Below are 115,343 nucleotides of genomic sequence, written 5' to 3'. Positions count from 1 at the left end.
CGGCCCCGACGCGGTCACCGGCATCGACGCGGACTCCCTCGGCCGCGCCGGGATGACCGGCCTGTCCGACGCGGAGGCGCTGAAGCTGTTCGACGTCGCCGTCGCCCGCGGTGAGGCGTTGCTCATCCCGATGGCGGTCGCCCAGGCCGCACCGGACGGCGGGGCCGTGCCGCACGCCTTCCGCGCCCTGGTCGCGCCCGCCCGCCGCACCGCGTCCCGTACGACCGCCTCGGACGTGTCCGCGCTGCGCCGCAGGCTCGCCGGGCAGAGCCGGGAGCAGCTCGGCAAGACCCTGCTGGAACTGGTCCTGGAGCACGCCGGAACCCTGCTCGGCTACGGCGACAGCGAGACCATCGAGCCCGAACGGCACTTCCTGGAGTCCGGGTTCGACTCGCTGACCGCGGTGGAGCTGCGCAACCGGCTGGGCGCGGCGACCGGACTGCGGCTGGCCCCCACCGTGGTGTTCGACCACCGCACCCCGGCCGGACTCGCCGCCCACCTCACGGACGAACTCGGCACCGTCGACAGCGCCCCGCAGACCGCCTCGGAGGGCGGCGACGGGGAGTCGGTGCCCGAGCTGTTCCGCGAGATGGTCCGGGCCGGCCGCGTCCAGGAGGGGCTCGGCATGCTCCAGTGGGTCGCCAAGATCCGCCCCTCCTTCACCTCGCGCGCCGACATCGACCGGCTGCCCGACGTGGTCCGGCTCTCGGACGGCGAGCAGGCCCCGCACCTGGTGTGCCTGTGCACCCCGGCCGCGATGGGCGGCGTCTACCAGTACGCGAAGATCGCCGCCCAGTTCCAGGGCAGCCACAAGGTCTCCGTGATCGCCATGCCGGGCTTCGGCGCCGGCGAGCAACTGCCCGAGACCGCCGACGCCGTGCTCGACGTCCTCGCCGCCACGGTCACCAAGACCGTCGGCGACGCGCCGTACGCACTGCTCGGCCACTCCGGCGGCGGACTGTTCGCGCACGCCGTCGCCGCACGGATCGCCCGCGAGCACCGGGCCCCGGTCGGCGCGGTCATGCTCGACACCTACCCGGTGTCCGGCGACGCGATGTTCCAGAGCTTCGCCGCCGAGGTCGCCATCGGCGCCCTCGCCCGGGAGGTGTGGGCGGGTCAGCTCGGCAACAAGACCTCGCTGAGCGCCATGGCCCGGTACGTGACCCTCATGCCCGAGATCGAGGTCACCGGCATCGCCACACCGACGCTGCTGCTGCACGCCACCGACCGGTTCCACACGGCCGAGAGCACCGAAGGCGCCGACGGCGCCGCGGAGCCGGACGTCAGCTGGCGTTCTTCCTGGGCGCACGCCGACAAGGAACTCGTCATCCCCGGCGACCACTTCAGCATCGTCGAGGAGCACGCGGACACCACCGCCGAGGCTCTTCGCACCTGGCTCGACTCCCTGAGCTGAGCACCACTGCCACGGCTCGACGCGCGCCGGGGCCCCTCGGCCCCGGCGCGCACTCCCCACCAGCAGAAGGAAAGGGTTTCGCATGGACGTGTTGGCCGAGGCGGTGCTCGCCGAAGCGAGTGCCGAGGAACTGGCGAAGCTGCCGGTGCCCGCCGAGTACATCGCCGCCCACACCCGCATCGAGGACATCGGCATCTTCGGGGACGCCGAGGACAAGGACGTACGCAAGGCACTGCACGTCGGCCCGGTCCCGATGCCCGAACTCGCCCCGGACGAGGTGCTGGTGGCCGTCATGGCCAGCTCCGTCAACTACAACACCGTCTGGTCGGCCACCTTCGAGCCGCTGCCCACCTTCGCCTTCCTCAAGTCGTACGGGAAGATGGGCCGTTGGGAGAAGCGGCACGACCAGCCCTACCACGTGCTCGGCTCCGACGCGGCCGGCGTCATCGTGCGCGCCGGAGAGGGCGTACGGCGCTGGAAGGTCGGCGACCACGTGCTGGCCAGCCCCATCCAGGTCGACGACCAGGAGGCCGTCACCCACGCCGACGGCATGCTCGGCGAGGGCCAGAAAGCCTGGGGCTACGAGACCAACTTCGGCGGACTCGCCCACTACGCGATCGTCCGCGCCAGCCAGCTCATCCCCAAGCCCGCCCACCTCACCTGGGAGGAGGCCGCCTCCACGCCCGCCTGCGCCGGCACCGCCTACCGCATGCTGGTCAGCGACCGGGGCGCACGCATGAAGCAGGGCGACATCGTCCTCATCTGGGGCGCCGCCGGCGGCCTCGGCGTGCACGCCGTGCAGCTGGTCCAGCAGGGCGGCGGCATCGCCGTCGGCGTGGTCGGCTCCGAGGACAAGGCCCAGGCCCTGCGCGACCTGGGCTGCGACCTGGTCATCAACCGCAGCGAGCTGGGCATCGGCGACGGCGACGGCACCGACCCCGCGCAGGTCATCGCCTCCGGCAAGAAGCTCGGCCGGATCATCCGCGACGCCTACGGCGAGGACCCGCACATCGTCTTCGAGTACGTCGGCCAGGCCACCTTCGGCATCTCCATGTTCGTCGTCCGCCGCGGCGGCGCCGTCGTCACCTGCGGCTCCACCACCGGCTACCAGCACCAGTACGACAACCGCTACCTGTGGATGAAGCTCAAGCGCCTCATCGGCAGCCACGCGGCCAACCTGGCCGAGCAGTGGGAGAGCAACCGGCTGATCGACATGGGCCGCATCCATCCCGTGCTCGGCGCCGTCTACCCGCTGGACGCGATCGGCGAGGCCGCCCGCGAGGTGCAGAACAACACCCACATCGGCAAGACCGGCGTGCTCTGCCTCGCCCCGAAGACCGGCCTCGGCGTCACCGACCGGGCCAAGCGTGAGGAGATCGGCGAGGACCGCATCAACCGGCTGGGGGTGCGCAGCTTTGTCTGAGCATCCCGTGGGCGTACTCGCCACCGGCTCCTGCGTGCCCGAGCAGGTGGTGACCAACGAGGACCTCGCCCCGGGCCTCGGTGTGACCCCCGAGTGGATCGTCCGCAAGACGGCCATCCGCGAACGCCGTTACGCCGCACCCGAGCAGGCCACCTCCGACCTGGCGATCGCCGCCGCCCGAAGCGCCCTGGAACGCAGCGGCGTCCCCGCCGACCGGCTCGACTACGTCGTCGTCGCGACCACCACCCCCGACTCCCCGCTGCCGCCGGTGTCCTGCCTGGTGCAGGCGGCGATCGGCGCGGACCGGGCGGGCTGCTTCGACCTCAACATCGGGTGCAGCGGATTCGTCGCCGCGCTCGACGTCGGCCACAAGCTGGTCGCCGCCCGGCCCGGCGCGCACGCGCTGGTCGTGGCCGCCGACCTGTGGTCCCGCTTCACCGACCCCGCCGACCGCGGCACCCGGGTGCTGCTCGCCGACGGGGCAGGCGCCGCCGTCCTCGGTCCCGTCCCGGAGCCGTACGGCATCCTCGGCACCGATCTGCTCGGCCACGGCGACCAGGCGCCCTACCTGGTCATCGAGGGAGGCGGCACCCGCAACCCCGCGTCGTACGACACCGTCGACGCGGGCGGCCACTACCTGCGGATGCGGGGCCGGGACGTCAGCGACTACGTCCGCGAGAAGGTGCCCCAGGCCGTCAAGGAACTCCTGGCCCGCATCGGCCTCGGCCACGACGAGATAGCCCACCTCGTCCCGCACCAGGCCAACGGCGTCCTGCTGCGCGAGGTCGCCGGGCAGGCCGGGCTCGACCGGGCCCGACTGCACCTGACCGTCGAGGAGTTCGGCAACTCCGGCGCCGCGTCCCTGCCCGTCACCCTCGACCACGCCGACCGGGCGGGTCTGCTCGGCGACGGCGACCTCGTGCTGCTCGCCGCGTTCGGCGGCGGGATGGCGGTCGGCACCAGCGTGCTGCGCTGGAAGGCGACGGGTACGGGCTCGTGAACGACGGCGGATTCACCCGGATCGGCGTCGTCGGCTGCGGCCTGATGGGCTCCGGCATCGCCGAGACCTGCGCCCGCTCCGGGGTGGAGGTGCTGGTCGCCGTCTCCTCGGCGCGCTCCGCCGAGGCCGGACGGCTCCGGATCGAGGGCTCGCTGGACCGGGCGGTGGTCAAGGGCAGGATGGCGCAGGCCGAACGGGCCTCGGTGCTGGGCCGGATCACCTTCACCACCGAGCTGGAGGCCTTGGCCGACCGGCAGTTCGTGCTGGAGGCGATCGTCGAGGACGAGCGGGCCAAGACGGACCTGTTCGCCCGGCTCGACGCGATCGTCGACGACCCGGACGCCGTCTTCGCCACCAACACCTCCTCCCTGCCCGTCATGCGGGTCGCCGGAGCCACCGGCCGGCCCCAACAGGTCGTCGGCACCCACTTCTTCAACCCCGTCACGGCGATGCCGCTGGTGGAGCTCACCGGGTGCGTGCACACCGCGCCGGAGACCTTCGAGCGCACCGAGGCGTTCGTGACGAAGATGATGGGCAAGGAGGTCGTCCGCTCCCCGGACCGGGCCGGCTTCGTCGTCAACGCCCTGCTGGTGCCGTACCTGATGTCCGCCATGCGCATGGCCGAGGCCGGCTTCGCCACACCCGAGGACATCGACCGCGGCATGACCCTGGGCTGCGCCCACCCCATGGGCCCGCTCCGGCTCGCCGACATGATCGGCCTCGACACCCTCGCCCGGGTCGCCGACGGCCTCTACAACGAGTTCCGCGAACCCCTCTACGCCGCCCCACCCCTGCTCCTGCGCATGGTCGAGGGCGGCCTGCTGGGCAAGAAGTCGGGGCGGGGCTTCTACCGCTACGAGTAGCTGCTCCTACGGCGCCGAAGCGGGCCAACAGGTCCTGCCCAGGCACCAGTCGGAGCTCGGCCGGCGAACCACAGCCGGCCCACGGCTGCCGGGAGGCCGGGGTCAACCCCTATCCCCACCCGGCACTGCCCGCCCCACACCCCGCCTTCCGCGGACCCCGCGACGCCCCTACCCGGCCCACCGGGCCCACCGGGGCCACCGGCCTGGCGGCACCTCGACCCGGCCTGAGCCCGGGCCGCGGAGGGGCCGCGCGCCTGAGGGCCGCAGGGGGCCCTTGGGACGCGTAAGGACGCGGCCCCTACCCCCGCCCGCTTAGGGGTCCGCCTCGCGTGAGGGCGGGGCTATCGTCCGTGACGTCCCGTCGCCCGTCCGGTGCCGGCGGGCTGGTTCTCTGGAGGGAACACATGCGCGTTCTGCTGGTGACGCCGTCGGCCGAGGACCGGTTGCATCAACTGGTGCCGCTCGCCTGGGCGTTGCGCACGGCGGGGCACGCGGTGCAGATCGCCGCGCGGCCGGCGTTCACGGAGGCCGTCACCGCGACGGGCCTGGTGGCCGTCGCCGTCGGCAAGGACGTGCCGGAGACGGAAGCCCTCCTGGACGAATCGGCCGACGTGGACGGCCTCGTGGCGCACGGCAGGCTGTGGCGGCCCCGGCTGGTCCTGTGGGACTCCGCCGCACCGGCCGGTGCCGCCGCGGCGGCGCAGGTCGGCACCCCTCATGTCCGGGTCGACGGCCCCTTCGGGTCGTCGGCGCAGGACGGCGGCCCCGCCCCGCACCGCGTCCTCGACTGTCTGCCGCCGTCCCTGCGGACGTCCGGCGACGACACCCTGTCCGTGCGGCCCGTGCCGTACACCGGCCCCAAGGTGATCCCCGTCTGGCTGCGGCGCACCCCGCGTGTGCGCCGGGTCCTGGTGACCGCCGACGTGCCCGACGCGGCGATCCCCGCCCTGTTCGAGGCCGTGGCCGGCACGGACGCCGAGCTGGTGTGCGCCCGTCCCGCGGACCGCGTCCCCGCCGGCGTCCGGCTGCCCTCCCAGGTGCGGCTGTTCGACGACATCCCCGCCGACGCCGTCCTGCCGTCCTGCGCGGGCGTGGTGCACGGCGGCGACCCGGCCCTCGCCGCGGCGGCCTTCTCCCACGGGCTGCCCCAGCTCGTCCTGTCGGCCCGCCTCGCGCAGGAGGGCCTGGTGGAGCGGCTCGTCCGGTACGGCGCCGCCGCCGTCCTCGACCCCGCCCACCTGGACGCGGCCGCGCTGCGGGACGTCACCGGCGACTCCGCGCTGCGCACCCGGGCGGGTCAACTGGGCGCGGAGTGCGCGGCCCTGCCGAGCCCGCGCGACCTCGTGCCGGAACTCACCGGGCTCGCGGCCGACCGGTAAAAACGGTCCGGCCGGAATTTTAGGGGTGGGTGCGCGAAGCCCCCCTCGGTAGCGTTCGCCGAGAACACGGAGAAATCCGAGAAAGCGGCGGACACCGCAAAAGCCTGTGTCTTGCGATGGAATTGGGCATCTCGTGAACGGGACGGCGATGGAACACGAAGAAAAGCTGCGCGCCTATCTGAAACGTGCGACCGCCGATCTCCAGGAGACCCGGCAGCGACTGCGGGAGGCCGAGTCCCGCAGCCATGAACCCCTCGCGGTCGTCGGAATGAGCTGCCGATTTCCCGGTGGTATTTCCTCCCCGGAGGATCTGTGGCGCCTGCTCACCGAGGGCCGCGACGCCATCGGTGACTTTCCCGCGGACCGTGGCTGGGACATCGACCGCATCTTCGACCCGGAACCCGACCGGCCCGGAAAAACGTATGTGCGCCGCGGTGGATTCCTCTACGACGCCCCTGAATTCGACGCCGCGTTCTTCGGCATCTCGCCGGCCGACGCCGGCGCGACGGACCCCCAGCAGCGGCTGCTCCTGGAGGCGTCCTACGAGGCGGTCGAGCGGGCCGGGATCGCCCCCGACAGCCTGCGCGGTACCCCGACGGGCGTGTTCGCCGGGCTGATGTACCACGACTACACCGGCGGCGCCCCCGGCGGCAGTCTGATCTCCGGCCAGGTCTCCTACAGCCTCGGCCTGGAGGGCCCGTCGGTGTCCGTCGACACGGCCTGCTCCTCCTCGCTGGTCGCCCTGCACCTCGCCGCGCGCTCGCTGCGTGCCGGGGAGTGCACCATGGCCCTCGTCGGCGGCGTCGCCGTGATGAGCACCCCGACGATCTTCGTGGACTTCGCCCGCCGCCGCGGCCTGTCGCCCGACGGCCGCTGCAAGGCGTACTCCGACGACGCCGACGGCACCGGCTGGTCCGAGGGCGTCGGTGTGCTGCTGCTGGAACGTCTCTCCGACGCCCGACGCAACGGCCACCGCGTCCTCGGCGTCATCCGCGGCTCCGCCGTCAACCAGGACGGCGCCTCCAACGGCTTCACCGCCCCCAACGGCCCCTCCCAGATCAAGGTCATCCACCAGGCGCTCGCCGACGCCGGGCTCACCACCGCCGATGTGGACGCCGTCGAGGGCCACGGCACCGGCACCACCCTCGGCGACCCCATCGAGGCCCAGGCGCTGCTCGCCACCTACGGCCAGGGCCGCCCCGCCGGCCAGCCCCTCAGGCTCGGCTCGGTCAAGTCCAACCTGGGGCACACCCAGGCCGCCGCGGGGGTCGCCGGCATCATCAAGATGCTGCTCGCGATGCGGAACCGGGAGCTGCCGAAGACCCTGCACGCCGACACGCCCTCCCGGCACGTCGACTGGACCTCGGGCGCGGTCCGCCTGCTCACCGACACCGAGCCCTGGACCGACCCCGGCCGGCCGCGCCGCGCCGCCGTGTCCTCCTTCGGCATGAGCGGCACCAACGCCCACATCATCCTGGAAGAGGCCCCCGAAGCCGAGGCCGCCGAGCGGGAGCCGGCCCCCGCCGTGACCCCGCTCGTGCTGTCCGGCCGTACCGAGACGGCGCTGCGCGAGTCCGCCCGCCGTCTGGCCGCCCGCCTGGACGACACCGCCGTACGACCCGACGACCTCGGCCTGTCCCTGGTAACCGGCCGCAGCCAGTTCGAGCACCGGGCCGTCGTCGTCGGCGGCGACCGCGACGAACTCGCCGCCGGACTGAAGGCGTTGGCGGCGGGCAGCTCGGCGCCCTCGGTCGTCACCGGCCGGGCCGGCGCCCCGGGCCGTACCGTGTTCGTCTTCTCCGGGCAGGGGTCGCAGTGGCCCGGCATGACCACCGAACTCCTCGGCCAGTCAGAGGTGTTCACGCGCCGGCTCGCCGAGTGCGAGGAGGCCCTCGCCCGGTACACCGACTGGTCCGTCACCGCCGTGCTGCGCGGTGAGCCCGGCACTCCGCCCGCCGACCGCGTCGACGTCGTACAGCCCCTGCTGTGGGCGGTGATGGTGTCCCTGGCGGCTGTGTGGCGGGCGCACGGCGTCGAGCCGGATGTGGTGATCGGCCACTCGCAGGGCGAGATCGCCGCGGCGACCGTGTCCGGTGCGCTGTCCCTGGACGACGGCGCGCGTGTGGTCGCCCTGCGTTCCAAGGCCATCGCCGAACTCCTCGACCGCGAGGGCGGGATGCTCGCCGTCGGCCTGTCCGCCGAGGACGCCGAGAAGCGCATCGCGCCGTACGGCCCGGCCGTCTCCGTGGCCGCCGAGAACGGTGCCCGGTCCGTGGTGATCTCCGGCGAGGGCACCACGCTCGACCGGCTGCGCGAGGAGCTGGAGGCCGACGGCGTCCGCGCCAAGCGGGTCCCCGTCGACTACGCCTCCCACTCGGCGTACGTCGACGCCCTTCAGGAGCGCCTGCTGCACGACCTCGCGCCCGTGAGGCCCCGCACGGCCGAGGTGGCGATGCTGTCCACCGTCACCGGCGAGCGGCTCGACGGCACCGAGGTCGGCGCCCGCTACTGGTACGACAACCTGCGCGGCCGGGTCCGGTTCGCCCCCGCCGTGCGGGAGCTGGCGGCCGCCGGGCCGGTCTCCTTCCTGGAGATCAGCGCCCACCCGGTCCTCGGCATGTCCATCCAGGAGACCCTGGAGGAGCTGGAGACGGACGCCGTCGTCACCGCCACCCTGCGCCGCGACGAGGGCGGCCTCGCCCGGTTCGCCGCCTCGGCGGCCGAGCGGCATGTGCGCGGGCTGCCGGTGGACTGGACGGCGTTCTTCCCGCACGCCGAGCCCACCGACGTCCCCACCTACCCCTTCCAGCGCGTCCGCTACTGGAGCCCCGACCTGCCCGAGGCGCCCGCCGGTGGGGCCGCCGTGGACGGCGCCGACCCGTTCTGGGCGGGCGTCGACAGCGACGACCCCGAGGCGCTCGCCCGGCTCCTCGGCCTCGGCGACGCCGAGCCGCTGCGCGCGCTGGTGCCCGCCCTGTCCGCCTGGCGCCGCGACCGCACCCGCGCCGCCGCGCTGGACGCCTGGCGCTACCGGGTCACCTGGGCACCGCTGACCGGCGGCCGGTACACCGGGCTGACCGGCACGTGGCTGCTGGTGGGTCCCGACGGGGCCGTCGGCCAGGGCCTCACCGACGCCGGAGCCACTGTCGTCACCGTCCCCGCCGCCGGGGCCGACCGTGCCGAGCTGGCCGCCCGGCTGCGGGCCGCGCTGGACGGCCGTACGCCCGCAGGAGTGCTCTTCGCAGCGCCCTCCGGCGCCGGGAGCGACGGTCTGCCGTACGCCGTGGGCGGCACCCTCACCCTGCTCCAGGCGCTGGGCGACGCCGGGATCGACGCGCCCCTGTGGTGCCTCACCTCCCGGGCGGTGGCCGTCGACACGGCCGAGGACGTCGACCCGGACTCCGCCGCGCTGTGGGGCCTGGGGACCGTGCTGGCGCTGGACGCGCCGGACACCTGGGGCGGCCTGGTCGACCTGCCGCAGGACGCCGGCGCGGACGCACTGGACCGGCTGTGCCGGGCGCTGTCCGCAGGCGACGGCGAGGACCAGATCGCGGTCCGCTCCACCGGCACCTTCGCCCGGCGCCTGGTGCGTGCCCCGCTCCCGGACGGCGACCGCCCCTCCTGGCGCCCGCACGGCACCGTACTGATCACCGGCGGCACCGGGGGAGTGGGCGCCCATGTGGCCCGCGGACTGGCCCGGGCCGGCGCCGGACGACTTGTGCTCACCAGCCGGCGCGGGGCGGACGCCCCCGGCGCCCGCGAACTCGCCGCGGAACTCACCGAACTGGGCGTCGACGTGCGCCTGGAGTCCTGCGACGTCACCGACCGGGACGCGGTGAGCGCGTTGGTCGCGGCCCTCCCCGACGACCAGCCGCTCACCGCGGTCCTGCACGCGGCCGGGGTCCTCACCGCCGAGACACCTGTGTCCGCGGTGAGCCCCGAGGAGTTCGCCGCGGCGCTACGCGCCAAGGCCCGCGGGGCCGCCGTACTCGACGAGGTGCTGGGCGAGCGGGACCTGGACGCGTTCGTGCTGTTCGCGTCCGGCGCCGCCGTCTGGGGCACCTCCGGGCAGCCCGCCTACGCCGCGGGCAACGCCTACCTCGACGGGCTCGCCCAGCACCGGCGCGCCCACGGACAGGCCGCGACCTCCGTGGCCTGGGGATCGTGGGGCGGCGGCGGCATGGTCGGCGAGGCGGACGGCGCGCATCTGCGCCGGATGGGCCTGGCCGAGATGGACCCGGAGACGGCCGTCGAGGCGCTCGGCCTGGCCGTCGGCCGCGGCGAGAGCCACCTGGTGGTCGCGGACATCGACTGGGAGCTGTTCGTCCCCGTCTACACGCTGCGCCGCCCGCGCCCGCTGCTGCGCGACCTGCCGGACGCCCAGCGGGTCCTCGCCACGCAGACCGGCGGCGCCGAACCCGCCGCGGACGCCGGGGCCGCGGCCCTGACGGAGCGGCTCGCCGGACTCACCGAGAACGAGCAGCGCCGCCACCTGCTGGAGCTGGTGCGCTCCCAGGCGGCGGCCGTCCTCGGCCACGCCGACGCCACCGACGTCGAACCCGGCCAGGTCTTCAAGGAGATCGGCTTCGACTCGGTGTCCGCGGTCGACCTGCGCAACCGGCTCGCCACCGCGATCGGCCGCAGACTGCCCGCCACGGTCGTCTTCGACCACGTCCACGCCCAGGCGCTCGCCGACCACCTGTGGACGCTGCTGTGCGGCGGGGAGTCGGCGGCGGACGTACCCCTGAGCGTCGAACTCGACCGGCTGGAGGCGCGGTTGGCCGCGGTCGGCCGGGACGAGATCGAACGCTCCCGGGTCACCGCACGCCTCCAGCACCTGGTCGGCCGGCTCACCGGAACGCTCGGCACGGACGACGGCTCCACGGTCTCGGACCGGCTGCGCACCGCGACGGCCGACGACCTCTTCGACCTCATCGACAACGAACTCGGCGCGAGCTGACGGGCCACGGGGACAGGACACGAGACGCGATGGCTGCTGACGAAGAAAAACTGGTCGACTATCTCAAGCGAGTGACCGCGAGCCTGCACAAGACCCGCGAACGGCTGCGCGAACTGGAGGCCGCCGAGCAGGAACCCGTCGCGGTCGTCGCCATGGGCTGCCGCTTCCCCGGAGGCGTGCGCTCACCGGAGGACCTCTGGGAGCTGCTCGCGGCCGGCGGCGACGCCGTCGGAGAGTTCCCCACCGACCGCGGCTGGGACGTCGAGGAGCTCTACGACCCCGGCACCGAGGCCGTCACCCAGGGCGGATTCCTCGACGGCGCGGGCGACTTCGACGCCGCGTTCTTCGGCATCTCCCCGCGCGAGGCCCTCGCCCTCGACCCGCAGCAGCGGCTGGCGCTGGAACTCGCCTGGGAGACCCTGGAACGCGCGGGCATCCCGCCGCTTTCGCTGCGCGAGGCGCCCGTCGGCGTGTTCGTCGGCAGCGGCAGCCAGGACTACTACGACGGCGTCCCCGCCGACCGGATGGCCGCCGTCGCCGACGACTACCTCAGCACCGGCACCGCCGCCTCGGTGATCTCCGGCCGGATCGCCTACTCCCTCGGCCTGGAGGGTCCCGCCCTCACCGTCGACACGGCCTGCTCCTCCTCGCTGGTCGCCCTGCACCTGGCCACCCAGGCGCTGCGCCAGCGCGACTGCACCCTCGCCCTCGCGGGCGGCGTCATGGTGATGGCCACCCCCTCGCCGTTCCGGGCCTTCGGCCGCCAGCGCGGCCTCGCCCCCGACGGCCGCTGCAAGGCCTTCTCCGACGACGCCGACGGCACCGGCTGGTCCGAGGGCGCGGGCCTGCTCCTGCTGGAGCGGCTCTCCGACGCCCGCCGCAACGGCCACCCGGTGCTCGCCGTGATCCGCGGCTCCGCCGTCAACTCCGACGGCGCCTCCAACGGCCTCACCGCGCCCAACGGCCCCTCCCAGCAGCGCGTCATCCGTCAGGCCCTCACCAACGCCGGGCTCACCCCGGCCGACGTGGACGCCGTCGAGGGCCACGGCACCGGCACCACCCTCGGCGACCCCATCGAGGCGCAGGCGCTGCTCGCCACGTACGGCCAGGGACGCCCCGCCGACCGGCCGCTGTGGCTCGGCTCGGTCAAGTCCAACATCGGGCACGCGCAGGCCGCCGCCGGAGTCAGCGGCGTCATCAAGATGGTCCTCGCACTGCAGGGCGGCCTGCTCCCCAAGACCCTGCACGTGACCCGGCCCAGCACGGAGGTCGACTGGTCGGAGGGCGACGTACGCCTGCTGGAGCAGGAGCGGCCCTGGCCCGCCGACGCGGACCGCCCGCGCCGGGCCGGTGTCTCCTCCTTCGGCGTCAGCGGCACCAACGCGCATCTGATCCTGGAGGAGGCCCCGCCCGCGGAGGCCGCCCCCGACACGCAGGCTTCCGCCCCCGACACGGAGGCCTCCGCCCCCTGGCCCGCCGGCACGCCCGTGCCGCTGCCCGTCAGCGCCCACAACGCCGCCGCGCTGCAGGCGCAGGCCGAGCAGCTCGCGCCGGTCGCGGCCGGGCTCGGCGACGACGACCCGGCCGCGCTCCTCGACCTCGGGTTCTCCCTCGCCACCACCCGCTCCCCGCTGCAACGCCGGGCCGTGGTGCTCGCCGACAGCGTGGGCACCGCCCGCGACGGGCTCGCGGCCCTGGCCGCCGGGACCGCCGCGCCGCAGGTGCCGACCGGCCCGCAGACGCCCGGCCAGACCGCGTTCCTCTTCTCCGGCCAGGGCGCCCAGCGCGTCGGCATGGGCCGTGAACTGCACGCCGCCTTCCCCGTGTTCGCCGCCGCGCTGGAGGAGGCGTGCGAGGCGTTTGCGCCGCACCTGGACCGCCCGCTGCGCGAGGTGATCTTCGAGGACGCGGACCGACTGGACCGCACCGAGTACACCCAGCCCGCCCTGTTCGCCGTCGAGGTCGCCCTCTTCCGGCTCCTTGAGTCCTGGTCCGTCACCCCGGACGTGCTCATCGGCCACTCCATCGGCGCCCTCGCCGCCGCCCATGTCTCCGGGGTCCTCGGCCTCGCCGACGCGTGCTCCCTGGTCGCCGCGCGCGGCCGGCTGATGCAGGCCCTGCCCGAGGGCGGCGCGATGATCGCCGTGGAGGCCACCGAGAACGAGATACGGCCGCTGCTGACCGACCAGGTGAGCATCGCCGCCGTCAACGGCCCCACCTCCGTGGTCGTCTCCGGCGACGAGGACGCCGCCCGCGAGATCGCCGCCCACTTCGCCGGACTCGGCCGCAAGACCCGGCAGCTGCGGGTCAGCCACGCCTTCCACTCGCCGCGCATGGACGCCATGCTCGACGACTTCGCCGCCGTCGTGCGCGGCATCACCTTCGCCGAGCCCGCGATCCCGATGGTGTCCGACCTCACCGGACAGCAGGCCACCGTCGACGAACTGCGCAGCCCCGAGTACTGGGTGCGGCACGTCCGCGAGGCCGTCCGCTTCCACGACGGCGTACGCACCCTGGAGAAGCTCGGCGTCACCCGCTTCGTCGAGGTCGGCCCCGACGGCGTGCTCACCGCGCTCGCCCGGCAGAGCCTGACCACCGCCGAGGACCGCGCCGTACTGCTGCCGCTGCTGCGAAAGGACCGGCCCGAGCCCGCGACCGCGCTCACCGCGCTCGCCGGGCTGTACGTCAGCGGCCTCGACCCCGACTGGGCGGCCGTCCTCGCCGGACACGGCGCCCGTCGTATCCCGCTGCCCGTGTACGCCTTCCAGCGCCGCCGCTACTGGCTGGAGGAGCGCGGCGCCCAGGACGCCCTGGCCTCCGCCGGACTGCACGCCGCCGGGCACCCGCTGCTCGGCGCCGCCGTCACCCTGGCCGGCAGCGACGGTGTCGTCCTCACCGGCCGGCTCTCGCCCGCCCGGCAGCCCTGGCTCGCCCAGCACCGCGTCGGCGAGACCGTGCTGCTGCCCGGCACGGCCTTCGTGGAACTCGCCGTCCAGGCGGGCGACCGGGTCGGCTGCGGCCGCGTCGAGGAACTCGCCCTCAGCGCACCGCTCGCCCTGCCGCAGCACGGCGGCGTCCAGGTGCAGCTCGCCGTCGGCGCCGCCGACCCGGCCGGCCGTCGCGGCGTCACCGTCCACTCCCGGCCCGAGGACGCCCCCGACGACGAACCGTGGACCCTCCACGCGTCCGGCACCCTCACCGCCGGCCCGGGCCGCCCCGGCACCCCGCTCACCGTCTGGCCGCCCGAGAACGCCGTGGAGCTCCCGCTCGACGGGCTCTACGACGACTTCGCCGCCACCGGACTGACCTACGGGCCGCTCTTCCGCTCGCTGCACGCCGCCTGGCGCTCCGGCGAGGACATCTACGCCGAGGTACGGCTGCCCGACGAACCGCCGCACGGCGCCGAGGAGTTCGCCCTGCACCCGGCCGCCCTGGACGCGGCCACGCACGCCCTGCGCGCGGCGGGCGGCGGCAACGCCACCGAGGGCGGCGCAGGACTCGTGCCGTTCTCCTGGACCGGCGTCGAACTCCACGCGAGCGGCGCCTGCGCCCTGCGGGTGCGCTTCAGCCCCGTCGCCCCGGACACCTTCGCGGTGACCGTCGCCGACGCGGCCGGCGACCCGGTCGCCACCGTCGAGGCCAACGCCTTCCGCGCCCTGGACACCACCGCCGCGGCGACCGTACGACCGCCGCTGTACCACGTCGACCTGGTGCCACTGCCCGACCTGACGGTCAGCCAGGAGCCCGTCGACGCGGCCGAGTTCGGCGGCCTCGACCTGACCGCGCCCGTTCCCGCCACCGTCGTGCTGCGCAGCCCGGCCGGCACCGACGCCGCGGCCGTGCGTGCCGCGACCCGGCGCGCGCTGCTGGCCCTCCAGGACTGGCTGGCGTCCGCGCACACCGCCGACGCCACCCTCGTCGTGCTCACCACGGGCGCCGTCGCCCCCACGGGCGAGCCGGTGTCCGACCTCGCGGGCGCGGCCGTACGCGGCCTGGTGCGCGCCGCGCAGGCCGAACACCCCGGCCGTCTCGTCCTGCTGGACGCGGACGACGCCGAGGCGGCCCTCACCGCGCCCGTGCTGCACGCCGTACGCACCGGCGGCGAGCCCGAACTCGCCCTGCGCGACGGCGTGCTGCACGCCACCCGGCTGACCCGCGCGGCCCGCTCCGAGGCGGACGACGCCCTGTTCGACCCCGACGGCACCGTGCTGCTCACCGGCGCCTCCGGCGCGCTCGGCGGGGTCCTCGCCCGGCATCTGGTCACCGAGCACGGCGTACGGCGTCTGCTGCTGGTCAGCCGCCGTGGCACGGAGGAGCTCGCGGAGGAACTGACCGCGCTCGGCGCCCGGGTGAGCGTCGCCGCCTGCGACGTCGCCGACGTGGACGCCCTGCGGGAGGCCCTCGACGCCGCGCACCCCCTGACGGCCGTCTTCCACGCGGCGGGCGTCCTCGACGACGCCCTGGTCACCGACCTCACGCCCGAGCGGGTGGACGCGGTGCTGCGGCCCAAGGTCGACGGCACCCTCGCGCTGCACGAGCTGACCCGGGACCTGGACCTGGCCGCGTTCGTGCTGTTCTCCTCCGTCTCCGGCGTCCTCGGCGCGCCCGGGCAGGCCGACTACGCCGCCGCCAACGCCTTCCTGGACGGCTTCGCCGCCCACCGCAGGGCGCAGGGCCTGCCCGCGCTGTCGGTGGCCTGGGGACTGTGGGGCGACATCGGCGGCATGGGCGGCACGCTCACCGAGGCCGACCTGCTCCGGCACGCCCGCACGGGACTGCCGCCGCTGACCACCGCCGAGGGCCTCGCGCTCCTCGACGAGGTGCTCCGCACGGCCACCGACCCCGCCGACGCCACCGGCACGACCGTCGCGCTCCGGCTGGACCACACCGCCCTGCGGGCCGCGGGCGACCAGGCCCCGAGGGCGCTGCACGCCCTGACCGGCGGGGTCACCCGGCGCACGGCGTCCGCCGCGGTGCGGGTGCCGGACCGGGTCGAGGGGGTGCTGTCCGCCGAGGACCGCCCGGCCGCCGTGCTGGAGCTGGTCCGCGAGCACACCGCGGCCGTTCTCGCGCACGCCTCCGCGGCCGACGTGGACCCGCAACTGGAGTTCCAGCAGCTCGGGTTCGACTCGCTGACCGCGATCGAGCTGCGCAACGCGCTCACCGCCGCCACCGGGCTGCGGCTGCCCGCCACCCTCGTCTTCGACCACCCCACCCCGACCGCGCTCGCCGACCATCTGCTCGCCGAGCTGCTCGGCACCGCCGCCGGCGGCGAGGCCGTCGTCCGCACCCGGGACGCGGACGAGCCGATCGCGATCGTGGGCCTGGCCTGCCGGTTCCCCGGCGGCGTCAGCAGCCCCGAGGACCTGTGGCGGTTCCTCGTCGAGGAGGGCGACGGCATCGGCGACTTCCCCGCCGACCGCGGCTGGGACATCGACGGCCTCTACGACCCCGACCGGCGCCGCCCCGACACCACGTACGTCCGCGAAGGCGGATTCCTGTACGACGCGGGCGACTTCGACCCGGCGTTCTTCGGCGTCGCCCCCAAGGACGCGGCCCTGATCGATCCCCAGCAGCGCATCCTGCTCGAGGCGTCCTGGGAGGCGCTGGAGCGGGCCGGCATCGACCCGCGCTCCCTCAAGGGCAGCCGGACCGGTGTGTTCGCCGGGGTGCAGTACCACGACTACCTCGGCGCGGGCAGCAGCGGCTCCATCGTCACCGGCCGTATCGCCTACACCCTCGGTCTGGAGGGCCCCGCGGTCTCCGTCGACACCGCCTGCTCCTCCTCGCTGGTCGCCCTGCACCTCGCCGCGCAGGCCCTGCGGCAGGGCGAGTGCACCCTGGCCCTGGCCGGCGGCGTCACCGTGATGGCGACCCCGGAGACGTTCGTGGAGTTCAGCCGGCAGGGCGGCCTCGCCCCCGACGGACGCTGCAAGGCGTTCTCCGACGACGCCGACGGCACCTCCTGGTCCGAGGGCGCGGGCCTGCTGGTCCTGGAGCGCCTCTCCGACGCCCGCCGCCACGGCCACCCCGTGCTCGCCCTGGTGCGCGGCTCCGCCGTCAACCAGGACGGCACCTCCAACGGCCTCACCGCCCCCAACGGCCCCGCCCAGCAGCGCGTCATCCGCCAGGCCCTCGCCTCGGCGGGACTCGCCCCCGGCGACGTGGAGGCCGTCGAGGCGCACGGCACCGGCACCCGGCTCGGCGACCCCATCGAGGCACAGGCGCTGATGGCGACGTACGGCCGGGAGGCCACGCCCGAACGGCCCCTGCTGATCGGCTCGGTGAAATCCAACCTCGGCCACACCCAGGCCGCCGCCGGAGCCGCGGGCGTGCTGAAGATGGTGCTGGCCCTGAAGCACGGCCTGCTGCCGAGGACACTGCACGTCGCCAAGCCGTCCGAGGAGATCGACTGGTCCGCGGGCGAGGTCCGGCTGCTCACCGAGGCCCGGCCCTGGGAGCGCACGGAGCGGCCGCGCCGCGCGGGCATCTCCTCCTTCGGCGTGAGCGGCACCAACGCCCACGTCATCATCGAGGAGCCGCCCGCCGAGGAGCCGGCCGCCCCCGACGACTCCGAGCCGTACGTGCCGTGGGTGCTGTCCGGCCGCAACCGCGAGGCCCTCGGGCTGCAGGCCGAGCGGCTGCTGTCGTACCTCAACGACGACCCCGACCGGCCCCTCGCCGACGTCGGGCACTCCCTGGCCACCGGCCGGGCCGCGCTGGAGCACCGCGCGGTCGTCGTCGGCCGCCGCTACCCGGAGTTCCTGCGCGGCCTGATGGCCCTCGCCGACGGCGAGGACGCCCCCGGCGTGGTCACCGGAACGCCCCGCGCGGGCGGCCGCACCGGCTTCCTGTTCTCCGGACAGGGCTCCCAGCGCCTGGGCATGGGACGCGAACTCCACGCGGAGTTCCCGGTGTTCGCCGACGCGCTGGACGCCGTCTGCGCGGAACTCGACTCCCGGCTGCCGCGCCCGCTGAAGGACGTCATGTGGGCCGAGGAGGGCACCCCCGAGGCGGCCCTGCTCGACGCCACCGAGTACACCCAGCCCGCGCTGTTCGCCGTCGAGGTCGCGCTGTTCCGGCTCCTGGAGTCCTGGGGGATCAGGCCCGACGTGGTCGCCGGTCACTCCATCGGCGAACTCGCGGCCGCCCATGTCGCCGGAGTGCTCGAACTGGACGACGCCTGCGCCCTGGTCGTGGCGCGCGGCGCCCTGATGCAGGCGCTGCCCGCGGGCGGCGCGATGGCCGCCGTCGCCGCCGACGAGTCCGACGTCCGGGCCGCCCTGACCGACGGGGTCGACATCGCCGCCGTCAACAGCCCCCGCTCCGTGGTGATTTCAGGCCCGGCGGAGGCGGTCGACGCGGTGGCCGGCACCTTCGAGCGGACCCGGCGGCTGCGCGTCTCGCACGCCTTCCACTCGGGGCTCATGGAGCCGATACTCGACGAGTTCACCGCCGTCGCGGGCAAGGCCGCGTTCGCGCAGCCCCGCATCCCGCTCGTCTCCACCGTCACCGGCGAGCAGGCCGACGACGACCTCACCACGCCCGGCTACTGGGCCGGACAGGTCCGCAACCCCGTCCGGTTCCTCGACGCCGTGCGCGCCATGGAGCAGCTCGGGGTCACCCGGTTCGTCGAGGTCGGCCCCGGCGGCGCGCTCACCGCGCTGGCCCAGGAGACCCTCGCCGACCGCACCGACGACACCCTCGTCACCCCGACCCTCGCCAAGGACCTGCCCGAACCCCAGTCGGTCCTGACCGGCCTCGGCCGGCTGCACATCAGCGGCCGGTCCGTCGACTGGCGGGCCCTGTTCGGCGAGCGGCGCCAGGTGGAGCTGCCCACCTACCCCTTCCAGCGCAAGCGCTACTGGGTGGAGAACGCCGGCGTCGGCGCCGGACCCGAGGAGCACCCGCTGCTCGGCGCCGCCACCGAACTCGCCGGAACGGACGGCCTGTTGTTCACCGGCCGCCTCTCGCTGGGCACCCACCCCTGGCTCGCAGGGCACCGTGTGAACGGCGTGGTCCTGCTGCCCGGCGCCGCCTTCGTGGAGGCCGCCATCCGCGCCGGTGACGCCGTCGGCTGCCCGCAGCTCGCCGACCTCACTGTCGAGGCCCCGCTGATCGTGCCCGACCGCACCGGCGTCCGCCTCCAGCTGTCCGTGGACGCCCCCGACCACACCGGCAAGCGCCCCTTCCAGGTGCACGCCCGCACCGAGGGCGCCGACGCGCACCGGCCGTGGATCCGGCACGCCAGGGGCACCCTCGCGCCCGGCGCCGCGCACCGCACCGAAGACCTCGCCCAGTGGCCCCCGGCCGGCGCCGAGCCCTTCGCGATCGACGGCATGTACGAGGGCCTCGCCGAGCAAGGACTCGCCTACGGGCCCGAGTTCCGCGCGCTGCACGCCGTATGGCGGCGCGGCGACGAGGTGTTCGGCGAGGTCGAGCTGGACGCCCGCGCCGCCTCCGACGTCGACCGGTTCGGCATCCACCCCGCGCTCCTGGACGCCGCCCTGCACACCATCGGCTGCGGCGCCGCCGCGTCCGCCGACCCCGTCCTGCCGTTCTCCTGGGAGCAGGTCGAGCTGCACGCCGTCGGCACGACCCGGCTGCGCGTCCACGTACGGCCCACCGGGCAGGGCGTGGTCGGCCTGGAGCTGGCCGACGCCACCGGCCGCCCGGTCGCCTCCGTCGGCTCGCTGCTGCTGCGCCCGCTGTCCGCGGCGGACACCCGCCCGGCCGCCGCGCCCACCGCCACCACCGACAGCCTGTTCGGCGTGGAGTGGCAGCCCCTCGCGGTGGAGGCCGTCGCCGCACCGGCCGGCTGGCAGCTCCTCGGACCCGACCGCTGGGACCTCGCCGCCCGCACGGGGGCCGACCCGGCGGCGACGGACGCGCCGGTGGTGCTGCTGCCCAGCGGCGGTGACGACGTCCACGCCGAGGTACAGCGAGTCCTGGGCCTGCTGCAGACCTGGCTGGCCGACCCGGGCACCACCGACCGCACCCTCGTCGTGCTCACCCGGGGAGCCGTCTCCACCTCGGGCGAGAGCCCCACGGACCTCGCCGGGGCGGCCGTCGCCGGTCTGGTGCGCTCGGCGCAGGCCGAACACACCGGCACCATCCTCCTGGTCGACCTCCCGGCCGACGAGGAGACCGTCCCCGTACGGCTGCTCGCCTCGGCCGTCGCCGCGGGCGAACCGCAGACCGCGCTGCGCGACGGCACCCTGCGCGCACCCCGTATGGTCCGGGCCGCCGCCACCGCGGCCGCCCCGGCCTGGGACGCGGACGGCACCGTCCTGGTCACCGGCGCGACCGGCGCGCTCGGCGCCGCCGTCGCCCGGCACCTGGTGCACACCCACGGCGTACGGCATCTGCTGCTGGCCAGCCGCCGCGGCCCGGACGCCCCCGGGGCGGCCGCGCTGCGCGACGAACTGACCGCCGCCGGCGCCACCGTCACCGCGGCCGCCTGCGACATCGCCGACCGCACCGCGCTCGCGGCCCTGCTCGACCAGGTCCCCGCCGACCGGCCGCTGCGCGGTGTCGTGCACGCGGCGGGCGTGCTCGACGACGGCGTCATCACCTCGCTGACGCCCGAGCGGGTCGACGCGGTGCTGCGGCCCAAGGTCGACGCCGCGCTGAACCTGCACGAGCTGACCGCCGAGCGCGACCTCACCGCGTTCGTGCTGTTCTCCTCGGCGGCCGGTGTCCTCGGCTCACCCGGCCAGGGCGCCTACGCCGCCGCGAACGCCTTCCTCGACGCGCTCGCCGCCCGCCGCCGGGCCGCCGGACTGCCCGGCACCTCCCTCGCGTGGGGCATGTGGGACACCGGCGAGGAGGGCATGGCCGGGACGCTCACCGACGCCGAGAGCGACCGGATCGCGGAGACCGGCATCGGCATGCTGACCGTCCCCGACGGCCTGGCCCTGCTGGACACGGCCACCGGCCGAACGGACGCCCTGCTGCTGCCGATCCGGCTCGACACCCAGGTACTGGCCGGCCGCGACCCGGGCGAACTGCCGCCGCTGCTGCGCGGTGTGACACCCGCCCCGGCCCGCCGCAGCGCCGAGGACGCCCCGGCCGACTCCGGCAGTCTGCGCGACCGGCTCGCGGCGATGCCCCCGCACCAGCGGATGCCCGCCCTGCTCACCCTGGTCAGGACCCACGCGGCCGGCATCCTCGGCCACGCGGACGCCGACGAGGTGGCGCTCGACAAGCCGTTCAACGAGATCGGCTTCGACTCGCTCACCGCGATGGGCTTCCGCAACAAGCTGGTCCTCGTCACCGGCCTGAAGCTGTCCGCCGGCATGATCTACGACCACCCCAACGCGCGCGCCCTCGCCGAGCACCTGCTCGCCGAACTCGCGCCGGAACCCGTGGCGGAGGAACCCGCCGCCGCCGGGGCACCCGTGACCGAGGAGGGCGTCCGCGAGGCGCTCGCCCGGATCCCGGTGGCCCGGCTGCAGGAGACCGGACTCCTCGACCGGCTGCTCGAACTGGCGGGCACCGCCGACGACAGCACCGGCGACGACCCGGCCGCCGTCGGCGCGGCGGAGATCGACTCCATGGACAGCGAGGCCCTCATCAGCATGGCCCTGGGGGAGACCGACTGAGCACCGCTTCCCCCGACCACCCCTTCCACTCCGGGAGTTGTACCCAGATGACCAGCAGCCCCATGATCGAGGCACGAGGACTGCGCAAGTCCTACGGCGGGACGACCGTCCTCACCGGCGTCGATCTGAGCGTCGCACCCGGCACGATGCTCGCGCTGCTGGGACCCAACGGCGCCGGCAAGACCACCACGGTCCGCATCATGAGCACCCTGCTGCGGGCCGACGGCGGCACCGTCACCATCGGCGGCCACGACGTCGCCGCACAGCCCCGCACGGTGCGCCGCATGATCGGGCTCACCGGCCAGGACTCGGCCGTGGACGAACTGCTCACCGGCCACGAGAACCTGGTCATGATGGGCCGCCTGTTCCACCTGGGCCGGGCGGGGGCCCGGCGGCGGGCCGGCGAACTGCTGGAGCAGTTCCGCCTCACCGCCGCCGCCCACCGCCCGGTGCGCACCTACTCCGGCGGCATGCGCCGCCGCCTCGACCTCGCCGTCAGCCTCCTCAACTCGCCGCCCGTGCTGTTCCTGGACGAGCCGACCACCGGACTCGACCCCACCAGTCGGCTCGACGTGTGGGACACCATCAAGGAGCTGATGGCCGCCGGCACCACCGTGCTGCTCACCACCCAGTACCTGGAGGAGGCCGACCAGCTCGCCGATCGGATCGCCCTCATCGACACCGGACGCGTCGTCGCCGAGGGCACCGCGGCCGAACTCAAACGCCAGGTCGGCACCGAACGCGCCGAACTCACCTTCCCGGCCGCGGACCTCGGCGCCGCCCGCGAGCTGTTCGTCGGGGACCTGCTCCCGGACGGCCGCACCCTCACCGTGCCCGTCCACGGCCCCGCCGACATCCGGCACCTGCTGGACCAGGCAGCCGACAAGGGCCTCACCGTGGAGCGGTTCGCCCTGCACGAGCCCACCCTCGACGACGTGTTCCGCCTGCTGACCGACCACTCGGGAGACACCGCATGACCCACGCCGCAGCAGGACCCGAACGGCCGTCGCTCGCGCTGGCCCTGGAGGACTGCGCCGTCCTCGTCGGCCGCAGCCTGCGCCATCTCACCCGCAGCACGGACCAGATGATCCAGGCGGTCGCCCTGCCGGTCATGCTGCTCCTGCTGTTCCGCTACATGTTCGGCGCCGCCATCGACACCGGCGGACCCGCCTACGTCAACTACCTGATCTCCGGCGTCCTCGTCCTCAGCGTGTCCTTCAGCGCCTCCGCCACCGCCGTCGGTGTCGCCGGAGACCTCCAGAACGGCATCGTCACCCGCTTCCGCTCCATGCCGATGTTCGGCCCGGCCGTCCTCGTCGGCCACGTCGTCTCCGCCACGCTGCGCAACATCCTGTCCGTCGGCATCGTGATCGGCGTCGGCCGGCTCGTCGGGTTCAAGCCCGACGCGACCGCCGGCGAATGGCTCGCCGCCCTCGGCATCCTGCTCGTCTTCATCCTCGCCGTCGCCTGGATCGGCACCCTCTTCGGCGTCGTCGCCGGCGGCGTGGAGGCCGCCAGCGGCTACGCCCTGATCCTGGTGTTCCTCCCCTACGCGAGCAGCGCGCTGGTGCCCGCCGACGGCATGCCGACCGTGCTGCGCGTCATCGTGCAGAACCAGCCCTTCACCCCGGTCGTCGACGCCGTGCGCGCCTTGCTGATCGGCACCCCGCTCGACGACAGCGCCTGGCTCGCCCTCGCCTGGTGGGTGCCGCTCCTGCTGCTGTCGGCCGGCCTCACCATGCGCCTGTTCCGCCGCCGTCTGACCCGCTGACGGCCGTACGACGACGACGCGCCGCCCCGTTCAGGAGGGCGGCGCGTCGTTCTCGTACGGGGCAGGGGTCAGGCGACGCGGCCCCCGACGGAAGCGGCCGACCAGTGGGCGATCTGCCGCCGGACGGCGTCGATGACCGCCGCGGCCTGGTCGTTGAGGTAGAAGTGACCGCCCGGGAACACCTTCAGCTCGAACTCCTCCGAGTCCGTGTGGTCCGCCCACGCCCGCGCGTCCTCCACCGGTACCTGCGGATCGGCGTCACCGACCATCGCCAGCACCGGGTAGGGGACCCGGGCGTCCGGTTCGCTGTGGTACGCCATCACGGCCGCGTAGTCGGCGCGCAGCGCCGGCAGGATCATGCGGACCAGGTCGTCGTCGCTGAGCACCCGGGCGTCGGTGCCGCTCAGCCGGCGGATCTCGTCGAGGATGTTCTCGTCCGTGGACAGCCGCCGCCGCGACACACACCGGCAGGGCGGCGCGCACCGGCCGGACACGATCAGCCCGAGCACCTCGACGCCGGTGCCCGGCAGCCGCCGCGCCACCTCGAACGCCACCGAGGCGCCCATGCTGTGCCCGAACAGCGTCACCGGACGGTCCACCGTCTCCACGAGCGCCCGGGTCACCCGCTCGGCGAGTTCCGGAATGCTCTCGACGGCCTTCTCCTCGCGCCGGTCCTGCCGCCCCGGATACTGGACGGCCAGCACATCGGTGCCCGGCGCCAGCGCTCGCGCCACCGGAAGAAAGAAGGGTGCGGAACCTCCCGCGTGGGGCAGGCACACCAGTTGAGTGCTCGCCTCGTCGGCCGGCGCAAAGCGCCGTATCCACGACTTCGTTTCACTCGATGCGGCAGTCATGACGAATCCGTAGCCTCATTCCGGGCGGGCCCGTGGACGGGGAATTCGCCCCGTGGGTGGGGAATTGGCATCGTCAACCTGCCAGCGCACCCCCGGGTACCGCAACCCCTAATCCACGGACCCCGCAGGCCACAGCGGGTGCACCGGCGCCCTTAGGGGTGGTTCGGGCATACCGGCGCCGCTACCGTTGCGTGCGTATTGGCGGATTCCCCTTTTCTCGTACGCGAATCCGCATCAGTCCTCGGTAAAGGCCCGACGCAGATTTCCTGTTCAAGGTGGAGCGCCGTGCCGAGTTTCGACCGGAGCGATGGGTGACGTCGGTGGCAAACAACGAAGAAAAGCTGCTCAACTACCTCAAGCGCGCGACGGCCGATCTCCGCGACACCAGGCGGAAACTCGGCGAACTCCAGGAGGCGCAGCACGCCCCGATCGCCGTCGTCGGCATGGCGTGCCGCTTCCCCGGCGGCGTGACCTCCCCCGAGGACCTGTGGCGGCTGGTCGCCGCCGGCGAGGACGCCGTCACCGCCTTCCCCGCCGACCGCGGCTGGGACACCGACGCCCTCTACGACCCCGAGCCCGGCATCCCCGGCCGCACCTACGTCCGCGAGGGCGGCTTCCTGCACGACGCCCCCGAGTTCGACCCCGTCTTCTTCGGCATCTCCGAGCGCGAGGCCCTCGCCATGGACCCCCAGCAGCGGCTGGTCCTGGAGACGTCCTGGGAGGCCTTCGAACGCGCGGGCATCGACCCGCAGTCGGTGCGCGGCACCCGTACGGGCGTCTTCGCCGGTGTGATGTACCACGACTACGGCTCCTGGGTCCGGCCGGTCCCCGACGAGCTCGCCGCCTACCTCGGCAACGGCACCTCGGGCAGCATCCTGTCCGGCCGCATCGCCTACACCCTCGGCCTGGAGGGCCCCGCCCTCACCGTCGACACCGCCTGCTCCTCCTCCCTGGTCGCCCTGCACTCCGCGATGCAGGCCCTGCGCCGGGGCGAGTGCTCCCTCGCGCTGGCCGGCGGCGTCACGGTCATGTCCACCCCCGACTCGTTCGTCGAGTTCAGCCTCCAGCAGGGCCTCGCCGCCGACGGCCGCTGCAAGCCCTTCGCGGCCGCCGCCGACGGCACCGCCTGGGGCGAGGGCGCCGGCATGCTCCTGCTGGAGACCCTCGCCGACGCCCGCCGCAACGGCCACCGCGTCCTCGCGGTCGTCCGCGGCTCGGCCGTCAACCAGGACGGCGCCTCCAGCGGCATGACCGCCCCCAACGGACCCTCCCAGCAGCGTGTCATCCGCGCCGCGCTCGCCGACGCGAGCCTCGACTTCGCAGACGTGGACGCCGTCGAGGCGCACGGCACCGGCACCACCCTCGGCGACCCCATCGAGGCCGAGGCCCTCCTCGCCACCTACGGCAAGGACCGCGAACGCCCGCTCTGGCTCGGCTCGGTGAAGTCGAACCTCGGGCACACCCAGGCCGCCGCGGGTGTCGCCAGTGTCATCAAGTCGGTCATGGCCATGCGCCACGGCGTCCTGCCCCGCACCCTGCACGTGGACGCTCCCTCCCCGCACGTCGAGTGGTCCCGCGGGTCCGTGGAACTCCTCACGGAGGCCCAGGACTGGTCCCGTGCGGAGGACCGCCCCCGCCGGGTCGGCGTCTCCTCCTTCGGTCTCTCCGGCACCAACGCGCACGTGATCCTGGAGGAAGGGGACGCGGAGCCCGCCGGGTCACCGGAGACCACCGACGGTGCTCCCGTGCCGCTCGTGCTGTCCGCGAAGAGCGATGCCGCGCTGAGCGCGCTGGCGGGCCGGGTACGCGAACGCCTGCAGTCCGCGGACTCCTTGGCCGATGTGGGTCATTCGCTGGTGACAGGGCGTGCGGTGTTCGGCCGGCGCGCGGTCGTGGTCGGACACGAACGAGCCGAACTGATCAGCGCGCTGGAGGAGTTCACCGAGCCGTCCGTCGAGACCGTGCCCGGCGGCAAGAAGGTCTTCCTCTTTCCCGGCCAGGGCACCCAGTGGGTCGGCATGGGCGCCCGCCTCGCGGAGGAGAGCAGCGTCTTCGCCGCACGGCTGGCAGAGTGCGCGGACGCCCTGGACCCGCTCACCGACTGGTCGCTGACGGACGTGCTGCGGGACCCGGACGGCTCGGCCCTGGACCGGGTGGACGTGGTCCAGCCCGCGTCCTTCGCGGTGATGGTGTCACTGGCCGCGCTGTGGGAGTCGTACGGCGTCAAGCCCGACGCGGTCGTGGGCCACTCGCAGGGCGAGATCGCCGCGGCCGTCGTCAGCGGGGCCCTGTCGCTGGAGGACGGGGCGCTGATCGTCGCCCTGCGGTCGCAGGTGATCGCCCGGTCGCTGGCGGGCGCGGGCGGCATGATGTCGGTCGCCCTGCCCGTCGACGCCCTGGAGCCCAGGCTGCCGGACGGCGTGTCCGTGGCGGCCGTGAACGGCCCGAAGGCCGTCGTGGTCGCCGGTGACCCGGCCGGACTGGACGCGCTCCAGGCCGAGTTGGAGGCCGAGAGCGTCCGGGTGCGCCGGGTCGCCGTGGACTACGCCTCGCACTCGCCGCAGGTCGAGCAGATCGAGGCGGAGCTGCTGCGGGTCCTCGCCCCGGTCCGGCCGCGCGCCTCCCGCGTGCCCTTCCTGTCGACGGTGACGGGGGAGTGGCTGGACACGACGGAGATGGACGCCGGGTACTGGTACCGCAACCTGCGCCGGCAGGTCCGCTTCGCCGACGCGGTCGCCACCCTCGCGGAGAGCGGCTACAGCGCCTTCGTCGAGGTCAGCGCGCACCCCGTGGTCGGCATGGGCATCCAGGACAACCTCGATGTGCTCGGCCGCCAGGGCGCGGTCGTGGGCACCCTGCGCCGCGGCGAGGGCGGCCTGGACCGTTTCCTGACGTCGGCCGGTGAGCTGTTCGCGTACGGCTTCGACGTCGACTTCTCCTCCGCCTTCCCCGAGACCGCCCGGCAGGTCGACCTGCCCACCTACCCCTTCCAGCGGCGCCGCTTCTGGCTCGACGACTCCCCGGTCGCCGGGGACGTCGCCGCCGCAGGCCTGGAGGCCACCGGGCACCCGCTGCTCGGCGCGGCCGTCCAGCGCGCCGACGGCCAGGGCACGACCTTCACCGGCCGCATCGGACTGGCCACACACGCCTGGCTGGCCGACCACGTCGTCGAGGGCCGGACCCTCTTCCCCGGCACGGGCTTCGTCGAGCTGGCCGTCCGGGCCGGGGACGGGGTCGGCCTGTCCCGGGTGGAAGAACTCACCCTGGGCACCCCGCTGATCCTGCCCGCGCAGGGCTCGGTCATGGTGCAGGTGCACGTCGACCCGGCCGAAGAGGCCGCGGACCGGCGGGAGTTCGCGGTGTACTCGCGGCCCGCCGACGCCCCCGCCGACCTGCCCTGGACCCGGCACGCCACCGGCACCCTCACCGCCGCACCCCACCGCCCCGGCTTCACCCTCGCCGCGTGGCCGCCCGCCGGCGCCGAGCCCGTCGACCTCGACGGCCTGCACGACCGGCTCGCGGACACCGGACTCGCCTACGGGCCCGCCTTCCGAGGACTGCGCACGGCCTGGCTCGACGGCACCGACGTGCTCGCCGAGGCCGAACTCCCCGAGCGGCAGCGCCCCGACGGCTTCGGCCTCCACCCCGCCCTGCTCGACGCGGCCCTGCACGCGGTCGGCCTCGGCGACCAGGCCGCCGACGGGCCCGAACTGCCCTTCGCCTGGCGGGACGTCGAGCTGTACGCCACCGGCGCGACCAGCCTGCGCGTCCGGGTACGCCCCGCGGGCTCCGGGGCCGTGACCCTGGAGGTCGCCGACGCGACCGGCACCCCCGTCGCCGTCGTGGGGTCGCTGGCCCTGCGCCCGCTCACGGCACGGGAGCTGACCTCCGCGGCCCGTACGGCACAGGAGGCGCTGTTCCGCGTCGAGTGGCAGGAGGCGGCCGCCGACACGGAACCGGACGAGCGCCCCTGGACCCTCGTCGGCGACGACACGCTGCACCTCGGTCTGCCGGCCGTCGCCTCGCTCGCGGACACCGCCCAAGAGGCAGCCGCGGGGGTCGTCGTCCTGACACCCCGCCGCTCGGGCGCCGAGCCCGACGCCGTGCACGAGGCGGCCGGCGCGGTGCTGGCCGACGTACAGGCGTGGCTGGCCGACGAGCGGTTCGCCGACGGCACCCTCCTCGTCGTCACACGGGGCGCGGTGGACGGCGCCGACCCGGCCGCGGCCGCCGTGCAGGGCCTGCTGCGCACCGCCCAGCAGGAGAACCCCGGCCGGATCGTGCTGACCGACCTCGACGGGGACGCGCAGGCCGCGCTGCCCCTCGCCCTGGCGCTCGGGGAGCCCGAGGTCGCCGTACGGGAGGGCACGCTGCTGGTGCCGCGTCTCGTGCGGGCGCACGCCTCCGGCGAGGCCGAGGCGCCCGGCTGGGACCCGGAGGGCACCGTGGTGGTGACCGGGGCCGGCGGCACGCTCGCCGAGGCCGTGGTCGGCCATCTGGTCGCCGGGTGCGGAGTCCGGCATCTGCTGCTGCTCAGCCGGAGCGGAAGCGGTGTCGCCGGCGCCGGTGAGGCGACCGTCACCGCACTCGCCTGCGACGTCACCGACCGCGCCGCGCTCGCCGCCGCCCTGGACTCCGTGCCCGCCGAGCACCCCGTCACCGCCGTCGTGCACGCGGCCGGTGTCCTCGACGACGGCACCTTCGGCTCGCTGACGCCGGAGCGGCTGGACGCCGTGCTGCGGCCCAAGGCGGACGCCGCCTGGCATCTGCACGAGCTGACCGCGGACCGGGACCTCACCCACTTCGTGCTGTTCTCCTCGCTCGCCGGGCTCGCGGGCAGCGCCGGACAGGCCAACTACTCCGCCGCCAACGCCTACCTGGACGCCCTCGCCCGGCACCGCCGCGCCGCAGGCCTGCCCGCGCACGCGCTGGCCTGGGGCCTGTGGGGCAGCGCGAGCGGCATGACCGGGCACCTCGACGCCGTCGACCACGCCCGGATCAGCGGCAGCGGTGTCGCCCCGCTCAGCACCGAGGACGGGCTGCTGCTGTTCGACGCGGCCCTCGCCCGGACCGAGCCGGTGCTCGCCCCGGTCCGCCTCGACCTGCCCCGGCTGCGCGCCCAGGGCGACGAGCTGCAGCCGCTGTTCCGCGTCCTCGTCCCCGTCACCCGGCGCACGGTCGCGGCCTCCTCCGCCGGACCCGACTCCTGGCAGGACGCGCTGCTCGCCCTGCCGGAGGCCCAGCGCGAGCAGCGGCTCCTCGACCTGGTGCGCGCCCAGGCCGCGGCCGTCCTCGGCCACGGCGACAGCCAGGCCGTCGAACCGACCCGCGCCTTCTGGGAGCTGGGCTTCGACTCGCTCACCGCGGTCGAGCTGCGCAACCGCCTCGGCCGCGCGACCGGCCTGCGGCTGCCCGCCACCCTCGTCTTCGACCACCCCTCCCCGCAGGCCCTCGCCCGCTTCCTGCACGGCGAACTCGCGGGCGGCGCACCGCAGTCGGACACCAGGAGCACCACGGCCGCCGTCGCCGCCGACGAACCGATCGCCGTCATCGGCATGAGCTGCCGCTACCCCGGCGGCGTCACCTCCCCGGAGGAGCTGTGGCACCTGGTCGCCCAGGGCGTCGACGCCATCGGCGACTTCCCGCACGACCGCGGCTGGGACGTCGACGGCGTCTACGACCCGGTGCCCGGCACCGAGGGCAAGTCGTACGTCCGCGAGGGCGGCTTCCTGTACGACGCGGGCGACTTCGACGCCGGCTTCTTCGGCATCTCGCCGCGCGAGGCGCTGATCATGGACCCGCAGGAGCGGCTGCTCCTGGAGCTGTCCTGGGAGGCCTGCGAGCGGGCGGCGATCGCCCCGGCCTCCCTGCGCGGCAGCCGCACCGGTGTGTTCGCCGGCCTCATGCACCACGACTACGCGGCCGGCAGCAGCGCCGGCAGCCTCGTCTCCGGCCGTATCTCCTACACCTTCGGCCTCGAAGGCCCGGCCGTCTCCGTGGACACGGCCTGCTCGTCGTCGCTGGTCGCCCTGCACTGGGCGGCCCGCTCCCTGCGCTCCGGCGAGTGCACCCTCGCCCTCGCGGGCGGCGTCGCCGTGATGGCCACGCCCGAGATCTTCGTCGACTTCAGCCAGCAGCGCGGCCTCGCCCCCGACGCCCGCTGCAAGTCCTACGCCGACGCCGCCGACGGCGCCTCCTGGTCCGAGGGTGCCGGTGTGCTGCTCCTGGAGCGCCTGTCCGACGCCCGCCGCAACGGCCACCGCATCCTCGGCGTCATCCGCGGCTCCGCCGTCAACCAGGACGGCGCCTCCAACGGCTTCTCCGCCCCCAACGGCCCCTCCCAGCAGCGCGTGATCCGCGCCGCCCTGGCCGACGCGGGCCTCGCGGCTGCCGACGTCGACGTCGTCGAGGGCCACGGCACCGGCACCACCCTGGGCGACCCCATCGAGGCGCAGGCCATCCTCGCCACCTACGGCCAGGACCGCTCGGAGCCCCTGCTGCTCGGCTCGATCAAGTCGAACATCGGGCACGCGCAGGCCGCCGCCGGTGTCGCGGGCGTCATCAAGATGATCATGGCCATGCGTGAGGGGACCGTCCCGCGCACCCTGCACGTGGACGAGCCCTCCGCCCAGGTCGACTGGTCCGCCGGAGCCGTCGAACTCCTCACCGGAGACCGCCCCTGGCCCGAGGTCGAGCGGCCCTGGCGGGCCGGCGTGTCCTCCTTCGGCATCAGCGGCACCAACGCGCACGTCATCGTCGAGCAGGCCCCGCAGGAGGACCCGGCCCCCGCGGCCGAGGCGGCCCCCGCCGTGCTGCCACTGGTCCTCTCCGGCCGCAGCCCCCAGGGCGTCCGCACCCTCGCCCGCCGCATCGCCGGCCTCCTCGACTCCGGCACCGACCCCCACGACCTCGCACACTCCCTCGCCACCGCCCGTGGCGCCCTGGACCACCGCGCGGTCGCCCTGGGCCACGACACGGCCGAGCTGCGGGCCGCACTCGAGCGGACCGCCGCCGGGGGTGAGCCGGTCCGGCTCACCCCCGGCGGGGGACTCGGGTACGTCTTCTCCGGCCAGGGCTCGCAGTGGGCCGGGATGGGCCGTGAGCTGTACGAGGCGTTCCCGGCCTTCGCCGCCGCGCTGGACGAGGTGCTTCAGGCGCTGGGCGGCGAGGTGAAGCCGGCCATGTGGGACGGCACCTCGCTCGACCGGACCGGGTTCACCCAGCCCGCGCTGTTCGCCATCGAGGTGGCTCTCTTCCGCCTGCTGGAGTCCTGGGGCATGCGCCCGGACGCGGTCGGCGGCCACTCGGTCGGCGAGATCGCGGCCGCCCATGTCGCCGGGGTGCTCTCCCTGGAGGACGCCGCCGCACTGGTCACCGCACGAGGCCGGCTGATGGAGGCCCTGCCGGAGGGCGGGGCGATGGTGGCGGTGCAGGCCACGGAGGAAGAGGTCCTGCCGCTGCTGGGCGACACGGTCTCGCTGGCGGCCGTCAACGCGCCCGGCTCGGTGGTGATCTCAGGCGTCGAGGAGTCGGTGCTCGCGGTCGTCGAGCACTTCAAGGACCGCAAGACCTCCCGCCTGCGGGTCTCCCACGCCTTCCACTCGGCGCTGATGGAGCCGATGCTGGAGGACTTCCGCCAGGTGGTCGCCGGACTCGAACTGCACGACCCCGTCCTGCCGTTGTTCACGGCGGGCGATCCGCGCACGGCCGACTTCTGGGTGAACCACGTCCGTGACACGGTCCGCTTCGCGGACACGGTCCGGCGGATGGAGTCAGAAGGCGTCAGCACCTTCGTCGAGGTCGGCCCGGACGCGGTCCTCACCCCGATGGGCCCGGCCTCCGTCACCGGCGAGGACGTCACCTTCGTCCCGCTCATGCGCCGCGAGCGCGACCAACTCGCCCAGCTTCTCAAGGGAGTTGCGGACGCCTGGACCCGAGGTGTCTTGGTCGACTGGGCCGCGGTCGTACCCGCGGGCCGGCCGGTCGAGCTGCCGACCTACCCCTTCGAGCACCGCCGCTACTGGATGGAGTCGTCCGCCTGGTCCGTGTCGGGCGTCGGCCGGGGGCAGGACGCCACCGACCATGCGATCCTCGCGGCCGTGCTCGACGACGTCGACTCCGACGGCCTCGTCCTGACCGGCAGCCTCGCACTCGGCAGCCACCCCTGGCTCGCCCAGCACCAGGTGCACGACACGGTCCTGCTGCCCGGCACGGCGCTGATCGAGCTGGTCTGGCACGCCGGGGCACGCGCCGAGTGCCCGGTGATCGACGAACTCACCCTGTACGCACCGGTGATGGTGCCCGCCGAGGGCGAGACACGGCTGCGGGTCACCGTCGGCGAGCGGTCCGCGGAGGGCCGCCGCGCGGTCACCGTGCACGGCCGGGAGACCGGCGGCGAGTGGATCCGGCACGCGGGCGGCACCCTCCGCGAGGAGGCCCCCGCGCCGACGTCCCTCACTGCCTGGCCTCCGCCCGGCGGCACCCCGCTGGACGTCACCGCCGCCTACGAGCGGCTCGCGGACGCCGGCATCGAGTACGGGCCGCTCTTCCGGGGTCTGCGGGCCGCCTGGCAGCAGGGCGCCGACCTGTTCGCCGAGGTCACGCTCCCCGAGGACGCCGACACCCATGGCTTCGCGCTGCACCCGGCACTGCTGGACGCCGCGCTGCACGCCGGTGCTTTCCGGGGAGCCGACGGGCTGCCGTTCACCTTCAGCGGGGCCGCCCTGCACCGCGGCGGCGCGACCGCCCTGCGGGTCAGGCTGACCCCGCACGGCGACAACGCGGTCACCCTCGCCCTCGCCGACTCCGAGGGCGCGCCCGTCGCGTCGGTCGAGTCGCTCACCACCCGGCCGGTCACCGCGCCCGTGGCCGACCGCTCGCTGTACCGGCCGCACTGGACCGAGGCCCCGGCCGGCACCCCGTACGCCGGGACCCTGGCGGTCGTCGACGAACTGGGCGAACCCACCGGCGCCCCGGACGTCGTGGTGCTGCGCGCGCCGCGCCCGCAGGGCGACCCCGCGACGGCGGCCCGCGAGGCGACCGAGCGGGTGCTGGCGGTGCTGCGCGACTGGCTCGCCGACGAGCGCCGGACCGCCGCACGGCTCGCGGTCCTGACGCGCGACGCCGCCCCCGCCACGTCCGCGCCCGATCTCGCGCAGGCCGCCGTCCGGGGCCTCGTACGGGCCGCGCAGGCCGAGCACCCGGACCGGTTCCTGCTGCTCGACGCGGCCGGCGGGGCCGACCTCGCGGAGCCCGCTCTGCGCGCGGCCCTGGGGCTCGCCGAACCCGAGGTGCGGATCGCCGACGGGGCCCTCCTCGTCCCGCGCTGGAACCGGGCCCAGGCCTCCGGCCTGCCCGTGCCCGTACCGGAGTCCGTCCTGGTCACCGGCGGCACCGGCGGACTCGGCGCGGCCGTCGCCCGGCACCTGGCGGCCGAGCACGGCGTACGGCGCCTGGTCCTGGTCAGCCGCCGCGGCATCGAGGCACCCGGTGCCCAGGAACTGCGCGCCGAGCTGGCCGAGCAGGGCGTGGACGTCACCGTCGTAGCGGCGGATCTGTCCGACCGGGAGGCCGTGGCCGCGCTGCTGGCCGAGCACCCGGTGCGGGGCGTGGTCCACTCGGCCGGTGTGCTGGCCGACGCGCTGGTGGAGTCGATGACGCCGGAGCAGGTCGAGGCGGTGTTCCGGGCCAAGGCGGACGCGGCCTGGCATCTGCACGAACTCGCCGGGGACGTCTCGATGTTCGTGCTGTTCTCCTCGGCCACGGGCGCTGTCGCCCCGGCAGGGCAGGGCAACTACACCGCCGCCAACGCATTCCTCGACGCCCTCGCCGAGCACCGCGCCGCACTCGGACTGCCCGCCCTGTCGCTGGCCTGGGGCATCTGGGACGGCGACGGCATGGGCGAGCGGCTCGACGCGGCCGGCCTGGAGCGGGTCCGGCGCACCGGCATGGCCGCCCTGTCCGTGCCGGAGGGCCTGGCGCTGTTCGACGCGGCTCTGGCCGCGGGCGGCCCGGCCCTGGCACCGGTCCACCTGGACACCGCGGCGCTGCGCCGCCGGGACGCCGAACTGCCGGTCGTGCTGCGCGACTTGATCCGCCGGCCCGCCACGGGTACGGCTCCGGCCGCCCAGGCGCCGTTCGCGGCGAAGCTGGCCGCCCTGTCCGGGGCCGAGCGGGAGACCTATGTGCTCGGGATCGTCCGGGCCGAGGTCGCCGCCGTCCTCGGCCACGACAGCCCGGACTCCGTCGAACCACGGCGCGCCTTCACCGACTTCGGCTTCGACTCCCTCACCGCGGTGGAGTTCCGCAACAAGGTCTCCGCGGCAACCGGGCTGCGGCTGCCCGCCACGGTCGTCTTCGACCACCCCTCGCCGCGCGCCCTCGCCGACCATCTGCTGGCCACCGCCCTGGAGTCGGCACCGGCCCTCGCCGCGACCGCTTCGGCCGCAGCCGACCGCGACGACCCGATCGTCATCGTCGGCATGGGCTGCCGCTACCCCGGCGGGGTCGCCTCGCCCGACGACCTGTGGCGCCTGGTGCGCGACGGGGTCGACGCCATCTCCGGCTTCCCCGCCGACCGCGGCTGGGACCTGGACGCGCTGCACGGCACCGGACCCGGCCAGACCTACACCGTCGAGGGCGGCTTCCTCGCCGAAGTCGCCGACTTCGACGCCGACTTCTTCGGCATCTCCCCGCGCGAGGCCCTCGCCATGGACCCGCAGCAGCGACTGCTCCTGGAGACCGCCTGGGAGTCCTTCGAGCACGCGGGCATCGACCCCGAGGCCCTGCGCGGCACCGACACCGGCATCTTCGCGGGCGTCATGTACCGCGACTACGGCAGCACCCTGACCGCCGTACCCGACGAACTCCAGGGCTACTTCGGCAACGGCACCCTCAACAGCGTCGCCACCGGCCGCGTCGCCTACACCCTGGGCCTTCAGGGACCCGCGGTGACCGTCGACACGGCATGCTCGTCCTCGCTGGTCGCCCTGCACTGGGCCGCGCAGGCCCTGCGCTCCGGCGAGTGCTCCCTCGCGCTGGCCGGCGGAGTCACGGTGATGTCCACGCCGGGCACGTTCGTCGACTTCGCCCGGCAGAACGGGCTCGCCGCCGACGGCCGCTGCAAGTCGTTCTCCGTCGACGCGGACGGCACCGGCTGGTCCGAGGGCGTCGGCATGGTCGTCCTGGAGCGGCTCTCCGACGCCCGCCGCAACGGCCACCGCATCCTCGCCGTGCTGCGCGGCTCGGCCATCAACCAGGACGGCGCCTCCAACGGCCTCACCGCCCCCAACGGCCCCGCCCAGCAGCGCGTGATCCGCGCCGCCCTCTCCCACGCGGGCCTCGCCCCCACGGACGTGGACATCGTGGAGGCCCACGGCACCGGCACCCGCCTCGGCGACCCCATCGAGGCCCAGGCCCTGCTCGCCACCTACGGCCAGGACCGCTCGGAGCCTCTGCTGCTCGGCTCGATCAAGTCCAACATCGGCCACACCCAGGCCGCCGCCGGTGTCGCCGGCGTCATCAAGATGGTCCAGGCCATGCGGCACGGCCAGGCACCGAGGACCCTGCACGTGGCCGCCGCGACGGACCAGGTCGACTGGACCGAGGGAGCTGTCGAACTCGTCACCGAGCAGCAGAAGTTGCCGACCGTGGACCGGCCCTGGCGGGCCGCGGTCTCCTCGTTCGGCATCAGCGGCACCAACGCCCACGTCATCCTCGAACAGGCGCCCCCGGCCGAGGAGGCCGTCTCCGCCCCGGCCGGGCCCCTGCCGCCCCTCGCCCTGTCCGGCAAGTCCGAGCACGCCGTCCAGGAGCAGGCCCGCCGCCTGCTGGCCACGCTCGACCACGCCGACGTCCGCGACGTGGCCCACGCGCTGCTCAGCACCCGCGCCGCCCTGCCGCACCGCGCCCTGGTGACCGGCTCCGGCACCGGCGACCTGCGGGCCGCCCTCACCGCGCTCGCCACCGGCACCCCGACACCGGACGCCGTCCGCGGCACCGTCGCCTCCGGCGGCCTCGGGTACCTCTTCTCCGGCCAGGGCTCGCAGTGGGTCGGCATGGCCCGCGGGCTGTACGAGGCGTTCCCGGCCTTCGCGGCGGCCCTGGACAGCGTCACCTTCCTGCTCGACAAGGAACTGCCCCGGCCCCTGACCGAGGTCATGTGGGAGGACTCGGCCCTGAACCGGACCGGGTTCACGCAGCCCGCCCTGTTCGCGGTCGAGGTCGCTCTGTTCCGCCTGCTGGAGTCCTGGGGCATGCGCCCGGACGCGGTCGGTGGTCACTCGGTGGGCGAGATCGCGGCCGCCCATGTCGCCGGGGTGCTCTCCCTGGAGGACGCGGTCCGGCTGGTCGCGGCCCGCGGCCGGTTGATGGAGGCCCTGCCGGAGGGCGGGGCGATGGTGGCGGTGCAGGCCTCGGAGGAGGAGGTGACGCCTCTGCTGGGCGAGACCGTCTCGCTGGCGGCCGTCAACGCGCCCGGCTCGGTGGTCGTTTCGGGCGTCGAGGAGTCGGTCCTGGCTCTGGTCGAGCACTTCAAGGACCGTAAGACGTCCCGTCTGAGGGTCTCCCACGCGTTCCACTCGGCGTTGATGGAGCCGATGCTGGAGGAGTTCCGGGAGGTGGTCTCCGCTCTCGAACTGCGCGTGCCCGAGGTGGAGTTGTTCACGGCGGGCGACCCGTGGACGGTCGATTTCTGGGTCAACCACGTTCGTGACGCGGTCCGTTTCGCGGACACGGTCCGGCGGATGTCGGCCGAGGGCGTGACGACCTTCGTGGAGGTCGGCCCGGACGCGGTCCTCACCCCGATGGGCCCGGCCTCCGTGACCGGCGAGGACGTCACCTTCGTGCCGTTGATGCGGCGCGAGCGCGACGAAGTGACCGCTGTGCTCAAGGGCGTCGGCCAGGCCTGGACCCGAGGTGTCCCGGTCGACTGGTCGGCCGTCGTACCCGCCGGGGAGTGGGTGGATCTGCCGACGTACCCCTTCGAGCACCGGCGCTACTGGCTGGAGCCCGGCCCCGAGGCGAGCGATGTGACGGGAGCCGGCCAGGAGGCAGCGGACCACCCGATGCTCGCCGCCGTCGTCCCGTCGCCCGACGGCGACGCCGCCACCCTCACCGGACGGCTCTCCACCCGCACCCTGCCCTGGCTGGCCGACCACGCCGTGCACGGCGTGACCCTGCTGCCCGGCACCGGACTCGTCGAACTCGCCCTGCGCGCAGGACAGGAGGTCGGCGCCGGGAGCGTCGGCGAGCTGATGCTGGAGGCTCCGCTGCTGCTGCCCGAGACGGGGTCCGTGGCCCTGCGGGTGGATGTCGACCGGCCCGACGAGACGGGGCGGCATCCGGTCAGGCTGCACTCGCGCGCCGACGGCGGCGCCTGGCAGCGGCATGCCACCGGCCACCTCGGCGCGTCCGGCGCACCCGACCCGGCCGCCGACCTCACGGCCTGGCCGCCGCCGGGCGCCGACCGGCTCGACGTGACCGGCGCCTACGACGAACTCGCCGACCGCGGCTACACGTACGGCCCCGCCTTCCAGGGCCTCACGGCCGCCTGGCGGCGCGGCGAGGAGACCTTCGCCGAGGTGACGCTCCCCGAGCACACCGCACCGGCCGGCTACGGCATCCACCCGGCCCTGCTGGACGCCTGCTGGCACGCGCTGCTGCTGGGCGCCGCCGACCAGCGGCCCGAACTGCCCTTCGCCTGGACCGGGGTGACCGTGCACGCCGCGGGTGCCGCGCGGGTGCGGGTGCGGATCGCGCCGTCCGGGCCCGGTACGACGACCATGACGGTCACCGACACCACGGGGCGGCCCGTCGCCACGGTGACCGGGCTCGTCGTGCGGGAGGTCTCCGCCGACCAGCTGTCGGCCCGCCCGCGCTCGCTGCACCGCGTCACCTCCGTGCCGGTCACCCTGCCGGAGACGGCGGAGGGGCTGACCGGGGCCGTACTCGGCGAGGACACGCTCGGCCTCGGCCTGCCCGTCCACGCCACCGCGGCCGGCGTCCCGGACCCGGCGCCCGACGTCCTGGTCCATGTCTGCCCGCGGTACGACGGCCCGGTCCCTCACGCCGTGCGCACCGCGACCCTGGAGCTGCTCGCCGTCCTCGCGCAGTGGCTCGGCGAGCCCCGGCTCGCCGCGACCCGGCTCGTGGTCGCGCTCGGCGACGACCTGACCCGGGCGCCGCTGGCCGGCCTGGTCCGCGCGGCCCAGGCGGAGAACCCCGGTCGGATCACCCTGGTCCACCTGCGCTCCGGCGCCGACGCGCACGCCCTCCTCGGGGCCGTCACGGGAGACGAGCCCGAACTGGTCCTGGGCGACGGCACGGTTCAGGCGCCCCGGCTCAGCCGCATCACCGAGCTCGGCGACGACATGACGGCCCTCGAAGGGCCCGTCCTGATCACCGGCGGCAGCGGCGGGCTCGGCGCGCTCCTCGCCCGGCACCTCGTCGACCGGCACGGGGTGCGCGACCTGGTCCTGGTCAGCCGGCGCGGCCCCGCCGCACCCGGCGCCGAGGACCTGCGAGCCGAACTGGCCGAGTCGGGCGCCCGGGTGACCCTGGAGGCGTGCGACGCGGCCGACCGGGACGCGCTGGCCGCCGTGCTGGACCGGCACGAGGTGCGGTCGGTCGTGCACGCCGCCGGCGTCGTCGACAACGCGGTGCTCACCTCGCTCACCCCCGAGCAGGTCACCGCCGTGCTGCGGCCGAAGGTGGACGCCGCCTGGAACCTGCACGAGCTGACCGCGGACCGCGACCTGTCGGCCTTCGTCCTGTTCTCCTCCTCGGCGGGCACCCTGCTCGGCGCCGGACAGGCCAACTACGCCACCGCCAACGTCTTCCTCGACGCCCTGGCCGCCCACCGGCACACCCTCGGCCTGCCCGCCCTCTCGCTGGGCTGGGGCCTGTGGGAGGCGGAGTCCGGCATGGCAGGGGAGCTCGACGAGGCAGGACGGCAGCGGATGCGCCGCCTCGGCATGCCGGCCATGGACACGGAGGAGGCGCTCGCCCTGTTCGACGCGGCCCTCGGCCTGCCCGACGCGGCCGTGCTGCCGATCCGGTTCGACACCGCCGCCCTGCGCGCCCGCGGCGACGAACTGCCGGCCGTGCTGCGCGCCTTGGTCCCGCAGCAGGCCCGTACGGCCGCGGGATCGGCCACGGCCGCGACGGCCGGAGCCGACCTGCCGACCGTCCTCGCGGGGCTGGACCGCGAGCAGAGTTACGCCCACCTGGACCAGCTGGTCCGCGGGCACGCCGCCGCCGTGCTCGGGCACGCCGACGCCGGCCGGATCGACCCCGGCCGTGCCCTGCGCGACCTGGGCTTCGACTCGCTGGCCGCCGTGGAACTGCGCAACCTGCTGAGCGCGGCGACCGGGCTCGCCCTGTCGGCGACCCTGGTCTTCGACCACCCGACGGTCGAGGCGCTCACCCGCCACCTGGCCGACCAGCTCCTCGGCACCGAGGCCGACCCGACCGCCCACGCCCTCGCCGAGCTGGACCGGCTCGCCGAGCAGCTCCAGCACACCGACGCCGACCGCAGGACCGTCACCCGCCGCCTGGAGTCCCTGCTGCGGCAGTGGCGCGAGGCCGGACCGGAGGAGACCTCCGGGGCCGTCGACGTCACCACGGCCACGGACGACGAACTGTTCGCGGCCCTCGACAACGAACTCGCGGACTGACCGCCATGGAGCCGACCCCGGCCCCCGAGACCCGACCGGTCCCGGCCGCCCTGGAACCGAACACCGGAGAATGGAACGCGCTGATGAACGAGGCCGAAGCGCTCAACGGGGCCGACGCGCTCGACGGCTTGCGCCGACTGGTGCGCGAGCACACGCTCACCGCCCTGCGCAAGGCGAACCCCGGCACCACCGAGGCGGCCCTGGACGGCGACCGCGCCTTTCGCGACCTCGGGTTCGACTCGCTGGCCGTCGTCGGCCTCGTCCAGGCCCTCTCGGCCGCCCTCGGCCGGGAGCTGCCCGCCTCCCTCGTGTTCGAGCACCCCACGCCGAACGCCCTGACCCGCCACCTCGCCGGCGAGATCCTCGGCGCGCCCGCCGAGCCGGACCGCGCCGCCCGCCGCCCGGCCGACGACGGCGAACCCGTCGCGATCGTCGGCATGGGCTGCCGCTTCCCCGGCGGAGTCAGCACCCCGGACGACCTGTGGCGGCTGGTCAGCGGCGAACAGCACGTCATCCAGCCCTTCCCCACCGACCGCGGCTGGGACCTCACCCGCCTCTTCGACCCGGACCCGGCCAGGCCCGGCACGACGTACGCCCACGAGGCCGGTTTCATCGCCGACGCGCCCGCCTTCGACGCCGACTTCTTCGGCATCTCCCCGCGCGAGGCCCAGGCCATGGACCCGCAGCAGCGGCTCCTCCTCGAGACGTCATGGGAGGCCTTCGAACGCGCCGGGATCGACGCCACCGCCCTGCGCGGCAGCGACACCGGCGTGTTCATCGGCGCCGAGCAGCAGGAGTACGGGCCCCGGCTGCACGAGGCCCCCGAGGGCGCCGACGGCTACCTCGTCACCGGCAACGCGCTCAGCGTCCTGGCCGGCCGGCTCTCCTACGTCTACGGCCTCCAGGGCCCGGCCCTCAGCGTCGACACGGCCTGCTCGTCCTCCCTCGTCGCCCTGCACCTCGCCCTGCGCTCGCTGCGCTCCGGCGAGTGCTCCCTCGCCCTGACGGGCGGCGCCGCCGTCCTCGGCGCCCCCGGCACCTTCACCGCATATAGCCGGCAGCGGGCCCTCGCCCCCGACGGCAAGTGCAAGGCGTTCGCCGCGGGCGCCGACGGCACCGGTTTCTCCGAGGGTGTCGGCGTCCTCGTCCTGGAACGCCTCTCCGACGCCCGCCGCAACGGCCACCGCGTCCTCGCCGTCGTCCGCGGCTCCGCCATCAACCAGGACGGCGCCTCCAACGGCCTGACCGCCCCCAACGGCACCGCCCAGCGCCAGGTCATCCGCGAGGCCCTCGCCGACGCCGGTGTCACCCCCGCCGACGTGGACGCCGTCGAGGCGCACGGCACCGGCACCACCCTCGGCGACCCCATCGAGGCCCGCGCCCTGCTCGCCGAGTACGGCGGCGACCGCGAAGTGCCGCTCAGACTGGGGTCGTTGAAGTCGAACATCGGGCACACCATGGCCGCCGCCGGTGTCGCGGGCGTCATGAAGACGGTGCTGGCCATGCGGCACGGCATCCTGCCGAAGACCCTCCACGTGGACGCGCCCTCCCCGCAGGTCGACTGGTCCACGGGCGCCGTCGAACTCCTCACCGAGGCCCTGCCCTGGGACCGCACCGAGGACCGCCCCCGGCTGGCCGGCATCTCCTCCTTCGGCGTCAGCGGCACGAACGCGCACGTCATCCTGGAGGAGGGCGACGTGGAGCCCGCCGGTACGGCGGAGACCGACGACACCCCTGTGCCGCTCGTGCTGTCCGCGAAGACCGACGCGGCGCTGACCGCGCTGGCCTTCCGGGTGCGCGAGCACCTGCAATCCGCTGACTCATTGGTCGATGTGGGCCATTCGCTCGTGACCGGGCATGCCGTCTTCGGCCGCCGCGCGGTCGTGGTCGGCCGCGACCGCGCCGAACTGCTCGCAGGATTGCAGGAGTTGACCGAGCCGCCCACCGAGCCCGTCCCCGGCGAGAAGAAGGTCTTCGTCTTCCCCGGCCAGGGAACCCAGTGGATCGGCATGGGCGCCCGGCTCGCCCGGGACAGCAAGGTGTTCGCCAAGCGCCTCGCCGAGTGCGCCGACGCCCTGGAGCCGCTCACCGACTGGTCCCTGTGGGACGTGCTGCGGGACCCGGACGGCTCGGCCCTGGACCGGGTGGACGTGGTCCAGCCCGCGTCCTTCGCGGTGATGGTGTCGCTGGCCGCGCTGTGGGAGTCGTACGGCGTCAAGCCCGACGCGGTGATCGGCCACTCGCAGGGCGAGATCGCCGCGGCCGTCGTCAGCGGGGCCCTGTCCCTGGAGGACGGCGCGTGGATCGTCGCGCTGCGGTCGCAGGTGATCGCCCGGTCGCTGGCGGGCGCGGGCGGCATGATGTCGGTCGCGCTGCCCGTCGAGGCGGTCGAGCCGCGCCTGCCGGACGGCGTGTCGGTGGCCGCCGTGAACGGCCCGAAGGCCGTCGTGGTCGCCGGTGACCCGGCCGGACTGGACGCGCTCCAGGCCGAGTTGGAGGCCGAGGACGTCCGCGTACGCCGGGTCGCCGTGGACTACGCCTCGCACTCGCCGCAGGTCGAGCAGATCGAGCAGGAGCTGCTGCGGGTCCTGGCACCGATCCGGCCGCGCGCCTCCCGCGTGCCGTTCTTCTCCACGGTGACGGGGGAGTGGCAGGACACCACGGCCATGGAGGCCGCCTACTGGTACCGCAACCTGCGCCGCCAGGTCCGCTTCGCCGACGCGGTGACCACTCTGGCCGAGCAGGGCTACGGCGCCTTCGTCGAGGTCAGCGCGCACCCTGTCGTCGTCATGGGCATCCAGGACAACCTCGACGTCCTCGGCCGCCAGGGCGCGGTCGTCGGCACCCTGCGCCGCGGCGAGGGCGGCCTGGACCGGTTCCTGACGTCGGCCGGCGAGCTGTTCGCGTACGGCTTCGACGTCGACTTCTCCTCCGCCTTCCCCGAGGACGCCCGCCGGGTCGAGCTGCCGACCTACCCCTTCCAGCGCCGCAACTACTGGCTGGAGCACACCTCCGGCACGGCCGCCGCCGACGTCTCCTCCGCCGGACTGGTCGCCACCGGGCACCCACTGCTCGGCGCGGCCGTCCCCCTCGCGGGCGGCGGCACCGTGGCGCTCACCGGCCGGCTCGACCCGTGCACCCAGCCGTGGCTCGCCGACCACCGGGTGGCCGGGACGGTGCTGTTCCCCGGGACCGGATTCGTCGAACTCGCCGTCCGCGCCGCCGACGAGGCAGGCGCGGGCACCGTCGAGGAACTCACCCTGCTGCGGCCGCTGGTGCTCGCCGACGACACCGCCACCGTCGTACAGGTCGTCGTGGAGGACGCCGACGCCGAGGGCCGCCGTACCTGCACGGTCCACTCCCGCCCCGAAGGCGCCCTGCCCGGCACCCCGTGGACCGAGCACGCCGTCGGCCGGCTCGCGCCCGCCGCCCCGGCGCCCGGCTTCGACCTCGCCGCCTGGCCGCCCGCCGCGCAGCCGGTCACCCTGGACGGCGCCTACGCCGAACTGGCCGCCCAGGGCTACGAGTACGGCCCCGCCTTCCAGGGCCTGCGCGCGGTCTGGCGGCAGGGCGAGCAGGTCTTCGCCGAGGTGACCCTGCCGGACGGCACCGAGGCGGGCCCGTTCGGGCTGCACCCCGCCCTGCTGGACGCGGTCGTGCAGGCGGTGGACGTCGCCGCGCTGCTGGAGCCCGCCCCGCAGGGCGAGGTGGCGCTGCCCTTCGCCTGGAACGACGTCACGCTGCACGCCCAGGGCGCGGCGGCCGTACGGGTACGGATCACCCGCGCCGGGGACCAGGCCGTCGCGCTGGACCTGGCCGACCCCACCGGGGCGCCCGTCGCCTCGGTCGGCGCGCTCCAGATCCGGCCCATGCGTCTGGCGGCGGCCGGACAGGGCTCCCTCTACCGCATGGACTGGCGGCCCCTGACCGGCCTCGACCCCGCCCCCGCCACGCAGTCGGCCGTCCTCGGGGACGACCTGTTCGGCCTCGCCGACACGCTCGGCGCGACGCCCGTCCAGGACACCGCCGTACCAGAGACGGTGTATCTGTGCGTCGCCTCCGGCCCCGGTGAGGAGCATGTCACCGAGATCCACCGGGTGACCGCGGCCGCGCTGGCCGACGCCCAACGGCGGCTCGCCGAACCGCGGTTCGCCGACACCCGGCTCGTCGTCGTCACACGGGGTGCCGTGTCCGCCGCCGGGGAGGACGTCACCGACCTGCCGGCCGCCGCGGTGTGGGGTCTGCTGCGCTCCGCGCAGGCCGAGGAGCCCGGCTGCTTCGTACTGCTGGACCTCGACCACGGGCCGCTCCCGGCCGACACCCTGCGCGCGGCCGTCGCCGCGGGCGAGACGCAGCTCGCCGTCCGTGAGGGCCGCGTCCACGTCCCGCGCCTCGCGCCCGCCCCGAGCACCGAGGAGACCGGCACCCCGTTCGACCCCGAGGGCACCGTCCTCGTCACCGGCGGCACCGGCACCCTCGGCGCCCTGCTCGCCCGGCACCTGGTCACCGAGCACGACGTACGGCATCTGCTGCTCACCAGCAGGCGCGGCGCCGACGCGCCCGGAGCGGCCGAGCTGACCGCCGAACTCGCCGCGCTCGGCGCCGAGGTGACCGTCCGGGCCTGCGACGCCGCCGACCCGGCCGCACTCGCGGCAGTCCTCGACGCCATCGACGCCGCCCACCCGCTGACCGCCGTGGTGCACACCGCCGGAGTCCTCGACGACGGCACGATCCCCTCCCTCACCCCCGAGCGGCTCGACACCGTGCTGCGCGCCAAGGCCGACGCCGCCTGGCATCTGCACCGGCTCACCGCGCACCTCGACCTCACCCACTTCGTCCTCTACTCCTCCCTCGCCGGCACGGTCGACGGCCCCGCCCAGGGCAACTACGCCGCCGCCAACGCCTACCTCGACGCCCTCGCCGCCCACCGCCGCGCGAGCGGCCTGCCCGCACACGCCCTGGCCTGGGGCTTCTGGTCCCAGCGCAGCGGCCTGACCGGGCACCTCGGCGAAGCCGACCTGGCCCGCCTCGCCGAGTCCGGCGACAAGGGGCTCGGCGACGCCGACGGGCTGGCCCTGTTCGACGCGGCCCTGCGCACCGACGCAACCCTGCTGTACCCCGTACGGCTCGACCCGGCGGCCCTGCGCGCCCGGGGCAGCGGACTGCCCCTGGTGCTGCGCGGCCTGGTCCCCGCACCGGTCCGCCGTACGGCCGCCGACGCCGCGGCACCCGCCGCCGACCTGTCGGGCGTCGCCGCACGGCTCGCGGAACTCGCCGAGGCCCAGCGGACCCCGTTCCTGCTCGACCTGGTGCGCGGCCACATCGCGAACGTGCTCGGCCACCCCGACACCGACGCCCTCACCGCCCACCGCCCGCTGCGCGAGCTGGGCTTCGACTCGCTGGCCGCCGTCGAGCTGCGCAACCGCCTCTCCCGCGCCACCGGACTGCGCCTGCCCACCACCCTGGTCTTCGACCACCCCACGCCGAACGCCCTCGCCGCCCTGCTGCTCGAACGGCTGACGGCGTCCGCGGCACCCGCCCCGGCCGTCACGGCCCGCCCCGGGACGGACACCGAGGACGACCCCGTCGTCATCGTCGGCATGAGCTGCCGCTACCCCGGCGGGGTCACCTCCCCGGAGGAGCTGTGGCGGCTGGTCGCCGACGGCGTCGACACCGTCGCCGGGTTCCCGCGCGACCGTGGCTGGGACGTCGACGGCGTCTACGACCCCGAGCCCGGCGCCGAGGGCAAGTCGTACGTCCGCGACGGCAGTTTCCTCGACGACGTCGCCGGATTCGACCCGGCCTTCTTCGGCATCTCCCCGCGCGAGGCCCTCACCATGGACCCCCAGCAGCGCATGCTGCTCGAACTGTCCTGGGAGGTCTTCGAACGCGCCGGCCTCGACCCCGAGACCCTGCGCGGCAGCGACACCGGCGTCTTCGCCGGCCTGATGTACCACGACTACACCGGCTCCAGCAGCGAGGGCAGCCTCGTCTCCGGCCGTATCTCCTACACCTACGGCCTCGAAGGCCCGGCCGTCACCGTCGACACGGCCTGCTCGTCCTCGCTGGTCGCGCTGCACTGGGCGATGCAGGCGCTGCGCCGCGGCGAGTGCTCCCTCGCCCTCGCGGGCGGTGTCACGGTCATGGCGACGCCGGAGCTGTTCATCGACTTCAGCCGCCAGCGCGGCCTCGCCCCCGACGGCCGCTGCAAGTCCTTCGCGGCCGCCGCCGACGGCACGGGCTGGGGCGAGGGCGCCGGACTGCTCCTGCTGGAGCGGCTCTCGGACGCCCGCCGCAACGGCCACCGCGTGCTGGCCGTGGTCCGCGGCTCGGCCGTCAACCAGGACGGCGCCTCCAACGGCATCACCGCCCCCAACGGCCCCTCCCAGCAGCGCGTGATCCGCGCCGCCCTGGCCGACGCGGGCCTCGGGGTCGCGGACGTCGACGCCGTCGAGGCGCACGGCACCGGCACCCGGCTCGGCGACCCCATCGAGGCCCAGGCGGTCCTCGCCACCTACGGCCAGGACCGCTCGGAGCCTCTGCTGCTCGGCTCGATCAAGTCCAACATCGGCCACACCCAGGCCGCCGCAGGGGTCGCCGGCGTCATCAAGATGGTCCAGGCCATGCGGCACGGCGTCCTGCCCAGGACCCTGCACGTGGACGAGCCGTCCCCGCACGTCGACTGGACCGAGGGCGCCGTCGAACTCCTCACCGACCAGCGCCCGTTGCCGGCCGTGGACCGGCCCTGGCGGACCGGCGTCTCCTCCTTCGGCATCAGCGGCACCAACGCCCACGTCATCCTGGAACAGGCCCCGGAGCCCGAGCCCCGGCCCGCCGTCGCGGCGCCGCCGGCCGTGCTGCCGCTGGTCCTCTCCGCGAAGACCGGCACCGCGCTGACCGCCCGCGCACGTCAACTGGCCGCCGCCCTCGACCTGTTCACACCCCACGACCTCTCCCACACCCTCGCCGCCACCGGCACCGCCCTGGAGCACCGCGCGGTGATCCTCGGCGCTACGGCCGACGAACTCCGCACGGGCCTGGAGCGTCTGGAGCCGGGCCGCACGGCCCTGCGCGAGGGCCGCCTCGGATACGTCTTCTCGGGCCAGGGCTCGCAATGGGCCGGGATGGGGCGTGCGCTGTACGAGGCCTTCCCGGCCTTCGCCGCCGCACTCGACGAGGTGCTGGACGCGCTCGACGGTGACATCCGGCCGGCCATGTGGGAGGGCGACTCCCTGAACCGGACGGGCAACACCCAGCCCGCGCTGTTCGCCGTCGAGGTCGCTCTCTTCCGCTTGCTGGAGTCCTGGGGCGTACGCCCGGACGCGGTCGGCGGCCACTCGGTCGGCGAGATCGCCGCCGCGCATGTCGCCGGGGTGCTGTCGCTGAAGGACGCCGCTGCCCTGGTGAGCGCACGGGGCCGGTTGATGGAGGCCCTGCCGGAGGGCGGGGCGATGGTGGCGGTCCAGGCCTCGGAGGAGGAGGTCCTGCCTCTGCTCGTGGACGGCGTCTCGCTGGCGGCCGTCAACGCGCCCGGCTCGGTGGTGATTTCAGGTGTCGAGGAGTCGGTGCTCGCGGTCGCGGAGCACTTCAAGGACCGTAAGACGTCCCGCCTGCGGGTCTCCCACGCGTTCCACTCGGCGTCGATGGAGCCGATGCTGGAGGAGTTCCGGCAGGTGGTCTCTGCCCTGGAACTGCGCGCGCCGGAGCTGGAGTTGTTCACCGCGGGCGACCCGTGCACGGTCGACTTCTGGGTCAACCACGTGCGTGACGCGGTCCGTTTCGCGGACACGGTCCGGCGGATGTCGGCCGAGGGCGTGACCACCTTCGTGGAGGTCGGCCCGGACGCGGTCCTCACCCCGATGGGCCCGGCCTCGGTCACCGGCGAGGACGTCACCTTCGTACCGCTGATGCGGCGCGAGCGCGACGAAGTCACCTCTGTGCTCAAGGGCGTCGGCCAGGCCTGGACCCGAGGTGTCCCGGTCGACTGGTCGGCCGTCGTGCCGGCAGGCGAGTGGGTGGATCTGCCGACGTACCCCTTCGAGCACCGGCGCTACTGGCTGGAGCCGGCCCCGGTCGCCCAGGGCGGGCAGGACGCCACCGGTCACTCCGTCCTCACCGCGGTCGTGCCCTCGCCGGACAGTGACGCCGTCACCCTCACCGGGGAGCTGTCGCTGCGGAGCCAGCCCTGGCTGGGCGAGCACCGCATGGCGGGTACGGCGATCCTGCCGGGCGCGGCGTTCGTGGAGCTGGTGATCCGGGCCGGGGACGAGGTGGGCTGCCCGCGCGTCGACGAGCTGACGCTGGAGGAGCCGCTGATCCTGGCCGAGCGGGAGCCCACCCGGCTCCAGGTCGTCGTCGGCACGCTGGACGTGACGGGGCGCCGTGCGGTCGCCGTACACGCGCGGGGTGCGGGAAGCCGGGAGTGGACCCGGCACGCGAGCGGTTATCTGGCCGAGCAGACCGAGGCCGCCGCCTCCGCGGAGGCCGTCTGGCCGCCGGCGGACGCCGAGGCGCTGGACGTCGACACGGCGTACGAGGCGCTGGCCGCGCAGGGCTTCGAGTACGGCGAGCTGTTCAGCGGTCTGCGTGCCCTGTGGCGGCACGGCCGGGACGTGCTCGCGGAGGTCGAGCTGCCCGAGGAGGCGGCCGAGGACGGCTACGGCATCCACCCGGCGCTGCTGGACGCCGTGCTGCACGGCGGTGAGCTGTTCGCCGACGGCGACGACGTGACGATGCCGTTCGCCTGGCGGGGTGTCACCCTGCACGCGACCGGGGCGACCCGGCTGCGGGTGCGGCTCACCCCGGCGGACGAGGGCGGCTACGCCATCGCCGCCACCGACCCGGCCGGCACACCGGTCCTCACCGTCGACTCGCTGCTGGTGCGTTCCGTGCCCGGCCTCGATCTGGACGCGCTGGGCGGACCGGGCACCCACGACAAGCTGTACACCGTCGAGTGGTCGCCGCTGCGGGGCGGACAACGGCCGGAGCCCGGCACCCTTGCGGTCGTCGGCGACCTGGGTGGCGCCGCCCCGTCGAACGCCCCGGCCTACTCGGACCGGGAGGCGCTGTTCGCCTCGGGCGACCCGCTGCCGGACGCGGTGCTCTACGCACCGGCCGGGTCCGACAGGACGAAGGACCCGGTCGCCGCCCTGCACACGGCGACCGAGGAGACCCTCGCCTTCCTCACCGGCTGGCTCGCCGACACCCGGTGCGCCGCGGTCGGCCTGGCCGTCGTCCTGCGCGGACCGGACCTGGTCGACGGTGCGCTGGCCGGACTGGTCCGCGCCGCCCAGGCCGAGCACCCCGGCCGCATCACCCTCGTCCGTACGGCCGACGACTCCGCGGGGCTGCTGCCCGCCGCCCTCGCCGCCGACGAGCCCGAGGTCGCCGTACGCGACGGGGAACTGCACGTCCCGCGGCTGCTCCCGGCCACCGGCACCCGGCAGGAGCTGGACCCCGGCGACACCGTGCTGGTCACCGGCGGCACCGGCGGGCTCGGCGCGGCCGTCGCCCGGCACCTGGTGGACCGGTACGGCGTCCGCGAGCTGATCCTCGCCAGCAGGCGCGGGCCCGCCGCGCCCGGGGTGGAGCGGCTGACCGGGGAGCTGACCGCGCGCGGCGCCCAGGTCACCGTCGTCGCGTGCGACGTCGGCGACCGGGAGTCGGTGGCCCAGTTGCTCGCCGACCACCCGGTGACCGGCATCGTGCACACGGCGGGTGTCGTCGAGGACGGCCTGCTCGCCTCGCAGACCCCCGAGCGGCTGCGGAACGTGCTGCGGCCGAAGGCGGACGCGGCCTGGCATCTGCACGAACTGGCCGGTGACGTCTCGATGTTCGTGCTGTACTCCTCCGCCGCCGGCACCCTCGACGGGGCCGGGCAGGCCAACTATGCCGCCGCCAACGGGTTCCTGGACGCCCTCGCCGAACACCGCCGCGCCCTCGGGCTCCCGGCCTGCTCGCTGGCCTGGGGACTGTGGGAGGAACGCAGCGGCATGGCGGGCGAGTTGAGTCAGGCCGACCTGGAGCGGATGAACCGGGCCGGACTGCGGGCCCTGCCGACCGGGGAGGCGCTGGAGCTGTTCGACACGGCCTCCGGACTGGACGCGGCCGTGGTGCTGCCGATGTGGCTGGACACGGACGCCGTGGCGCGGGCCGACCGGCCGGTGCCGGCGATGCTGCGGGCCCTGGTGCGCAGGCCGGTGCGCCGGGCCGCACAGGCCGCCGCCGCGGCGCCCGTCGAGGTGTCGCTGGAGGAGCGCTTGCAGGTCATGCGGGCGCAGGAGCGGGCGCCCTATCTGCTCGACTTCGTGCGCACGCAGGTGGCGACGGTCCTCGGGCACGACGGCCCGCACTCCGTGGAGCCGACCCGTGGCTTCTCGGAGCTGGGCGTCGACTCGCTGGCCGCGCTCGAACTGCGCAACCTGCTGGCCGAACGGGCCGAGGTGCGGCTGCCGGCGACGCTGATCTTCGACTACCCGACGCCGAAGGCGATCGCGGACCTGCTGTACGAGGAGCTGATCGGCGACCTCGCCGAACTCTCCCCGCTGGAGGCCGAGTTCGCCTCCATCGAGGAGGCGCTGAGCAGCGCGGGCGGCGAGGAGCAGGAGCGGATCCTGGCCCGGCTGCGGGCCCTCGCCGAGCGGTCGGCGGGGCCCAAGGTGCCGGGGCAGGCGCAGGACGACCCCGACGAGATCGCCTCCGCGACCGCCGACGAGCTGTTCGACATCCTCGACGGCGAACTTGGCTGACCGGCACGGCAGAAGGGCTGAGCCCCTCCACCCCGGCGGGTGGAGGGGCTCAGCCCTTTCCTGAGGCCTGCTTCACCAGGCGATCGGCAGCCGCGACGGCCCCCGTACGATCACCCCGAACTTCCACTCCACGCCCTCCGGGCCCTCGGCGAGCCGCAGCTCCGGCAGCCGGGACAGCAGCGCCGTCAGCGACTCCTGGAGCTCCATGCGGGCCAGCTGGGCGCCGATGCAGTGGTGCGGCCCGTGCCCGAAGGTCACATGCGGGTTGGGGGAGCGGGTGAAGTCGACCGTCTCCGGGTCCTCGAAGACCTCCGGGTCCCGGTTCGCGGCGTGCAGCGCGGGCAGCACCGGGTCGCCGGTGCGCACCAGGGTGTCCCCGATCATGACGTCCTCCAGCGCGTACCGGGCGAACATCGCCGCGGTGTTGATGGGGACGTAGCGCAACAGCTCCTCGACGGCGCCCGGCATCAGCTCCGGCCGCTCGCGCAGTTGCTGGAGCAGGTCGGGGCGGGTGAGCAGCGTGTGGACGAAGCTCGGCAGCGCCGACGCGACCGTCTCCACGCCGCCGGTGAGCAGCCCGGCCCCGGCCAGCGCGATCAGCTCGGTGTCGGTGAGCTTGTCGCCGTGGTCACGGGCGAAGACGAGCGCGCCGAGCAGGTCGTCGGTGGGCTCACGGCGGCGCTGTGCCACCAGGTCGGCCATGTACTTGTCGAGTTCGTCGCCGATCTCGAACAGCACGTCGCCCTTCATCGTGGCCTCGCCGGTGACGCCCTCGGTCCAGGTGCTGAAGACGTGCCGGTCCTCGAAGGGCACCCCGAGCAGGTCGCAGATGACGGTCACCGGCAGCAGCCGGGCGAAGTCCTCCACCAGGTCGGCCTGCGGGCCCTTGGCGAGCATGTCGTCGATGAGGCGGTGCGCGAGCGTCTCCACGCCCTCGCGCATCTGGTTCATCCGGCGGCTGGTGAACGCCTTGCCGACCAGCCGGCGCAGCCGGGTGTGGTCCGGCGGGTCCATGCCCATGATGCCGTCGCCGGTCGACTGCCGGCGCAGCCGCGGCTGGTCCAGGCCCTGGGCGATGGACCGGCTGAACCGGGCGTCGGTCAGCACGAACTTCACGTCCGCGTGCCGGGTCGCGAGCCACGCCGGTTCGCCGTACGGCAGTTGGACGCGGCTCAGCGGCTCCTCCTGCTGCAACTTGAAGTAGAGCGGGGACACGCCGGTCTCGTGCATGTCGAAGGGATAGTCCCTCACGGTCGTCTGCACACTCAAAGTCTGTCTCTCCTCACCAGGGGTGGTGTCGTTCAGCGGGCCTGGAGCAGTTCGGCCGCGCGCGCGGCGAGCCGCAGCCGGTCGACCTTGCGGTTGGTGTTGAGGGGGAACTCGGTCAGACGGTGGAAGTGCTTGGGCAGCACGGCCGCGGGCAGCAGACCGCGCAGCCGGCGGACCAGCTCCACGGTGGGCACCTCGGCGCCGGTGTAGAACGCGAACAGCTCGGTGCCGCTCGCCCCGGTCACTGCGACCGCGACCGCGTCGGCGACCCGGCAGTCCCTGAGCGCGTGCTCCACCTCGGCGAGTTCGACCCGCCAGCCCTGCACCTGCACCTGGGCGTCGCGCCGCCCGAGGTAGATCAGCTCCTTGCCGTCGAGCCGCCGGACGCGGTCGCCCGTACGGTAGTAGCGTCGGCCCTCGCGCTCGAAGAAGGCGCCCGTCTCGTTGCGCGGGTCCACGTATCCGGCCGCCAGCTGCGGGCCCGACACGCACAACTCGCCTTCCACGGCGGTCGGTTCGCCGTCCTCGCCGAGCAGCAGGTGATGATGGCCCGGGTGTACGGCGCCGATCGGGACGAGGCCGTTGACGGAGGCGGCCTCGGAGTGCTCGCCCGCCCAGCGGTGGACGGTGATGGTGACGGTCAGCTCCGTCGGCCCGTACAGGTTCTCCAGCGCCGAACCGGGCGCCGCCGCCTGCCAGTCGGCCGCGTCGCGGGTCTTGAGCGCCTCACCGGCGAACAGGCTCCAGCGCAGCGCGGGCATCCGGCCGGCGCCCAGTGAGCCCGTGCGCCGCACCAGGTCGATCACGCTCGGCGTGGAGAACCACACCGTCAACCCCTGCCCGGCGATGAACGCGGGCAGATCCCGGTAGGCGTGCGCGGGCACCGGCACCGAGGTGGCGCCCGCGCCCCACGCGGCGAACACGTCGAAGACCGCGCAGTCGAAGTTCAGGTCGAACGCCTGGGACACCACATCGGTGGGGCCCAGGCCGTAGCGCTCGTCCACCAGGCGGAAGTAGTGCTCGAAGCCGCCGTGCGTGAGCACCACACCCTTGGGCACACCCGTCGACCCCGACGTGAACAGCAGATACGCCGTGTCGCCCGGCTTGACCTCGGCGGGCGCGGTCAGCGCCCGGCCCGCCTCGGGCCGGACCGGCCGGCCCGGGATCTCGTCGCCGTCCTCGGCGTCGGGCACCAGCACCGCGATGTCGTCGGTGCCGTCGAGGACGTCGGCCAGCACCTTCAGGCTCGCCCGGTCGGCGATCACCACGCCCGCACCGGACGCCCGCAGGATCTGCCGGGTCCGGGCCGCGGGGAAGTCGGGGCGCAGCGGGACGACGGCCGCGCCCGCGTACAGCGCGGCGAGCAGCGCCGGATACGCCACCGGCCCCTTGCCCGCCAGCACCCCCACCGCGCGTGCCCCGGCCGCCGCCAGCTCACCGCCCCAGGCGAGCGCCCGCCCGTGCAGCTCCCGATAGGTCAGCGCCTCCTCGCCGGTGCGCACCGCGACCCCTTCCGGGGCGAGCGCGAGCCCGCGCAGGAACCGTGTGTGCAGCCCGTACCCGGCCGATTTGTCCATGCTCGAACTCCGCTGTGAATAGGGGGTGTTCTCCGTCGAGAAATCTTCGACCGCCACGTACAGTCAATCCCCGACCTTCGGCCGTCAGTGCCGCGAAGACAACCCTTAATCCCCTCAACGAGAAAGCGACCGCGACGATGATCGACGACCGTTTCGCCGGGCTTCTGCGTCAGCACCTTCCCTATCTCGCCCCCGACGAGTCGCTGGACGAGAACGCCTCGCTGCGCGACCTCGGCCTGGATTCCATGGGCATGGTCGAGCTTCTGTCGGCCGTGGAGAGCGCCTACGACGTCCAGCTCAGGGACGACGCCCTCAACACCGAGACCTTCGCGACCCCGGCCACCCTGTGGCAGGCCGTCGCCGCCGTACGCGCCTGAACGCACCCGGAATTAGGGGGCCGAGTAGGGGTGGGAACGCGGCTATGTTCTTCCCGATCCCCGTTGTTCCTCCCGATCCCGTTCGTGGATTCTCCCGCCCTTCTGTGAGGCCTGCATGAGTCGGCAAGTATTCGCGTACGCACACAACCAGACGGAGAGGCTGCACGAGTTCCTGCTGGCCGGCGCCCGGCTCACCCCGGAGAAGGCGGCCGTCGTGGAACTCTCCGGCAACGAGGCCGGAGCCGTCTCCTACCGGCAGCTGGAGCGCCGCGTCGAGGCCTACCGGACCACCCTGGACGACCTGGGCCTGGACATGGGGGACCGGGTCGTCCTGGAGTCGGACACCTCCGCCTCCGCGATCGCGGCGCTCCTCGCCTGCTCCTCGCTCGGCCTGCCGTTCGTGCCGGTCAGCCCCGAGACGCCCGCCCAGCGGCTGCTGTCCATCATCGACAGTGTGCGGCCCGCGCTCTACCTCCAGGCCGCCGACGGCCGCCGGGACGGCATCCCCGACACCGTCGGCACCGGCCGCTTCGGCCCCGACGGCCTGACCGTCGAACGCGCCCCCGCGCCCCGCCGCCGGCACCGCCGCGAGTCCGTCGCCACCGACCCCGCCTACATGGTGTTCACCTCCGGCACCACCGGCACGCCCAAGGGCGTGGTGATGAGCCACCGCGGCATCCTCGCCTTCTGGCGCGGCATGCTCCAGCACGGCATCGTGTCGCCCGAGAGCCGGGTCGCCAGCACCGCGCCGCTCCAGTTCGACTTCTCCCTGCTCGACATCGGCCTGGCGCTCGGCAGTGGCGCCACCGTCGTGCCCGTGCCGCGCGCCCTGCTGCGCTGGCCGCGCCGGTTCCTGACCTTCCTCGCCGAGACCGAGGCGACCCAGGTCAACGGCGCGCCCTCCATCTGGCGCGGCGCACTGCGCCACGAGCCCGAACGGCTCGGGGCGCTCGGCGAGCAGATCCGCGGCATCCTCTTCTCCGGCGAGCCGTTCCCGGCCCATGAACTGCGCCGCATACAGGAGCTGCTGCCCGCCGCCCGCATCGTCAACTGCTTCGGCAGCACCGAGTCGATCGCCGCGTCCTTCACCGACGTACCGCGTCCGATGCCCGCCGAACAGCGGCAGCTGTCCATCGGGTTCGCCCACCCCGGCGCCGAGATGATGCTCCTCGACGACGATCTGAGCCCCATCGACGAGCCCGGCGTCACCGGGCAGATCTACCTGCGCAGCTCGGCCCTGTTCACCGGCTACTGGAACGACCCCGAGGCCACCGCCAAGGCCCTGGTGCCCGACCCGCTGGCCCCCGAGACCGGCCAGCTCGTCTTCCGCACCGGCGACCTCGCCCACCGCGGCGAGGGCGGCGAGCTCTACTTCGACGGCCGGGCCGACTCCCAGGTCAAGATCCGCGGCAATCGCGTCGAACTCGGCGAGGTGGAGCGGCGCGTGGCCGAGTTCGAGGGCGTCGCCGCCGCCAGCGCCGTGGTCGTGCCCAAGCCGGACGCCGACCCGGTGCTCGTGGTCTTCGTCGCCCTGGACCGGGACGTGGAGGGCATCGACGAGATGGAACTGGGCGCCTTCTGCATGCAGTACCTGCCCGACTACATGACCCCGCAGGAGATACGCGTCGTCGACGACCTGCCGGTCAACGCCAACGGCAAGGTCGACCGGCGAGCGCTGCTGGACTCTCTGTCCTGACGTACGAAAAAGAGGGCCGCGGTCGTCGCACCGACCGCGGCCCTCTTTTTCGTACGCCCGTCAGGGAATGACCGTGCGCTGCCGCGGCCGCAGGGCCAGCCTCGGGTCGACGCCCGTCACCCGGAAGCTGCGGGTCGTCACCGGCACCCGCCCGAACAGCCGGTCCGGGCCCGCCACATACAGGTCCCGTACGCCCGCCCCGAGCAGCGCGTCCACCACCTCGGGCCAGCGCACGGCCCGCACGAACCCGTCCAGCAGCATCGTGCGCACCCCGTCGGCCGTCGTCCGCACCGAGCCGTCCTGGTCGGCCACCACCGGGATCACCGGGTCGGTGAAGGTCAGGGCGGGGAACAGCTCCGCCTCGACACGGTCGCGCAGCGGCTGGAACACCGAGGCGTGCATCGGCGGGTCCATGGTGTACAGCGGCAGCCCGCCGGCCGCCCGGATACGGCCCTCGAACCACTCCAGCCGCTCGGCGCGCAGCGACACCATCGCGAAGTCGTGGTCGACCTGGCAGGACAGCTCGTGCCACTCCCGCTGCGCCTCCAGCTCCGCCAGGATCTCCTTCAGCACCTCCTGCGGCAGCCGCGCGAAGGAGTGCGTGACGATCCCGGGCTGCTCCTCGGTGAAGTACCGGTGCTCATAGCGCGCGAGCTGCGCCGTCAGCCCCACGGCGTCCGAGAAGCCGAGCGCGCCCGCGTACACGGCCGCCGCCTTCCCGCCGAAGCTCGCCCCGACACAGTGCCCCGGGTCCGCGCCCAGCCGGGACTCCGCCCAGCGGGCCAGCGCCACACAGGCGACCAGGAACGCGACCTGGGCCTCCTCGGCGTAGTCGCCGGCGCTGTCCCGCCAGCGCTCGAACAGCGGGTAGCCCAGCGTGTCGGACGCCTGCTCGACCAGCTCCCGGGCCACCGGGTCGATCAGCAGGAACTTGCCCACCGCGGGGAAGTCCTGCGGACCCATGCCCGGAAAGACGATCGCGGAGTCGGAATCCATGGCTGTGCCCCTTCAGAAGGCCAGAGGTTGAGAAGGCCGTGAGTTCGTACGGCCGTGAGGTAGCACGACCGTGAGCTCGTACGGCCGGATGGTCGGAGGGCCGGGCGGCCGAGGGGCGTTGCCCCTGCCGGGCCCCCGGCCTCACCGTGCCGTGAGCTGTGTGAAACCCCGCTCGATCGCGGCCAGCGCGTCCCGGATGTGCGGCAGGGCCAGCGGATCGGCCCCCCGCTCGGCCGCGCTCTGCGCCGCACGCTGCTCCTCGCGCGTGCGGCCGTACAACATGCTCGTCGCGGCGCGGAAGCGCAGCGCCCTCGGGTCGTCGCCGAAGTGCACGCCGGCCAGGACCGCGATGCCGTGCCGGTCCAGCAGGCGCTCCTGGAGCGACGCCCCGTCGGTGACGCCCAGTGCGGCCAGCTCGCCGCGCAGCGGCTCGAAGTCCGGGTAGACGTAGAACCCCCCGGTGGGCGGCCGGCACTCGGCGCCCGCCGCGGTCACGATCTCGTACACCGCCCGTGCGACGACCCCGTGCAGCCGGGCGTCCGCCCGCAGCCGCTCCCGGATCTCCGGGGGCTCGGAGAACGCGTACTCGGCCACCGCCTGCATCGGCCCGGCCAGCGTCGACCAGATCTCGCTGGCGACCGACGCCACGTCGTCGCGCAGCCGCTCGCCCTCCGGCGTGGCCGGGAAGCGGGCGGCGCCGATGCGCCAGCCGCCCAGGGCCAGGCTCTTGCTGAGGCCGGTCACCACGATCGTGCGGTCCGGGCAGACCTCGGCGGGGCTCAGATACACCGCGTCCGGGTCGTGCAGGATGTCGCGGTAGATCTCGTCCGACACCAGGAGCAGATCCTCCTCCTCGGCGACGGCACACAGCTCCCGCACCAGCGCCGGCGGCGCATGGGTGCCGGTCGGGTTGTCCGGCGAGGTCAGCACCACGATCCGCGGGTCGGCCCCGCGCCCGCGCGCCTCCTTCACCGCCTCGCGCAGCGCCGCCGGGTCGGGCACACCGCCGCACTCGACGGGCACCGGAACGCTGATCGCCTCCTTGCCCGCGAGCCTGGCCTGCGGCTCGTACGTCACCCAGCAGGGGCCGGCCAGCAGCACATCGCCGGGCCGCACCAGTTGCAGCGCGAGCAGCAGGGCCTTGCTGCCGGGCGCGAGCAGCACCTGCCCGGCCTCGGTCGGCAGGTTCCGGCGCGCGAAGTAGCCCGCCACCGCCGCCCGTACGCCGTCGTCGCCCGGCACCGGCCCGTAGGCGTTGCGGTCCGCCCCGGACGCCAGCCGCTCCGCCAGCGGCGGGAACACCGGCAGCCGCGACTCCCCGAACCCGAGGTGCACGATTCTCTCCCCGGCGGCCTGCCGCCGCGCGACCATCTCGTCCAGCGCCAGATTCGGGGAGACCCTGCGCCCCGACCCGCGCCCCGACCCGGCGGCGGCCCCGGTGGAGTCCTTACGCTCAGACACGGCCGGCCCCCGCTCGCTCGCCCGACAACCCGTCACGTGCCGGACCCGCGAACGCCGCCGCGATGTCCGCCGGCACGCTCTCGTCCAGCTCCAACTGGTCCATCCAGGCCGCCGTCCGCGACCAGCGGGCCAGGAACGGCCGGCCCACCAGCTCAGGACGCCGCGCCTGGAGCATCCGCAGCCGCAGGAACCGCCCGCGGGAGGTCTCCTCCACACCGTCCACGACGACCTTGCCCGGCGTCGCGGACATCACAGGCCCGCGCACCGTGCGCGCCAGACCCGGCAGCTTCTGGTACGCCGCCCGGAAGATGTCGTACGCCCTGACCAGCGGCACCTCGAAGTACTGCCGCGGCCCGGTGTCCCGCTCCACGAACATGTAGTACGGCACCGCGCCCGCGCCCAGCTCGCCCCGCCACAGGTCCGCCCAGGTGCGGGCGTCGTCGTTGACGTGCGCGATCAGCGGGGCCTGGCAGTACACCAGCGCCCCGGTGGCCCGGATGCGGGCCAGCGCGCGGCGCGCGAGCGCGGTCTCCAGCTCGCGCGGATGACTGAAGTGCGCCATCACGGCGAGGTTCCGGCCGGAGGCGACCACCTGCTCGAACAGCCGCAGTACGTCGTCGGCGTCCGGGTCGGTGACGAACCGCTGCGGCCAGTACGCCACCGACTTGGTGCCGATCCGCACGGTCCGTACCGTGTCCACGGCCAGCAGCGGCTCCAGATGCCCGCGCAGCCGCTCCGTCGTCATGATCATCGGGTCGCCGCCGGTGACCAGCACGTCCGACACCGCCGGGTGCAGCTTCAGATACTCCACCAGCCGCTCCGGCCCGGGCGCCGCGAACCGCAGGTCGGCGTCCCCGATGAACTGCGCCCAGCGGAAGCAGTAGGTGCAGTACGAGTGACAGGTCTGGCCCTGCTGCGGGAAGTACAGCACCGTCTCGCGGTACTTGTGCTGCACCCCGGCCAGCTCCTCGCCGTCCACGCTCGGCACGTTCAGCTGCTTCTGGCCCGAAGGGTGCGGGTTGAGCCCCGCCCTGATCCGGGCCACCTCCACCGCGACTTCGCGCCTGGGAACACCGCGCCGCGCCATGTCGATCAGCAGCGACTCGTCCTCGGCGGCCAGCATGCCGCGCTGCGGGAAGACCAGTTGGTAGATCGGGTCGTCGGGAATACGGTGCCAGTCGACGAGTTCCGAAAGGACGTATTCGTTGACCCGGAACGGAAGCACCTGCGACACCGCCCGAACCGATGCGAGCGCGTCCGCGGGAATTCCGTAGCGTGCCGCCACGTCGTCGATCTGCTGAGGACCGATCGCCCGGAATCTGGGCGGGGCGGGATCCAGTACGGAAAGGGGCATCACGGAATGGGGCATGCGATTCACTCTCTGAGGCCTTTCAGGAACTCGACCAGCGTCGCCCGGAAACGCTCCGGTTCCTCGAAGTGGGGCATATGGCTGGAGTTCTCGAAGACTTCCCAGCGCACATCGGGAATCAGGTCCGCATAGGGCCGCACCGTGACCGGGGTGGCCTCGTCATGGGCTCCGGAGATCACCAGCGTCGGCACGGCGATGTCCGCCAGCCGGTCCTCGAGCGAGAAGTCCTTGAGCGTTCCGACGACATGGAACTCGCTGGGGCCGTTCATGGTGTGGTAGACGGTCGGATCGTTCGCCGTCTCCATGGTCGTCGCCAGATACTCCTTCGGCCACGGGTCCACCCGGCACACATGCCGGTCGTTGAACACCCGTACCGCCTGGGCGTATTCGGCGGAGTCGGTGGTGCCCGCCGCCTCGTGCCGGCGCAGCACGGCGTCCACCTCGGGCGGCAGCGCGGCGCGGAGCACCTCCATCTCCTGCCGCCACAGCACATAGGAGGCGGGGGAGTTGGCGACGACCAGGCCACGCAGCCCGGCCGGCCGGTCCGCGGCGTGGCGGGCGGCCAGGACACCGCCCCACGAGTGGCCGAACAGCACATAGTTGTCGGCGACACCGAGGTGCCGCAGCAGATTGTCGAGCTCCTCCAGGAACAGCTCGACGGTCCAGAACTCCGGCCCCTCGCCCGGCAGATGGGACGAGGCGCCGTTGCCGAGCTGGTCGTAGTGCACCACCGGCCAGCCGTCCTCGCCGAGCGCGGCCAGCCCGAGCAGATAGTCGTGCGTGGCACCGGGCCCGCCGTGCACGACCACCACGGTCGGCCGTCGCGCGTCCGGCGCCCCCGTCTCGCGGTACCACGTGCGGTACCCATGGAAGGGAATCCACCCCTTGGCTCTGGCGCGGGGAGCCACGGACATGCCCATCACCTCGCTTCCGGTCGCGTTCCTGTGTAGCCGCCGGGCGAGCAGGCACACCAGCCCCTAAGGGGTCGCACCCCCTAGCCACGACAGGACGCCAAGTGCCTTGTGGAGTAGGCGAGTCGGGCCCAGGCCGTGCACTCGGACCGGACCCCTAACCTGCGCCACGGGCCGCCTGAGCCCCCGCCCCGCGCGGTACAAAAGGGCATCACCCCGCCCCGGCCCCGTGGAGACTTCCGTGCGCGTGATGCTGATGTCGTTCCCGACCCGCACCCACATCTACAGCCTGGCCCCCGTCGGCTGGGCCCTGCGGGCCGCCGGCCACGAGGTGCGCTACGTCGGCCAGCGCAACCCCTCGGAGATCGACCCGTTCCTGCAGACCGGCCTCGACTGCCAGTGGGCGGGCGGCGACATGGACATCGCCCTGCACCGCAAGTACGCCGAGCCCGGCAACGGCACCGCCGACAGCTACTCGCCGCTGTCCGAGACCCGGCCGGAGAAGCTGACCGACGACTTCGTCGCCGACGTGTACCGCTCCACCACCGGCATGGTCCAGTACTTCAACCGCGACCGGCTGCTGTCGGAGACCCTGCGCTTCGCCCGCGACTGGCGGCCCGACCTGATCGTCTGGGACCCGCTGATGTACACCGCGCCGATGGTCGCCCAGGTCGTCGGCGCCGCCCACGTCCGCATGCTGTACGCCCAGGACCAGAACGCCCGGGTGCACTTCGAGTACGAGAAGCTCAAGGCGCGCCGCCCCGACGAGGACTGGCCCGACCCGCTGGCCGACTGGATGGGGGAGTGGGTGGGCCGGCACGGCGCCGAGTTCCACGAGGACCTGCGCTTCGGCATGGCGACCATCGACCCCTCGCCGGCCTGTGTGCGCTTCCCGCTCGACGTGAACTACATCCCCGTACGCTTCGAACCGGTCAACAAGCCCCTCGCCGTGCCCGACTGGGTGTTCCAGGAGCTGGAGCGGCCGCGCGTGATGCTCACCCTCGGCGTCTCCAACCGTCAGGTGCACGGCTACGAACAGGCCTCCGTCACCGACCTGCTGGGCGGCCTCGGCGACCTCGACATCGAGGTGATCGCCACGCTGTCCAAGGCCCAGCTCGCCGCGGTGGACCGGCTGCCCGGCAACGTACGCGCCGAGGCGTTCGTGCCGATGAACGAGGTGCTGTCGACCTGCTCCGCGATCGTCCACCAGGGTGGCGGCGCCACCATCGGCAACGCCGTCGTCAACGGCGTCCCGCAGCTCATCGTCCCCGGCACCACCTGGAGCGAGCGCTCCTCCGCGATCGCCCAGCAGGAGCGCGGCTACGGCCTGTTCGTCGACCTCGCCGACGCCACCGCCGAGCGGGTCCGGGACATGGTGGCGCGGCTGCTTCAGGAGCCGTCGTTCCGCCGCAACGCCGTCGAGGTCCAGCAGGAGATGCTGGCCACGCAGAGCCTCGCCGACATCGTCCCCGAGCTGGAGGCGTTGGCGGCCCGCACTCGCGGCGGCCTGGCCACGGCGGTCTGACGCCCACACGGATGGGGGTGGGGGGAAGGCGCACGGTCGCCTTCCCCCCACCCCTTTGTGCCGTGTTGGCTCATGCCCCGGTCGAGGCCGCCTCCACCGCGGGCACCCGCAGCACATGGCGGGCCGTCCCCAGCGTCGTGACCAGCGTGGACGCGACCGCGATCGCGGCGATCACGATCCACAGGGCGGGGCTCAGCTCGGGCACCAGATCCCCGGTGCGGGCCCGGCTGTAGGCGAGGATGCCGGTGACCGCCGCGCCCGTGCCCAGGACCACGCCCAGCACGGTCAGCGCCAGTCCTTCGGCGAACACCGTCACCAGCACCTGCCGCGGGGTCGCCCCGGCCAGCCGCAGCTGCCCGAACTCCCGGACCCGCTCGGACGTGGCCGCGTACAGGCCGTTGATGAGCATCACGCAGGCGAACACCACGATGATGCCGACGACCACCAGGTTGAGGGTCTCGATGTTCTTGTCGTCCACGGTCTGCGACACCCCGGCCGCCTTCATGGTGTCCGACGCGACCGTCTGGATGTACAGCGTGCCGGTCGCCATGCCGACGAACGACACCAGCGGCAGGAACACACCCGACTGCCGGTCCGCGCCCTGCCGCAGGGTCATCCCGGACAGCGTGCCGCGCGCCGGCGCGGTCAGGAACCGCAGCAGCGTCGGCGCCAGCATGCCGAGACCGACCGACAGCAGGATCGCGCCGTAGCCCGCCGGGGCCATCAGCAGCGGGTCGTCCGACTCCAGGGTGTCGGTCGCCGCAAGCAGTCCGAGCGCGACGACCGCCAGCACGCCCGCGGTCACCAGCCTGCCCCGGGTACGGGGCTGCTCGGGCCGGCCGATCGCCGAGCGGGTGGCCCGTCGTACCGCCAGGAAGGCACCGCCGACCGCGGCGACCAGCGTGGTGCCGAACCCCATGGACAGCGCCATGGTCCCGAAGACGTAGTCCACGTCGGCCGCGACCTGGTCGGTGTCCTTGAACACGTCGAGCAGCGCACGTCCGCCGAACCAGGCAGGCACGACCGCGAGCGCGGCCCCGACCAGCGCCACCACGGCGGACTCCCCGATCACCATCCGCCGCACCTGGCCCGGCGTGGCACCGGCGGACCGCAGCAGCGCCAGCTCGGGCGCCCGCTGACGGACGTTGACGGTCATGGTCGAGGCGACGGAGAAGAACACGAGAAGGGTGCCGTAGCCGCCGACCACGTTCGCGGCGATCTCCAGCGAGGTGCCGCTGGTCTCGTCGACGCCCGGCCCGCTGCGGGTGTCGAACATCGAGGCGAAGGCCATCACGATGCCCGCGCCGAGGAACGCGGCGAGCAGCGTGGAGACCAGCCGGCCCGGCTGGAAGCGGACATTGCGCAGAGCCATCGCGAACATCTGCTCACACCTCCGAACGGCGGCCGTCGCCGGACTGCCGGTCACCGAGCTGGGTGAGACGCTCGGCCACGGCCTCCGGAGTCGGTACGTCCATCCGCCCGGCCAGGCGGCCGTCGGCCAGGAACAGCACCGTGTCCGCGTGCGAGGCGGCGACCGGGTCGTGGGTGACCATCACCACGGTGTGCCCGTGCACGGCGACCATCTCGCGCAGCAGCAGCAGGATCTCGCGGGCGCTGCGGGTGTCCAGGGCACCGGTCGGCTCGTCCGCGAAGATCACCCGCGGCCGTGTGACCAGCGCACGCGCGATGGCCACACGCTGCCGCTGACCGCCGGAGAGCTGGTCGGGCCGGTGCTCGAGCCGGTCGCCCAGACCGACCCGGCCGAGCATCTCCCGCGCGGCCCGCTTGTCCACCCGGCGCCCCGCGAGCTTCAGCGGCAGCACGGTGTTCTGCATCACCGTCAGCGTGGGCAGCAGGTTGTACTGCTGGAACACGAACCCGATGCGCGAGCGCCGGAACTTCGTCAACGCCGCCTCGCTGCGGCCCATCATCGGCTCACCGTCCACGAACACGGTGCCGCGATCGGGCCGGTCCAGCCCCGCCGCGCACTGCAGCAGCGTCGACTTGCCCGAACCGGAGGGACCCATCACGGCCGTGAACTCCCCCGCCGGCAGGCTGAGGCTGACATCGTCCAGAGCGACGACCGCGCTGTCCCCGCTGCCGTAGACCTTGGTGACCCCGTCCAGGCGCAGCGCCTCGGCGGTGGCTTCCCGTACGTGTTTTGACATTCCAGATCCTCTGTCGTCGGCGCGGGACGGTTCCCCCACAACGACGAAGTTACGCACCGCACACGGCGTGCGCACTGGTTGTAGCACCCCGACTGGGGTGGTGCTGAGTGCACCCCTAGGGGGCCGCATACTTCCGCTCTGTGGGCACAGAGGAGGTGAAGGGCATGGCAGGCCGTTCCGTTTGGCGCGTGGGCCGGGGGTGGGCCCCGGTGCATCACGGCGAGATCCTCCAGGGCGTCTTCCCCCACGAAGGCCGCCTGGTCCGGGGCCTGGTCACCCTCCCCTGCACCCTGCACACCACGAGAGCGACCTTCACCCCGGCAACGCACGAGCAACTGACGGTCTCCCCGCCCTGGAAGACCAAGGCGCTACGAGCGGCCCACCTGACGCTGAAGGCGTGCACCGGGCCGGCCGGCGGCCACCTGGAGCTGACCGGTGATGTCCCCCCGGGCCGCGGCTTCGGCTCCTCGACGAGCGACGTCCTGGCGGCGACGCGGGCCGTACAGGACGCACTGCAGGGTGCTTTGACACCGGAAACGGTCGCCCGCATAGCGGTCCAGGCCGAATCGGCCTCCGACTCCCTCATGTTCCCGGACACGGCGGTCCTCTTCGCCCAACGAGAGGGCGAGGTGCTGGAGAACTTCGGGCACAGCCTCCCTCCCCTCCAGGTCCTGGGCTTCGGCTCCCGCCCGGACCTCGGGGGTCGGGGAGTGGACACCCTGACACTCCCACCCCCGGACCACACCCGCGCAGAGCTGGAAATCTTCACGGAACTTCGCTCCACCCTCCGCGAGGCGATCGACACCAAAGACCCTTCCCTCGTCGGCGAGGTCGCCACCGCCAGCACCCTCCTCAACCAACGCCACCTGCCGGTCCCGGACTTGGACGCCCTGCTGGCGGTCGCGGAGCACACGGACGCACTGGGGCTTCAGGTGGCGCACAGCGGGGATGTGGCGGGGCTGCTGTACGACCCCGGCTCGGAGGCGTATGTCCAGGAGGCGCGTCTCCTGCTGCGGGGGCTTGGCCTGCGCGAACAGTGGGTGTTCATGACGCCAGACGCCTGACAGTCGGCGCGTCGGTGCCGCCGTCGGGGATTCCGACGACCTCGACAGTCACCCCGCGTGCGGCCAGAGCCTTCGCGGTCTGGGCGATGGTGATCTGCGAGAATCCGAAGACGGAGTCCGGGGTCAGACCCTCGCGGTTCTTCAGAAGCATCGCAAGGACGATCCGCTTGGGCGTGTAGTCGACCGGAAGCCGGAATGCGCCGCCGCTCAGCCGGGCCACCTTCGCGGTGAAGTCGGCACGGACCCGGGCGGACTCCTGGAGCAGTTCCACCGCAACCCTGGCCTGGCTGAACAAGTGGCTCAGCGGACCCGAACCGCCCGCGCGCTTGACGAGGATCAGGGTGCCGTCGGGCATGAGGAGATCGCAGATCTCGACCTGGTCCCTGGGGCGCAGCGGGTTGGCCACGTTCTTGGTGTCGAGGCAGAGCCAGCCGGGTCGGTCATCGGCCACCCTGTTGTTGTAGACGTTCTCCGACTCACCATCGACCCAGGCGGGAAGGGAGATGGACGGCGAAGGAGAGAAAAGCGCTCTCACGGTGGCCCGGCACTCTTCGACATAGGCAGTGCCTGCCTCGTACCACTCACCGTCCATCAGGAAGAACCGTCTGGAGTCGAGTGACATGACGGTCTCCAGCCAGCTCAGCGCACTGGTGACCGCGAGCGTGTCGGTGACTCCCGCCCGGCGGTCCCTGGCCAGGGTCACCGTCCCCTCGCGCAGTGCCTTGAGCCGTCGGCCGGGGGGTGCGAGCCGGGCCCGGGTGAGTACGTATCCGAGGTCGAAGTCCTCGGAGCGCAGCGAACCCGTGCTGTTGATCTGCGTCAGGTACGTGGTGGCCTCCACGTACGCCTCGTGGTGCTCGGAGGGGACGGAGACGGAGATCAGCCCGTCGGCGGGTCGGCCGAGACGGTCGTCCAAGGCCTGGCCGAGGGCGTCGAGGGTCCTCGTGTCGCTAACCGGCACGATGTGGTCGACGAACTCCAGCTCCCGGTGCGGGATGTCCTCGCGGCAGATCCTGGCGATGGTCCGCAGATCGGAGATCAGAGCCTCGGGCTCGACTCCGAGCGCGATCCTCAGCCCGCATCCGCCCTGGGCGCTGACAGCCCTTCCGCGGGAGTACCGCGAGCGGGTCAGCGGCAGGTCGTCGAGATATCCGCCCAGACTCCGCACGATGCGGGAGTGGTCACGAATGCCCAGCAGCGGGACCGAGGCGCCCCTCGGTACCAGCGAGATGTCGGTGCGTGCCTGCCCGAGAGACCTCGACACAGCTCCGCGGATCATGTTCGGGTCCATCTGCCGGATGGCGAAGGAGAGACCGAAGCGCTTGTCCTTGAGGTGGTCGGGGATCAGCCTGTACCCCTGGTCGCAGCCTATGGCGTACACCGTGTCGTCGACGGCGACGAGAAGCAGGGCAGCGGTGCGACGGACGCTCTCGCTGACCGTGATGCCGGTGGTACGTGACATGGGTTCGCACCAAGGGGCCTTGGTGCGCTCCATCCCGCAGGTGACGTACACGGCCGGGACCCCCAGCACCGCGGGCACATGCAGCTCAGCGCCAAGTCCGTCCAAAAAATCGAGGTCGAGGGCGTACAGCATGGCCTCCGCCGTCGGGGCGACGCCGGACAGTCGGTAAACGGTGCGTACTTCGGTGTTCGATGGCAACGGAGGTGCCTCCACGGACAGCTGGGGCTGCGACGCGCATGGCGGTGTACCGCCTCAGACGGGAATCGAGTACACGACAGATAGTGGCGATAGTCCGTGTACATTGTCAACAGAGCTCACTATGGATTGGGTGGAATCATCCGTGTACGCTGGAGCTATGACGGACAATGCCGCTTCATCGGTCGGCCCACTGGTCACCGGCGCCGAGATCGCTCGGCTGGCTGGGGTCACCCGGGCCGCTGTCTCCAACTGGCGTCGTCGCTACGACGACTTCCCCGCGCCGGCGGGAGGCGCCGCGAACAGTCCGCTCTACGCGCTCGCGGAGGTCCAGGAATGGCTGGACAGACAGCGCAAGGGTCAGGAGGTCTCGCCCGAGGTCGAGTTGTGGCAAGCCATGCGGGCGGTGTACGGGGAGCAGATGATCGCGGGTCTGGCGCAGGTCGCGTCGGTGCTGGCCGGACAAACGGGGACGGGAGTGCCGGACGACATCGTCACCCGTGTACAGGCCCTCGTCCGAACCGAAGCGCCCGCCGCCCTCGTGAACGGACTGACCGAACGGTTCATGGACTCCGCTCGGCGTGCCGGTTCCGACCAGGTGACGCCCGAGCGAGTGGTGCGCGCCGTCCGTCATTTCGCTCCCGAACTACCGCCCGACGCCACCGTCTTCGACCCTGCCTGTGGAATCGGGGTGCTGCTCCTGGCCGTCGCCTCCGAAGCAGGAGTGCGGTGCCGCGGACAGGAGGTGGATGCGGACAGTGCCCGCTTCGCACAGCTCCGCGCAGAGCTTCTGGACCGGTCGGGCGTGGACGTCGTGGCAGGTGACTCACTGCGTGCGGACCAATGGCCGGACCTCAAAGCCGATCTGGTCGTCTGTGACCCTCCGGCGGGCGTGACCGAGTGGGGACGGGAGGAACTGCTGCTCGACTCCCGCTGGGATCTCGGCACCCCGTCCAAAGCCGAAGGCGAGCTCGCGTGGCTCCAGCATGCTTACGCGCACACTGTGCCCGGCGGTCACGTGGTTATGGTCATGCCGGCCTCGGTCGCCTATCGCAAGGCGGGTCGCCGCATCCGAGCCGAACTCGTGCGCCGTGGCATCGTGCGTCAAGTCGTCGCTCTGCCACCGGGCACGGCGACCTCACACGCCCTGCCTGTCCATCTGTGGTGTCTACAGCGTCCCGAGAGCACGGCGGGTGCGAGCACCCGCCGCAGCGTTCGCATGATCGACCTGACGGACAACAGTCCCGACGGAGATCTGGAACCACGCCCCGACCAGGTCGTCCACGTACCATTGATCGAACTCCTCGACGACACCGTCGATCTGACACCCGGGAGCCATCTCCGCCCCCGGCAACGCGACTTCCCCGGCGAGTACGCCGCCCTGCGCAAGGAACTGGAGGCCCAGGTCCGGCGACTCGCCGCCCTCCTGCCCGAGCTCGCCGAGGGCGGCGGCCCGGGCTCGCTGGACGGCGCCACCACCAGCGTCGCGGACCTGGCCCGGGCCGGGCTCGTGGCGTACGACGGCCAGGAGCCCGTCTCGGCGAGCGAACAGCTCGACACGGACTATCTGCAAGGGTTCCTGCGGAGCTCCGCCAACACCCGCAGGTCCACAAGCATGAGCGGGACCTACCGTTTCGACGGCAGGGGGTCACGGATCCCCCGTATGGGCATCGAGGATCAGCGTCGCTACGGCTCTGCGTTCCGGGCCCTGTCGGCGTTCGAGGAGGGAATGCGCAAGGTCGACGAGCTGAGCCGGCAGCTCGCCGAGGTCGCCCGTGACGGTCTCGCGACGGGCGCCCTGGCGCCGGAGCAATGAGGATCTGGGACCGTGGATCAGGCTGTGCGCGGAAGGAACGTGCTCGCGGTCCCGCTCCACGTCACACTCAGCGATTCGCGAGCACGCGTGCAGGCGACGAAGAGCAGACAGCGCTCACGGAGCAGGTCGGCATCATGCTGGAGGGAGTCCGCCTCACGCGGGGTGACCTCACGCGTGAACGGGACGGTGCCCTCGGCGACACCGAGCACGGACACCGCGCGGAATTCCAGCCCCTTCATCGCGTGCATCGTTGCCAGCCGCACGCCCTCGGCCCCCTGTGCGGCCTGCCCTTTGACCCGTAGCACAGGAATGTCGGCAGCCTTCAGTTTCTCCTCGGCCGCGTCCAAGGAGAGGTTGAAGCGTGCGCACACGCCGATCTCGTGCGGCGCGAGGCCCTCGGCCAGCAGCGTCCGGACCCGCTCCACCAGAGCCTCGGTCTCCTCCTGCCGGGTGGCATACCCCTGCACCTGGGGTCGGCGACCATGGAGCAGGGACCGGTACCCGGCCAACGAGTCCGTTCCCTCGCCGTCGAGCGCGTCGACGGTGACGGGTGCGAGCAGGCGCGCGGACCAGGCCAGGATCTCCTCGGTGGAGCGGTAGTTGACGCGCAGGCGGAAGCTGCGGCCGGTCGTCGTGATGCCCAGCGAGCCGAGGGACACCCGGGAGTCGTAGATCCGCTGGTGCGGGTCGCCGGTGACGAACAGGTCGTCGGGGCCTGGCGGGACGGCGGCCCGCAGCGCACGCCACTGCGCGGGATGCAGGTCCTGCGCCTCGTCGACGACGACGTGGGCGTACGGAGCCGGTCCGTCGGCGAGGAGTTCCGCCGCTCGGAGGCATATCCGCAGGTGCGTGGTCTCGCCGCGGTCGCGCAGGAGCTGTTCGAACCGTTCCACGCCGCTCCACACCTCCCGGCGGCGCGTGGGACCGAGACCGGTGCCGCGGCCGCGGCGGCTCGCTCCGAGGTAGGCGTCCAGGTCGCGGAGGTTCTGGCCGAGGACGACGTGCCGGTACTCCTGAGCCAGGAACTGGGCGGTGAACGGCAGATCGAGCTGCTTGACCACCTTCTCCCACAACTGCCGCTGATCCCGGTCCCCGATCGGTCTGGGAGCGGCGGCCGAGCCACCGCGCACGACGCCGTTCGCGAAGGCATCGACTGTGGTCACGTCCACCCGTGCCAGCAGCTTCTCGTCGTCGTCGAGGAGCAGGCCGAGCATGTCGCGCAGTCCGGAGGCGAGCGCGTTCGTGTACGTGGTGAGCAGGACGCGGCTGTCCTCGCATCGGCCGAGAAGGTGCTTGACGCGGTGCAGTGCGGCCACCGTCTTGCCCGTGCCGGGGCCGCCGGTGACCTGGACGGGACCGCCGTACGAGGTGCGGTGGGCGACGCGACGCTGGGAGGGGTGGAGGAAGACGCGCCAGGCCGCGAACGGCTTCGCCAGGATCTCCTCCAGCTCCCGCGGTCCGGTGACCAGTCGGATGCGTGCCGATGTGTTGGCGATCACCGTGGCCAGGTCCTCGACCGGTTCGGCGGGCGCGTCGGCGGGGCGGCGCACCGCCACGACATCCCGGTAGACCTCTTCCGGGCTGAAGCCTTCGGCGAGGTACTGGAGCACCTCCAGCTGGTCCTCCGGCAGGAGGGTGGCGAAGGCCTCCAGCTGTGCCTTGTCGACCATGGAACGGGCGGCGCGCAGCACCTGGTCGTCGATGCCGAGGTCGCTCAGCGTGCCGTCGGAGACATCCGCGAACAGCAGCCGGGGAGCGCTGCGTGCGGCCGTCTCGTACAGCGGTGTCAGCTCGTCCAGGGCGACCGCGTTGCGCACCTCCAGCGCCCGTGTGGCGGAGTTCGCGCTGTACAGGCGCTTCGCCGCCCAGGTGTAGGCGTCGTCGTGCGGCAGGACGTTGACCAGCAGGAACATGTCGCTGCCGTCGTCCGGGGCGAGGACGACGCCCCGCCAGAAGTCGGTGATGCGAATGGTACGCATCCGCGCGTCACGGGCGTTCTCCACGGACTCCAGGTGCAACCCCTTGTCCGCGTTGAGTTCGGCGACGCTCAGGGCTTGAAACTTCGCCATGGCCTTGCGTACGCCGACTCGGACCGGCTTCTCCAGGGTGTCGTAGCCGTCCCAGAAGCTCTGGGCGAAGGCGAGCCGGGGCATCAGGTCCCTTCCTTTCTTCCGGACGCCAGTTGTCCGGCGATCTCCCGGAAAGTTGCGAGGAGTCGTTCTGGTTCGCCGGAGAGATCGAGACTGTGCTGGTAGATCCGCACTCCCCGTCCGTCCGGCCAGGCCGCCGTTCCGCGCACCTCGTGGAAGCGCACCGGCTGTCGTCCGGCCGCGTACACCAGGTGCGCCTCGCGCAGACCGAGCACGGTGGCGTAGGCGAGCGCCTGGTAGAGGTCGGCGTTGAGGAGCCCGTCGGCCTTCTCGACTTTGTACTTGGCATCGACGACGGCGAGCGGGGTACGGCCGTCGCCGGTGCGGACGACCAGGTCGGGACGCATGCCCACGAGACCCTCGACGTCGAGGTGATGGGCGTCCTGAAGGCGCGCGGTCAGGCCGTGCTCCCTTAGCGCCTCGCGCAGGGCGACGGTCACGAAGTCCTCGAACAGCTTGTTCATGTCGAGCAGGAAGCCGTCCATGGCGAGCGGGTCGGCCTCGGCCGGCCGGTGCTCCGGCGAGGTTCCCCTCAGGACGGCCTCGGCGAGCCGCAGTGCGGGCTGATAGCGAGAGTTGAGGCGTGACGGCTGCCAACGCGGCAGTTCCTGCCCCCGTATCAGCGGCTGAGCGTCGGCCAGACGTACGCGCTGATGGGCGAGGCGCCGCCGGACGGGCCCGGGCACGTCGGGCAGCCGGAGCAACCGCTCGGCGGCGGCGCGCAGGATGCGGTTCTCGGCGGTGTCGGCGGTGTACGTGTCGTAGGCGATCTCCACGGGCGGCGTACGGCCGAAGTGCCGACGGATCTGCTCGGCCTCGCGCAGCCTGCCGCGCACGACCAGCGCGGACTCCTCCACTTCCCGGTAGCCCTGGAGGACCCCCTGGCGCAGTGCCCCGTCGATCTGCCGCTCCACGGCATGTGCGAGTGCGGGGACGACGTCGTCGTACGCGCCGGTGTCGATGGAGCCTTCCCGGCTGTCGCGCCAGGCGCGGGCCGGGTCGAGGCTGAACCCGAGGAGGAAGAACAGCCGGCTCACCGGGGTCTTGGGCATGATCCGTACGACGAGACCGCCGGGCGTGCGTACGGCGCCGACCCGACTGCCCGCGCGCAACAGCCAGTGCCCGTGCCGGCCGGGATCGGGGGTCGCGCTGTGCAGGATGCCTGAGGCGGCCAGGGCCCGCCCGGCCTCGGCGCTCAGCGTGACGGAGACGGCGGGCCCGTACTCCCGCAGCGACACCTCGGACATGGGCACGGTCGTGGACACGGTCACGGGCGCTGCTCGCGCAATGAGCCGAGGCCGTAGCGGGCGGCGACGTCGAGGCCCTCGCCGTAGTGGTGTTCTTCCAGCAGAGGCAGGATCTTGGTGCGCCAGACCCGTTCCAGGCCGCCGTCGCGGTACACGCCCGGCTTCATCAGGTACGAGGGGCCGATGGCGAAGTCGGCGTCATCGATGCGGGCGTTGAGGGCGTCGAGGAGACGCGCCGGTTCCGCGTCCTTGCCCTCACGCTTCAGCCAGCGTGCGAGCAGCCCGGCGGTCGGCTCAGTGCGCGGGGACAGCTCCACGAACGCGAAGCGGCGCCGCATCGCCGCGTCCACGAGGGCGATCGACCGGTCGGCGGTGTTCATCGTGCCGATCACGAAGAGGTTGGGCGGCAGCGCGAAGTCGTCCCCGGAGTAGGTGAGACGGACCGAGCGCGTCCGGTACTCCAGAAGGAAGTACAGCTCGCCGAAGACCTTCGCCAGATTGGCACGGTTGATCTCGTCGATGATCAGGAAGTGCGGGATGTGCCGGTTACCCTCGCGGGAGGCGAGATCGGCGAGTTCCCGCAGCGGGCCCGCCGTCAGCCGGAAGGCCACCTCCCGGGACTCGGGGTCCTCCACGGGCCGGAAACCCTCGAAGAAGTCCTCGTAGGCGTACGAGGGATGGAACTGCACGATCTTGACCTGCTCCGGACCGCCCCCGAAGTACTCGGCCAGCTTCATCGCCAGATAGGTCTTGCCGGTGCCCGGTGGGCCGTAGAGCACCAACTGCCGCTCGTCGAGGAGGAGTTCACGCATCTCCTCCAGCCAGGCGCGGTCGTGGACGAGGAGGTCGGTGGCGAGCTCCTCGGTGATCTGCGGCAGCGACAGCTCGCGTTGCGCCGGTCGTTCCACGGCGGGGTGCTCGCTGGTATCGCCGGTTGCCGCCGGGGTCGTGGGGTCCGTCTGCCCTGTGAGCCCGTCGAGCGCGTCCAGCACACCGGTCAGATCGACGACGTCGTGCTGGACGGACAGCTTCTGCTGGACCTCCTCCGGCAGCTCCTCGTACGCATGGCTCCGCGGCATCCAGGTGACGGTCCTTCGCAGATTGGACAGCCCGCCCGGCGACGAGGTCTGTACGGCATCCCCGGTGATCCGCCCGATGTGCAGCCGTCCGTCGCCGATGGTGGCGACGGTGTCGCCGACGCGCATCTGTGTCAGAAAGGCGTGCAGTTCGTCGACGAGGCCCCGCTTCTGGTTGTACGAGGCCGCCCCCTCGTACCCGTCCTCCACGAAACGGCGCAGCGCGCTCTTGGTGGGGTCGGTCTCCTCCAGGGGAGGCAGATGCGCCGCCGCGAGAGAGACGAACCCCTCCTCCAGCCACAGCTGCCGTACCAGGTTGTGCCCGGAGACGTTGGAGCCGCGCACCAGCCACGCCTTGCGCGGTGCGCGCCAGCCGGTGGACAGATAGTCGGCGAGCGGGTGGCCCTCCGTGGTGCGCCATGACTCGGGGCCGGAGGCGTCGTAGCCGTAGACGAGCGCGGCGGCGGCCGAGGAGGAGTTGCACTCGATGTCGCGGCTCGTGACCCAATGGCGCGACTCCTGCGGCTTGTCGGGGTCGGAGGGGGCGTCGACAAGGGCACCGCTGGCCCGCAGATCCGCACGGTTGCGGCGGGCGTGGCCGCTGAGCCCGGGCCAGGCCTCGGCGGCCACGAGGGAACCCTCCCGCAGAAGGAACTTGTGGGTGCCGTTGCCGCCGAACTCGGCGAGCAGATGCCCGCGCGCCTCACCGCCGTCCTTGGGCAGTTTGATGCGGAACTCTGGGGCGCCGGGGAGAAGTTCAGACTGGGACAACGGTGACCTTCCGAAGAGCGAGGCCGGTGCGGAACAGACTCCAGCCTATCTGTTAACACTGTCAAGCGACTCTTGGTTGGTGTAAACGGCCTCGTGATCCATTACCGCTTCGACGGCAGGACGGTGCCGGCGGCGGAGGGGACGGTCACGTCCGCGAACTTTCCACGACCCTCTTCGGCAAGGCGCCCGAGGCGCACGAGCTGACGGTCCTGAGCCGCCTGGTCACCGCTTTCCACCGCGCCGCGCAGCGCGTCACGGGCGGCCAGGATCTCCTTCCGCAGGGTCGCCGGGTAGGCGTCCTGCTCGGCCAGGCGGATGGTAACGACCGAGGTGCGGACCGCGGGATCCAGTGCGGTCCACAGATCTTCCGCCCGTTCGGTGCCCGCCCGCAGCGCGTCGGTGTCCATGGCCCTGCGGGCGTCCAGGACGGCCTCCGCCGCAGCCCGCAGGTCCTCCAGGAGCGAGGGGGGCAGCAGGCCGCGCCCGCTCCTGGAGGCGATGCCTGCCTGGGCCTGGGCACTTCGGGCCCGCCTCCACAACTCCAGGGTTTCCCGGGCCGAGTCCAGGAGCCCGTCCAGGGAACGGCCCACGGTCTCTCCCCTGGCGAGCGCCGCCAGGTCGGTCATGGCTTCGGCGAGGGCGTCGCGTTCGGCGGCGGTGAGCTCGCCCTCGAAGTCGGTCAGGAAGCGCGCGTACCGGTCATGGAGTTCGGCTGCCTTCCGTCCGACGGATGCGGAGACCATGCTGCGCCGGAGTTGCTTGCCCCGCCAGTCGCTCGAGCCGATGCGGTACTGAAGGTCGATGGTCCGGTCGCGGTCGAGCCTCGCCTGCACGGTGAGCGGCACCTTCCCGCCGGGCCTGCCGTTGTGTTCGTCGACGAAACCGCCGCAGAACTCGTTGCGCTGCGCCGAGCGCAGGTGCGGGCCTTCCCAGAGGTTGAACCGCACTGATGCGCCGCCATCGCGGCGTACGGCCAGGTCGTCCACCCGGTGCCACTCGGTCGGGTACTGGGTGCCGGCAGGGAAGAGGACCTTGATGGTGCCGTCCTCCAGCTCGAGTCCGATGTGCTGCGCCGTGACCTGCTGGGGAGGAGCGGTGCCGAAGTCGCTGCCGCAGAGCGAGCAGGCGCTGAGGCCGGGCGCGTTCACCATTTCGCAGCCGTGGCACTTCAGCCCGCCCGAGTCCAAAGGCGCGTCGCAGTCGAGGCACGCGGTCGCGGAGGCCGGGTTGTCGGCGCGGCCGCATTCCGGGCACTCCGTGCGAGCGACCGCCGGAAGGGGCGCCCGCAGGCCGGACAGGTCCGTGGCGCATACAGGGCAGGTGGCGGTGAGTTCCGGGGCGGGGACGTGGCAGCCCGGGCAGTCCACCATGGCAGAGCCGAGCAGGGGCGTGTCACAGGCCGGACAGGCGTCCTCGGTGACGGAAATGCCCTCGATGGTGCAGGTCTCGGCCGGGCAGTCGAGGGTGTCGATGAGTCCGGCCTCCACGGCGGCGCCATGGGCGACGGCCATCATCGGGTCGACCGCGTCCGACACGGTGTCGTCGCCGAAGAGCTTCTGCAGATCGCGCCGGACAGCCGGGACGTGGGTGGATCCGCCGACCAGGAGGACCCGCTGGATGTCCGTGGGCAGCGAGCCGCTCTGGGTCAGCACCGACTCGACCGTGTCCCGCATCCTGCCCAGGTGCTCGGTGAGGAGTTCCTCGAAGTCGCTGCGCCGTACCGTCCCCGACCAGGATCCGCCCTGACGGCCGAGCGGAGCGAGGGTCACGTCGGAGGTGTCCTGGTCGGACAGTTCGACCTTGGCCCGCTCGGCGGCGGCCCGGATGCGGGAGGCGTCGCCCTCACCGCCGTGGTCGCGGCCGCCGAGTTGCGCCCGCAGGTGGCCGTCGAGCAGCGCGTCGAAGTCGGCACCACCGAGAAGGTTGTCGCCGCCCAGGGTGTCCACCGAGAAGTAGCCGGGCCCGATCGTCAGCAGGGACACGTCGAAGGTGCCGCCGCCCAGGTCGAAGACCAGCACGGTCGCGTAGTCCGTGATGCCGTTCTCGCCCGCCCTGATCCCGAAGGCGTGTGCGGCCGCGGTCGGTTCCGGAACGATCCGCGCCACATGGAAACCGGCCAGCCGTCCGGCCGCGCGCACCGCGTGGAACTGCGGCTCGGCGAAGTACGCCGGCACGGTGACCACCGCGCGGCGAAACGGTACCCCCGCCGTGTCCTCGGCGTCCTTCTTGAGGCGCCGCAGCAGAATCGCGGAGATCTGCACGGGGGAGAGGTAGTGCTCACCGAGCTGGATCTCCACCGAGCCGTCGACACCGGCCCGCACCGGCGGCGCGTCGTCGGGCCGCGTCTTGAGCGCCTGCTGTACGAGGTCGTCGTCCCAACGCCGCCCGATCAGCCGCTTGACCTCCGTGATGACGGAACGAGGCTCTCCCGCCCGCCAGTTGAGGGCCTCCCGCCCAACCAGCAGCGCCCCGCGCGAGTCGACGCCGACGGCGGAGGGGGTGGCCGGGTCGCCATGCCTGTTGGGCAGGACGGTGGGGACGCCGTCGCGCAGCCAGGCCGTGACGGAGTTGGTGGTGCCCAGGTCGATACCGAGAGTCCGGTGCATGGAGGGTGCTTCCTGATCGTCGTGGAGCGGCGGAGGCGGAAGGAGCGGTGCTGGTGCCGACGGAGGGCGGTCGCCCGTCAGCTACGGCGGGACCGACGTCCCCGCCTGGCCGAGGGCTTGAGCGGCAGGCGCCGCTGGGAACGCGTGGTGCGCCGTGGCTGTGCCCGTCGCGGGTCCCCGGCCGGGACGGTCCCGGGAGCGGCGGCGTCCCCGGCGTCCTCGACCGGTGCCACGGGCTCGGGCTCGGGTGCGGGTCCCGGCGTCGCGAGGACGACCTGTGCGTGCCGCAGGACGTCGGAGCCCAGACGGAAGCCGGTGATCTTCTCCCTCAGCACCGTGCCGTCAGGCCACGTCGGATGAGGTTCCTTACCGACGACGCGCATCTCGGCCGTGTCGGCTGCTCTGCCCACCACGTCCATCGGCCGCACGTCGTGCCGGGCGAACTCGCCGCGCAGCATCCGGTGCGCGGCCTCGATCTGCTCGCCCAGCGCGATGGCGGCCGAAGCCGTCTCCCTCGCGGAGCGTGCCTCGTGCAGGGCACCGGCCCGCCGGCGCGTGTCGGCGAGCAGGTCGTCCAGCGGCAGCAGGGAGCCCAGCAGGGTGCGCAGCCGGGCCTCTGCCTCGTCGCGCTTGCGGGACAGCGCCTCGACACGGCGCCGCAATTTGTCGAGTTCGGGCGGCGGGCCGGTGATGGCGGCCGGAGCGGATTCGGTCACGGACTTTCCTCGGTGTCGTACGGGGGCAGGGGCGGGGTGAGCATCTCGGCGACGAGGGTGGCGACCGGACCGCGGGACCCCTGGTCGGCACGCTGGAGGAGCTCGTGCCTGACCGGGTCCCGGCGGGCCGCAGCGAGCGCCTGCGCAGCCTGCCTGCGCAGGGGCTGAGGGCGGGTGCCCGGCACGATGCCCGGCACGAGTTCGTACAGCGTGGGGCCGAACCAGGGGATCGGAGGAAGGCCACTGCCCCCCGAGCTCGGGTCGGATCCGTCGTCGGTGTCGTCGGTCAAAAGAGGGCTTCCTGTCCGGTGTCGCCATGGCGAGGCTGGTGAGAGTCGCGGCCGAAGAGCACCCCCTGGGCCGACAGCCCGGCACCGATCCGTTCCGCGCACGAGCGGTCCCGCTGCGCCCCGCCGAGGTCGCCCGCGCGCTCGCGTTCTCGGGCGCGGTCGAGATAAGCGGCTTCCACGGTGTGGTCGAAGCGTGCGCTGACACCGGTGCGCATTCGGTCCTGGAGGAACAGCTCGATGACGTCCGACGGGGACGCGGTGGCTTCGAGGTGCTCCGCGAGAAGGAGAACTGCTGTGTCGAGTTGCTCCCGGACCCGACGGCTCACGGCTGGGCCCTCGATCGCCTGAGCCGCGCTCAGCAGCTTGACGCGCCGCTCCAGGGTGCCGCGCTTGTCCTGGGCGTCGGTACGCCGGGCCGCACCGACCAGCAGGTCCACGAGGAGCGGATCGACATCGACGTCCCCGCACGACTGCCCCGTCGGGCCGTCGTACTGAAGCAGCTTGCGTACGGCGGCCCGCGCCAGGGGCATACGGCCGCCGAGGGCGGCGGCCACGGCCTGGTCCACGTAGTACTTTCCGAGCCACCATCGCGCCGGCACGAACTCCGGATCGCGCCTGAGGAGTCCCTTGACGTCGCCGACACGGAACGTGGCCTCTCTGTCGTCGGCGTCGAACGCCCGGCGCATGTCTCCTTTCAGGTGTTCGTCGAGACCCATACGGGCGTCGCGGTTCCGGGGCGTCACCTTCAGCGCGCGGGCGAAACGCTTCCGGCTCTGCTCAGGGTCGCTCTCGAAGACCCTCTTCCCCTGTTCCACCAGCTCGGCGGTCAGTTCGGCGGCTACGGAAGCGTTCTGCGGCAGGAGCGCGTGGGCCAGTTCGAGGCCATGGATGCGTGTGACGGGAGAGTAGCCGCGCCCGCTGTGAGTCCGCCCGACATTCCTGGCCCCGCGGAGTACGGCCGCCTCGTCCTCAGCACGCAGGGCATTCCCGAGCCGGGCCGCCGCGCTGAAATCGGCGAGCACCTCGCTCCACTGACCGGCTCGCACCCGGTCCCGGCCCCGCTCGGCCAGGGCCTTGGCGAGCGCGTCGGCGCAGGCCCCGTGCTCGGGCGAGTCCGCGCTCCAACCGCCGAGGTCGGGGTGACGCAAGGCGTAGGCGTGAAGAAGCTCGGCCCCGCGGCCATGCCTCACGAGATGCCGTGCGGCCAGCTCGACGGGGACGAGATCGGCGGGTCCGGCATCCGAGGGGACGACCACAGGCGCCTCACACTCGACCTCCCAGACCGTCTCCCACGCGGCGAGGACGTCCCGCCCCGCACGGACGTCGAGGGCGTGCAACAGGTCGGCGACGCGCTTGAGCAGATGGCAGCGGGCCTCCTCCCAGTCCGGATCGGGCACGGGGGTGCCGCGCCGTTCGGTGAGCAGGAGACGGAAGTCGCCTGGGTCCTCCTCGTCCAGGAGGTACGCCCACAGCATGATCGCGACCGCCGCTGTGCCCGCGTCGGTGTGCCGCCCTTCCTCGCTCAGCCGACGCAGGGCGCTCACGCCGAGGGCATGAACGATCCCTGTCTTGGCCATATGCAGGTCGTCGCTGTAGGGACACCACCGAACCGCCTCCGGCCAGTTCCCGGCCCGAGCGGCCAACGCGCCCCGGAGCAGGGCGTACCGCACCGCGGAGTCGGTGTCGGAGTCGGAGTCGGGCGTGCCGAACTCGTTCCGGAGGCGCTGGAGAAGAGGTCGTACGACGGGGAACTGCGCGCGAAGGAAGGCTCGTTCGGCGTCGACCAGCAGGCTGTACGCCGTGACGGTCCGGCCTGGTTCACCGGTGTCTCCCACCCGCACGGTCTTGTTGTCCCCCTTGATCCCCCGTCTGGCGATGACCACCGTAGGGAGGCGTTTGGGCGACGTCAAAGCACGATGTGCGGGATGGCTGAATTTCGCCAGGCGCGCTCAGACCCGACTGACCAGTTCCGCGCGGACGGTCTTGCCGCAGGGCGGATACGGAAGCGTCTCCCAGCGGTCGGCGATCGCGGCGACGAGCGAGAGGCCGCGTCCGCCGGTGTGGAGGACCGCATCGGGTACGTCGCTCACCGGAGGACGGGCCTGCGGCCACCTGTCCCCGCGTGCGTCGGTGACATCGATGCGAAGGAGGCCGGGAAACGCCTCGAACGCGAGAGTCAGTCGAAAGCTGCGGCCGGGCACGCTGCCATGGAGTACGGCGTTGGCCGCAAGCTCCGCGACGACGATCTCGGCACGCTCCGTGAGGTCCTGCGGGGCGCCCCAGGACCGAAGTTGGCTCACGGTGAGCAGCCGGGCGAGCCGTGCGCCTCGTCGCGTGGAGGAGAGCAGCTGCGTGAAGGTGGGCGGGGAGGTGGTGAGGTGGGGAGCAGATTGGTTCATGGCGCCAGAGTGATGTCCGAGTCCGGCCCGTCGCGAGCCTCCGATCCCGTACGCGGAGTCAGCGTACGTGCACGCGGAGTGGACAGTACGCGCGCCTGGCCGTCACGCTGAGTGCTGAACGCGTGGGGGCCGGAGCGGTTGGAGAGAGGGGCGGCGGATGGACATCGTCGAGGCGGAGGCGGCCACGGGTGCGGGTGTCGGGACGGTGTCGGCGGGGGAGGGGGAGCGGGAACCTCACCCGTCGGACAGTCTGCGTACGTTCGGCGCGGTCGTCCAGGCGTTACGCGAGCACGCGGGGCTCAGCCGGGGCGACCTCGCCGCCCTCGTCCAGTACTCCAAGCACACCGTGGAGTCGGTGGAGTTGGGCCGCCGTTCGTCGAGCGCGCGGAGGAGGCGCTGGGCAACACCGGGGCGCTTCGGAGGGCCGCTCGGCATCTCAGCCGGGGCGAGGTGGGGCTGGCGGCTTGGTTCCGCCGGTGGGCTCGGCTGGAGCGGGAGGCGGTGAGCCTGTGCACGTACGAGTGCCGGCTGGTGCCGGGGTTGTTGCAGTCGGAGGCGTATGCGCGGGCGGTGTTCGAGGGCACGATCCCGCTGCGGACGGATGAGGAACTGGAAGCGCAGCTCACGGCTCGGATGGAGCGGCAGCGGATGATGCGAGAGCGGCCTACTGTGCCGTTCAGCTTCATCGTTGAGGAGCATGTGTTCCGGCGGCGGTTCGGGGACACGGAGGCGATGCGTGGGCTGGTGGACCATGTGTTGGAGCGGAGCGCTCCGCGCAATGTGACGCTTCAGGTGGTGCCGCTGGATGCAGGGTTGCATGCGTGCCTGGATGGCCCGGTGCAGGTGCTGGAGACACCGGAGGGGCGGAGACTCGGCTACTCCGAGGGTCAGAAGAACGGGCGGCTAATCTCCGACCCGAAAGAGGTGAGTGTGCTCTGCCATCGCTATGAAACACTGCGCTCGCAGGCCCTGAGCCCGAAGGATTCCCGGGACCTGCTGGAGCGACTGCGAGGAGAGCTATGAACAGCGGTAGGACGGAACTCGCCTGGTTCAAGTCCAGCTACAGCGGCAGTGAGGGCGACAGCTGCGTGGAGATCGCGGTCGCCGAACAGGCTGTTCACGTAAGGGACTCCAAGGACCTGGCCCGCCCGCCCTTCGCTGTGAGCCGCGAGGGCTGGGCCCCCTTCGTGAGGTTCGTGTCGGGAACCTCTGAGGCGTAACCGAGCGACGCACGGTTGAGGTAGCGGTCGCCGAGGTCGGGCGTCGACTTCGGTACGGACTTCCGTGGTGTGGCTTTCGGGGCCGACTTCTTGCCGCCTGCTCGGGCGCCGGGAGTCGGCTTCGCTTAAGCCGGCTTCTTCGCGGCCGGCGTTCCGCGTGCCTCGAACTTCTTCCGCAGCAGCGAGAGTTGCTCGCGTTCCTTGACGGTCTGGTCGGCGGGCAGCGCGTTGACCAGGGCGCGGGCCCGGCTGAGCGAGTAGCGGGCCTGGTGCCGGCGCTTGGCGTTGATCGCCATGCGTATCACGTCAAGAGTCTGCTGCAACGCCTTGACCTGCCCCGCCTGCCGCCGGGGCATCGGGGACTCGGCCCCGCTGCCCCGACGCTGCCCTGCGGCACGTGTGCCCCAGTCCGCGCCCGACGTCAGAACGACGGCCGAGCGCGGGTTGCTGGTCTGGCTTCGGCGTACCACGGGGTTCGGCTCCTTCCGAGGATCAGGCGTGGCGGGGTCCCTGGCCGGGGGGCGGGGTGAGGGTGGAGCGGTAGTCGGTCAGGCCGGCCTCGGCCATCCGGTCGTACTCGGCGAGGATCAGGTTCTTGGTGCGGTACTCGCCGTGCGCCTTGATGTCGTTGTCGCGGACGACGTTGAAGGTGTCCAGGATGTACACGGTGTCGTCGCGGGTGATGCCGTAGAGGTGGAAGAAAAAGGCGTCCGACTCGGCGCGGATAATGGCTCGGCGGTCGGGGTCCCAGCGGAAGGGCGCGCCGGTGTCGCCGAGGTCGGCGGCGAAAGGGCGCATGTCGTTTGTGGTGTAGGTGAGTTCTAGTACGCGGGGGACGAGGAACGCCGTGTGGGGCGCCAGCTGATCGGGGGTCGGGACCGGTAGCTGGTGCATGTAGCCGTACGTGAGGTGGGTACCGCCGATCTTCTGGCGGACGGCGTAGTCGCAGGCCATGGACGACCAGACGGCGGAAAGCAGCGGAGCGTGGCTCGGCAGGGCGGGAAAGGCCAGGGGGTAGGGGTGCCCGAAGCCGTGAGCCGGAGCGGCTGCAGCGATCATCGTGCGCTCGTTGGCGGTAACGGCGATGTCTCGCCAACCGAGCACCCACTTCCGGTCCCAACGTCTTGCCGCTAGTCGGCTGCGTACACCCGGAGCCTTCACCTCCTGGCCGTTCTCATCGAATACCCCAGTGGGGATGTCCTGTTCAGGAACCCAGTAGCGCGGCAGCGGTACGGCGGCGGCGTTCTGGTGCTGTTCCACAGTGAAACGCGGAAGCGTGCCCTTGTTGAGTTGCTGCTCTGTGGCGTTCTCGTACGTGGAGAAGCGGTGGTCGTAGTGGTGCAGCATCTTGGCCTCGTACAGCGGGAGCAGGCGCTCCTCGCCGCGAACGAGCACGTTGCCGTCGAGGGTCCAGCCAGAGTTGATGAGGTCGTCGAAGGTCTCGTTGTCCTGCGCGGAGGGACGGAACAGGTGAGAGTCATTCGACATGTGGAACATGGTCATGAACGAGATGCCCCAGGGATTCCCGCCAGCCTGCTTCTTCTCGTTGATCAGGACCGGTACGCGGCGGTAGATCCCCAAGGCGATGTCTGCATCCCGCTGGCTGCTGAACCCGGGACACGTCCCGGTGTTCGGGTTCATGGCCAGGATGTCTTCACCAGCAAGGAGATAGCTACGGTCAGGAATCTGCTCGACCCTGCGCACCTTGAACACCATGCGAGCTGGATCGTGGGTATTCCCCGAGCCACGCAACATGAAGAGGCAGAACCGCATCTTGTTGGTGACTCCGGGGAAAACCTTGTCCTCGTTCTCGAAGTCGTAGAGAGCGGCGAGCTGTCCCTTTGAAACGATGTCCTTGAAGAAGAACTGCGTCGTCGCGTCCGTAGCGATGCCGGTAGGCACGATCACGCCCGTCCGCCCACGCGGTCCCGTCAGCGTGCGGTCTGTCTCCGTGAAGACGGCGTACGTGTTGATGTCACCCCGTCCCGTCAGCGGGAAGCGGGCGCTGGCGCGCAGGAAGTGACTCTCGCCTTCCGCGCGGCGCTTCGCATCCTCGAACGCGGTGTACAGGCCCAAGCCGTCAGGATCGTCCTGCAGTTCGACGATGAGCCGCTTCCGGGCAGCGGCGTTCTTGGCCTCGGCAATGCGAGGGTCACGCTGGGCGAAGAACTCCTGCTCCTGAAGCTTCACGCGCTCCCACGGCGGATTCCCCACCACCGCGTCAAATCCCCCGGCCCAGCCCGTACCCCGCTGAACACCAACCCCCGACTCCGGAACGGAAAAGACCTCCGGAAACTCCAGATGCCAGTGGAAGAAGCTGTACTGATCCCGCAGCCGCAGAATCTCCGCATGCGTGGCATCCGGCACAGCCGACTGGTCACGGCCACGCAGCGCCCGGAACACCTGGTCGGTCGGCGCCTCCGGCGCACCCTCGTGCTTGGGCCACACAAACGCGGCGCACCAAGCATCGGCGGCATGCAGGTCATGAACGTACGCAGCCGACTCCGTGTAGGCCCGATACGCGGACTCCTGCGCCCGCACCTGCTTCAGGGAGTCGGCCGGTGCAGCAGTGATCCGGGCCAGCTCGGCGGCGTACCGCTCGTTCCCTGGCAGGGGCTCCGTGTCGAACAGAAGCTCGTCCTGCCCGCCCCGCTGGGCCTTGTTTCGCTTGACCAGCCCCGCCGCGTACTTCCGGTCGTCCCCCTCGATCGGCTTGAAGGCGTCATCCGGAACGCCCTCCGCCAGCAGCTTCGGCGTAGCGCCGATCAGCCCGTTCCCGTGCTTGACATGCGCGTCCAGGAAGCCGAGCGGCTTACCCGGCTCCATGGCCTCGATCCACAGCGAGACCTTGGCCAGCTCCACAGCCATCGGGTTGAGGTCGACACCGTAGATGCACCGCGCGACGACCTCGTGCAGCGCATGCCGCATCGCATCGACAGTCGGCTCCGGGTTGCGTTCCCGCACGGAGGCCACCCGCTTGGCGATGCGCCGCGCCGAAGCAACCAGGAAGTGCCCAGACCCACAAGCCGGGTCGCACACCGTCAGTGAAAGCAGCTCATTCACGATGTCATCTGCCGGGTCGGGACGGCCGGCCTCGGCGGCCCGCTGCTCGCCACGCTTCACGGCGTCGTCTATGACCGGGTCGAGCGTGGTATCCAGCAAGCACTCGATCAGCGACGACGGCGTGTAGTAACTCCCCGTCGTCTTACGGCTGTTGCCCGCCACCTCGATCAACTCGAACGAGCGGTCCGTCGCCGAGTGCTTGGGCTCCAGCTCCAGCAGGGACTCGTACACCGAGCCCAGTTCCTCGGCGTCCAGGTGCCGATAGTCGACGGCCCGCCAGCGCCGGGCACCCGGATCGCGGACCTGCGCGAGGTGCCGTACAGCCGCGAGCAGCGACTCGTTGGACAGCTTCAGGCCGTCCAGCGGGGCATCGGCATCCGTGTGCGTGAACAGGCCCCCCAATCCCGGCAGGCCCAGCTCCGGACGGCCACCCTCCGTACCCAGCGCCTCAAGAACGATCCGCAGCGCCTCGTACTGGTCACCATGGGCCGTGCCCTGCCGACGCCGCGCCCGCTCACGCAACCGCGCGGACGAGAAGTACCGCTCGTACGCCTCCCGTTGCCGATCACCGGCATCCGGCGCGAGCAGGGCCTCCCGGTCCTCGGCGACGAAGACGAACAGCAGCCGATACACCAGCCGCAGCAAGGCATCCCGAAGCGCCTTGGGGTCGGTGTTCTCCCGCAGCCGGGCGTTGTCCGGGTGGCGCAGGAACCCGGTACCAAGAACCGTCAGCGCGTTCTGCACCCCCAGCCGCAGCTGATCCAGGGCCCGCGCCCCCGAAGTGACGGCCTCCGTACGCCACTTCTCCAGCCAGCACCCCGAAGGCGCCGCCCCCTCCGGCACCTCGAACCGCGACGCGTGCAGAAGGCTGTACAGCAGCACGAACTCGCTGAACAGCTCCCCGTCGAACAACGCCTCAAGGTCGAACTCGACGTACGCAGCCGTAGAGAAGGACGACGAGTCGCGCAGCAGACGCAGGCGGCGGCCGTTGGTGAGGACCGCCCAGAGGTGGGCCTCGGTCCGGTTGAGGCAGTCCTGGAGCATGGACTGGGCCGGTACCTGGCCTGCCGCCGCGCGCTTGTCCAGCTCCTGGTTCCAGGGGATCATGTGGACCAGGGCCGGGCCGTGGCGGTGCGAGACCGGGAACCGCTTCTCCGGATCCGAGTCGGCCGCGATACCCGCCGCCCCGACCTCCGTCAACGCACCGAAGTCCAGCTTGCGGAAGAGCTGTGCGAGCCAGTCCGTCCCCGCCCGGCCGGTCGGGTCGGCGGAGGGCGCCCCTGTCTGCGGGTCCGAGGGCAGGGCGGCGCGCAGGTCGCGCCAGAGTGGCTTGAGGTACTCCCAGGCGCGCTCGGCCTCGTCACGTACGGGGACCGAGGCCGGCAGGCCGTAGTCGGCGGGCTTGGTGCCCGGCAGGTTCCGCGCCTCGGCGATGCGCAGCAGCATGTCGGCGGGGAGCAGCCCGCCGACCGTGGTGACGGAGGTGAAGGCCAGGGCGGTACGGGTGGCGGCGACGGGCATCAGGCTTCGGCTCCGGACACAGTAGAAGCGGGCTGCGGCAGGTAGACGTACACGCCGAGGACGTCGGCCGGCTCCTGCGGGACGACCTTCAGGCCGCGGACGATCTCCTCGTTGGCCTTGCGCACACGGCGGTGCGAGGCGTCGAGTTCAGCGGCTAGGCGCGTGCCGTACTCGGTGAGGTGCGCGGAGAGGTCCGGCAGGCCGTCCAGGGCACGGGTGATCTGGTTGCGGGCGAGCTGCTCGTGGGTGTTGGCGGCGGCACGGGCCGACAGGAGAGCGGTGGCCGCCTCCTCGTCCAGCCAGCGGGCGCGCGACGGCATGCCCTCGTAAGCGAGCAGACGGGCATCCTCGGCCACCACCTGCCGCTCGCCCGTGCGGGACGGCAGCGTGAGGTGGAAGCGGTAGCGGACCAGGAGGAGCGTGGTGCGAATCGTCACCGCGTCGGTGGTGACCACGCCGCAGCGGCGGGCCGGGCGGGGGCCCGGCGTGTTCGCGTCGAGCGCCGAGTCCAGGACGTACGAGGCGATGGCGCCGATCGCCGGGTCGGTGCGGACCAGCGCGGCCTCGCCGCGGGCGATCGCCGGTGTCGTACGGAACGGGATCTCCCGGTCCTCCTCGATCAGCCGTCCGCCGAGGGTCGCGGCGAGCGCGTCGCGCAGGCCCGCCGGGGCGCCGCCGGCCTGGGCCGTGAAGTCGCCGGTGCCGTCGCGCGGGTCGCGGACCAGCGCGTCCAGGTCGCGCAGCGCTTCCAGGGCGAAGCCGCGCACCTCGTCGGCGCCACCGAGCGCGGCCCGTACGGCGGCGACCTCGCGGGCCACCTCCTCCGGGTGGATGGCGCGCTGGGCGTACTTGGAGCGGGAGGTCTTCTCCCGCTCGGCCGCTGAACTCCACTCGCGCTCGATACGGTCGAACGACTCCTGGTGGCCGTCCATCTCGAACAGGCTCTCCTGGCTGCCCTGCCGTCCGTGCAGCAGCAGCCATTCCACGACGGCGTCGGTGACGCCGGAGGCGGTCTCGTCGGGGACGGAGACGGAGATGCCCAGGTCCTTCTTGATCTGACGGTGCTTCTTGAAGAGCACCTCCAGGACCTTGCCGTCGATGCCGTTGTCCTCGCCGTACATGGTGATGACACGCACCTGATCGCGCTTCTGGCCGTAGCGGTCGACGCGGCCTTCGCGCTGGTCGTGGCGCGTTGGGTTCCAGGCGAGGTCGTAGTGCACCACGGCGTCGAAGTAGTGCTGGAGGTTCACACCCTCGGACAGGCAGTCTGTGGCGATCAGCACGCGGCGGACGGCCGGGTCGCCGGCGCCCTCGCCCGATGCGTCGGACTCGGCGGCGAGCTGCTCGATCCGCTCCAGACGCTGCTGCGGAGAGAGCGTGCCGGTCACCGCGGCGATCTTCGTCCTCTTGCCGAGCTTGCCCTCCAGCTGCTCGGCGAGGTACTCGGCGGTGGGGATGTAGCGGCAGAAGACGATCGGGTGGTAGCCGTCGGCGATCAGGCCCTTCAGATGCCGGGTGAGCGCCTTCAGCTTCGCGTCCTCGGCCGGGCCGACCAACTGTGCGGCCCGCTGGGAGAGTTCGAGCAGCCGGGCACCCGCCTCCTCCGACTCGGCGGCGCCCGGCGCCACGTCCATGCCCTCCAGGCGGTCGTTCTCGGCGGAGTCGGCGGCCACCGGGGCACCCAGCGCGTCCGCCTCCTGCGCGGTACGGGCGGTGGCGGACTCGGAACGCGTCTTCAGGGTCTGTGCGGCGGCCGCGGGGGAGGACACCATCGAGCGCAGCAGCGCGATCACCGACCACCAGGCGATACGGGCCTCCCGCTTGCCCTGTTCTCCCGCCTCAGTGACGCGGTCCCGCGCATAGGCGATGGCGTCGTCGAGCAGCGCCCGGTAGGCGGGCGTCAGCTTGTACGGCTCGTCCTTGGTCCAGCGGTCGGACGGGAAGGCCGTCCGCTCGGCCAGGGAGTCGTCGGCGAGACCGTCCTCCTTGGTGAGGTAGTCGCGGACGTCGGCGCGCTTGCGGGCCACGAAGTGCTCGGCGAGCTTCGCGCGCCCCGCAGGGGACTCCAGGTCCAGCGTGGCGAGTTCGGGACGCACCAGGCCGAGCAGGTTGCGGAACGCGGACTCCTTGCCGGAGTGAGGGGTCGCGGTCAGCAGGAGCAGGTGCCGGTCGGCGTCCGCGGAGACCCTGCGCAGCAGCTCGTACCGGAGCTGGTTCGCGGCGGACGACGTACCGCCCTGCGTGCTGTCGTCGGCCGCCACGCAGGCGTGGGCCTCGTCGACGATCACCAGGTCCGGGCAGTGCCGCACGAAGTCCTCGCGGTGGCGGGTCGACTTGATGAAGTCCGTCGAGATGATCGTGTAGGGGTGCTTGTCGAACAGGGACTGGCCCAGCTCCAGGCCGCGCTCCAGTCGCGACACCGTGGAGGCCAGGACCAGTTCGGCGTCGATGCCGAACTTCTCCCGCAGCTCGCCCTGCCACTGCTCGGCCAGGGCGGGGGAGCAGAGCACCGCCAGCCGGGTCGCCTCGCCCTGGGCGAGCAGCTCCTTGGCGATCAGGCCGGCCTCGACCGTCTTGCCGATGCCGACGTCGTCCGAGATCAGCAGCCGTACGGTGCGCTGCCGCAGCGCCATCAGCAGTGGGACCAGCTGGTAGGCCCTGGGCTCCACCGCGATCGACGCCAGCGAGCGGAACGGGCCCGCTCCCGAGCGGAACCCGATGCGCAGCGCCGTGCGCAGCAGACCGGCGGCCCGCTGGTCGCCCAGGTCGGCCGGGCTCGGCGCCGCGAACTCGGCCGGCCGCACCTCCTCGAAGGCGGGAAAGACGGCCGCGATGTCGTCCTCGCTCCCGCCCAGCGGGCGCAGCACCAGCATGTCGGACGCGCTCTCGGGCAGCACCACCCATTCCCGGCCACGGGCGGCGACCAGGGAACCGGCTGTGTACGTGAGGCTCATGAGATGTCTCAGTTCCTAAAGGCGAAAAGCCGCTGGGGCGGTCAACGGAGGCGGAAGTAGGCGGCGTTGTCGTCCGCGATGGCGTCCCAGTCCGCGTCCGTCGGGAAGCGCAGGACGTCCCAGCCCTTGTCCTCCAGGCGGTACCCGGCCTCGACGTCGCGGGTGGAGTCGGCCGTGCGGCCGGGGATGTCGACGAACACGGCGAGGTTGGCACCGTCCAGACGGAAGACGAGATCGGGGCACGCGCCGGCCTCCGGGACCAGGGTGTTGACCTCGTCCGGCAGCCGGTAGCCCTTCGCCCTCAGCCAGCCCAGCAGGTCACCCTGCGCGACAAGGGCCGCCAGATCCGCCTCCACCGGGGTCGGCGAGGGGCTCGCGGGGGCCAGCCTGCGGAAGCGCTCGCTGCGGGACTCGCCACGGTCCTCCCGCTCGGTGCGGGAGTTGGCCAGCCGCAGCAGCAGCGGCTGGGCGGCGTGCCGGCTCAGCTGGCGGTGGTGCGTCTGGTTGGCGTAGGTCAGCAGGCAGGCGTAGCAGCCGCGGGCGCACTTCTCGCCGTCCGCGGGGCCGCCCTCGTCCTGGCCGGTCTCCGGGTCGAAGTGGCAGATCTCCAGGGCGGTCCGGGCCGCCTTGGCGAGGGCGTCCTTGTCGTGCTGGATCCGGCGCAGCACACCGGCGCCGCCCTCGGCGGCCTCCGTGAACAGCATGCGGCGCCGCGGGCCGTCGTCCGGCGGCAGCAGCTCCGCGGTCAGCTCGGAGTCCTCCAGCTCGAACGCCGCCTCGATGCCCCGCTCCAACGCGTAGAGGAACGACAGGGCCACCGGCTCGGGCAGCGGCTCCTCCAGGGTGACCACGAGGATGTTGCGGCGGTCCTCCACGAAGGGCAGGACCCGCTTCTTGCGGCGCTTCTCGTTGCCGTCCTCGTCGACCACCGGCATGCCGGTGCCCTCGATGGCGTCCGCGGCGGCCCGGTCGTTGAGCCAGCGGCCATCGCCCAGGTCGAGCCAGTAGCCGTCCGGCTCGCCCTCCTTGTCGCGGACGCGGCCCAGGTTGGTGATCCGGACGGTCGCGGAGTCGCCGTAGTCCAGGCCGAGAACGGGCGCCCCGTCGCCGTCGGCGACATGCGAGGTGAGGCGTCCCTTGCGGGCGCCGTGATCCTGGAACGCGTACGACGTCTCCAGGCGGAAACCGGCCCGGCGGCGCTCCTCCTCGTCGGAGGAGATCCGCTCGCGCGGCGTGGTGTACACGGTGTGCAGGTGGAGCAGGCCGGTGCGCTTGCCGCGCAGCTCCTCTCCGCACATCGTGCATGTGTCGGAGCCGGGCTTGACGGCGTAGTGGTAACCGCAGCCGTCGCAGCGGCGGGCCTCCGCCGTCGCCAGCTCGCCCGAGGCGTCCGGCGGCAGCTGCACCCGGGTGACCTGGTAGCGGGCGCCCTCGTGGTAGATGAGCGCGCCCGGACCGAACTCGCGGATCGCGAGGAACCGGGGACGCTGCAGGTAGTCGCCGTCGGCGTTGCGGCGGTTGCCAGAGCGCGGGATGTACGCGGCCAGCGGCAGCCGCGGGAAGCTGTAGCCGGGCAGGAACCCCTCGGACGCCAGGTAGCGATACGGGTTGAAGTCGCTCATCACCGACTTGCTGTCGACGGAGCGGTTCAGCAGCAGGTTCGTCTGCGTCTCGGCCTCCCGGCGGCGGCTGCGCGCCCGGCTCTGCTCGCCGGGGGAGAGCGTGTGGTCGACGACGCGCTTGTTCTGCTCGTACTGGTCGATGACGGCCGCGCGGAACAGATCCCGCCACCGCTCGAAGGCGGCGTCGAATTCGTCCGGAGCCCGTTCGATCCGGTCCTCGATCCACTCGTCGTACCACCAGGTGGTCGACTCGAAGTCCGCGATCAGCGGGGCGAGGACCGTACGGGCGGTGGCGGCCGCGCGTCTGCGGGCGTCCTCGTCCAGGGACCGGTCGAGGAAGTCGGCACGCAGCGGCAGCGGCATCTGCGGATCGGGGCGGTCGTTGCCCTCGGGGTCGTAGGCGACGTCGATGACCTCCGGGATCGCGGTCCCGAGCTTCATCCCCGTCTCCGCCAGCCAGATGCCCTGAATGTGGGAGCGGACCAGATCCTCGTTGGCCAGGTCCAGCCGCGGCGGCGCGACCTGGCCCGACACCATGTCCTGGGAGCGGCGGAAGTAGTACTGGTCGTGGCTGTTGCCGGTCGCGCAGTACGTCGTCACCAGCGCGGGCTGACCGGAACGGCCCGCCCGGCCCGAGCGCTGCGCGTAGTTCGCCGGCGTCGGCGGCACATTGCGCATCATCACGGCGTTGAGCGAGGAGATGTCCACGCCCAGCTCCATCGTCGGCGAGCAGTAGAGCAGAGGCAGTTTGGCCTCCCGGAACTGCTCCTCGCGCTCCAGTCGGTCCTCGGGAAGGACCTGAGCGGTGTGCTCCCGCGCGTACAGGCCGGCCAGCTCGGCGGCCGCGGTCCGGTACAGGTCGCGGAAGAACGGGTTGACGCGAGGGCCCTCGCCGCTGCTGTAGGTGCGTGCGAGGGGGTCGACCGCGCCGCGTTCACCGTTTCCGGCCCGCCAGATCAGGTGCGCGGCCGACACGCGGTAACCCGTGCGCTTCTGCGCCGCACGGCGCCGGTAGGCCGGGCCGGAGGACTCGGGGGTCGCGTCCACCTCGCGCACCAGGTCGGCATCGCGCAGCACCTTGAGTAGGTCCTCGATGACGGACTGTACGTCGTCCAGGGTCGCGGACGCCTCGCGCAGATCGGGCATGTTCCGCCGCAGGTACTTGCCGAACTTGCCGCGGGCCGACAGGAACAGCGCGGAGCGCTCCATACCCGGACGTGAGCCGTACGGGTAGGCGGTTCCGACCGCCGGGCGGTCGCTCTCGCTCAGCACCCACGCCCCGGTCAGCCGCTCCTCGCTCGCCCGCTGAAGGGTGTCGAAGTCGTCGCGGAAGTGCTGCACGTCGATGGCGAGGGCCCGGCGCATGAAGTCGAGCAGCGTACGGGCGATCTCCTCGCGCAGCGCCGGATCGGCGTCACGCAGCACCGCGTGTGCGGACTGCCAGCGCGCGTCGTTGGCGGCGAGCCAGTCAAGATCCTCGTAGTCGATCCGCAGCAGTCCCGTCTGCTCCAGGTTCGGCATCGTGATGCGCCAACCGCGCTCCAGGTCACGGTAGAGGCGGTACCCGACGACGTCCCGGAATGTCTTCACGGCTCTGCGTTCCATGGCGGGAGTCAGGTCCGCGCCGTCCGTGTACTCGCGAGGCGTCAGGCCCATCACCTCGGTGACGGCCTCGGCGAGGTCGTCATGGCTCAGCCCCTCCTCACCGGCGCGCACCGCCGCCTGGTAGAGGGCGCCGCGCAACTGGGTCACCTGAGCGAAGTCGTTGAAGTGACCGGCCTGGAGCGAGGCGTCCTGCCGGTTGTCGACGAACGTGAGGAGCTTGCGCGCCTCCTTGCTCAGGCTCTCCTCCGGCACCGCCCGCAGGGACTTCACGATCGACGCGGAGATCAGCGAGGTCGCCGAGGAACGGCCCTCCTGATCTAGGGTGGCCAGCTTGGCGAAGTCCCGGCCGCGGGTCTGCTCGTAGGAGACCTGGCAGTGCACACAGAACAGGAACGGTGCCGGGACGAACGCCGCCACCAGTCCCTCGCCCGACTCGTTTCCGTGGGCGTCCACGACGACACGCTTGGGCAGCCGCGGCCTGTAGGACTTCTTGACGACCGCCACACCCTGGGCGTCCGACTCCAGCCACGACTCCGGCAACCGCCGGTCGTCCACGGCCTTCTGCGGATCGGCCGGCCACTCGTAGCCCTCCCCGGGCATGCCCAGGTACAGATAGCCCTCGCCCTGGCGGCCCCCGGAGGCGGAGGTGTCCCGGCGCGGCTCGTAGCGGAAGGCGCCACCGTCCTCGGTGCGCCAGACGGTCAGGTACTCCTGGCCGCACTCACGGCAGAACGCCAGCGGGAACAGCGGCTTGCCGTCGCTGTCCGGCTGCTCCAGCTGATAGGTGCGGGTCAGCGGGCGGGTGAGCGGATCCTCGAGCGTCGTGTAGACGGTGTCGCCCTTGGAGAGGAACTGGTGCAGCCGGAACGCGAACAGCGGCCGCTCGGTCACCGGATGCTTGGCCTGCGCCCCCGCCTCCAGGGTCGTCCGGATCGCCTCGCGCACGCTCTCTTCGGGCACCCCCGTCTCGGCGGCCAGCTCGGCCGCCGCCTCCTCCACGGTGCCCGGGGCACAGCGGCGCAACCGCCCGGTGCCGTTCTCGCGCTCCAGACCGAACCGGGACTCCACCCAGCGGGCCAGCGGGTCCTTCGTCAGCGCCTCGTACGAGCGGGGCGCCGCCGGGACCCGCAGCCGCTCGGCGGGCACGGTTTCGGGGGCCTCCTCCGTCGCCCGGACCAGCGTCTCGCCGATGACCCGCTTCGGCAGCACTGTCGTACCGAACAGCCGGCCGGCGACCCTGGCCACCTCACGCTGCTGATCCTCCCAGGAGCCCTCGCTGGACATGGTCGCCGAGGTGCCGATGCACTGCAGGGTCGCGGACGCTCGGCAGGCCTCACGCACGCGGCGGATCAGGAACGCCACATCCGCGCCCTGTCTGCCCCGGTATGTGTGCAGCTCGTCGAAGACCAGGAACTGCAGCCCTTCGGCCATGCGGATCAGGCTGGACCGGTCGTCCGGCCGGGTCAGCATCAGCTCCAGCATCACGTAGTTGGTCAGCAGGATGTCCGGAGGGTTCTTGCGCAGCTGCCGGCGGTCGTCGTCGGACTCCTGGCCGGTGTAGCGGGCGAAGGTGACCGGCTCGCGGCCCTTCCCGAATCCGTGGCGCAGGTACTTCTCCAGCTCCCCCAGCTGCGAGTTGGCCAGCGCGTTCATGGGGTAGACGACGATCGCGCGCACCCGGTCGCCCGCGTTCGGCCCGGCCGCCTGGCGCTCCTTCAGCACGTGGTCGACGATCGGGACGATGTAGGACAGCGACTTGCCGGAACCGGTGCCCGTGGTGAGCACATAGGAGTCGCCCGCCTGCGCGGCCTCGACCGCCTGCCGCTGGTGCAGGTGGAAGGTCAGCGGGCGGCCGTCAGGGCGCTGCGAGGTCTCCTTCTTGCCGGCCTGGAAGATCTCCGCGCACTTCGGGTGCAGCACTCCGTCCCGCACGAGGTCGGTGACCTGGCCGCCGTCGGCGAAGAACGGGTTCAGCGACAGCCACGGGTCGGGCCACTGCGACTTCGCCGCGAGGTCGTCCTCGACGAAGCCGGCGATGCGGGCGTCCCGGATCACCGTCGCGCTCTTGGTGAAACTCTCGTACTCGCTGATCAGGTCGGCATGGATGCCGAAGACGTCCATCGCCTCGGGCAGGCGCGGCTCCCTGCGCGGCACGGGTGCGGGGGCGGCCGGGGCGGGTTCGGGGAGCAGGGCACGCAGGCGTAGCACCGGGTCCATCGCCTGCCAGTGCGGAGCCAGCAGGGCGGCCGTCTCGTCCGGTGCGAGCGCGAGCGGGACCAGCGCCTCACGGACCAGAGCGGCGTTCTCGGGCCGTAGCTCGGCGTCCTTCTCCAAGAGACGGTCCACCAGCCGGACCAGCTCCGCCGGCAGGTCCGGGCGTACCAGGGTCAGTCGCGGCGGCTTCTCGTGCTGGTGCTGCTCGGAGAGCTCATAGGGCGTTCTGGCGGAGAACGGCGGCCGCCCGATCAGCAGCTCGTACAGGATGCAGCCGAGCGCGTAGAGGTCGGCCGACGCATTGACCCGCTCGGCGCGGAACTGCTCGGGCGCCATGTAGCGGGCCGTGCCGACGCTGACGCCTGTGCTGGTCAGCCGCGTCTGGTCGGGATCGTCGACGACAGAGCCCATACCGAAGTCGAGGACTTTGACGGTGCCGTCGCGGGTCAGCATCGCATTGGCCGGCTTCAGATCGCGGTGGACGACCCCGGCGGTGTGCGCGGCGGCGAGGCCCGCGGCGATCTGCGCCCCGATGGCGGCGGCCCAGGAGACCGGCAGCTGAGGTTCTTCGTCGATGAGGTCCGCGAGCGGATGGCCGTCGAGCAACTCCATGGCCAGGTACGGCAGGCCGCTGCCGCCAGGCGTCCGGTCCACGCCGCCGTCGATCAGCAGGGTGAGGTTGGGGTGGCCCTGCGACAGCATGCGCATGATGCGCACTTCGCGGCGGAAACGGTCGATCTCCTTGCTCGCTCCCGACGTGTCGACGGCGATCCCGGTCCGGGCGCGCAGCACGGTCTTGAGGGCGACCTCCTGGTGTGGGGAGTCCGGGGCGGCCTGCAGGTCCTGGGCCCGGTGCACCTCGCCCATGTTCCCGCGTCCCAGAATCCCCGTGATCCGGAACCGTCCATCGACCGTCTCCTGGTGCACTGGCCCTCCCCACTTCACCCGCGGCACACAAAGCGAGCGTATCCCTTCACCTGTTGACGATCGTCACTCCTTTCCGTTGACGCTGTCAACAGAAGCCTCGCTGATGTTGGCCGGAAAGCCTCGCTTCCCCGTCCCCCGTGCTTACAGGTGTTCTTCTCGGTGCAGGTCTCACTTGTGCCGTATGCGCGAGCGTTGGCCCGCTGGCCCCTTCTCGAGGCGTCGATGGTTCCGCCCTGAAGGGCGGTGACGGCAACCGCGTATGGGCAGCGCTGAGGGGGCGGCCATCTCCGTACCGCTGTACGTGCCCACACTGCCACCTCGTTCGTGGTGCGTCGTGTGAGGCGCCGCGGTCGGACGCCTGCTAGTAACGGGGACCGCCATGGGGCGTCCCCCGGTACACGACTGACCGCTTCTACCACCTTTGCGAGACGCTGCCCCGAAGTCCGCGAGTCGGGTGACGTATCGCGCGGCCTTCCGGTTGATGTCGTCGTCCCGCGTGGGCAGGGGTGAGCCCCTGGGAGCAGTGGCTGTGTGACCCGAGAGACGCCGCCGCAGCCATCCTGACCTGTGCCCCCGCATGCAGCACCTTGGACTTGCCCGGTGCGTCCGAGCCGCCATCACGGTCAGTGGCCCGAGCGGCAGGTTGGTGTCGGTCAGCGTGCGGAAGTTCCGCACGGTCAGACCGAGTGTCCGGTAGTTCACGCTCGCGCCCCTGCACAGCGTCCACTTGGAGTGCCCGACCACCGGACATCACGAATCGTGCATGCATTACACCCTCACCAGGCACTTGCCCACATCGGCCATGCGGGCCGAAATCGCCCTCTTTTCAACTGCTGCGAGATGAACGGACCCTGGCGGGAAGGGATGCGCACGGACGGTGCCGAGGGGGAGCCGCGATGTCCGGACCGCTCTATGTTCCCGTTCTGCCGACGAAGCCGCACGCGGCCGGTGCCTTCCGGCGGCTCCGGCCGGACGTCCGGGCCGCGATCAGGCCGTTGTGGAACCTCCCGCCGTTGCCCGGGGTGGCTCCGGAGACGCTGGCCACCGTGGTCGGCAAGTACGTCGGTCCGGTGAGTGCTGTGAGCCGTCACGGCGGATGGATCGACGCTCTCTTCTGCGAGGACGCCCAGACCGCCGTCCTCGCCGAAGCGGTGGCCGTGTACTGCGAGTTGGGGCGACTGCGGCCGGTCACCGGGCCGGAGAGGACCGCGGCGCAGCAGGCGGCGGCCGTGGAGACGGCTCGGCGCTGCCTGCGCGGCCTGGGTGTCCGGGTGCGGGTCACGGGGGAGTGGGACGGCCGTCTCGGGGAGGACGTCCGCGGCCTGCTGGCCACGACCGGTCCGGAGGTGCCGGTGGATCTGCTGCTCGACATGGGCGCGGTCCTCGACGACCGGCCCGACGCGGGCAAGGAGGCGCTGCGCGCCCTCGACGCGCTGATGCCGTTAGCGGTGTGGCGGAGCGCCACTCTGCTGGGGGGAGGCTTTCCCCGGGTCAGCGCCGACATGCTGGAGGAAGGGCCACACGACGAGGCGCGGGCGGAGTGGCGCATGTGGCACGAGGTGCGCGCCGCGGGCAGGGCCTATGCTCCGCTGCTCGGTTACGGCGACTACGGGGTGCAGCCTCCGAGTGCCCTCGCGCAGGCCCCGGCACCCGGGAGGAAGGGCGGCCCGCCCTGGGGTGTGCTCCGCTACACCACCGACAGCTCGTACGTCGTCGTCAGGACGTTGACCCGGGGGCCCGACCGGATCGCCGTCAACCGCGCCGCGGCCCGCCGCATCACCGAACTGCCCGAGTTCCGGGGAGCGCGGGCCGGACAGGGCGAGGAATGGCTGAGCGACTGCGCGAACGGCCCGCTCTCGGTCAGCGAGGGTGTGGGCGGGCCCACGGAGTGGCTGCGGACGGGCAACCTCCAGCACATGACGTTTGTCGTGCGGAGCCTGCCCGGAGGCTGAGCGGGCGGCCGGGCCCGGACGCCCGAGCTCGGCCGCCCTGTCCGGGGTTCAGCCGAACAGCGGTGCCAGCGCGGTCTCGCCCGCCAGGATCCGCCAGGCGGGCACCCGCACCGTCCGGCTCACCGGGCCGGGTTTGGCCCCGTGGCCCCCGGAAGGCAGTCCGGTGAGCAGGTCGCCTCGCGCGTGGGTGAGCCGAAGGTGCCGCGCGGGATCTTCGTCGGGCCTCGGGCCCGGGTCGATCAGCACCGCCGTGTTCTCGCCGGCGTCGGTGAACAGCAGGTCCACCGGGTGTCCGCCGACCGGCACGGCCCGCTCCAGATCGGTGACGCCCCGTCCGCTCAGATACCGTTGCAGGCGGTCGGCGAGGTCCTCGCGCGCCTCGCTCACCGGGCCGGGCAGGCTGGCCTCGGCCGCGGTGCCGCCGTCGCCCGCTCCCAGCGGTGCCGAGCGCGCGGCGAGGAGGGCTGGCAGCCCGCTCTGCTCCTGCCAGAAGGCCTGGCAGCCCACGGTGATCAGCTGCGACTTGGCCCGGGTGACCGCCACGTTCCACAGGTTGACCTGGCTCGCGACCCAGTGCGTGGTCCGGGGCGGGGTGTTGGGCGCCGCCACCGGGCTGAGCACCATCACGTCGCGCTGCCCGCCCTGGAAGGTGTGGACGGTGCCGACCCGGACCCGGTCGTCGTCCCGCCACATCCGGGCCAGTGCCTCTTTCTGCGCACGGAACGGCGTGACCACCCCCACTGTCGCGTCCGGTTCGAGCCCCGCCAGCAGTCCGTCGACCACGCGCCGCACGGCCTCCGCCTCCGCCGCGTTGCGCCAGGACCGCCCGTCACCGCCGCGCGCCGAGCTCCCGGACGGTACGTCGACCCAGCCGAGCACCGGTGCCGGGTCGGCCGCTTCCACCGGGTCGTGTGCCGGTACCTGCCGCCGCACGTCCGTCAGCACCCGCAGCCGGCCGCCGTAGCAGTGGCCGTTGACGACGTCCGCGATCCGCGGGTGGCAGCGGTAGTGCTCGTCGAGGAGCAGCGCGCCCTCGCCGTGCTGTTCGGCCGCGTGGTACGAGGAGTGCACGTGGTAGGTAAGGCGGTGGTGCTCCAGTTGGGCCGCGCTCAGACCGGCCCGCGTCCGTGCCTGCCGCTCCTGCTGCGGTGACACGCCAGGTATGTGCCCGAGCTGCATGGGGTCACCGATGATCAGTGCCCGACGGGCTCGGAAGAGCAGCGGCAGCACCGAGGGGATGGAGCACTGGCTGGCCTCGTCGATGACGACGAGGTCGAACAGCTTCGGGGTGAGTTCCAGCTGCCGCACCGAGTGGGTGCTGACGGCCCATCCCTTGATGTGCGTCATCAGGTTCTTCTGGCTGCGCTGGTAGCCGGATCGGCGGCGCAGCGCCTGGAGCCGCTGGTTCATGAGTCCGGTCGCCCGGCCGAGGGCCTCGGCGGACAGGGCGCGGGACAGTTCCGTCGACAGGCCGGTCAGCGCCTGAGCCGTTGCCAGCCGGGACGCCTTGAGCCCGTCCTCGTCCCACTCCCCGTGTATGCGGACGAGTTCCCGCACGTCCCGCTCCACGGACACGACTTCGGCCAGCGACTCCAGCAGTTCGGGCGACACCGGTTGTTCCGTGACCCAGGTCGGCCACGCCGGTACGGACCCCTCAAACTTCCCGGCCCCTGCCGCGACCAGCGCGGCGAACGCCCGCCCGCGCCGCCACGTCCCGAGCTGCCACCAGCGTGCCGCGGCCGCCCTCCTCGCCCGGCCTGCCCACCGGTCCAGCGGGACGGGGCCCTCCGGGTCCGCCGCCCAGGCCCCTTCGAGGAGGGACAGGGGCAGCTCCAGGGCGGCGGCGCGCTCCTCCCGGTCGCGGAGCAGTTCCAGCAGCCGCGTCTCCTCACCGACGTGCCGAGCCGCTTCTGCCCGGAGCCGGTCGGCCGCTCCCCGGGTGGTGCGCAGCTCTCCGCCCACGGTGGCCGATCCGCGTCGCGGCGCTCCGGCCGGTGCGGCGAGCAGCCGTTCCAGTTTGGCCGCCTCTCGCTCCAGTGCCTCCGCGTTGCCCGTCCGCATCAGCAGACCGGGCGCGATGTCGTCGCAGCGCTCGGCGACGACGTTCACGGCTTCGTTGTTCGTCGAGGCGACCAGTACCGACTTCCCGGCAGCCACGCAGGTGGTGACGACGGCTGTGACGACCTCGCTTTTGCCCGTGCCGGGCGGGCCGGTCGCCACTGTCAGCGGCCGGGTCATCGCCGAGGAGATCACCTGTTCCTGGCTCTCGTTGCACGGCCCCGGGGCGACGGGTGTCACCGTGTCCGCCGGTGCCGAGGTCGTGTCGGGTGCCTGCCGGGCCCCGCCGTCCAGCAGCGCGCCCAATGCGGTGCCGGGAATCTGCGCGACCCGTGTGGAGATCTGCAGCAGGTTGTCCACCAGTGCCTGGGTGGCCATGGCCTCCGCGCCCGAGGGCACCAGCAGCACGGCCGCGTTGTGCGCGCCGGGCCGCAGCGCCTGCATGACCGTGCGGTCGCTGAGCGCAGACGGGTCCAGCGGTTCGAGTTCCGGGAGGCCCAGCTCCTCCAGCAGCTCCCGCACGGCGCGCAGCATTTGGGCGTCGTTGCCCTCCTGCCACGCTGGTTGCCAGCGGGCGACCAGGTCGGCGGCGTCGCCCGCGTCGAGAAGTTCCGAGACGACCCCGCTGTGCAGGGACGGCACGCCGCTGGGCCGGAGCACGTCCCGACCGTCCTCGTCCGGCGCCAGCTCCATCTGCTGGACGAGCAGCGGCGCCAGCTCCACCGCCGCGCGCCGCCCCCGGCCGCCGTCCCGCGAGGGAAGCGTGATCGCCGGATACCCGTACCAGTACTCCTGCCGTGTCCCCGCCTCGCTGCCCGACCCGGACCGCCCGTCCTGGGGCCGGGGCAGTGATCCGGGCGCGACGATGTGCGGTCCGCGGCCCGACTGGATGGTCTCCTCGCCCTGGGCCAGCAGGAAGTACTTCGTGTTGCGGCCGGCGTCCCGGTCGGGCCGCATGCCGGCCGCCGCCTGCGCGGTGAGGCAGTCCGCGTAGTACCGCAGCAGCCGCTGCGGGTCGACGCCGTCCCGTTCGTCCGCCTCGGCCAGTTCACGTGCCTTCAGCAGCGCGGGGGAGCGCCGGGCGGTTTCAGTGGCGTCGTGGGGGAGCGCGGGAAGGCGCACGGGCCGGGCCACCGACCGGGCGAAGGGGAGGCTCCGGGTGGCCCTGATCGTGGACTTGGTGGGCCGCTGCTCCTCCGGGACGCCGTCGCGGGTCATCTGGGCGGTCAGGTAGTCGAAGAGGTCGTCCGGGGTGATCCAGCCGCCGTCCTTGATCCGGCCGTTGCGCAGCCCTTCGACGATCTCCCCGGTGAACCGGGAGGTGCCGAGGCTCGACCCGGGCGGCGCCATCGCGGAGGCCGCCTGGAGGGCGTCGGACGCGGTGATGAAGTACACGCCGGTCGGCCGCAGCAGGGTGCTCGGCGCGGGCCGGTCCGGTTGCGCCGCGGGGCCCTTGGCGGTCCAGCCCTGGACGACGGAGCCGCTGGAGCAGCAGTCCAGCAGGACCAGTTTGGAGGCGGCCCGGCATGACTGGAGCATCCGCTCCAGGAACTCCGCCGGTACGGCCGTGCCCGGCAGGTCGGCGGGGTCGGTGTCCCGGGTCAGGAAGTACAGCTGACCATCCTGCTCGCAGTACTCGCCGTGCCCGCTGAAGTAGAGCAGTGCGGTCTCGCTGGCCTGCCGGGCCTCCAGGAACGTCTCGACGGCGTGCAGCATCTCCGCGCGCGTCGGCTCGGCGGCCACCGCGCACTCGTTGTACATACCGATCTCGGTGTTCTCCAGGACCGCCCGCATGTAGTGCAGGTCGGCCCGCACGGCCGGGAGGTCCTGGTACGCCCCGCTGTCGTACGTGGAGACACCGACGAGCAACGCATGGCGGTCGTTGTCGGTCATCGCCGCTCAGCCCGCCGTCGTGCCGTCGCCGCCGTCGTCCGTGAGGAACCGCTCGATCAGTGTGTCGTCCTCGCGGGCCTCCTTGCCGGTGACGTGCAGGACCGCCCCGTCCGGCCGCTTGACCACGATGGTGCGCTGCGGGATCCGGGCCAGCCACACCTGCACGAGGGCGGCGACGAACGAACCGGCGCTCAGCAGCAGGCCGACGGTTTCGACGGACGGGCCGCCCTTGTCGAACGAGCCCGCCAGGCCGCCGGGTTCGGGCAGGTCCAGACTGGCGGTGGAGTCCGCCTCGGCGAGCGCGGTGAGCAGTTCGCGGGCGTCCTTGCGGGCGCGCAGCGGGTCCTCGTCGACGACGGAAATCCGGTATCCGGTGTGTTTCTCGAGCATGGTGGTTCGTGCTCCCCCTGGGTTCACCGGCTTCTTGCCGGGCGAACGACACTAGCCCCCAGCATTGACAGTGACAGTCCAATGAGGCTGGCCGGCACAGCCGTTGGCGTGAACCCGGTGGCCGATGGCCGAGTCGTGCACGTCTCATGGGAGGTCGGTTCCGTCCAGACCGTCGTGCCCAGCCCGTCCTCCCCGGAGCACCCTCGCGCGGGGCGACCGCCCACCGCCCCGCCGGCCCGGCGACGATCACCGGGCCCCGGCCGGACTCCACGGCGCCGGGTCCGCGTCGGAGAGGACGGGGAAGCGTTCTGTGCGGGTGCCGGTGACCTCGAAGCGCACGGTGTCGGTGCCGTGGGTGAGCCGGACGTAGAAGTCCCGTCTGGCCGACGTGCCCCTGGTCCACTCGGCGCCCGTGAGGTTTGCTTGCAGGTCCTCGCGCTCGAAGCGGCCGCGGGCGTGGCGGCGGCCGAACTCCTCGAGCTCGGCGTTGGTCCAGCGGCGGGAGGCTGCGTACACGTCGATCAGGTCGCGGGGCGCTCCGCGGTCGGCGAGGGCGCGGACCTTGGTCCCGATCACGTCCTCCTCCGCGAGGACGGGCCCGTACGGGCTCTGGGCGACGGGCCGCCAGAAGATTTCTTTGAGGATGTCGACTTCGCAGTCCTGCCCGGTGGCCGGGTCGGTCACGGTGAAGCGTGCGGACAGCGGGGCGGTCTCCAGCGCGTGCACCTTCCAGCCGCGGGCTTCCAGGCCGGCGCGGAGTGTGGCGGCGATGTCGGCCATGGGTGCCGGGTTCTGGGTGGCGACGTCGAGGTCCTGGCTGGGGCGGTTCACAAGGCGGTGCGCCCGCACGGCGTATCCACCCGTGAGAACCAGGGGATACGGCGAGCCGAGCGCAATCACATCCGCCAGGAGCCGCGTGTGCAGCTCCGGCATGTCCGTCATGCGGCTGCCCGGGTGCGGGAGGCGAGCTCGGCGAAGGCGTCTTCCCACACGGTGCGCACGGTGCGGCCGACGAGTGTGCGCAGCACCGGCCACAGCTGGACGAGAAGATCCCGGTTGAGGTACTGGGGCAGATCGTCGCGCAGGCCCTCGTGCAGGACGGTGCGGTACAAGCCCATGCGCTGGCGAGACTTGCTCATGTCGTACGAGGTCATCCCCGACCAGGCCATGTGCAGCGGCAGCTCCACGACCCCCTGGGTCGGGCCGTGCAACTCGTTCAACGAGTCCGGCAGACGCCGCCGGAACTTCTCCCGGTACAGCGCCAGGTCCTCGGCGACCGGGCCCGGGAGGCCGCTCGGCGTGGGTGCGGGGTGCTGTGGGCTGGAGGACATGCCTCCATTATGGAGGCCGGGGGGGCGGTAAGGGGCAGGATGCGCTGCTTGCGTCCGCAGTGAGCGGATCCTGCCCTGGCTGCTTTTCCACGAATCGCTCAGGTCGGCGCCCTTCCGGTGACGCATCACGTGGAGTGCCGAGCAATCCGTTCCGCAGCCCTGAGGCCGACAGCCTCTGAGTCCCGGCTCAAAAGTCCCTGAGAAGTCCCAGTGGCGAAGCCGAACCCCTCCTGGCTCGCATACACGCAGGTCAGGAGGGACAGCGGCCTTGTTTCTTAAGACCTTCAGATGTCCCGGAAGATCTCGATCTGCGCCCCGATCGAGTTCAGCCGCTCCGCGAGGTCCTCGTACCCCCGGTTGATGACGTACACATTGCGCAGCACCGACGTGCCCTCGGCCGCCATCATCGCCAGGAGGACGACGACGGCGGGGCGCAGGGCGGGCGGGCACATCATCTCGGCGGCGCGCCAGCGGGTGGGGCCCTCGACCAGGACGCGGTGGGGGTCGAGGAGTTGGAGGCGGCCGCCGAGGCGGTTGAGGTCCGTGAGGTAGATGGCGCGGTTGTCGTAGACCCAGTCGTGGATGAGGGTCTTGCCGGAGGCGACCGCCGCGATGGCCGCGAAGAACGGGACGTTGTCGATGTTCAGGCCGGGGAACGGCATGGGGTGGATCTTGTCGATCGGCGCCTCCAGCTTGGAGGGGCGGACCGTGAGGTCGACCAGCCGGGTGCGGCCGTTGTCGGCGACGTACTCGGGCGTGCGGTCGTGGTCGAGGCCCATCTCCTCCAGGACTGCCAGCTCGATCTCCAGGAACTCGATGGGGACCCGGCGGACCGTCAGCTCCGACTCCGTCACCACGGCCGCGGCCAGCAGGCTCATCGCCTCGACCGGGTCCTCGGAGGGCGAGTAGTCCACGTCCACGTCGATGGTCGGCACGCCGTGCACGGTCAGGGTCGTCGTGCCGATGCCCTCGACCTTGACGCCGAGCGCCTCCAGGAAGAAGCACAGGTCCTGGACCATGTAGTTGGAGGAGGCGTTGCGGATGACCGTCACGCCGTCGTGGCGGGCCGCCGCCAGCAGCGCGTTCTCGGTCACGGTGTCGCCGCGCTCGGTCAGCACGATCGGGCGGTCCGGGCGGACGACCCGGTCCACCACCGCGTGGTAGTGGCCCTCCGTCGCCGCCACGTCCAGGCCGAACCGGCGCAGCGCGATCATGTGCGGCTCGATGGTACGGGTGCCGAGGTCGCAGCCGCCGGCGTAGGGCAGCTTGAAGCGGTCCATGCGGTGCAGCAGCGGGCCGAGGAACATGATGATGGACCGGGTGCGGACGGCCGCCTCCGCGTCGATCGCGTCCATGTCGAGGCCGGCCGGCGGCACGATCTCCAGGTCGACACCGTCGTTGATCCAGCGGGTGCGCACGCCGATGGAGTTGAGCACCTCCAGCAGGCGGTACACCTCCTCGATGCGGGCGACCCTGCGCAGCACGGTGCGGCCCTTGTTGAGCAGCGAGGCGCACAGCAGGGCGACGCAGGCGTTCTTGCTGGTCTTGACGTCGATGGCGCCGGACAGCCGACGTCCGCCGACCACCCTCAGGTGCATCGGGCCGGCGTAGCCCAGAGAGACGATTTCACTGTCGAGGGCTTCACCGATACGAGCGATCATCTCAAGGCTGATGTTCTGGTTGCCGCGCTCGATGCGGTTGACGGCGCTCTGGCTGGTTCCGAGCGCCTCGGCGAGCTGCGTCTGCGTCCAGCCCCGGTGCTGCCGGGCGTCACGGATGAGCCTGCCGATGCGTACGAGGTAGTCGTCTGCCATGAGGTTGAGGCTATCTCAGATATGAGATGACGCCCGCCGGGGGGTCCGTGCGGGTGACACCTCGTCAATGACGCCTGGCGGAGCGGGTGCGTCGCCAGCCGAAAGGTCCGGGCAAATCCACCGATGTCGTTCGACGTCCGGTGCTGCTGTGCGTGTGGCGCGGGCCGTGTCGGCCGCCCGTGGTGATGGACCAGGAGCGGCGGTTGATGTTCAGCCGCACGCCGGGAAGTATCCGGAAACTCTTACGGAACGTCAGGGGCACGTCCGCCTCCCGTTCAGGGTCGTCGTGACGTCTGTGCCTCTTCGACTACCCCCACTTGCCGTATTGATGGCCGAAGAGCACCGGCTCCTCGAACGTGACCGACATCACCGGCTCGGCCGAGTGCACCGGCACGGCCGGTCCGACGGTGTACCGGTGCCGTGTCACGTCCTCGCCCTCCGGGCGCAGTTCCAGCAGTTCCAGCACCCCCGGCTCCGGGCAGCGCCAGGTCAGGAGCCCCACGTCCTCCGCGAAGGCGTTGGACACGCTGCCCCAGCCCGTGCCGTCGGCCCGCAGTTCGAGGTCGGAGCACTCCATCACGCCGTAGTCGAAGGCGTCGGTGCTCCAGTGCCCGATCAGTGCCTCGTCCAGCCCGGTCCGCGGGTCCGCGGCGTCCCGCTCGGCGATCCCGGCCTGCGCCGCGACCTCGGCGCCGCCCAGGTGGACGACCCGGTCGCCGTGCATGATGGCGCCGACTCCGCGCTCCGGATCGCGGCGGCAGTCGAAGGCGATGCCGGTGTAGGGGACTCCGTCCCGGGTGACGGGGTGGTCGTACACCGCTCTGACGGTGGCCAGCCGCTCCGGCGGTTCCTGCTCCTGAGGGTCGAGCAGCGCGTAGTGCGCGCGCAGCGAGGGCCACAGGCCTCTGGGCAGGGGGTGGGAGCTGTCGGCGGGGTCCATGGATGTGGAGCACACCACAGGGCCCGGACGCACACCACGCCGGGGCAGGGCATGACCATCCCGCCCCCATGTACTAGAGTTATCTCGACATCGAGATATCTGCCGAGGCGCACCGCAGCCGCCGGACGAGTAAGGGTTACCTAACTTAGCCTTACCTTAGCCGATCGGCCAAGCCGGCGTGGCGGCAGGATGCGGTGGTACGCGCACATCAATGAAGGAGACTGTCGTGTCGGCGAACAGCTTCGACGCCCGCAGCACGCTGCAGGTGGGCGACGACTCGTACGAGATCTTCCGGCTGGACAAGGTCGAGGGCTCCGCGCGCCTTCCCTACAGCCTGAAGGTCCTGCTGGAGAACCTCCTCCGCACCGAGGACGGCGCGAACATCACCGCCGACCACATCCGTGCCCTCGGCAGCTGGGACTCCCAGGCCCAGCCGTCGCAGGAGATCCAGTTCACGCCGGCCCGCGTGATCATGCAGGACTTCACCGGCGTGCCCTGCGTGGTGGACCTCGCCACCATGCGTGAGGCCGTGAAGGCCCTCGGCGGTGACCCGGCGAAGATCAACCCGCTGGCCCCGGCCGAGCTGGTCATCGACCACTCCGTCATCGCCGACAAGTTCGGCACCGCGGACGCCTTCGGCCAGAACGTCGAGCTGGAGTACGGCCGCAACAAGGAGCGCTACCAGTTCCTGCGCTGGGGCCAGACCGCGTTCGACGAGTTCAAGGTCGTCCCCCCGGGCACCGGCATCGTCCACCAGGTGAACATCGAGCACCTGGCCCGCACGGTCATGGTCCGTAATGGCCAGGCGTACCCCGACACCCTCGTCGGCACCGACTCGCACACCACCATGGTCAACGGTCTCGGTGTGCTCGGCTGGGGCGTCGGCGGCATCGAGGCCGAGGCCGCGATGCTCGGCCAGCCGGTCTCCATGCTGATCCCGCGCGTCGTCGGCTTCAAGCTCACCGGCGAGCTGCCCACCGGCACCACCGCCACCGACCTGGTGCTCACGATCACCGAGATGCTGCGCAAGCACGGCGTCGTCGGCAAGTTCGTCGAGTTCTACGGCGAGGGCGTGGCCGCCACCTCCCTGGCCAACCGCGCCACCATCGGCAACATGTCGCCGGAGTTCGGCTCCACCGCCGCGATCTTCCCGATCGACGACGAGACCCTGAACTACCTGCGCCTGACCGGCCGCCCCGCGAAGCAGGTCGCGCTCGTCGAGGCGTACGCCAAGGAGCAGGGCCTCTGGCTGGACCCGAAGGCCGAGCCGGACTTCTCCGAGAAGCTCGAGCTGGACCTCTCCACGGTCGTCCCGTCCATCGCCGGCCCGAAGCGCCCGCAGGACCGCATCGTCCTCGCGAACGCCGCCGAGCAGTTCAAGCAGGACGTCCGCAACTACGTCGACACCGTGGACGAGGCGGGCCAGGAGTCCTTCCCGGCCTCCGACGCCCCGGCCATCCACCCCAACGGCGCCCCGTCCAACCCGGTCACCGTGACCGCCCCCGACGGCTCGACGTACGAGATCGACCACGGTGCGGTGACGGTCGCGGCCATCACCTCCTGCACCAACACCTCCAACCCGTACGTCATGGTCGCCGCCGCGCTCGTCGCGAAGAAGGCCGTGGAGAAGGGCCTGACCCGCAAGCCGTGGGTCAAGACCACCCTCGCCCCGGGTTCGAAGGTCGTCACCGACTACTTCGACAAGGCCGGTCTGACCCCGTACCTCGACAAGGTCGGCTTCAACCTCGTCGGCTACGGCTGCACCACCTGCATCGGCAACTCCGGCCCGCTGCCGGAGGAGGTCTCCAAGGCCGTCAACGACCACGACCTGGCCGTGACCTCGGTCCTCTCCGGCAACCGGAACTTCGAGGGCCGTATCAACCCCGACGTCAAGATGAACTACCTGGCGTCCCCGCCGCTGGTCGTCGCGTACGCCCTCGCCGGCTCCATGAAGGTGGACATCACCAAGGACGCCCTGGGCATCGACCAGGACGGCAACCCGGTCTACCTCAAGGACATCTGGCCCTCCGAGGCCGAGGTCAACGACGTCGTGGCGAACGCCATCGGCGAGGACATGTTCAACAAGTCCTACTCCGACGTCTTCGCCGGCGACGCCCAGTGGCAGGCGCTGCCGATCCCGACCGGCAACACCTTCGAGTGGGACCCGCAGTCGACGTACGTCCGCAAGCCCCCGTACTTCGAGGGCATGACGATGGAGACCACCCCGGTCTCCGACATCACGGGCGCCCGCGTCCTGGCCAAGCTCGGCGACTCGGTGACGACGGACCACATCTCGCCCGCCGGCGCCATCAAGGCCGACACCCCGGCCGGCAAGTACCTCACGGAGCACGGCGTCGAGCGCCGCGACTTCAACAGCTACGGCTCGCGCCGCGGCAACCACGAGGTCATGATCCGCGGTACGTTCGCCAACATCCGCCTGCGCAACCAGATCGCGCCGGGCACCGAGGGCGGCTACACCCGCGACTTCACGCAGGACGGCGGGCCCGTCTCCTTCATCTACGACGCCTCGCAGAACTACCAGGCCGCCGGCATCCCGCTGGTCGTCCTGGCCGGCAAGGAGTACGGCTCCGGCTCGTCCCGCGACTGGGCCGCCAAGGGCACCGCGCTCCTGGGCGTCAAGGCCGTCATCGCCGAGTCCTACGAGCGCATCCACCGCTCCAACCTCATCGGCATGGGCGTCCTCCCGCTGCAGTTCCCCGAGGGCGCTTCGGCGGCCTCCCTCGGCCTGACCGGCGAGGAGACCTTCTCCTTCACCGGCGTCGAGGAGCTCAACGAGGGCCGTACCCCCCGCACGGTGAAGGTCACCACCGACACCGGCGTCGAGTTCGACGCGGTCGTCCGCATCGACACCCCCGGCGAGGCGGACTACTACCGCAACGGCGGCATCATGCAGTACGTGCTGCGCAGCCTGATCCGCAAGTAAGCGGTCGGGTAAGCGGCACAGCAGGGCACTTGAGGGCCGCATCCCCTTCGGGGGGTGCGGCCCTTCGCGCAAGGCGTTTACATCTCAACCACTCGGCGCTACCTTCCGCATGTGGGTGGGAGCGCTCCCACGCGGTGGACCGGAACCTGCCCCGGGCGCGCTCCCCCCACCCTCCACAGCCGACGTTCCTCACACCCCACACCGAAGGGACGTAAGTCTGTCATGCGCATAACACATCCACCCAGACTCGGAGCGCTCGCACTGGTGCTCCTCTCCCTCCTCGCCGCGATCCCCGCCCTCGCCCTGATCGTCTCCACCGGCGGCGAGGCCGAGGCGCACGGCACGCCCATGAAACCCGGCAGCCGAACCTTCCTGTGCTGGCAGGACGGGCTCACCGACACCGGGGAGATCAAGCCCGTCAACCCGGCCTGCGGGGCGGCGCAGCAGGTCAGCGGTACGACGCCGTTCTACAACTGGTTCTCCGTACTGCGCTCGGACGGCGCCGGCCGCACCCGCGGCTTCGTGCCGGACGGTGAGCTGTGCAGTGGCGGGAATCCCCACTTCACCGGCTTCAACGCCCCGCGCGGTGACTGGCCGCTCACCCACCTCACCTCGGGCGCGACCATCGACTTCTCCTACAACGCCTGGGCCGCGCACCCGGGCTGGTTCCGCGTGTACGTCACCAAGGACGGCTTCGACCCGACGCGGGCCCTCACCTGGGACGCCGTCGAGGACCAGCCCTTCCTCACCGTCGACCACCCGCCGCTGGACGGCTCCCCGGGCACGGTCGAGGCCAACTACTCCTGGACCGGCAAGCTCCCGGACGGCAAGTCGGGGCGCCACATCATCTACATGGTGTGGCAGCGCTCCGACAGTCAGGAGACCTTCTACTCCTGCTCGGACGTCGTCTTCGACGGCGGCAACGGCGAGGTGACGGGCATTCACGAACCGGGCAACCCCACCGAGCCCGTGCCCGGCACCTGCGCGGCGACGCGCCGCACCACAGGCACCTGGTCGGGCGGCTACCAGTCCGAGGTCACCGTCACCAACACCGGGGACGTGCCGATGCTCGGCTGGATGGTCGACTGGACGCTGCCGAGCGGCCAGAAGGTCGACAGCCTCTGGAACGGCGCACCCACCTACACCGGGCAGTCGGTGATGGTCCACAACGCCGGCTGGAACGGCTCGCTCGCCCCGGGGCAGAGCACGACCTTCGGCTACGTCGTCACCGGTGACGGGGGAGACGCCACGGCGTCCCTGCCCTGCCGGGTCGGCTGACCTGAGGCGCTCCACTCGCGTTCTCCAGGCGCTCCGGGCGGACCCGGTGGCCGAATCATGGTCACCGGGTCCGCGAGTCGGACGGGCCCGAGGGGAGGGGGCGCCCGTCCGATGGTGCGATGGCTTGTCTCGACCCGCATGCACGACAACGTTGTCGATTGGTCTATACATGACTCTACCGCCTCAACGGACAACGATGTCAACCCGCCTGGCCGGATGACCAGTTGGCCGGTCGGCCGCCCGCAGAGTCGCCCGTGCGGGTGACCCGGCCGCGCGACGCGCCACGGAACGCGGTCTTCCATGACGGCCGTGGCGCACGCTACTGTCCCTGCGGCTTGTGCGACCCGTGGTGCGCGACCCGTCCGAAGGAGGAGGGGCCGCGTCATGCGTTTCCGTCCTACGTCCCTGCTGCTGGCCGTCGTGCTCGCGATGTCCGGCGCCCCGCCCGCTCTCGCGGTGTCCGCCGAGGCACCCGCCCTCGTCCGGGACCCCACCCCGTACGTCGACCCGCTCATCGGCACCAGGAACGGCGGCAATGTCTTCCCCGGCGCCGTCACCCCGTTCGGCATGTTCTCCTTCAGCCCCGAGAACACCCGCGGCGACGCCACGCGCACGGCCGCGCCCGGCGGCTACCACTACGACGCCACCCGTATCCGGGGCTTCAGCCTCACCCATATGTCCGGCACGGGCTGTGCGGGCGGCAGCGGGGACATCCCCCTCTTCCCGTACGCGGGCCACGTCACCTCCTCGCCCGCGAGCGACACCAAGGACGCCGTCTACGCCTCCGGGTTCAGCCACGCCGACGAGACCGCCGAGCCCGGCCACTACAAGGTCGGCCTCGACTCCGGCGTCACCGCCGACCTGACCGCGACCGCGCGCACCGGCTCGGCCCGCTTCACCTACCCGGACGGCGAGCCCGCCTCCCTGCTGTTCCGTACGGCCAACTCCCAGGTGGGGTCGGCCGATTCGACGGTCGAGATCGATCCGGAGGCCCGTACCGTCTCCGGCTCGGTCACCTCCGGCAACTTCTGCGGCTACCTCGACCCCGAAGGCCGGCGCGCCTACTACACGCTGCACTTCACCGCCCGCTTCGACCGCCCCTTCGCCGCGCACGGCACCTGGCGGGACGACCGTCTCGACCCCGGCTCCACCCGGGCCACCGGCGGCACCGGCGGGTTCGCCGACGGCGGGCGGCCCGTGGCCGGCAAGGGCGCCGGGGGCTATGTGGAGTTCGCGCCCGGTTCCGGGCCCGTGCAGGTCAAGGTCGGCATCTCCTACGTCAGCCGGGCCGGTGCCGAGGTCAACCTGGCCGCGGAGAACTGGCCCGGCCGCTCCTTCGACGACGTCACCGCAGCCGCCCGCCGGGCCTGGCGGGACCGGCTGGACGCGATCCGGGTCGGCGGCGGCACCGACGCCGAGCGCACCACCTTCTACACCGCCCTCTACCACTGTCTGCTGCACCCGAACGTCATCAGCGACGCCGACCGCCGCTACCGGGGCGCCGACGGCGAGGTGCACCGGGTCCGGCCCGGCCACCGGGCCCAGTACGGCACCTTCTCCGGCTGGGACGTCTACCGCGACCAGGTGCAGCTGCTGACACTCCTGGAGCCGGACACCGGATCGGACATCGCGCAGTCGCTCTACACGCTGGCCCGGCAGAACGGCGGCGTCTGGGACCGCTGGCTGCACGGCGCGAGCGGCACCCACGTCATGAACGGCGACCCGTCCCCGATCGCCCTGGCCGGGATCCACGCCTTCGGCGGCACCCGCTTCGATCTGCGGGGCGCGCTCGGCTCCCTCGTGCGCGCCGCGACCGTGCCGACCGACAAGGACCTGTCCCCGGCCGGCAAACCGGTGCTGTCCGTCGGGCAACGGCCCTCCCTGGACAAGTACTTGGCGCACCACTACATGCCGTCCGTCTCCAACGCCTGGGGCGGGGCCGCCGAGACCCTGGAGATGTCAGGCGCCGACTTCGCGCTCGCCCAACTGGCCCGCGCGGCGGGGGAGAAGGACACGGCCAAAGTGTTCGCCCGGCGCGCGCAGTGGTGGCAGAACAACTTCGACATCGCCGCGACCGAGGACGCCGGCTACATCGCCAACCGCAAGGCCGACGGCAGCTGGGTCACCGGCTTCACCCCGGCCACCGGCAACGGCTTCGTCGAGGGCACGGCCGCCCAGTACACCTGGATGGTCCCGCACAACCCGGCCGGGCTGTTCGCCGCGATGGGCGGCCGCGCGCGGGCGGTCGAGCGTCTCGACGCCTTCTTCCACCACGCCGACGGCAGCTGGGCCTTCACCGGGGGCGGCGGCGAGAAGGCCGAGCTGGACAACGAGCCGTCGATCAACGTCCCCTACCTGTACGCCTACGCGGGCGCCCCGCACAAGACGCAGGAGACGGTCCGCGCGGCGATGCGCGCCCTGTGGTCCACTGCGCCCGGCGGCATCCCCGGCAACGACGACCTCGGCGCCATGTCGTCCTGGTACGTCTTCTCCGCGCTCGGCCTGTACCCGCAGGTGCCGTCCCGGGCCGAACTGGTCCTCGCCTCGCCGCTGTTCGAGAGGGTCGAGATCGAGCGGCCGTACGGCAACGACATCTCGATCCGCGCGGACGGGGCCGCCGCCGGCACACCGTACGTCCATGCGCTGCGCGTCAACGGCCGCAGCAGCGACCGGGCTTGGCTGCCCGCGTCCTTCGTGCGGGACGGCGGCCGGCTCGACTTCACCCTGTCCGCCACGCCCGACCCGGCCTGGGGTGCGGCAGAGCCCCCGCCGTCCTTCCGCGAGGGCGAGCAGCCGTACCAGATCGGTGTCGGTCCGACGGCCGCGCGGCTGGCACCCGGCGCGCGCACCGAGGTCGGCGTCCGTGCCCTGTCCCTGAGCGGCGGCCCGGGCCCCGAGGTCCGCTTCCGCGTCGGCACGCCCGACGGCATCACGGCGACCCCCGCCGAGGGCACCGTCTCCGACGGCTCGCAGCGCATCACGCTGGGCGCCGCCGAGGGCCTCGCGCCCGGCTTCTACGAGGTCAGGGTCACCGTGACCTCCGGCGACACCTCGTACGAGCAGCCGGTGGCCCTGACCGTGGCCGTGCCGGGCAGCCTCCTCGCCGCCTACGACAGCACGGGCGTCTCCGACGACGGCGGCGACCACGACGAGGCCGACTACGACGGCGGCGGCTGGAGCTACTCACGCCAGGCGCTTGCCGCGGCCGGGCTCACCCCCGGCGGGCGGGGCGAGGTGGCCGGGCTGTCCTTCACCTGGCCCGCCTCCCCGGCCGGGCGCCCCGACAACGCCACCGGCGCAGGGCAGACGATCCGGCTCGACGAGCCCGCCACGGCGTTGTCCTTCATCGGCAGCGCGGTCAACGGCGACCAGCAGGCCGAGGCCACCGTCACCTACACCGACGGCAGCACCGACACGGCCGAACTCGCCTTCACGGACTGGACGTTGGGCGGAGGAGGCGGCAGCGTGAGGTACGGCAACACGGTCGTCGCGCGGACCGCGTACCGCAATGTCGCGGGCGCCGACCGTGACCCGGTGGCCACCTATGTGTTCGCCACCCGCCCGTTCCGGGCGCCCGAGGGCAAGACCGTGCGCAGTGTGACCCTGCCGCGCAACGGCGACCTGCACGTGTTCACGCTGGCCGTGGGCTGACCGGCAGCACCTGCGCCAGCCAGTCGAGCTGCCGGCGGACATGCACCGCGTCGCCGCCTTCGTGGCCGTTGTAGGGATAGGCGCGGATCTCCTTCAGGGGGTCCGCGTCGCTCAGTTCGCCGTAGCGGTGGAAGGCGGCGTACGCCCCGCTCGGCGGGCACACCGTGTCGCGCAGGCCGACCCCGAAGTGCGCCGGGGCGTGGGCGCGGCGCGCGAAGGAGACACCCTCGACATAGGCCAGCGTGCGGTGGGCGGCCGCCTCGACGCCGCGGTGGACCGAGAGGTACGCGGTGATCTCGCCGTACGGCGGGGCGTCGGTGAGGTCGAGCGCGCGCCGGATGCCGCACAGGAAGGGCGCGCTCACCAGCACCGCCGCCAGGTCGGGCAGCAGGCCTGCGACGGCCAGGGCGAGGCCGCCGCCCTGACTGTTGCCGACAGCCGCGACCCGGGAGGCGTCCACGCCCGGCAGCGCGCGCACGGCGGCCACCGCGCGCACCGCGTCGGTGATCAGCCGCCGGTAGTGGTAGTCCCGCGGGTCCCCGATGCCGCGCACGGCCGGGCCCGGACCGCCGGGTGACTTTGCGTGCGGGTCCGGGGTGGCGCCTCCGCTGCCGTACTGGTCGCCCTGGCCGCGGTTGTCCATCAGCAGATGCGCGTACCCGGCGTTCACCCAGGTCAGCCGCTCGTGCGGCAGGCCGCGGCCGCGCCCGTAGCCGGCGTACTCGACGACGGCCGGCAGCGGCCCGGGCACCCCGGCCGGCCGGCTGAACCAGGCCCGCACCGGGTCCCCGGCGAAGCCCCGGAACGACACGTCCCAGGTCTCGGTGAGCCGCAGCCCGGTCGCCACCGGACGCGCCTCCACCAGGACTTCGGCAGCGGCCGCCTCCTGGAGCGTGCCGTGCCAGAACGCGTCGAAGTCGGCCGGCTCGTCGGGCAGGGGGCGATAGCGCTCGAGTTCCTCGAGCGGCAGGTCGAACGCGGGCACAGCCCCTCCGATCGTTGCGTACGTTCGTCAGAATGTTTCGCGCCTCAGGCGTCCGCCAAGGCGACCTGTACCTCAATCGCCTTGCCTGCACGCCCCATTGACAGCCATTACACCCCCACCTAACCTCGCCGCAAAGTTGCTGGCACGACTCCGAAACTTTCGCTGTCATGGAGGCTCATGCAGATGCCCACACAGGCGCGCAGACCCCTGCGCCGGGACTGGCAGCTGTACTCGCTCGCCGTGCTCCCGCTGGTGTTCTTCCTGCTCTTCCGCTACCTGCCGATGATCGGCAACGTGATCGCCTTCCGCCGCTTCGAGCCCGGCGGCTCGATCCTCGGCGAGAGCTGGGTGGGCCTGCGCTATGTGCGCATGTTCCTCAGCGACCCCACCTTCTGGCAGGTCTTCCGCAACACCCTCTGGCTGGGCGGCCTCACCCTGCTCTTCTGCTTCCCGATCCCGATCGTGCTGGCGCTGCTGCTCAACGAGGTCCGCCGGCGGTCCCTGAAGCGGTTCGTGCAGTCGGTGTCGTACCTGCCGCACTTCCTGTCGATCGTGATCGTCGCCGGCATCACGCTCCAGATGCTCGCCACCGACGGGCCGGTCAACCACGCCCTGGGCTTCTTCGGGCACGACCCGATCCGCTTCATCCAGGAACCCGAGTGGTTCCGCACCATCTACGTCGGCTCGGAGATCTGGCAGACCGCCGGCTGGGGCACGATCCTCTACCTCGCCGCGCTCACCACCATCGACGACCAGCTCTACGAGGCCGCCCGCATCGACGGCGCCAACCGCTGGCAGCAGATCTGGCACGTCACCCTGCCCGGCATCCGCCCCACCATGATCACCCTGCTGATCCTGAACATCGGCACGTTCATGGCCGTCGGCTTCGAGAAGGTGCTGCTGCTGTACAACCCGCTGACGTACCAGAGCGCCGACGTGATCTCCACCTACGTCTACCGCACCGGCGTGGAGTCCAACAGCTTCAGCTACGCCGCCGCGATCGGCCTGTTCGAGGCGGTCATCGGCCTGGTCCTGATCACCTCCGCCAACCAGCTCTCGCGCCGCACGGTCGGGACGAGCCTGTGGTGAGACCGAGCCGCTCCTACCGCGTCTTCCAGGGCGTCAACGGGCTGGTCCTGACCCTCGTCGT

At 72.6% G+C, this 115,343-nt stretch carries 50 protein-coding genes and 4 pseudogenes (2 of these 54 only partly in view); 24 read left to right on the top strand and 30 right to left on the bottom strand.

Annotated features, from left to right (window positions below):
* From ACIQ6Y_RS05545 to ACIQ6Y_RS05505, 9 genes and pseudogenes are all read left to right on the top strand, one after another.
* Positions 1 to 1,414: the end of an SDR family NAD(P)-dependent oxidoreductase gene (locus ACIQ6Y_RS05545; protein ID WP_404033274.1), read on the top strand. Its footprint begins 10,184 nt before the window's first position; only the last 1,414 of its 11,598 coding nucleotides appear in the window; its start codon lies beyond the left edge, outside the window; the stop codon is at positions 1,412 to 1,414.
* 82 nt (positions 1,415 to 1,496) lie between these two features.
* The gene (gene ccrA, locus ACIQ6Y_RS05540; RefSeq protein ID WP_404033271.1) at positions 1,497 to 2,837 is read left to right on the top strand and encodes a crotonyl-CoA carboxylase/reductase; all 1,341 of its coding nucleotides are present in this window, start codon (positions 1,497 to 1,499) and stop codon (positions 2,835 to 2,837) included.
* Positions 2,830 to 3,837: a 3-oxoacyl-ACP synthase III family protein gene (locus ACIQ6Y_RS05535; RefSeq protein ID WP_404033268.1), complete on the top strand. Its 1,008-nt coding sequence runs from the start codon at positions 2,830 to 2,832 to the stop codon at positions 3,835 to 3,837. The genes ccrA and ACIQ6Y_RS05535 overlap by 8 nt, the downstream gene beginning before the upstream one ends.
* On the top strand, positions 3,834 to 4,700 hold the full coding sequence (locus ACIQ6Y_RS05530; protein WP_404033265.1) for a 3-hydroxybutyryl-CoA dehydrogenase: 867 nt from the start codon (positions 3,834 to 3,836) through the stop codon (positions 4,698 to 4,700). Before ACIQ6Y_RS05535 ends, ACIQ6Y_RS05530 begins: the two co-directional genes overlap by 4 nt.
* A 404-nt stretch (positions 4,701 to 5,104) precedes the next feature.
* The gene (locus ACIQ6Y_RS05525) at positions 5,105 to 6,079 is read left to right on the top strand and encodes a nucleotide disphospho-sugar-binding domain-containing protein (RefSeq protein ID WP_404033262.1); all 975 of its coding nucleotides are present in this window, start codon (positions 5,105 to 5,107) and stop codon (positions 6,077 to 6,079) included.
* A gap of 148 nt (positions 6,080 to 6,227) precedes the next feature.
* Positions 6,228 to 11,039 carry a type I polyketide synthase gene (locus ACIQ6Y_RS05520; RefSeq protein WP_404033259.1) on the top strand — a complete coding sequence of 1,604 codons (4,812 nt, stop codon included), beginning with the start codon at positions 6,228 to 6,230 and terminating at the stop codon, positions 11,037 to 11,039.
* Positions 11,040 to 11,104: 65 nt separating this feature from the next.
* Positions 11,105 to 21,643 (top strand): annotated as a pseudogene (locus ACIQ6Y_RS05515) (SDR family NAD(P)-dependent oxidoreductase); the annotation flags it as partial.
* Positions 21,644 to 21,690: 47 nt separating this feature from the next.
* On the top strand, positions 21,691 to 22,620 hold the full coding sequence (locus ACIQ6Y_RS05510; RefSeq protein WP_404033256.1) for an ATP-binding cassette domain-containing protein: 930 nt from the start codon (positions 21,691 to 21,693) through the stop codon (positions 22,618 to 22,620).
* Positions 22,617 to 23,414, top strand: coding sequence for an ABC transporter permease (locus tag ACIQ6Y_RS05505; protein ID WP_404033253.1), 798 nt, complete (start codon positions 22,617 to 22,619; stop codon positions 23,412 to 23,414). Before ACIQ6Y_RS05510 ends, ACIQ6Y_RS05505 begins: the two co-directional genes overlap by 4 nt.
* A 68-nt stretch (positions 23,415 to 23,482) precedes the next feature.
* On the opposite strand, the gene ACIQ6Y_RS05500 is transcribed toward ACIQ6Y_RS05505, so the two are convergent.
* Positions 23,483 to 24,268: a thioesterase II family protein gene (locus ACIQ6Y_RS05500; RefSeq protein WP_404033250.1), complete on the bottom strand. Its 786-nt coding sequence runs from the start codon at positions 24,266 to 24,268 to the stop codon at positions 23,483 to 23,485.
* 320 nt (positions 24,269 to 24,588) lie between these two features.
* Between ACIQ6Y_RS05500 and ACIQ6Y_RS05495 the strand changes: the two genes are divergently transcribed.
* Entirely contained in the window at positions 24,589 to 39,942 is a 15,354-nt protein-coding gene (locus ACIQ6Y_RS05495) for an SDR family NAD(P)-dependent oxidoreductase (protein WP_404033247.1), read from the top strand.
* Positions 39,943 to 40,139: 197 nt separating this feature from the next.
* Positions 40,140 to 50,690, top strand: a pseudogene (locus ACIQ6Y_RS05490) (SDR family NAD(P)-dependent oxidoreductase); the annotation flags it as partial.
* Between the two features lie 72 nt (positions 50,691 to 50,762).
* On the opposite strand, the gene ACIQ6Y_RS05485 reads toward ACIQ6Y_RS05490, so the two are convergent.
* Together ACIQ6Y_RS05485 and ACIQ6Y_RS05480 are read right to left on the bottom strand one after the other, a co-directional pair.
* A complete protein-coding gene (locus ACIQ6Y_RS05485; protein WP_404033244.1) occupies positions 50,763 to 51,959 on the bottom strand; it encodes a cytochrome P450 in 1,197 nt (398 codons plus the stop codon).
* A gap of 32 nt (positions 51,960 to 51,991) precedes the next feature.
* Entirely contained in the window at positions 51,992 to 53,536 is a 1,545-nt protein-coding gene (locus ACIQ6Y_RS05480) for an AMP-binding protein (protein ID WP_404033241.1), read from the bottom strand.
* 137 nt (positions 53,537 to 53,673) lie between these two features.
* On the opposite strand from ACIQ6Y_RS05480, the gene ACIQ6Y_RS05475 reads away from it, so the two are divergent.
* Positions 53,674 to 53,913, top strand: a complete 240-nt coding sequence (locus ACIQ6Y_RS05475; RefSeq protein ID WP_404033238.1) for an acyl carrier protein — start codon at positions 53,674 to 53,676, stop codon at positions 53,911 to 53,913.
* 115 nt (positions 53,914 to 54,028) lie between these two features.
* Entirely contained in the window at positions 54,029 to 55,609 is a 1,581-nt protein-coding gene (locus tag ACIQ6Y_RS05470; protein WP_404033235.1) for an AMP-binding protein, read from the top strand.
* Positions 55,610 to 55,669: 60 nt separating this feature from the next.
* Here the strand turns inward: ACIQ6Y_RS05470 and ACIQ6Y_RS05465 are convergent, their stop codons facing one another.
* From ACIQ6Y_RS05465 to ACIQ6Y_RS05450, 4 genes are all read right to left on the bottom strand, one after another.
* A complete protein-coding gene (locus ACIQ6Y_RS05465) occupies positions 55,670 to 56,605 on the bottom strand; it encodes an ACP S-malonyltransferase (RefSeq protein WP_404033232.1) in 936 nt (311 codons plus the stop codon).
* Between the two features lie 141 nt (positions 56,606 to 56,746).
* Positions 56,747 to 57,976 (bottom strand): pyridoxal phosphate-dependent aminotransferase, encoded by a 1,230-nt coding sequence (locus ACIQ6Y_RS05460; protein ID WP_404033723.1) that lies wholly within the window; start codon positions 57,974 to 57,976, stop codon positions 56,747 to 56,749.
* 82 nt (positions 57,977 to 58,058) lie between these two features.
* Positions 58,059 to 59,420 carry a KamA family radical SAM protein gene (locus ACIQ6Y_RS05455; protein ID WP_404033721.1) on the bottom strand — a complete coding sequence of 454 codons (1,362 nt, stop codon included), beginning with the start codon at positions 59,418 to 59,420 and terminating at the stop codon, positions 58,059 to 58,061.
* Positions 59,421 to 59,440: 20 nt separating this feature from the next.
* Complete coding sequence (locus ACIQ6Y_RS05450) at positions 59,441 to 60,349, bottom strand: proline iminopeptidase-family hydrolase (RefSeq protein WP_404033229.1); 909 nt, start codon at positions 60,347 to 60,349, stop codon at positions 59,441 to 59,443.
* Positions 60,350 to 60,596: 247 nt separating this feature from the next.
* Here ACIQ6Y_RS05450 and ACIQ6Y_RS05445 point away from each other — a divergent pair, with 247 nt between their 5' ends.
* Positions 60,597 to 61,871, top strand: a complete 1,275-nt coding sequence (locus tag ACIQ6Y_RS05445) for a nucleotide disphospho-sugar-binding domain-containing protein (protein WP_404033719.1) — start codon at positions 60,597 to 60,599, stop codon at positions 61,869 to 61,871.
* A 70-nt stretch (positions 61,872 to 61,941) separates the two neighbouring features.
* On the opposite strand, the gene ACIQ6Y_RS05440 is transcribed toward ACIQ6Y_RS05445, so the two are convergent.
* Both ACIQ6Y_RS05440 and ACIQ6Y_RS05435 read right to left on the bottom strand, forming a co-directional pair.
* A complete protein-coding gene (locus ACIQ6Y_RS05440; RefSeq protein ID WP_404033226.1) occupies positions 61,942 to 63,252 on the bottom strand; it encodes an ABC transporter permease in 1,311 nt (436 codons plus the stop codon).
* Positions 63,253 to 63,256: 4 nt separating this feature from the next.
* Positions 63,257 to 64,039, bottom strand: a complete 783-nt coding sequence (locus ACIQ6Y_RS05435) for an ABC transporter ATP-binding protein (RefSeq protein WP_404033223.1) — start codon at positions 64,037 to 64,039, stop codon at positions 63,257 to 63,259.
* Between the two features lie 164 nt (positions 64,040 to 64,203).
* Between ACIQ6Y_RS05435 and ACIQ6Y_RS05430 the strand changes: the two genes are divergently transcribed.
* On the top strand, positions 64,204 to 65,103 hold the full coding sequence (locus ACIQ6Y_RS05430; RefSeq protein WP_404033220.1) for a kinase: 900 nt from the start codon (positions 64,204 to 64,206) through the stop codon (positions 65,101 to 65,103).
* Here the strand turns inward: ACIQ6Y_RS05430 and ACIQ6Y_RS05425 are convergent.
* Positions 65,084 to 66,763, bottom strand: a complete 1,680-nt coding sequence (locus ACIQ6Y_RS05425) for a TIGR04141 family sporadically distributed protein (protein WP_404033217.1) — start codon at positions 66,761 to 66,763, stop codon at positions 65,084 to 65,086. The genes ACIQ6Y_RS05430 and ACIQ6Y_RS05425 overlap by 20 nt on opposite strands.
* Positions 66,764 to 66,920: 157 nt before the next feature.
* Between ACIQ6Y_RS05425 and ACIQ6Y_RS05420 the strand changes: the two genes are divergently transcribed.
* Positions 66,921 to 68,576 (top strand): N-6 DNA methylase, encoded by a 1,656-nt coding sequence (locus tag ACIQ6Y_RS05420; RefSeq protein ID WP_404033215.1) that lies wholly within the window; start codon positions 66,921 to 66,923, stop codon positions 68,574 to 68,576.
* Positions 68,577 to 68,593: 17 nt separating this feature from the next.
* Here ACIQ6Y_RS05420 and ACIQ6Y_RS05415 read toward each other — a convergent pair whose 3' ends face one another.
* The 8 genes from ACIQ6Y_RS05415 to ACIQ6Y_RS05380 all read right to left on the bottom strand — a co-directional run bounded on the left by ACIQ6Y_RS05415 (position 68,594) and on the right by ACIQ6Y_RS05380 (position 79,831).
* Positions 68,594 to 70,729 carry a UvrD-helicase domain-containing protein gene (locus ACIQ6Y_RS05415; protein WP_404033212.1) on the bottom strand — a complete coding sequence of 712 codons (2,136 nt, stop codon included), beginning with the start codon at positions 70,727 to 70,729 and terminating at the stop codon, positions 68,594 to 68,596.
* Entirely contained in the window at positions 70,729 to 71,973 is a 1,245-nt protein-coding gene (locus ACIQ6Y_RS05410; RefSeq protein ID WP_404033717.1) for an McrC family protein, read from the bottom strand. Before ACIQ6Y_RS05410 ends, ACIQ6Y_RS05415 begins: the two co-directional genes overlap by 1 nt.
* A gap of 20 nt (positions 71,974 to 71,993) precedes the next feature.
* The gene (locus tag ACIQ6Y_RS05405) at positions 71,994 to 73,820 is read right to left on the bottom strand and encodes an AAA family ATPase (RefSeq protein ID WP_404033210.1); all 1,827 of its coding nucleotides are present in this window, start codon (positions 73,818 to 73,820) and stop codon (positions 71,994 to 71,996) included.
* A 101-nt stretch (positions 73,821 to 73,921) separates the two neighbouring features.
* Positions 73,922 to 76,426 (bottom strand): Hsp70 family protein, encoded by a 2,505-nt coding sequence (locus ACIQ6Y_RS05400; RefSeq protein WP_404033207.1) that lies wholly within the window; start codon positions 76,424 to 76,426, stop codon positions 73,922 to 73,924.
* Positions 76,427 to 76,503: 77 nt separating this feature from the next.
* On the bottom strand, positions 76,504 to 77,142 hold the full coding sequence (locus tag ACIQ6Y_RS05395; RefSeq protein ID WP_404033205.1) for a nucleotide exchange factor GrpE: 639 nt from the start codon (positions 77,140 to 77,142) through the stop codon (positions 76,504 to 76,506).
* Complete coding sequence (locus ACIQ6Y_RS05390) at positions 77,139 to 77,432, bottom strand: hypothetical protein (RefSeq protein ID WP_404033202.1); 294 nt, start codon at positions 77,430 to 77,432, stop codon at positions 77,139 to 77,141. The genes ACIQ6Y_RS05395 and ACIQ6Y_RS05390 overlap by 4 nt, the downstream gene beginning before the upstream one ends.
* Complete coding sequence (locus tag ACIQ6Y_RS05385; RefSeq protein WP_404033199.1) at positions 77,429 to 79,315, bottom strand: hypothetical protein; 1,887 nt, start codon at positions 79,313 to 79,315, stop codon at positions 77,429 to 77,431. The genes ACIQ6Y_RS05390 and ACIQ6Y_RS05385 overlap by 4 nt, the downstream gene beginning before the upstream one ends.
* 66 nt (positions 79,316 to 79,381) lie before the next feature.
* Entirely contained in the window at positions 79,382 to 79,831 is a 450-nt protein-coding gene (locus ACIQ6Y_RS05380; protein ID WP_404033196.1) for an ATP-binding protein, read from the bottom strand.
* A gap of 157 nt (positions 79,832 to 79,988) precedes the next feature.
* On the opposite strand from ACIQ6Y_RS05380, the pseudogene ACIQ6Y_RS05375 reads away from it, so the two are divergent.
* Both ACIQ6Y_RS05375 and ACIQ6Y_RS05370 read left to right on the top strand, forming a co-directional pair.
* Positions 79,989 to 80,854 (top strand): annotated as a pseudogene (locus ACIQ6Y_RS05375) (helix-turn-helix domain-containing protein).
* A complete protein-coding gene (locus tag ACIQ6Y_RS05370; RefSeq protein WP_404033194.1) occupies positions 80,851 to 81,051 on the top strand; it encodes a DUF397 domain-containing protein in 201 nt (66 codons plus the stop codon). Before ACIQ6Y_RS05375 ends, ACIQ6Y_RS05370 begins: the two are co-directional and overlap by 4 nt.
* 125 nt (positions 81,052 to 81,176) lie before the next feature.
* Here the strand turns inward: ACIQ6Y_RS05370 and ACIQ6Y_RS05365 are convergent, their stop codons facing one another.
* From ACIQ6Y_RS05365 to ACIQ6Y_RS05350, 4 genes are read right to left on the bottom strand one after another with little or no spacing between them, the layout of a single operon-like run.
* The gene (locus tag ACIQ6Y_RS05365) at positions 81,177 to 81,521 is read right to left on the bottom strand and encodes a hypothetical protein (RefSeq protein ID WP_404033191.1); all 345 of its coding nucleotides are present in this window, start codon (positions 81,519 to 81,521) and stop codon (positions 81,177 to 81,179) included.
* Between the two features lie 22 nt (positions 81,522 to 81,543).
* Positions 81,544 to 85,635, bottom strand: a complete 4,092-nt coding sequence (locus ACIQ6Y_RS05360; protein ID WP_404033189.1) for an Eco57I restriction-modification methylase domain-containing protein — start codon at positions 85,633 to 85,635, stop codon at positions 81,544 to 81,546.
* Positions 85,635 to 88,589 carry a DEAD/DEAH box helicase gene (locus tag ACIQ6Y_RS05355; protein WP_404033186.1) on the bottom strand — a complete coding sequence of 985 codons (2,955 nt, stop codon included), beginning with the start codon at positions 88,587 to 88,589 and terminating at the stop codon, positions 85,635 to 85,637. The genes ACIQ6Y_RS05360 and ACIQ6Y_RS05355 overlap by 1 nt, the downstream gene beginning before the upstream one ends.
* A gap of 41 nt (positions 88,590 to 88,630) precedes the next feature.
* The gene (locus tag ACIQ6Y_RS05350) at positions 88,631 to 94,957 is read right to left on the bottom strand and encodes a protein kinase (RefSeq protein ID WP_404033183.1); all 6,327 of its coding nucleotides are present in this window, start codon (positions 94,955 to 94,957) and stop codon (positions 88,631 to 88,633) included.
* Positions 94,958 to 95,853: 896 nt separating this feature from the next.
* Here ACIQ6Y_RS05350 and ACIQ6Y_RS05345 point away from each other — a divergent pair.
* Complete coding sequence (locus tag ACIQ6Y_RS05345; RefSeq protein WP_404033181.1) at positions 95,854 to 96,909, top strand: beta family protein; 1,056 nt, start codon at positions 95,854 to 95,856, stop codon at positions 96,907 to 96,909.
* Positions 96,910 to 96,957: 48 nt separating this feature from the next.
* Here the strand turns inward: ACIQ6Y_RS05345 and ACIQ6Y_RS05340 are convergent, their stop codons facing one another.
* From ACIQ6Y_RS05340 to ACIQ6Y_RS05310, 7 genes and pseudogenes are all read right to left on the bottom strand, one after another.
* Positions 96,958 to 100,860, bottom strand: coding sequence for an AAA domain-containing protein (locus ACIQ6Y_RS05340; RefSeq protein WP_404033179.1), 3,903 nt, complete (start codon positions 100,858 to 100,860; stop codon positions 96,958 to 96,960).
* A 6-nt stretch (positions 100,861 to 100,866) separates the two neighbouring features.
* Positions 100,867 to 101,250: a hypothetical protein gene (locus ACIQ6Y_RS05335; RefSeq protein WP_404033176.1), complete on the bottom strand. Its 384-nt coding sequence runs from the start codon at positions 101,248 to 101,250 to the stop codon at positions 100,867 to 100,869.
* 396 nt (positions 101,251 to 101,646) lie between these two features.
* Positions 101,647 to 102,192: pseudogene (locus ACIQ6Y_RS05330) on the bottom strand (nucleotidyl transferase AbiEii/AbiGii toxin family protein); the annotation flags it as partial.
* Entirely contained in the window at positions 102,189 to 102,581 is a 393-nt protein-coding gene (locus ACIQ6Y_RS05325; RefSeq protein ID WP_404033173.1) for a hypothetical protein, read from the bottom strand. The pseudogene ACIQ6Y_RS05330 and the gene ACIQ6Y_RS05325, both read right to left, overlap by 4 nt.
* Positions 102,582 to 102,865: 284 nt before the next feature.
* The gene (locus ACIQ6Y_RS05320) at positions 102,866 to 104,395 is read right to left on the bottom strand and encodes a helix-turn-helix domain-containing protein (protein ID WP_404033171.1); all 1,530 of its coding nucleotides are present in this window, start codon (positions 104,393 to 104,395) and stop codon (positions 102,866 to 102,868) included.
* Between the two features lie 64 nt (positions 104,396 to 104,459).
* Entirely contained in the window at positions 104,460 to 104,657 is a 198-nt protein-coding gene (locus tag ACIQ6Y_RS05315) for a DUF4236 domain-containing protein (RefSeq protein WP_404033169.1), read from the bottom strand.
* A 45-nt stretch (positions 104,658 to 104,702) separates the two neighbouring features.
* Complete coding sequence (locus ACIQ6Y_RS05310) at positions 104,703 to 105,335, bottom strand: hypothetical protein (RefSeq protein ID WP_404033166.1); 633 nt, start codon at positions 105,333 to 105,335, stop codon at positions 104,703 to 104,705.
* 226 nt (positions 105,336 to 105,561) lie between these two features.
* Between ACIQ6Y_RS05310 and acnA the strand changes: the two genes are divergently transcribed.
* The 3 genes from acnA to ACIQ6Y_RS05295 all read left to right on the top strand — a co-directional run bounded on the left by acnA (position 105,562) and on the right by ACIQ6Y_RS05295 (position 113,208).
* Positions 105,562 to 108,279 (top strand): aconitate hydratase AcnA, encoded by a 2,718-nt coding sequence (gene acnA, locus ACIQ6Y_RS05305; protein ID WP_404033163.1) that lies wholly within the window; start codon positions 105,562 to 105,564, stop codon positions 108,277 to 108,279.
* Between the two features lie 222 nt (positions 108,280 to 108,501).
* Positions 108,502 to 109,557 carry a lytic polysaccharide monooxygenase gene (locus tag ACIQ6Y_RS05300; protein ID WP_404033161.1) on the top strand — a complete coding sequence of 352 codons (1,056 nt, stop codon included), beginning with the start codon at positions 108,502 to 108,504 and terminating at the stop codon, positions 109,555 to 109,557.
* Positions 109,558 to 109,941: 384 nt separating this feature from the next.
* Positions 109,942 to 113,208 carry a GH92 family glycosyl hydrolase gene (locus ACIQ6Y_RS05295; protein WP_404033158.1) on the top strand — a complete coding sequence of 1,089 codons (3,267 nt, stop codon included), beginning with the start codon at positions 109,942 to 109,944 and terminating at the stop codon, positions 113,206 to 113,208.
* Here ACIQ6Y_RS05295 and ACIQ6Y_RS05290 read toward each other — a convergent pair.
* The gene (locus ACIQ6Y_RS05290) at positions 113,189 to 114,193 is read right to left on the bottom strand and encodes an acetylxylan esterase (protein ID WP_404033156.1); all 1,005 of its coding nucleotides are present in this window, start codon (positions 114,191 to 114,193) and stop codon (positions 113,189 to 113,191) included. The genes ACIQ6Y_RS05295 and ACIQ6Y_RS05290 overlap by 20 nt on opposite strands.
* Before the next feature lie 177 nt (positions 114,194 to 114,370).
* Here ACIQ6Y_RS05290 and ACIQ6Y_RS05285 point away from each other — a divergent pair, with 177 nt between their 5' ends.
* Entirely contained in the window at positions 114,371 to 115,282 is a 912-nt protein-coding gene (locus ACIQ6Y_RS05285) for an ABC transporter permease (protein WP_404033153.1), read from the top strand.
* Positions 115,276 to 115,343, top strand: partial view of a carbohydrate ABC transporter permease gene (locus ACIQ6Y_RS05280; RefSeq protein ID WP_404033150.1) — the 5' portion only. 805 nt of this gene lie beyond the right edge of the window; only the first 68 of its 873 coding nucleotides appear in the window; it begins with the start codon at positions 115,276 to 115,278; its stop codon lies beyond the right edge, outside the window. The genes ACIQ6Y_RS05285 and ACIQ6Y_RS05280 overlap by 7 nt, the downstream gene beginning before the upstream one ends.

Source organism: Streptomyces sp. NPDC096205, assembly GCF_044763135.1.
Classification (GTDB): domain Bacteria; phylum Actinomycetota; class Actinomycetes; order Streptomycetales; family Streptomycetaceae; genus Streptomyces.
Note: the sequence above shows the minus strand (reverse complement) of the source record. Positions and strands in the feature narration are given on the sequence as shown.

Coding starts and splice junctions, on each gene's coding strand:
- ACIQ6Y_RS05450 (WP_404033229.1), bottom strand. CDS start 60,349: ATGTCCGTGGCTCCCCGCGCCAGAGCCAAGGGGTGGATTCCCTTCCAT.
- ACIQ6Y_RS05370 (WP_404033194.1), top strand. CDS start 80,851: ATGAACAGCGGTAGGACGGAACTCGCCTGGTTCAAGTCCAGCTACAGC.
- ACIQ6Y_RS05520 (WP_404033259.1), top strand. CDS start 6,228: ATGGAACACGAAGAAAAGCTGCGCGCCTATCTGAAACGTGCGACCGCC.
- ACIQ6Y_RS05465 (WP_404033232.1), bottom strand. CDS start 56,605: ATGGATTCCGACTCCGCGATCGTCTTTCCGGGCATGGGTCCGCAGGAC.
- ACIQ6Y_RS05295 (WP_404033158.1), top strand. CDS start 109,942: ATGCGTTTCCGTCCTACGTCCCTGCTGCTGGCCGTCGTGCTCGCGATG.
- ACIQ6Y_RS05285 (WP_404033153.1), top strand. CDS start 114,371: ATGCAGATGCCCACACAGGCGCGCAGACCCCTGCGCCGGGACTGGCAG.
- ACIQ6Y_RS05310 (WP_404033166.1), bottom strand. CDS start 105,335: ATGGACCCCGCCGACAGCTCCCACCCCCTGCCCAGAGGCCTGTGGCCC.
- ACIQ6Y_RS05320 (WP_404033171.1), bottom strand. CDS start 104,395: ATGGCAGACGACTACCTCGTACGCATCGGCAGGCTCATCCGTGACGCC.
- ACIQ6Y_RS05455 (WP_404033721.1), bottom strand. CDS start 59,420: ATGCCCCTTTCCGTACTGGATCCCGCCCCGCCCAGATTCCGGGCGATC.
- ACIQ6Y_RS05325 (WP_404033173.1), bottom strand. CDS start 102,581: ATGTCCTCCAGCCCACAGCACCCCGCACCCACGCCGAGCGGCCTCCCG.
- ACIQ6Y_RS05460 (WP_404033723.1), bottom strand. CDS start 57,976: ATGGTCGCGCGGCGGCAGGCCGCCGGGGAGAGAATCGTGCACCTCGGG.
- ACIQ6Y_RS05380 (WP_404033196.1), bottom strand. CDS start 79,831: ATGAACCAATCTGCTCCCCACCTCACCACCTCCCCGCCCACCTTCACG.
- ACIQ6Y_RS05470 (WP_404033235.1), top strand. CDS start 54,029: ATGAGTCGGCAAGTATTCGCGTACGCACACAACCAGACGGAGAGGCTG.
- ACIQ6Y_RS05355 (WP_404033186.1), bottom strand. CDS start 88,589: ATGAGCCTCACGTACACAGCCGGTTCCCTGGTCGCCGCCCGTGGCCGG.
- ACIQ6Y_RS05505 (WP_404033253.1), top strand. CDS start 22,617: ATGACCCACGCCGCAGCAGGACCCGAACGGCCGTCGCTCGCGCTGGCC.
- ACIQ6Y_RS05420 (WP_404033215.1), top strand. CDS start 66,921: ATGACGGACAATGCCGCTTCATCGGTCGGCCCACTGGTCACCGGCGCC.
- ACIQ6Y_RS05445 (WP_404033719.1), top strand. CDS start 60,597: ATGCTGATGTCGTTCCCGACCCGCACCCACATCTACAGCCTGGCCCCC.
- ACIQ6Y_RS05360 (WP_404033189.1), bottom strand. CDS start 85,635: ATGCCCGTCGCCGCCACCCGTACCGCCCTGGCCTTCACCTCCGTCACC.
- ACIQ6Y_RS05480 (WP_404033241.1), bottom strand. CDS start 53,536: ATGGACAAATCGGCCGGGTACGGGCTGCACACACGGTTCCTGCGCGGG.
- ACIQ6Y_RS05430 (WP_404033220.1), top strand. CDS start 64,204: ATGGCAGGCCGTTCCGTTTGGCGCGTGGGCCGGGGGTGGGCCCCGGTG.
- ACIQ6Y_RS05400 (WP_404033207.1), bottom strand. CDS start 76,426: ATGCACCGGACTCTCGGTATCGACCTGGGCACCACCAACTCCGTCACG.
- ACIQ6Y_RS05510 (WP_404033256.1), top strand. CDS start 21,691: ATGACCAGCAGCCCCATGATCGAGGCACGAGGACTGCGCAAGTCCTAC.
- ACIQ6Y_RS05410 (WP_404033717.1), bottom strand. CDS start 71,973: ATGTCCGAGGTGTCGCTGCGGGAGTACGGGCCCGCCGTCTCCGTCACG.
- ACIQ6Y_RS05300 (WP_404033161.1), top strand. CDS start 108,502: ATGCGCATAACACATCCACCCAGACTCGGAGCGCTCGCACTGGTGCTC.
- ACIQ6Y_RS05435 (WP_404033223.1), bottom strand. CDS start 64,039: ATGTCAAAACACGTACGGGAAGCCACCGCCGAGGCGCTGCGCCTGGAC.
- ccrA (WP_404033271.1), top strand. CDS start 1,497: ATGGACGTGTTGGCCGAGGCGGTGCTCGCCGAAGCGAGTGCCGAGGAA.
- ACIQ6Y_RS05335 (WP_404033176.1), bottom strand. CDS start 101,250: ATGCTCGAGAAACACACCGGATACCGGATTTCCGTCGTCGACGAGGAC.
- ACIQ6Y_RS05415 (WP_404033212.1), bottom strand. CDS start 70,729: ATGCCCCGGCTCGCCTTCGCCCAGAGCTTCTGGGACGGCTACGACACC.
- ACIQ6Y_RS05440 (WP_404033226.1), bottom strand. CDS start 63,252: ATGTTCGCGATGGCTCTGCGCAATGTCCGCTTCCAGCCGGGCCGGCTG.
- ACIQ6Y_RS05340 (WP_404033179.1), bottom strand. CDS start 100,860: ATGACCGACAACGACCGCCATGCGTTGCTCGTCGGTGTCTCCACGTAC.
- ACIQ6Y_RS05525 (WP_404033262.1), top strand. CDS start 5,105: ATGCGCGTTCTGCTGGTGACGCCGTCGGCCGAGGACCGGTTGCATCAA.
- ACIQ6Y_RS05345 (WP_404033181.1), top strand. CDS start 95,854: ATGTCCGGACCGCTCTATGTTCCCGTTCTGCCGACGAAGCCGCACGCG.
- ACIQ6Y_RS05475 (WP_404033238.1), top strand. CDS start 53,674: ATGATCGACGACCGTTTCGCCGGGCTTCTGCGTCAGCACCTTCCCTAT.
- ACIQ6Y_RS05500 (WP_404033250.1), bottom strand. CDS start 24,268: ATGACTGCCGCATCGAGTGAAACGAAGTCGTGGATACGGCGCTTTGCG.